This window comes from Sphingopyxis sp., assembly GCF_040216815.1.
Lineage (GTDB): Bacteria > Pseudomonadota > Alphaproteobacteria > Sphingomonadales > Sphingomonadaceae > Sphingopyxis.
Genome location: NZ_JAVJOJ010000001.1, coordinates 1 through 111768 on the forward strand (window position 1 = coordinate 1; position 111768 = coordinate 111768).

115 protein-coding genes and 1 riboswitch (1 of these 116 only partly in view) are annotated in these 111768 nt (G+C 65.5%); of the genes, 53 read left to right on the top strand and 62 right to left on the bottom strand.

Annotated features, from left to right (window positions below; genetic code table 11):
- Window positions 1-137 precede the first annotated feature (137 nt).
- Window positions 138-1073 carry an SDR family oxidoreductase gene (locus tag RIA72_RS00005; protein ID WP_350030303.1) on the bottom strand — a complete coding sequence of 312 codons (936 nt, stop codon included), beginning with the start codon at window positions 1071-1073 and terminating at the stop codon, window positions 138-140.
- A gap of 10 nt (window positions 1074-1083) precedes the next feature.
- Complete coding sequence (locus RIA72_RS00010; protein ID WP_350030304.1) at window positions 1084-1917, bottom strand: DUF3298 and DUF4163 domain-containing protein; 834 nt, start codon at window positions 1915-1917, stop codon at window positions 1084-1086.
- A gap of 55 nt (window positions 1918-1972) precedes the next feature.
- On the opposite strand from RIA72_RS00010, the gene RIA72_RS00015 reads away from it, so the two are divergent.
- The 3 genes from RIA72_RS00015 (at window position 1973) to argC (ending at window position 5326) form a co-directional block, all read left to right on the top strand.
- Window positions 1973-3376: a leucyl aminopeptidase family protein gene (locus tag RIA72_RS00015; RefSeq protein ID WP_350030305.1), complete on the top strand. Its 1404-nt coding sequence runs from the start codon at window positions 1973-1975 to the stop codon at window positions 3374-3376.
- Between the two features lie 99 nt (window positions 3377-3475).
- Window positions 3476-4396 (top strand): C40 family peptidase, encoded by a 921-nt coding sequence (locus RIA72_RS00020; protein ID WP_350030306.1) that lies wholly within the window; start codon window positions 3476-3478, stop codon window positions 4394-4396.
- 3 nt (window positions 4397-4399) lie between these two features.
- Entirely contained in the window at window positions 4400-5326 is a 927-nt protein-coding gene (argC, locus tag RIA72_RS00025) for an N-acetyl-gamma-glutamyl-phosphate reductase (RefSeq protein WP_350030307.1), read from the top strand.
- A 31-nt stretch (window positions 5327-5357) separates the two neighbouring features.
- On the opposite strand, the gene RIA72_RS00030 is transcribed toward argC, so the two are convergent.
- Complete coding sequence (locus RIA72_RS00030; RefSeq protein ID WP_350030308.1) at window positions 5358-5573, bottom strand: hypothetical protein; 216 nt, start codon at window positions 5571-5573, stop codon at window positions 5358-5360.
- A gap of 180 nt (window positions 5574-5753) precedes the next feature.
- On the opposite strand from RIA72_RS00030, the gene RIA72_RS00035 reads away from it, so the two are divergent.
- On the top strand, window positions 5754-7097 hold the full coding sequence (locus RIA72_RS00035; RefSeq protein ID WP_350030309.1) for a PQQ-dependent sugar dehydrogenase: 1344 nt from the start codon (window positions 5754-5756) through the stop codon (window positions 7095-7097).
- Between the two features lie 88 nt (window positions 7098-7185).
- On the opposite strand, the gene dnaN is transcribed toward RIA72_RS00035, so the two are convergent.
- A complete protein-coding gene (gene dnaN / locus RIA72_RS00040) occupies window positions 7186-8301 on the bottom strand; it encodes a DNA polymerase III subunit beta (RefSeq protein WP_350030310.1) in 1116 nt (371 codons plus the stop codon).
- 172 nt (window positions 8302-8473) lie between these two features.
- Between dnaN and RIA72_RS00045 the strand changes: the two genes are divergently transcribed.
- Complete coding sequence (locus RIA72_RS00045) at window positions 8474-8971, top strand: hypothetical protein (RefSeq protein WP_350030311.1); 498 nt, start codon at window positions 8474-8476, stop codon at window positions 8969-8971.
- A 315-nt stretch (window positions 8972-9286) separates the two neighbouring features.
- Here the strand turns inward: RIA72_RS00045 and RIA72_RS00050 are convergent, their stop codons facing one another.
- Window positions 9287-10168 (bottom strand): LysR family transcriptional regulator, encoded by an 882-nt coding sequence (locus tag RIA72_RS00050; protein ID WP_350030312.1) that lies wholly within the window; start codon window positions 10166-10168, stop codon window positions 9287-9289.
- Between the two features lie 151 nt (window positions 10169-10319).
- On the opposite strand from RIA72_RS00050, the gene RIA72_RS00055 reads away from it, so the two are divergent.
- From RIA72_RS00055 to RIA72_RS00070, 4 genes are all read left to right on the top strand, one after another.
- Window positions 10320-10649, top strand: a complete 330-nt coding sequence (locus RIA72_RS00055; RefSeq protein WP_350030313.1) for a UrcA family protein — start codon at window positions 10320-10322, stop codon at window positions 10647-10649.
- Between the two features lie 341 nt (window positions 10650-10990).
- Window positions 10991-12241: a 23S rRNA (adenine(2503)-C(2))-methyltransferase RlmN gene (rlmN, locus tag RIA72_RS00060; protein ID WP_350030314.1), complete on the top strand. Its 1251-nt coding sequence runs from the start codon at window positions 10991-10993 to the stop codon at window positions 12239-12241.
- 322 nt (window positions 12242-12563) lie between these two features.
- The gene (locus tag RIA72_RS00065; protein WP_350030315.1) at window positions 12564-13022 is read left to right on the top strand and encodes an outer membrane protein; all 459 of its coding nucleotides are present in this window, start codon (window positions 12564-12566) and stop codon (window positions 13020-13022) included.
- A 262-nt stretch (window positions 13023-13284) separates the two neighbouring features.
- Window positions 13285-13608: a YnfA family protein gene (locus RIA72_RS00070; protein WP_350030794.1), complete on the top strand. Its 324-nt coding sequence runs from the start codon at window positions 13285-13287 to the stop codon at window positions 13606-13608.
- Here RIA72_RS00070 and RIA72_RS00075 read toward each other — a convergent pair.
- Window positions 13605-14318 carry an arylesterase gene (locus RIA72_RS00075; RefSeq protein ID WP_350030795.1) on the bottom strand — a complete coding sequence of 238 codons (714 nt, stop codon included), beginning with the start codon at window positions 14316-14318 and terminating at the stop codon, window positions 13605-13607. The genes RIA72_RS00070 and RIA72_RS00075 overlap by 4 nt on opposite strands.
- Before the next feature lie 18 nt (window positions 14319-14336).
- Between RIA72_RS00075 and RIA72_RS00080 the strand changes: the two genes are divergently transcribed.
- Together RIA72_RS00080 and RIA72_RS00085 are read left to right on the top strand one after the other, a co-directional pair.
- Window positions 14337-15035: an ABC transporter ATP-binding protein gene (locus RIA72_RS00080; protein WP_350030316.1), complete on the top strand. Its 699-nt coding sequence runs from the start codon at window positions 14337-14339 to the stop codon at window positions 15033-15035.
- Between the two features lie 115 nt (window positions 15036-15150).
- Complete coding sequence (locus RIA72_RS00085; protein ID WP_350030317.1) at window positions 15151-17652, top strand: ABC transporter permease; 2502 nt, start codon at window positions 15151-15153, stop codon at window positions 17650-17652.
- Between the two features lie 3 nt (window positions 17653-17655).
- Here the strand turns inward: RIA72_RS00085 and RIA72_RS00090 are convergent, their stop codons facing one another.
- The 4 genes from RIA72_RS00090 to thrS all read right to left on the bottom strand — a co-directional run bounded on the left by RIA72_RS00090 (window position 17656) and on the right by thrS (window position 21312).
- On the bottom strand, window positions 17656-18021 hold the full coding sequence (locus RIA72_RS00090; protein WP_350030318.1) for a type II toxin-antitoxin system VapC family toxin: 366 nt from the start codon (window positions 18019-18021) through the stop codon (window positions 17656-17658).
- Window positions 18018-18482, bottom strand: a complete 465-nt coding sequence (locus RIA72_RS00095; RefSeq protein WP_350030319.1) for a DUF7662 domain-containing protein — start codon at window positions 18480-18482, stop codon at window positions 18018-18020. The genes RIA72_RS00090 and RIA72_RS00095 overlap by 4 nt, the downstream gene beginning before the upstream one ends.
- A 71-nt stretch (window positions 18483-18553) precedes the next feature.
- Window positions 18554-19312: a TSUP family transporter gene (locus RIA72_RS00100; RefSeq protein ID WP_350030320.1), complete on the bottom strand. Its 759-nt coding sequence runs from the start codon at window positions 19310-19312 to the stop codon at window positions 18554-18556.
- A complete protein-coding gene (gene thrS / locus RIA72_RS00105) occupies window positions 19309-21312 on the bottom strand; it encodes a threonine--tRNA ligase (protein ID WP_350030321.1) in 2004 nt (667 codons plus the stop codon). The genes RIA72_RS00100 and thrS overlap by 4 nt, the downstream gene beginning before the upstream one ends.
- Window positions 21313-21458: 146 nt before the next feature.
- Here thrS and RIA72_RS00110 point away from each other — a divergent pair, with 146 nt between their 5' ends.
- The 7 genes from RIA72_RS00110 (at window position 21459) to RIA72_RS00140 (ending at window position 25362) form a co-directional block, all read left to right on the top strand.
- Window positions 21459-21869, top strand: coding sequence for a MerC domain-containing protein (locus RIA72_RS00110; protein ID WP_350030322.1), 411 nt, complete (start codon window positions 21459-21461; stop codon window positions 21867-21869).
- Between the two features lie 101 nt (window positions 21870-21970).
- The gene (locus tag RIA72_RS00115) at window positions 21971-22225 is read left to right on the top strand and encodes a DUF6356 family protein (RefSeq protein ID WP_350030323.1); all 255 of its coding nucleotides are present in this window, start codon (window positions 21971-21973) and stop codon (window positions 22223-22225) included.
- A gap of 123 nt (window positions 22226-22348) precedes the next feature.
- Entirely contained in the window at window positions 22349-23110 is a 762-nt protein-coding gene (locus RIA72_RS00120) for an alpha/beta fold hydrolase (RefSeq protein WP_350030324.1), read from the top strand.
- Between the two features lie 14 nt (window positions 23111-23124).
- Complete coding sequence (locus RIA72_RS00125; protein ID WP_350030325.1) at window positions 23125-23562, top strand: acyl-CoA thioesterase; 438 nt, start codon at window positions 23125-23127, stop codon at window positions 23560-23562.
- A 9-nt stretch (window positions 23563-23571) separates the two neighbouring features.
- On the top strand, window positions 23572-24009 hold the full coding sequence (locus RIA72_RS00130) for a VOC family protein (protein ID WP_350030326.1): 438 nt from the start codon (window positions 23572-23574) through the stop codon (window positions 24007-24009).
- Window positions 24010-24122: 113 nt separating this feature from the next.
- A complete protein-coding gene (gene gloB / locus RIA72_RS00135) occupies window positions 24123-24851 on the top strand; it encodes a hydroxyacylglutathione hydrolase (protein WP_350030327.1) in 729 nt (242 codons plus the stop codon).
- A gap of 67 nt (window positions 24852-24918) precedes the next feature.
- Window positions 24919-25362 carry a hypothetical protein gene (locus tag RIA72_RS00140; RefSeq protein WP_350030328.1) on the top strand — a complete coding sequence of 148 codons (444 nt, stop codon included), beginning with the start codon at window positions 24919-24921 and terminating at the stop codon, window positions 25360-25362.
- 89 nt (window positions 25363-25451) lie between these two features.
- Here the strand turns inward: RIA72_RS00140 and RIA72_RS00145 are convergent, their stop codons facing one another.
- From RIA72_RS00145 to RIA72_RS00155, 3 genes are all read right to left on the bottom strand, one after another.
- Window positions 25452-27281 carry an AMP-dependent synthetase/ligase gene (locus RIA72_RS00145; protein WP_350030329.1) on the bottom strand — a complete coding sequence of 610 codons (1830 nt, stop codon included), beginning with the start codon at window positions 27279-27281 and terminating at the stop codon, window positions 25452-25454.
- A gap of 181 nt (window positions 27282-27462) precedes the next feature.
- Complete coding sequence (ggt, locus tag RIA72_RS00150) at window positions 27463-29154, bottom strand: gamma-glutamyltransferase (RefSeq protein ID WP_350030796.1); 1692 nt, start codon at window positions 29152-29154, stop codon at window positions 27463-27465.
- Between the two features lie 75 nt (window positions 29155-29229).
- Complete coding sequence (locus tag RIA72_RS00155; RefSeq protein ID WP_350030330.1) at window positions 29230-30300, bottom strand: quinone-dependent dihydroorotate dehydrogenase; 1071 nt, start codon at window positions 30298-30300, stop codon at window positions 29230-29232.
- A gap of 70 nt (window positions 30301-30370) precedes the next feature.
- Here RIA72_RS00155 and RIA72_RS00160 point away from each other — a divergent pair, with 70 nt between their 5' ends.
- From RIA72_RS00160 to RIA72_RS00210, 11 genes are all read left to right on the top strand, one after another.
- Complete coding sequence (locus tag RIA72_RS00160) at window positions 30371-32191, top strand: DUF885 domain-containing protein (protein ID WP_502957919.1); 1821 nt, start codon at window positions 30371-30373, stop codon at window positions 32189-32191.
- A gap of 100 nt (window positions 32192-32291) precedes the next feature.
- Window positions 32292-33179, top strand: a complete 888-nt coding sequence (locus RIA72_RS00165) for an AraC family transcriptional regulator (protein WP_350030331.1) — start codon at window positions 32292-32294, stop codon at window positions 33177-33179.
- A 432-nt stretch (window positions 33180-33611) separates the two neighbouring features.
- A complete protein-coding gene (locus tag RIA72_RS00170; RefSeq protein WP_350030332.1) occupies window positions 33612-34118 on the top strand; it encodes an RrF2 family transcriptional regulator in 507 nt (168 codons plus the stop codon).
- Complete coding sequence (gene sufB / locus RIA72_RS00175) at window positions 34115-35602, top strand: Fe-S cluster assembly protein SufB (RefSeq protein WP_350030333.1); 1488 nt, start codon at window positions 34115-34117, stop codon at window positions 35600-35602. Before RIA72_RS00170 ends, sufB begins: the two co-directional genes overlap by 4 nt.
- Window positions 35599-36117 carry an endonuclease domain-containing protein gene (locus tag RIA72_RS00180; RefSeq protein WP_350030334.1) on the top strand — a complete coding sequence of 173 codons (519 nt, stop codon included), beginning with the start codon at window positions 35599-35601 and terminating at the stop codon, window positions 36115-36117. The genes sufB and RIA72_RS00180 overlap by 4 nt, the downstream gene beginning before the upstream one ends.
- Entirely contained in the window at window positions 36114-36455 is a 342-nt protein-coding gene (locus RIA72_RS00185; RefSeq protein ID WP_350030335.1) for a hypothetical protein, read from the top strand. Before RIA72_RS00180 ends, RIA72_RS00185 begins: the two co-directional genes overlap by 4 nt.
- Window positions 36442-37272 (top strand): Fe-S cluster assembly ATPase SufC, encoded by an 831-nt coding sequence (sufC, locus tag RIA72_RS00190; RefSeq protein WP_350030336.1) that lies wholly within the window; start codon window positions 36442-36444, stop codon window positions 37270-37272. Before RIA72_RS00185 ends, sufC begins: the two co-directional genes overlap by 14 nt.
- Window positions 37273-37477: 205 nt before the next feature.
- The gene (locus tag RIA72_RS00195) at window positions 37478-38218 is read left to right on the top strand and encodes a SufD family Fe-S cluster assembly protein (protein WP_350030337.1); all 741 of its coding nucleotides are present in this window, start codon (window positions 37478-37480) and stop codon (window positions 38216-38218) included.
- 38 nt (window positions 38219-38256) lie between these two features.
- On the top strand, window positions 38257-39459 hold the full coding sequence (locus tag RIA72_RS00200; protein WP_350030338.1) for an aminotransferase class V-fold PLP-dependent enzyme: 1203 nt from the start codon (window positions 38257-38259) through the stop codon (window positions 39457-39459).
- Window positions 39456-39926, top strand: a complete 471-nt coding sequence (locus RIA72_RS00205; protein WP_350030339.1) for an SUF system Fe-S cluster assembly protein — start codon at window positions 39456-39458, stop codon at window positions 39924-39926. Before RIA72_RS00200 ends, RIA72_RS00205 begins: the two co-directional genes overlap by 4 nt.
- 198 nt (window positions 39927-40124) lie before the next feature.
- On the top strand, window positions 40125-40475 hold the full coding sequence (locus tag RIA72_RS00210; protein ID WP_350030340.1) for a HesB/IscA family protein: 351 nt from the start codon (window positions 40125-40127) through the stop codon (window positions 40473-40475).
- Here RIA72_RS00210 and RIA72_RS00215 read toward each other — a convergent pair.
- The gene (locus RIA72_RS00215) at window positions 40472-41188 is read right to left on the bottom strand and encodes an extensin-like domain-containing protein (protein ID WP_350030341.1); all 717 of its coding nucleotides are present in this window, start codon (window positions 41186-41188) and stop codon (window positions 40472-40474) included. The genes RIA72_RS00210 and RIA72_RS00215 overlap by 4 nt on opposite strands.
- 42 nt (window positions 41189-41230) lie before the next feature.
- A complete protein-coding gene (locus RIA72_RS00220; RefSeq protein WP_350030342.1) occupies window positions 41231-42640 on the bottom strand; it encodes a cytochrome P450 in 1410 nt (469 codons plus the stop codon).
- A gap of 174 nt (window positions 42641-42814) precedes the next feature.
- Here RIA72_RS00220 and RIA72_RS00225 point away from each other — a divergent pair, with 174 nt between their 5' ends.
- The gene (locus RIA72_RS00225; RefSeq protein ID WP_350030343.1) at window positions 42815-43633 is read left to right on the top strand and encodes a hypothetical protein; all 819 of its coding nucleotides are present in this window, start codon (window positions 42815-42817) and stop codon (window positions 43631-43633) included.
- A gap of 26 nt (window positions 43634-43659) precedes the next feature.
- Here the strand turns inward: RIA72_RS00225 and RIA72_RS00230 are convergent, their stop codons facing one another.
- The 7 genes from RIA72_RS00230 to RIA72_RS00260 all read right to left on the bottom strand — a co-directional run bounded on the left by RIA72_RS00230 (window position 43660) and on the right by RIA72_RS00260 (window position 51386).
- Window positions 43660-44895: a dicarboxylate/amino acid:cation symporter gene (locus RIA72_RS00230; RefSeq protein ID WP_350030344.1), complete on the bottom strand. Its 1236-nt coding sequence runs from the start codon at window positions 44893-44895 to the stop codon at window positions 43660-43662.
- Between the two features lie 106 nt (window positions 44896-45001).
- Complete coding sequence (locus RIA72_RS00235; RefSeq protein ID WP_350030345.1) at window positions 45002-46792, bottom strand: sodium:proton antiporter; 1791 nt, start codon at window positions 46790-46792, stop codon at window positions 45002-45004.
- A 151-nt stretch (window positions 46793-46943) separates the two neighbouring features.
- Entirely contained in the window at window positions 46944-48020 is a 1077-nt protein-coding gene (gene aroC, locus RIA72_RS00240) for a chorismate synthase (protein WP_350030346.1), read from the bottom strand.
- 3 nt (window positions 48021-48023) lie between these two features.
- Window positions 48024-48554 (bottom strand): GNAT family N-acetyltransferase, encoded by a 531-nt coding sequence (locus RIA72_RS00245; protein WP_350030347.1) that lies wholly within the window; start codon window positions 48552-48554, stop codon window positions 48024-48026.
- Entirely contained in the window at window positions 48547-49374 is an 828-nt protein-coding gene (locus RIA72_RS00250) for an SDR family oxidoreductase (protein WP_350030348.1), read from the bottom strand. The genes RIA72_RS00245 and RIA72_RS00250 overlap by 8 nt, the downstream gene beginning before the upstream one ends.
- 17 nt (window positions 49375-49391) lie before the next feature.
- The gene (locus tag RIA72_RS00255; protein WP_350030349.1) at window positions 49392-50459 is read right to left on the bottom strand and encodes a YihY/virulence factor BrkB family protein; all 1068 of its coding nucleotides are present in this window, start codon (window positions 50457-50459) and stop codon (window positions 49392-49394) included.
- A 3-nt stretch (window positions 50460-50462) separates the two neighbouring features.
- A complete protein-coding gene (locus tag RIA72_RS00260; protein WP_350030350.1) occupies window positions 50463-51386 on the bottom strand; it encodes a DnaJ C-terminal domain-containing protein in 924 nt (307 codons plus the stop codon).
- 236 nt (window positions 51387-51622) lie between these two features.
- Here RIA72_RS00260 and pdxH point away from each other — a divergent pair, with 236 nt between their 5' ends.
- The 4 genes from pdxH (at window position 51623) to RIA72_RS00280 (ending at window position 56622) form a co-directional block, all read left to right on the top strand.
- Window positions 51623-52201, top strand: a complete 579-nt coding sequence (gene pdxH / locus RIA72_RS00265; protein WP_350030351.1) for a pyridoxamine 5'-phosphate oxidase — start codon at window positions 51623-51625, stop codon at window positions 52199-52201.
- Window positions 52198-53022, top strand: a complete 825-nt coding sequence (locus RIA72_RS00270) for a PhzF family phenazine biosynthesis protein (RefSeq protein ID WP_350030352.1) — start codon at window positions 52198-52200, stop codon at window positions 53020-53022. The genes pdxH and RIA72_RS00270 overlap by 4 nt, the downstream gene beginning before the upstream one ends.
- Before the next feature lie 295 nt (window positions 53023-53317).
- Window positions 53318-55531 carry a TonB-dependent receptor gene (locus RIA72_RS00275; protein ID WP_350030353.1) on the top strand — a complete coding sequence of 738 codons (2214 nt, stop codon included), beginning with the start codon at window positions 53318-53320 and terminating at the stop codon, window positions 55529-55531.
- Window positions 55532-55536: 5 nt separating this feature from the next.
- Window positions 55537-56622, top strand: coding sequence for a PepSY-associated TM helix domain-containing protein (locus tag RIA72_RS00280; RefSeq protein WP_350030798.1), 1086 nt, complete (start codon window positions 55537-55539; stop codon window positions 56620-56622).
- A 40-nt stretch (window positions 56623-56662) separates the two neighbouring features.
- On the opposite strand, the gene RIA72_RS00285 is transcribed toward RIA72_RS00280, so the two are convergent.
- Genes RIA72_RS00285 through RIA72_RS00295 form a run of 3 tightly spaced genes read right to left on the bottom strand, consistent with a single transcriptional unit; the run spans window position 56663 to window position 58986 of the window.
- Window positions 56663-57523 (bottom strand): hypothetical protein, encoded by an 861-nt coding sequence (locus tag RIA72_RS00285; protein ID WP_350030354.1) that lies wholly within the window; start codon window positions 57521-57523, stop codon window positions 56663-56665.
- A 7-nt stretch (window positions 57524-57530) separates the two neighbouring features.
- Complete coding sequence (locus RIA72_RS00290) at window positions 57531-58505, bottom strand: diacylglycerol/lipid kinase family protein (protein ID WP_350030355.1); 975 nt, start codon at window positions 58503-58505, stop codon at window positions 57531-57533.
- A gap of 7 nt (window positions 58506-58512) precedes the next feature.
- Window positions 58513-58986, bottom strand: coding sequence for a DUF2141 domain-containing protein (locus RIA72_RS00295; RefSeq protein ID WP_350030356.1), 474 nt, complete (start codon window positions 58984-58986; stop codon window positions 58513-58515).
- A gap of 132 nt (window positions 58987-59118) precedes the next feature.
- Between RIA72_RS00295 and lptF the strand changes: the two genes are divergently transcribed.
- Together lptF and lptG are read left to right on the top strand one after the other, a co-directional pair.
- Window positions 59119-60327, top strand: coding sequence for an LPS export ABC transporter permease LptF (gene lptF / locus RIA72_RS00300; RefSeq protein ID WP_350030357.1), 1209 nt, complete (start codon window positions 59119-59121; stop codon window positions 60325-60327).
- Window positions 60327-61427: an LPS export ABC transporter permease LptG gene (gene lptG, locus RIA72_RS00305; RefSeq protein ID WP_350030358.1), complete on the top strand. Its 1101-nt coding sequence runs from the start codon at window positions 60327-60329 to the stop codon at window positions 61425-61427. The genes lptF and lptG overlap by 1 nt, the downstream gene beginning before the upstream one ends.
- 184 nt (window positions 61428-61611) lie before the next feature.
- Here the strand turns inward: lptG and RIA72_RS00310 are convergent, their stop codons facing one another.
- Entirely contained in the window at window positions 61612-62718 is a 1107-nt protein-coding gene (locus RIA72_RS00310; RefSeq protein ID WP_350030359.1) for a fatty acid desaturase family protein, read from the bottom strand.
- 117 nt (window positions 62719-62835) lie between these two features.
- Here RIA72_RS00310 and RIA72_RS00315 point away from each other — a divergent pair, with 117 nt between their 5' ends.
- Entirely contained in the window at window positions 62836-64002 is a 1167-nt protein-coding gene (locus RIA72_RS00315) for an N-acetyltransferase (protein WP_350030360.1), read from the top strand.
- A 49-nt stretch (window positions 64003-64051) separates the two neighbouring features.
- Here the strand turns inward: RIA72_RS00315 and xth are convergent, their stop codons facing one another.
- From xth to RIA72_RS00350, 7 genes are all read right to left on the bottom strand, one after another.
- Entirely contained in the window at window positions 64052-64825 is a 774-nt protein-coding gene (gene xth / locus RIA72_RS00320) for an exodeoxyribonuclease III (protein WP_350030361.1), read from the bottom strand.
- A 40-nt stretch (window positions 64826-64865) separates the two neighbouring features.
- Window positions 64866-65207 carry an iron-sulfur cluster insertion protein ErpA gene (gene erpA, locus RIA72_RS00325; protein WP_350030362.1) on the bottom strand — a complete coding sequence of 114 codons (342 nt, stop codon included), beginning with the start codon at window positions 65205-65207 and terminating at the stop codon, window positions 64866-64868.
- Window positions 65208-65304: 97 nt separating this feature from the next.
- Window positions 65305-65937: a M23 family metallopeptidase gene (locus RIA72_RS00330; protein ID WP_350030363.1), complete on the bottom strand. Its 633-nt coding sequence runs from the start codon at window positions 65935-65937 to the stop codon at window positions 65305-65307.
- Between the two features lie 185 nt (window positions 65938-66122).
- Entirely contained in the window at window positions 66123-66914 is a 792-nt protein-coding gene (locus tag RIA72_RS00335) for a ferritin-like domain-containing protein (protein ID WP_350030364.1), read from the bottom strand.
- Window positions 66914-67375 carry a peroxiredoxin gene (locus tag RIA72_RS00340; protein ID WP_350030365.1) on the bottom strand — a complete coding sequence of 154 codons (462 nt, stop codon included), beginning with the start codon at window positions 67373-67375 and terminating at the stop codon, window positions 66914-66916. Before RIA72_RS00340 ends, RIA72_RS00335 begins: the two co-directional genes overlap by 1 nt.
- A complete protein-coding gene (locus tag RIA72_RS00345) occupies window positions 67372-70089 on the bottom strand; it encodes a bifunctional [glutamine synthetase] adenylyltransferase/[glutamine synthetase]-adenylyl-L-tyrosine phosphorylase (RefSeq protein ID WP_350030366.1) in 2718 nt (905 codons plus the stop codon). The genes RIA72_RS00340 and RIA72_RS00345 overlap by 4 nt, the downstream gene beginning before the upstream one ends.
- A 52-nt stretch (window positions 70090-70141) precedes the next feature.
- Complete coding sequence (locus RIA72_RS00350) at window positions 70142-70936, bottom strand: response regulator (protein WP_350030367.1); 795 nt, start codon at window positions 70934-70936, stop codon at window positions 70142-70144.
- A gap of 209 nt (window positions 70937-71145) precedes the next feature.
- Here RIA72_RS00350 and RIA72_RS00355 point away from each other — a divergent pair, with 209 nt between their 5' ends.
- The gene (locus RIA72_RS00355; protein WP_350030368.1) at window positions 71146-71316 is read left to right on the top strand and encodes a NepR family anti-sigma factor; all 171 of its coding nucleotides are present in this window, start codon (window positions 71146-71148) and stop codon (window positions 71314-71316) included.
- On the opposite strand, the gene tgt is transcribed toward RIA72_RS00355, so the two are convergent.
- Window positions 71317-72444 carry a tRNA guanosine(34) transglycosylase Tgt gene (gene tgt, locus RIA72_RS00360; RefSeq protein WP_350030369.1) on the bottom strand — a complete coding sequence of 376 codons (1128 nt, stop codon included), beginning with the start codon at window positions 72442-72444 and terminating at the stop codon, window positions 71317-71319.
- A 130-nt stretch (window positions 72445-72574) separates the two neighbouring features.
- A complete protein-coding gene (locus tag RIA72_RS00365; RefSeq protein ID WP_350030799.1) occupies window positions 72575-73330 on the bottom strand; it encodes a 16S rRNA (uracil(1498)-N(3))-methyltransferase in 756 nt (251 codons plus the stop codon).
- Between the two features lie 201 nt (window positions 73331-73531).
- Between RIA72_RS00365 and RIA72_RS00370 the strand changes: the two genes are divergently transcribed.
- The 4 genes from RIA72_RS00370 to ubiA are packed head-to-tail and all read left to right on the top strand — an operon-like array spanning window position 73532 to window position 77616.
- Window positions 73532-75427, top strand: coding sequence for a pilus assembly protein TadG-related protein (locus tag RIA72_RS00370; RefSeq protein ID WP_350030370.1), 1896 nt, complete (start codon window positions 73532-73534; stop codon window positions 75425-75427).
- A complete protein-coding gene (locus RIA72_RS00375; RefSeq protein ID WP_350030371.1) occupies window positions 75424-76005 on the top strand; it encodes a TadE/TadG family type IV pilus assembly protein in 582 nt (193 codons plus the stop codon). The genes RIA72_RS00370 and RIA72_RS00375 overlap by 4 nt, the downstream gene beginning before the upstream one ends.
- Window positions 76002-76661, top strand: coding sequence for a TadE/TadG family type IV pilus assembly protein (locus RIA72_RS00380; RefSeq protein ID WP_350030372.1), 660 nt, complete (start codon window positions 76002-76004; stop codon window positions 76659-76661). Before RIA72_RS00375 ends, RIA72_RS00380 begins: the two co-directional genes overlap by 4 nt.
- 46 nt (window positions 76662-76707) lie before the next feature.
- Window positions 76708-77616 (top strand): 4-hydroxybenzoate octaprenyltransferase, encoded by a 909-nt coding sequence (gene ubiA / locus RIA72_RS00385; protein ID WP_350030373.1) that lies wholly within the window; start codon window positions 76708-76710, stop codon window positions 77614-77616.
- A gap of 401 nt (window positions 77617-78017) precedes the next feature.
- Here the strand turns inward: ubiA and smc are convergent, their stop codons facing one another.
- Together smc and RIA72_RS00395 are read right to left on the bottom strand one after the other, a co-directional pair.
- Window positions 78018-81461 carry a chromosome segregation protein SMC gene (smc, locus tag RIA72_RS00390; protein WP_350030374.1) on the bottom strand — a complete coding sequence of 1148 codons (3444 nt, stop codon included), beginning with the start codon at window positions 81459-81461 and terminating at the stop codon, window positions 78018-78020.
- Window positions 81462-81634: 173 nt separating this feature from the next.
- Window positions 81635-82645: a MipA/OmpV family protein gene (locus tag RIA72_RS00395; RefSeq protein ID WP_350030375.1), complete on the bottom strand. Its 1011-nt coding sequence runs from the start codon at window positions 82643-82645 to the stop codon at window positions 81635-81637.
- Between the two features lie 182 nt (window positions 82646-82827).
- Here RIA72_RS00395 and RIA72_RS00400 point away from each other — a divergent pair, with 182 nt between their 5' ends.
- From RIA72_RS00400 to RIA72_RS00410, 3 genes are read left to right on the top strand one after another with little or no spacing between them, the layout of a single operon-like run.
- Window positions 82828-83067 (top strand): hypothetical protein, encoded by a 240-nt coding sequence (locus RIA72_RS00400; RefSeq protein WP_350030377.1) that lies wholly within the window; start codon window positions 82828-82830, stop codon window positions 83065-83067.
- A gap of 46 nt (window positions 83068-83113) precedes the next feature.
- Window positions 83114-85042 carry a 1-deoxy-D-xylulose-5-phosphate synthase gene (gene dxs, locus RIA72_RS00405; protein WP_350030378.1) on the top strand — a complete coding sequence of 643 codons (1929 nt, stop codon included), beginning with the start codon at window positions 83114-83116 and terminating at the stop codon, window positions 85040-85042.
- Window positions 85042-85905 carry a restriction endonuclease gene (locus RIA72_RS00410; RefSeq protein WP_350030379.1) on the top strand — a complete coding sequence of 288 codons (864 nt, stop codon included), beginning with the start codon at window positions 85042-85044 and terminating at the stop codon, window positions 85903-85905. Before dxs ends, RIA72_RS00410 begins: the two co-directional genes overlap by 1 nt.
- 17 nt (window positions 85906-85922) lie before the next feature.
- On the opposite strand, the gene RIA72_RS00415 is transcribed toward RIA72_RS00410, so the two are convergent.
- A complete protein-coding gene (locus RIA72_RS00415; protein ID WP_350030380.1) occupies window positions 85923-86357 on the bottom strand; it encodes a PaaI family thioesterase in 435 nt (144 codons plus the stop codon).
- A gap of 79 nt (window positions 86358-86436) precedes the next feature.
- On the opposite strand from RIA72_RS00415, the gene RIA72_RS00420 reads away from it, so the two are divergent.
- Window positions 86437-86787, top strand: coding sequence for a winged helix-turn-helix transcriptional regulator (locus tag RIA72_RS00420; RefSeq protein ID WP_350030381.1), 351 nt, complete (start codon window positions 86437-86439; stop codon window positions 86785-86787).
- Window positions 86788-86978: 191 nt separating this feature from the next.
- Here RIA72_RS00420 and RIA72_RS00425 read toward each other — a convergent pair whose 3' ends face one another.
- From RIA72_RS00425 to purE, 8 genes are all read right to left on the bottom strand, one after another.
- Entirely contained in the window at window positions 86979-87398 is a 420-nt protein-coding gene (locus RIA72_RS00425; RefSeq protein WP_350030382.1) for a DUF3035 domain-containing protein, read from the bottom strand.
- Window positions 87399-87422: 24 nt separating this feature from the next.
- Window positions 87423-87944, bottom strand: a complete 522-nt coding sequence (gene lspA, locus RIA72_RS00430) for a signal peptidase II (protein ID WP_350030383.1) — start codon at window positions 87942-87944, stop codon at window positions 87423-87425.
- A complete protein-coding gene (ileS, locus tag RIA72_RS00435; protein ID WP_350030384.1) occupies window positions 87941-90874 on the bottom strand; it encodes an isoleucine--tRNA ligase in 2934 nt (977 codons plus the stop codon). The genes lspA and ileS overlap by 4 nt, the downstream gene beginning before the upstream one ends.
- A 140-nt stretch (window positions 90875-91014) precedes the next feature.
- Window positions 91015-91944 carry a bifunctional riboflavin kinase/FAD synthetase gene (locus RIA72_RS00440; protein ID WP_350030385.1) on the bottom strand — a complete coding sequence of 310 codons (930 nt, stop codon included), beginning with the start codon at window positions 91942-91944 and terminating at the stop codon, window positions 91015-91017.
- Window positions 91941-93134: a dipeptidase gene (locus tag RIA72_RS00445; protein ID WP_350030386.1), complete on the bottom strand. Its 1194-nt coding sequence runs from the start codon at window positions 93132-93134 to the stop codon at window positions 91941-91943. The genes RIA72_RS00440 and RIA72_RS00445 overlap by 4 nt, the downstream gene beginning before the upstream one ends.
- A 4-nt stretch (window positions 93135-93138) precedes the next feature.
- Window positions 93139-93630: a dihydrofolate reductase gene (locus tag RIA72_RS00450; RefSeq protein ID WP_350030387.1), complete on the bottom strand. Its 492-nt coding sequence runs from the start codon at window positions 93628-93630 to the stop codon at window positions 93139-93141.
- Window positions 93627-94712: a 5-(carboxyamino)imidazole ribonucleotide synthase gene (locus RIA72_RS00455; protein ID WP_350030388.1), complete on the bottom strand. Its 1086-nt coding sequence runs from the start codon at window positions 94710-94712 to the stop codon at window positions 93627-93629. Before RIA72_RS00455 ends, RIA72_RS00450 begins: the two co-directional genes overlap by 4 nt.
- 9 nt (window positions 94713-94721) lie before the next feature.
- Window positions 94722-95231, bottom strand: coding sequence for a 5-(carboxyamino)imidazole ribonucleotide mutase (gene purE, locus RIA72_RS00460; protein ID WP_350030389.1), 510 nt, complete (start codon window positions 95229-95231; stop codon window positions 94722-94724).
- 206 nt (window positions 95232-95437) lie between these two features.
- On the opposite strand from purE, the gene RIA72_RS00465 reads away from it, so the two are divergent.
- From RIA72_RS00465 to RIA72_RS00480, 4 genes are all read left to right on the top strand, one after another.
- Window positions 95438-96082: a GGDEF domain-containing protein gene (locus RIA72_RS00465; protein ID WP_350030390.1), complete on the top strand. Its 645-nt coding sequence runs from the start codon at window positions 95438-95440 to the stop codon at window positions 96080-96082.
- A gap of 54 nt (window positions 96083-96136) precedes the next feature.
- Window positions 96137-96466 carry a hypothetical protein gene (locus RIA72_RS00470; protein ID WP_350030391.1) on the top strand — a complete coding sequence of 110 codons (330 nt, stop codon included), beginning with the start codon at window positions 96137-96139 and terminating at the stop codon, window positions 96464-96466.
- Window positions 96467-96525: 59 nt separating this feature from the next.
- Window positions 96526-97083, top strand: a complete 558-nt coding sequence (locus RIA72_RS00475) for a hypothetical protein (protein WP_350030392.1) — start codon at window positions 96526-96528, stop codon at window positions 97081-97083.
- A gap of 114 nt (window positions 97084-97197) precedes the next feature.
- Window positions 97198-97653, top strand: a complete 456-nt coding sequence (locus RIA72_RS00480) for a Dps family protein (RefSeq protein ID WP_350030393.1) — start codon at window positions 97198-97200, stop codon at window positions 97651-97653.
- 111 nt (window positions 97654-97764) lie between these two features.
- On the opposite strand, the gene RIA72_RS00485 is transcribed toward RIA72_RS00480, so the two are convergent.
- The 3 genes from RIA72_RS00485 to RIA72_RS00495 form a co-directional block, all read right to left on the bottom strand.
- The gene (locus tag RIA72_RS00485; RefSeq protein WP_350030394.1) at window positions 97765-98175 is read right to left on the bottom strand and encodes a GFA family protein; all 411 of its coding nucleotides are present in this window, start codon (window positions 98173-98175) and stop codon (window positions 97765-97767) included.
- Between the two features lie 73 nt (window positions 98176-98248).
- Window positions 98249-98944 carry a helix-turn-helix transcriptional regulator gene (locus tag RIA72_RS00490; RefSeq protein WP_350030395.1) on the bottom strand — a complete coding sequence of 232 codons (696 nt, stop codon included), beginning with the start codon at window positions 98942-98944 and terminating at the stop codon, window positions 98249-98251.
- A gap of 15 nt (window positions 98945-98959) precedes the next feature.
- Complete coding sequence (locus RIA72_RS00495; protein WP_350030396.1) at window positions 98960-99400, bottom strand: DUF6265 family protein; 441 nt, start codon at window positions 99398-99400, stop codon at window positions 98960-98962.
- A 79-nt stretch (window positions 99401-99479) separates the two neighbouring features.
- Window positions 99480-99590, top strand: a riboswitch (TPP riboswitch).
- A 43-nt stretch (window positions 99591-99633) separates the two neighbouring features.
- Here RIA72_RS00495 and thiC point away from each other — a divergent pair.
- Window positions 99634-101523, top strand: a complete 1890-nt coding sequence (gene thiC, locus RIA72_RS00500) for a phosphomethylpyrimidine synthase ThiC (protein ID WP_350030397.1) — start codon at window positions 99634-99636, stop codon at window positions 101521-101523.
- A gap of 319 nt (window positions 101524-101842) precedes the next feature.
- Here the strand turns inward: thiC and RIA72_RS00505 are convergent, their stop codons facing one another.
- The gene (locus tag RIA72_RS00505; RefSeq protein ID WP_350030398.1) at window positions 101843-102430 is read right to left on the bottom strand and encodes an ImmA/IrrE family metallo-endopeptidase; all 588 of its coding nucleotides are present in this window, start codon (window positions 102428-102430) and stop codon (window positions 101843-101845) included.
- Window positions 102423-102797 carry a helix-turn-helix domain-containing protein gene (locus tag RIA72_RS00510; protein ID WP_350030399.1) on the bottom strand — a complete coding sequence of 125 codons (375 nt, stop codon included), beginning with the start codon at window positions 102795-102797 and terminating at the stop codon, window positions 102423-102425. The genes RIA72_RS00505 and RIA72_RS00510 overlap by 8 nt, the downstream gene beginning before the upstream one ends.
- Window positions 102798-103024: 227 nt before the next feature.
- Here RIA72_RS00510 and RIA72_RS00515 point away from each other — a divergent pair, with 227 nt between their 5' ends.
- Window positions 103025-103546 carry a 2'-5' RNA ligase family protein gene (locus RIA72_RS00515; RefSeq protein WP_350030400.1) on the top strand — a complete coding sequence of 174 codons (522 nt, stop codon included), beginning with the start codon at window positions 103025-103027 and terminating at the stop codon, window positions 103544-103546.
- A 286-nt stretch (window positions 103547-103832) separates the two neighbouring features.
- On the opposite strand, the gene RIA72_RS00520 is transcribed toward RIA72_RS00515, so the two are convergent.
- From RIA72_RS00520 to RIA72_RS00565, 10 genes are all read right to left on the bottom strand, one after another.
- Window positions 103833-104690 (bottom strand): TauD/TfdA dioxygenase family protein, encoded by an 858-nt coding sequence (locus RIA72_RS00520; protein WP_350030401.1) that lies wholly within the window; start codon window positions 104688-104690, stop codon window positions 103833-103835.
- Between the two features lie 83 nt (window positions 104691-104773).
- Entirely contained in the window at window positions 104774-105652 is an 879-nt protein-coding gene (locus tag RIA72_RS00525; protein WP_350030402.1) for an arylamine N-acetyltransferase family protein, read from the bottom strand.
- A gap of 111 nt (window positions 105653-105763) precedes the next feature.
- Window positions 105764-106192 (bottom strand): OsmC family protein, encoded by a 429-nt coding sequence (locus tag RIA72_RS00530; RefSeq protein WP_350030403.1) that lies wholly within the window; start codon window positions 106190-106192, stop codon window positions 105764-105766.
- 57 nt (window positions 106193-106249) lie between these two features.
- The gene (locus tag RIA72_RS00535) at window positions 106250-106453 is read right to left on the bottom strand and encodes a DUF2061 domain-containing protein (protein ID WP_350030404.1); all 204 of its coding nucleotides are present in this window, start codon (window positions 106451-106453) and stop codon (window positions 106250-106252) included.
- 70 nt (window positions 106454-106523) lie between these two features.
- Window positions 106524-106871, bottom strand: a complete 348-nt coding sequence (locus tag RIA72_RS00540; protein WP_350030405.1) for an Mpo1-like protein — start codon at window positions 106869-106871, stop codon at window positions 106524-106526.
- A gap of 148 nt (window positions 106872-107019) precedes the next feature.
- A complete protein-coding gene (locus RIA72_RS00545) occupies window positions 107020-107205 on the bottom strand; it encodes a hypothetical protein (RefSeq protein WP_350030406.1) in 186 nt (61 codons plus the stop codon).
- A gap of 166 nt (window positions 107206-107371) precedes the next feature.
- On the bottom strand, window positions 107372-107830 hold the full coding sequence (locus RIA72_RS00550) for a YaiI/YqxD family protein (RefSeq protein ID WP_350030407.1): 459 nt from the start codon (window positions 107828-107830) through the stop codon (window positions 107372-107374).
- A complete protein-coding gene (locus RIA72_RS00555) occupies window positions 107827-108585 on the bottom strand; it encodes a sulfite exporter TauE/SafE family protein (protein ID WP_350030408.1) in 759 nt (252 codons plus the stop codon). Before RIA72_RS00555 ends, RIA72_RS00550 begins: the two co-directional genes overlap by 4 nt.
- Window positions 108582-109286, bottom strand: a complete 705-nt coding sequence (gene ung / locus RIA72_RS00560) for a uracil-DNA glycosylase (RefSeq protein ID WP_350030409.1) — start codon at window positions 109284-109286, stop codon at window positions 108582-108584. The genes RIA72_RS00555 and ung overlap by 4 nt, the downstream gene beginning before the upstream one ends.
- A 91-nt stretch (window positions 109287-109377) precedes the next feature.
- A complete protein-coding gene (locus RIA72_RS00565; protein WP_350030410.1) occupies window positions 109378-110703 on the bottom strand; it encodes a hemolysin family protein in 1326 nt (441 codons plus the stop codon).
- Between the two features lie 220 nt (window positions 110704-110923).
- On the opposite strand from RIA72_RS00565, the gene RIA72_RS00570 reads away from it, so the two are divergent.
- Window positions 110924-111613 (top strand): YiaD family glycine zipper/OmpA-like lipoprotein, encoded by a 690-nt coding sequence (locus RIA72_RS00570; protein WP_350030411.1) that lies wholly within the window; start codon window positions 110924-110926, stop codon window positions 111611-111613.
- Window positions 111614-111745: 132 nt separating this feature from the next.
- Here RIA72_RS00570 and RIA72_RS00575 read toward each other — a convergent pair whose 3' ends face one another.
- Window positions 111746-111768, bottom strand: partial view of a MarC family protein gene (locus RIA72_RS00575; RefSeq protein WP_350030412.1) — the final stretch only. The gene runs 604 nt beyond the window's last position; 23 of the gene's 627 nt are visible here — the last part of the coding sequence; the start codon falls outside the window, past its right edge — the gene reads right to left on this strand; it ends in the stop codon at window positions 111746-111748.

Genomic DNA, 111768 nt, shown 5'->3' on the forward strand with positions numbered 1-111768 from the left:
CGAGAGGGGGGATTTGATCGATTTTGTCCATTGCTTCGTTGGAAAGTCTTGAAATATCGACATATCCCTTCGCCTTTCCGCCTCGCACTGAACAAAATCGCTTCAAACCTCGAGCGTGGAATTAATGGGTCCTGACCCTAGCCATTAACGATCGTGCCGCCGTTGGGATGCAACACCTGGCCGGACATATAGCTGCTGTCGTCGCACGCCAGGAACAGAAAGCAGGGTGCCACCTCATTGGGCTCGCCCGGCCGTTTCATCGGCGTCCCTTCGCCAAAGCTAGCCACCTTGTCCGCCGGGGCGCCTCCACGCGGGTTGAGCGGGGTCCAGATCGGGCCCGGCGCGACTCCATTCACGCGAATGCCCCTGTCGACCAGATTTTCGCTGAGCGACCGGGTGAAGGCCGTGATCGCACCCTTGGTGGCGCTATAGTCGAGCAGACCGGCGGAACCCTGATACATGGTAACGCTGGTGCAATTGACGATCGCGGCGCCTTTGCCGAGATGCGGCAACGCCGCCTGCACCAGATAGAACATGCCAAAGATGTTGGTGGCGAAGGTGCGCTCCAGCTGCGCGGCGCTGATGTCGCGAATGTCGGCGGCCGGATGCTGCTCGCCGGCGTTGTTGACGAGAATGTCGAGGCGGCCGAACGCCGCGATGGTTTCGGCGACGATCTTTTCGCCCGCCTTGGCCTTCCCCACATCGGCCCTGATCGCGATCGCGCGCCGCCCTTCGTCCTCGACGATCGCGACCGTCGCTTGGGCATCACGTTTATTGTCGAGATAGACGATCGCGATATCCGCCCCCTCGCGCGCGAACAGCGCGCAGACTGCGCGGCCAATGCCACTGTCGCCGCCCGTCACGATCGCGACCTTGCCCTCCAGCCTGCCCGACCCCGGATAGCGTGGCTGCCACTTGGGCGCACGATCGAGGTCGGCTTCGCGATCGGAGGGCGGCTTCTTGATGGTTTTGCCCGATCCCACTTCACGGCGCAGCTTGGTCGCGGCGCTGCGTTTCCCCTTCTTTTCCTTGTCGCTTTCGCCGACCTTGCCGGCCTTGGGTCGTTTCGCCATGTCGCTTTCCTCAGTTTGCGGGCAGGATGTCGCGCGCAAACTCGTCCTTGACGACGCGCGCAACCGCGCCGGACATCGGCACGTTGATCTTGTAGCTGCCCTCCGCATAGGGGCCGATTTCATAGGGCGCGATGGCGATGGTCAGACGGTCGAGATAGCGCCCGTCCGACGAACCGATCCAGATCGTCTGCGCCGATGCGGGCGGGCATGTGGCAAAGGGACCGTCCGCCGCTTGCTCGGCCGCGACCCCTTTCGCCGCCTTTGCGCGTTTGATCCCCGCACAGAAGGCATCGCGGATCGCGGCATCGAAGGCCGCGCTGCTTTCGAACAGGTCCAGCGGCTTCATCCGTTTGCGCCGGTTGCGATCCCAAAGCAGCGTATCGAAACTCTGCATCCCGTGTGCGCCGCCAGAATAGGTGTCGATCTCCGCCGACAGGCTGAGGAAACGGGACGTTTCGGCGACACGCTGCCACGTCTGGCGATGGCTGTGCGGGCGATAGGGATAGCCATTTTCCTCGGCCGCAGCCTTGTCGCGCTCCGCCGCGGCGACGAGCGACGAACGCACGGTCGCGCGGTCGCTGTCCAGCGCGCGGGCCAATTCAGCGATGTGGGCGGCTTCGGCCGGATAGGCGTAGACGAACTCGATCAATTCGTCGCTCTCGCGCACATTCGAGGCCACCGCATTTTTGGCCGCCTCGTCGGCTGCACCCGCCGGCGGCGCGCCGGGAACGGCGGCAGCCGCGGCCCTTTCCGCCTGCGTCGGCTTGTCTTCGGAACAGCCCGCCAGCAGGAACGCACCGGCAAGGATCGGAGCGGCATGTTGCCAATATCGATTCTTCGTCATCCAGCCATAACGCCGGGAATCGACAAAGTTTCCCGACCGGCCTAGCACCGCTGCCATGACCGACTATTCCGACCTGATCCAACCCGACAAGGGACAGGACGCCCGCGCCATTCACCTTGTCGACAAAAAGAGCCATGACGAATGGCTGAAGGGCCGCAGCGCGCGCGAACGCGCGCATCTGGCGGCCGTCGGCTTCAAGCCCGACCCCTATGTCCACGCCATTCTGCCCGGCGACGATCCCGACAAATGGTCGGTCGTCACCACGGTCGCCGATGCCGAAAAATTGTCGGCGTGGTGCCTTGCCAAGCTGGGGCAGATCCTGCCCGAAGGCCGCTACCGCGTCGACGGCCGCCAGCCGGGCAAAGCGATGTTCGGCTGGATGAGCGCGCAATATCGCTTCGACACCTATAAATCCAACGCGCCCGCAAAGGGACCGCGCGTCCTGCTGACGAGCGACGTCGCCGCGATCGCGCCGATGGTGGCCGAGGCGCGCGCGGTCGCGCTCGTCCGCGATCTCGTCAACACCCCCGCCGCCGACATGGGACCGGCGGCGATCGAAAAGGCCGCCGATCGTATCGCCAAGGCGCATGGCGCCACGTTGACCGTGACGAAGGGCGAGGCGCTCGAACAGGGTTATCCGATGATCCACGCGGTTGGACGCGCCGCGGCCAAGCATCACGCACCGCGGCTGATCGAGATCGAATGGGGCAAGGACGATCATCCGCGCGTCGCGCTCGTCGGCAAGGGGATCAGCTTCGACAGCGGCGGGCTCGACATCAAACCTGCGGCGGGAATGCGGCTGATGAAGAAGGATATGGGCGGCGGTGCGCATGTCCTTGCGCTCGCTGAACTGGTGATGGCCAGCGGACTGCCCGTGCGGCTTCACTGCCTTGTCGCCGCCGCCGAAAACGCCATTTCGGCGGATGCCTTTCGCCCCGGCGACGTGCTCAAAAGCCGCAAGGGCCTGACCGTGGAGATCGGCAACACCGATGCCGAAGGGCGGCTTGTGCTGGGCGACGCGCTGGCGAGGGCGGGCGAAGCGAAGCCCGAGCTTATTGTCGATTTCGCGACGCTGACCGGGGCCGCGCGGGTGGCGCTCGGCCCCGACCTGCCGCCGCTGTTCGCCAACGACGATGCGCTGGCCGAAGCGATGCTGGCGGGCGGGATCGAACGCGACGACCCTTTATGGCGGATGCCGCTGTGGGATGGTTATGCCGACCTCCTTGAAACCGACATCGCCGACCTCGGCAATGCGGGCAGTTCGCCCTTCGCCGGGGCCATCACCGCGGCCTTGTTCCTCAAGCGCTTTGTTCCCGACGAAACGGCCTGGGCGCATATCGACACCTTCGCCTGGCGGCCGTCCGCGAAGCCAGGGCGCCCCAAAGGCGGCGCCGCGCTGGGGCTGCGCGCCGCATGGGCGATGTTGCAGGCGCGCTACGACCGCCGCAGCAAGGCTTGATAAAGCGTCGGCGGCTGGTCTAATGGCCCGCGATCGTCCGCACCCTGCGGACCCAGGGTTTCAACGGGACGGGCTGTGACAGCAGAGAGCGGTGACAATATGACGGCAAGCCGCGTGCGCATGGGACGCCCCGGCACTGTTGGCGCGGGCCGCGACCGTTTCGGCCTGACCGGAACGTCGCAGGGTTTCGACCCGCGCGTCGTGGCGATCCGCCCCGACCTGGCCGATATTGCCGTCGCCGGCACCTATTTCGCCCCGCATTATGCCGCGCCGATGATGCGGAGCGGCGTGCTCCCTGCGGCGGCGCTGCGCGCGGCGCCGTCGCTCGACGCCGAACAGACGAGCGAACTGCTGTTCGGCGAAGGCTTTGCGTTGCTCGACCTGACCGGCGGCTGGGCGTGGGGCTATTGCCTCGCCGATCATTATGTCGGCTATCTCGCGGCCGAGGCGCTCGGCGCCCCGATCGCCCCGACGCACCGGGTCGCAATGGTCGAAGCGATGCTTCATAGCACCGCCGATGCTGCGGCCGGGGGGCCGGGCGTATTGCCGCGTGGCGCGCTCGTGATGGGCGAGCCCGAGGGCGAATGGCTTGCAACCTCGCACGGCTATCTGCCGCTCGCCGCGCTCACCGAAGTCGGCAAAGCCGCGAATGACCCGGCGGGGATTGCGGAAGATATGATCGGAACGCCCTATGTGTGGGGCGGCCGCACGGCCAAGGGAATCGACTGCTCGGGGCTCGTGCAACTCGCCTGGTCCTCGGCGGGCGTTCAATTGCCGCGCGACACCGACCTTCAGCTTGCGGCGCTGGGCCCCGACAGGGATGTCGACCCTGCCCGTCTTGCGCGCGGCGACCTCGTCTTCTTTCCGGGGCACGTCGGCATCATGGCCGACGCAGCGACGATCATACACGCGAGCCAGCACTGGATGGAGGTCCGTACCGAACCGCTTGCCGACCTGATCGAACGGTCGCGCGCCGAAGGACATGCGGTGCCCGTCAGCGGTGCCAAGCGACTGGGATAGGCGATGACGAAAAGCGTATTCATCGACGGCGCCGCAGGAACGACGGGGCTTGAAATCGCCGAACGGCTCGGCGGGCGGAGCGAATTTGCACTGATCCGGCTCGACGATGCGCGGCGCAAGGATGCCGCGGCACGGCGCGAGGCGCTGAACGACGCCGATTTCGTCATTCTCTGCCTTCCCGACGAAGCCGCGCGCGAAGCCGTGGCGATGATCGAGGGGGAGCGCACGCGTGTGATCGACGCTTCGACCGCGCACCGCGTCGCGCCGGGCTGGACCTATGGTTTTCCCGAAGTCGTGGGGCATGAGGCGGTGGCGTCCGCGCCGCGCGTGTCGAACCCCGGTTGCTATTCGACCGGCTTCATCGCGCTCGTCGCGCCGCTGGTGCAGGCCGGCTTGCTTCCCGCCGACTGGCCCTATGCCTGTCACGCCGTCAGCGGCTATTCGGGCGGAGGCAAGGCGCTGATCGAGCGTTTTGAAGAGGATCGGGACATTGCCTGGCGCGGCTATGCGCTCGCGCTGGGTCACAAGCATGTGCCCGAGATGCAGGCGCGTTGCGGCCTGTCGGTCGCGCCGCTCTTTTCGCCCGCAGTGATCCCGGCACACCGCGGAATGGTGGTCGAAGTGCCGCTGCCGCTTGGCGCCATGCCTCCCGCCGCGACGCCCGACGCGTTGCGGTCCGCGCTAGCCGACTTTTACGACGCAAGCCCGGTCGTCGTCATGGGCGACGCGCCGACGGAGGGCGAAATGCTGCTCCGCGCGTCGGACGCGGGCGACGACCGCATCCAGCTGTTCGTTTTTGCCAATGCCGACGCCAGCCAGGCGCGGCTCGTCGCGCGGCTCGACAATCTGGGCAAGGGCGCCAGCGGCGCGTGCGTCCAGAACCTCAACATCATGGCAGGATTGCCCGAAACCGCAGGATTGCGTCTGTAACGCTTTCTGTCGGGCTTGGTGAAATCTGGTCTCAGTGAACCGTGTCGAGCACGTCCTCGACCGACAGATAGGTAATCAGCCGCTCGATCTGCCGCCAGCGCGCGAAATGGACATGGTTGCCAAGCACGCGATATTGCTCGGCGCGGGCGGCCGCCGCAAAGCCTGCTTCCTCGCCGTGCAAGCTGATCAGTGCGTGGGCGTCGTCGACCGCCGCGCGGTCGGAGAGAAAGGGGGCTGGCAGGTGCATCGACTTCCTGGTCCGTAACGTGGAGGTTCGTCCTACACACCGTGCATCACCGCGCCCTTTTCAACCGTGATGAACAATGGGGTAAGGTTAATACGGGACGCCATCGGCTTAACCAAAACACCCGCCCGGCAGCTCGTTTCGCCCCTTTGCCGCCACGCCCTGCCCGTGTAGACAGGGCCTATGCGCAAGATCCTGAAATATGTCGGCCTCGCCCTTCTCCTGCTGCTGATCGTCGGCGGCGTAACCCTTTATGTCATGTCGCGGCCCGACGTGGCGCGCTTCTCGACCGCCGAGCTCAGCGGGCGGGTGCCGGTGATGGCCTCGCAGCGCACCGAAACCTTCCCGACGATCAACGTGCCCGAAGCGACGAGTTGGCCCGCCGGACAGGCGCCGCGCGCCGCCGACGGCCTGAGCGTCCAGCGCTTTGCCGAGGGGCTCGACCATCCGCGCACGATCCTGGTGCTGCCCAATGGCGATGTGTTGGCGGCCGAATCGCAGAGCCCGCCGCGCAAGGACGGCGGCGTCGAGGGCGCGGTGATGAAAAATCTGATGGGCAAGGCGGGCGCCGGACGCAAACCATCGGCGAACCGTATCACCCTCCTCCGCGACGCCGACGGCGACGGCAAGGCCGAGGTGAAGACCGCCTATATCACCGGCCTCAATTCGCCCTACGGCATGGTGCTCGTCGGTAATACGCTCTATGTCGCCAACACCGACGCGCTGCTTGCCTTTCCCTATGTCGCGGGCGAGACGAAGATGAGCGGCAAACCCACCAAGATTGTCGACCTGCCCGCCAAAGGCACCAACCGCCATTGGACCAAGAGCCTGGCCGCGGCGCCGAACGGGTGGCTCTATATCGGCGTCGGCGCCGATTCGAACATCGGCGAGGCGGGCATGAACCGCGAGTTCCGCCGCGCCAGCGTGCTCGAAGTGCGGCCCGAGAGCCAATATATCCGCACCTTCGCAGCCGGTATCCGCAACCCCGTCGGCTTGGCCTTTTATCCGGGCAGCGACCGGCTGTGGACCGTCGTGAACGAACGCGACATGCTGGGCAGCGATCTGGTCCCCGATTATCTGACCGACGTGGACGAGGGCGATTTTTACGGCTGGCCCTGGTATTATTGGGGCGGCTTCATCGATCCCCGGGTGGAGCCCGAGGCCGAGGACCGGCGCCAATATGTCAAGCGGCCCGAATATGGGCTGGGTGCCCACACGGCACCGCTGGGCTTCACATTTACCACCGGGCTCGACCTTGGCGAGCGCTGGTCGAACGGCGCGCTGATCGCCCGGCACGGATCGTGGAACCGCGAGCCGGTTGCCGGCTATGATGTCGTGTTCGTCAAGTTCGCCGCCAACGGCAAGCCGCTCGACGCGCTGCCGATCACGCTGCTCGACCGCTTCCTTGCCGCCGACGGCAAGACCACCCGCGGCCGCCCGGCCGACGTCAAGGTGGCGAAGGACGGCAGCGCGCTGATCGCCGACGATACCGGCGGGGTGATCTGGCGGGTGGCGAAAGCGGGGTAAACAACCGTCGCCTCCGCGAAGGCGGGGGCCGCCGTCGGCCTTGCGCTACCTCTCCAGCGGCACCCGCCTTCGCGGGAGCGACGCGAGATCAAACCCGCATCGGCATCAGCACATAGAGCGCCGGGCTCTTTTCGCTTTCGCGGATCAGCGTCGGGGCGTTGGCGTCGGCGAGGTGGAGTTCGACGCTGTCACCATCAACTTGCCCCAGAATGTCGCTGAGGTAGCGGGCGTTGAAGCCGATCTCCATCGCGTCGCTGTCGTAACCCGCGGCGAGTTCTTCGGCCGCGGTGCCGTTTTCGGGGCTGGTGACGCTGAGCGTGATGCGGTCCTTGTCGAGCCCGACCTTCACCGCGCGCGTCTTTTCGCTGGCGATCGTCGACACGCGGTCGACGCCCTGGAACAGACTCTTCGGGTCGACCTTCAAAAGCTTGTCGTTCGCAGTCGGAATGACGCGGCTGTAATCGGGGAAGGTGCCGTCGATCAGTTTCGAGGTGAGCACGGCGTTGCCGAGCTGGAATCGGATCTTGCTAGCCGAAAGGCTGATTTCGACATTGCCCTCGGCCTCGTCGAGCAGCTTGCGGATTTCGCCGACGCATTTGCGGGGGACGATGACGTCCGGCATCCCCGCGGCGCCGTCGGGACGCGTCACCGTGTAGCGGGCGAGCCGGTGCCCGTCGGTCGCCGCGGCCTTCAGCACCGGACCCGTCGCATCCTCTGCCACGTGGAAGAAGATGCCGTTGAGGTAATAGCGCGTTTCCTCGGTCGAGATGGCAAAACGCGTCTTGTCGATGATCTGGACCAGCTCCGCGACCGGCAGTTCGAAATTGGTGGGCAGATCACCTTCGGCAATCACTGGAAAATCGTCGCGTGGCAGGGTCGGCAGGTTGAAGTTGGAGCGGCCGGCCTTGACCTGCATCTTGCCCTCGGCAGCCGCCAGGCTGACCTCCGCCCCCTCGGGAAGCTTGCGCGCGATTTCGAACAAAGTGTGCGCCGACACCGTCGTCGTGCCGGGCGTTTCGACCTTTGCGGCGATCGTTTCGACGACCTGAAGGTCGAGGTCGGTCGCCATCAGTTTGAGCTGGCCCGTGCCATCGGCTTCGATCAGGACGTTCGACAGGATCGGGATCGTATTGCGCCGTTCGACCACCGATTGGACATGGCCGAGGCTTTTCAACAAGACTGCGCGTTCGATCGTCGCTTTCATTCTAATCCGCCATCCTGAATGCTTCGCGGGAGAAGTCCCTTGCGGGGACAGAGCATCGGCGGCGATTCGCACCCCGATTCCGGCCCCTGAAATTGTCCACCTTCCTTAACGAACGCACCGCGACGTGCAAGCCATGCTTGCAAAGCGGGCATAATCGGGCGAACGAGACGCGATGCAGCGCTGGCCCCTTTCCCTGCTGATGATGGCGACAATACCCGCCGCAGCTTTTGCCGCAGCGCCCGCCGCGCTGGGCATTTTCGACGGCTGGGGCGCCTTTCGCGATCCGGCGCGGCCGCGCTGCTACGCCATTGCCGCGCCGTCGGCGACGATCGGCACACCCCAGGTCAAAGCCTACGCCAGCGTGGGTTATTGGCCCAAATCGCGCATTCGCGGGCAATTTTATGTCCGGCTGTCGAAGGCGCGCACCGCGGGACGCGACCTGCGCCTGACGATCGGCAGCCGCCGTTTCATCCTGACCGGACAGGGCGTTCACGGCTGGGCAAGCGATGCGCGGATGGATGCCGCGATCGTCGCCGCGATGCGATCGGCCCCGAGTATGAGCGTCGAAAGCAGCGCCGCGGCAGGCGGCGCGATCGCCGACACCTATCGCCTGCGCGGCGCCGCGACGGCGATCGACGCGGCGGCGCTGGGATGCGCCCGGCTGCGCTGAGGCGCGGTGATAAAAGGGCAGTTTTCCGCCGAACTTTACTCGCGATTCCCGTTTCGGCGGCGATTTGGAGGTGGCCCGACGCCAACCAATGGCCACGGCAGCGACGGAACCCGGACCGAGTCCGGGAGGACGACGAGAAGAAAAAGCACCTTTGTGGAAAGCCCCGGAAAACTGCGCAACTTCACTCTGGAATCGCGCGCGCGTGGAATCACCGGCCCGGCTCCGACATAGCGCTGCGACGATGTTGGGCCCTTGTGTCATAACGACCGAGCCTATGACAGCGAATCCGAGTAGGACCGGCCTTTTTCTGCCACGCTACTCCCGCGCCAGCCGCGTCAATTCCCTCGCGAGAAAATCGAGCACCAGCCGCACCCGCGGGACGTGGCGAAGCCGTTCGTGGGTGAGCAGCCAGAGGCCCGTCGTGTCGTCGCTCTTGGGCGGCAGACAGCGGATGAGGTCGGGTTCGCGATCGGCGATATAGGCGGGCAGGACGCTCAGCCCCATGCCCGCGCGCACGCCCGAAAGCAGTCCCGTCGCGGTGTCATATTGCATGACCACCGCCTCCTCGAGCCCATATTGGCGCAGCCATGCGCGATAGGGTTCCCAAACCCCGCCGCCGCCGCCGATGAAGGGATGCGCGGCCAGCTGTTCGCGATTGTGCGGAACGCCGTTCCGGTCGGCATAGTCGCGGCTGCAGTAAACGGTCCACGGATTGTCGGCGATGCGCCGCCCGACAAGGCCCGCGCCCGACGGCTGTTTGCTGCTGCGGATCGCGATGTCGGCGGCGCCGGCGGCCAGGTCGCGCGGCTCGTCCGCGGTGTCGAGCTGAATATGGATGCCGGGATGTTCGGCGCGCAAATCGCGGAGGATCGGCGGCAGGATCGTCACCGCGATGATTTCCATAACGGTGACGCTGACCGTGCCGCCTGCATCGCGCGAGCGCGCACCCGCAGCCTCACCGAAGCGATCGGCCGCGTCGCGCACCGCCATCGCGCTCGCCAGCATCGCCTCCCCCACGGGCGTCAGCGCATAGCCCGCCTGCCGCCGTTCAAAGAGCGTGACACCCGTTGCGGCTTCGAGCGCGGCAATGCGGCGCGCCACGGTTGTCTGGCTGACGCGCATCGCCTGCGCGGCGGCGAGCGTGCTGCCGCTCTCCGCAACGGCCAGAAAGGCCTTGAGGTCGTTCCAATCGTACATGGCGTCTTGTGCGCCATAATCGCCGTTGCCTCATTCTGCAATTTTGCAGAATGATCGCGCAACATCGTTGCTCCCGGCGGTGCGGGCGCAGGCCTATTTTGGCCTGACCGGCTTTCTCCCCTCCTCTCCAGCCGGTCGAAGGAGACAGAAGATGACAAAGCATCTGATCCTCGCCGCGCTTGCCGCCGTAGCGGTCGGCCAGCCTGTCTGGGCGCAAGGCGCGCCCGCGAGCCCAAGCGTCGCCGTGGCGCACAGCGACCTTGATCTTCGGACTGAGGCCGGCATCAAGACGCTCGACCGCCGCATCTGGCGCGCCGTCGTCGAGGTATGCGGCGCAGCGCCCGGCTATGACCTGGCCGGCAAGAATGACGTACGCGAGTGCCGCCGCGAAACGCGCGCGTTGGCATCGGTTCAGGCCGACGTCGTGGTCGCGAACGCCACACGCGCCGAACCGATCCGGGTCAGTTCGATCCGCAAATAACCGGCGGACCGAAGTTGCACGGTCCGTCAGCGCCGGGGCCGCGATCAGGGCACGATCGCGGCCCCGGTCTTGGTTTGGGATGTGAACGGGGTTGCGGCGATTTCGGGGTGGTGAGCGAATATGGCCAACCCTCGTCATTCCCGCGAAAGCGGGAATGACGAGGGTGGGATCAGCCTACGCACGCTCTGGGTCCCCGCTTTCGCGGGATGACGAAGTAGGGGGAAGGACGACAAATTGTTTCGGCCGAGAACCCTCTTTTCCTTTCTCCACCTTCCTCCCCCAGCCGGAGCCATCGCGCCCGATTGCGCTTTCACCGCTTCGCCCCTATATCGCGGCGCATCATGCAGATTCCCGGCCATATCGACCCCGTGACGACGGGCACCGTCCCGCTGCGCGGGGGCAATCGTATCGACCTGGTCGGGCTCAGCCGCGATGCGATCGGCGGCGTGCTGGTCGAGGCCGGAATGGACGCCAAGGCCGCGAAGCTGCGCGCGAAGCAGATCTGGCACTGGATCTATCACCGCGGCGTCACCGATTTCGAAGCGATGACCGACATTGCCAAGGCGATGCGCCCGTGGCTGACCGACCGCTTCGTCATCGGCCGCCCGACGGTGCGGGAGGCGCAGGTGTCGAGCGACGGGACGCGCAAATGGCTGCTCGCCGCCGCCGACGGGCAGGAATATGAAATGGTCTTCATCCCCGACGCCGATCGGGGGACCCTGTGCGTGTCGAGCCAGGTCGGCTGCACCCTGAACTGCCGTTTCTGCCACACCGGCACGATGCGCCTCGTGCGCAACCTGGGCGCGGGCGAGATCGTCGGGCAGGTGCTGCTCGCGCGCGACGCGCTCGGCGAATGGCCCAAAGGGACGATGGCCGGTTTTGGCGCCGACCCGGAAGACGATGACGCCGACGACGATGCCGCCGGCCATTATACCGCCGACGGCCGGATGCTCACCAACATCGTGATGATGGGCATGGGCGAGCCGCTCTATAATTTCGACGAGGTCAAGGGCGCGCTCAAGATCGTGATGGACGGCGACGGGCTGGCGCTTTCAAAGCGGCGCATCACGCTGTCGACGAGCGGTGTCGTGCCGATGATGGCGCGCGCGGGCGAGGAGATCGGCGTCAATCTCGCGGTGTCGCTCCACGCCGTGACCAAGGAAATCCGCGACGAGATCGTGCCCTTGAACCGCAAATATGGGATCGAGGAACTGCTCCAGGCGTGCGCCGATTATCCGGGCGCGAACAATGCGCGGCGCATCACCTTTGAATATGTGATGCTGAAGGACAAGAATGACCGCGACGAGGATGCGCGCGAGCTGGTGCGGCTGATCAAGCACTATAATCTGCCCGCGAAGGTCAATCTGATCCCCTTCAACCCCTGGCCGGGCGCACCCTATGAATGTTCGACGCCCGAGCGTGTGCGTGCGTTCAGCAACCTCATCTTCAAGGCGGGCATTTCGGCGCCGATCCGTACCCCGCGCGGGCGCGACATCATGGCCGCGTGCGGGCAATTGAAGAGCGCCGCGACCAAGCCGACGCGCGCCGAACTCGACCGGATCGCCGAGGAAAAGCAGGCCGCGCTGGGATAGCCCCATATCCCGCCGTCATTCCGGCCATGGCCGGAATCTCGACGGTGGCTCGTGCCGCAACGGCGTGATCGTGCCGGGAGTCACGGGCCTTCCGACACCCTTCGCCGGGATGACGAGACCCCAAATACGCCCAGCTTTTCCGCCGGTTTTCCGGCGCAGCTTTCGCATAGCTATTCTATACTGTGTGGTAAAAATAACACAGGTAAGAAAATTGTCACATACTGATCGATCCGTTCATTGAACCGACAGGTGGCGACGCCATTTAGGGGCCGGGCCGCGACCCAAGAGGGTGCGGTCCTGATTTGAACGAAGGAAGAAAAAAATGAAAAAATTCGCAGTTGCAGCCGCTCTCCTCTCGGCCGTTGTCGCCACCCCCGCCCTTGCCGCCGAAGGCGGCGAAGGCCGCGTCGAAGTGCGCGGCGGTCTGATCACCGGCAACGGGATCGACGAAGGCACGCTCGGCGTTGCCGCCGGCTATGATTTCGACCTCGGTTCGGCCGCTTTCGTCGGCGGTGAAATCGCGGGTGACAAGGTGCTGATCGACGGCGCCAACGTCCAGTTCTCGGCCGGCGCGCGCGCCGGCGCCAAGGTCGGTGCCAACGGCAAGCTCTACGCCACCGGCGGCTACACCTTCGGCGACATCGATGATCCCTATGTCGGTGCGGGCTACCAGCACAAGCTTGGCCAGAACATCTATGGCAAGGTCGAATATCGCCACCAGTTCATCAACAACTTCGGCGACTTCGACAGCTTTGTCGCGGGCGTCGGCTTCGCGTTCTGATCCGTCGGACCAGCGATGACAAAGGAGGGGCGGCCCGCGGGTGGCCCCTTTTTTGTTGGGCGACTTTGAACTTGAACCGACTGTCGCTCCATCCCCCTTCGTCATCCCCGCGAAAGCGGGGACCCAGCGCATGCGTAGGCTGATCCCACACCGGGTTCCCGCTTACGCGGGAATGACGAGGGTGGGCGATGGCGCGCCCCACGTGACAATCCTCAGCACCGCGCCCCTTCCCTTTCACCCCGCACCGCGCCACAGTTGCCGGATGACCGCCTTTGCCTATATCGGTGCCGCGCTTGCCGAAATCGCGGGCTGCTTCGCCTTTTGGGCGTGGTTGCGGCTGGGCAAGTCGATCTGGTGGATCGCGCCGGGCATGGCGGCGCTCGCGCTGTTCGCTTACCTTCTCACGCTGGTCGATGCCGAGCATGCGGGACGGACTTACGCGGCTTATGGCGGGGTCTATATCGTGTCAGCGCTCTTGTGGTTGTGGGCGGTCGAGGGCGCAAAGCCCGACCGCTGGGACCTGATCGGCGCCGCGGTGTGTCTTGGCGGTGCGGCTGTCATCCTGTTCGGGCCGCGCGGCAGCTAGCCCGCGTCGGGCAGCGCCTGTTCGACCAGCGGCGCGAGTGCTTCGGCGACGACCTTCACGCCCTGGGCGTTGGGGTGGATATTGTCGCCGAGCATCAGCGCCTTGTCGGTGATCACATTGTCGAGGATGAAGGGATAGAAGCTGACGTCATATTTCGCGGCGAGCGCGGGATAGATGGGGTTGAACTTGTTCGCATAATCGCTGCCGAGGTTGGGCGCGGCCATCATGCCGGTGAGCAGCACCGGAATGTCGCGCTTTTTCAGTTCGGCGAGCACCGCGTCCAAATTGGCGCGTGTCTGGTCGGGGCCGATCCCGCGCAGCATGTCGTTGCCGCCAAGCCCGAGCACGACGAGCGCGGGTTTGGCCTTGGCGTTGTCCAGCACATAGGTCAGCCGCTGGCGTCCCGCCGCGGTCGTGTCGCCCGACACGCCAGCATTCTGGACGCGCGCGGCGATGCCGTCGGCGGCGAGCGCGGCCTGAAGCTGCGGCGCAAGTCCCTCCTTCGGGCCGAGCTGATAGCCCGCGTAAAGGCTGTCGCCGAACGCGATCACAAGCGGTGCGTCGGCAGGGATGGCGGCAGTCCTGGGCGCCGCGGCCGTGTCGTTCGTCGACGCCGGTGGCGCCTCCGCCGACCCGCACGCGGCAAGCGGTTGGCAAAGCGCGATGACGCAACCATATAAAAAGACAGAACGCCACTCGGCCGTTTTCATGTCCAAAGGGTCCTCTTCTTGCCCGACGCTATACGACAATCGCCCGATCTGGCGATCGCCGCCCATAATGTGACGCTGACGCTGGGAAGCGACAAGGCCCCCGTCGAAATTTTGCGCGGCGTCGATCTGGCGGTCGAACCCGGTACCTCGGTCGCGCTGCTCGGCCCCTCGGGATCGGGCAAAAGCTCGCTGATGGCGGTGCTCGCGGGGCTCGAACGCGCGAACGGCGGCAGCATCCATGTCGCAGGGCTCGATTTCGCGGCGATGGACGAGGATGCACTGGCGCGCGCGCGGCGCGGCCGCATCGGCATCGTGCTCCAGGCCTTTCACCTGCTGCCGACGATGACCGCGCTCGAAAATGTCGCGGTGCCGCTCGAACTCGCGGGAATCACCGACCCCTTCGGCCGCGCCGCCGTCGAATTGGAAGCCGTCGGGCTCGGCCACCGGCTGACCCATTATCCGGCGCAGCTTTCGGGCGGTGAGCAGCAGCGCGTCGCGATCGCGCGCGCGATGGCGAGCGAACCCGCGATCATCTTTGCCGACGAGCCGACGGGCAATCTCGACACCGCGACGGGACATGCGATCATCGAGCTGATCTTTGCCCGCCGCGCGGCGCTGGGCGCGACTTTGCTCATCATCACGCACGATCCCGAACTCGCCGAGCATTGCGACCGCGTCGTCGTGATGCACGACGGGCGGATCGAGGAACGTTCGTGAGCGCTGCCCAATTCCGTTCGCATCGAGCGAAGTCGAGATGCCCCTCGACCTTGCTCTACACCGATGGGTGTCTCGACTTCGCTCGACACGAACGGCCTGAAGGGGACCACAGCTGATGCTCCCCCTCGCCTCGCTCTGGCGGATCGCGCGGCGCGACCTTGCGGCGCGTATCCGCGGCCTGCGCCTGCTTGCCGTCTGCCTGTTCCTGGGCGTCGCGACGCTCGCCGCGATCGGCAGCCTGACGCGCGGCATCACCTCCGAGCTCGAAGTGCGCGGGCAGACGATCCTCGGCGGCGACGTCGAATTCAGCCTGCCGCAGCGGCAGGCGACGGCAGAGGAGATGGCAGGTTTCCGCCGCGCCGGCATCCTCTCGGCCACCGTGCGGATGCGCGCGATGGCGAACGACCCCGACGGCGATGCGCTGCTGTCGGAACTGAAAGCCGTCGATGGCGCCTATCCGCTCTACGGCACGATGCGGCTGGAGAGCGGGCCGCGAAAGGGGCCGCCGCCGCCGGGCGCGATCTGGATCGGCAAGGACATGGCCTCGCGGCTCGACCTCCAGGTCGGCGACCGCGTGACGTTCGGCGACAAAAGCTTTCGCATCGACGGCCTTATCGCCGAAGAGCCCGACCGGCTGGGCGAAGGCTTCACCCTGGGGCCGGTCGCGATCATCGGCCTTTCCGACCTGCCCGCGACGCAGCTCCTCCAGCCAGGCAGCCTTTACGAAAGCAAATATCGCCTGCGCCTGCCCGCGGGCGCCGATCCCGCAACTGTGGGCGAGGCGCTGAACAAGGCGTTTCCCGATGCCGGGTGGGACATCACCGATCGCAGCAACGGCGCCCCCGGCACGCGGCGCTTCATCGAACGCATGGGACAGTTCCTGTCGCTCGTCGGGCTCGCCGCGCTGGTGATCGCGGGGATCGGCGTCGGCAACGGCGTCGCAAGCTATCTCGCGGGCAAGCGCCCCGGCCTCGCAACATTGAAGGTGCTCGGCGCCGACAGCGGCACTGTCGCGCGCATCTATGGTTTGCAGATCCTGGCGGTCGCGGCGGTTTCGATCCTCGCCGGCCTGATCGTCGGGGCGCTGGCGCCCGCCATCATCGGCTGGGTCGCAGGCGATGTGCTGCCGGTCAAACCGGGCATTTCGATCTATCCGCTGCCGCTGGCGGTCAGCGCGGCCTATGGCCTGCTGATCGCCATCGCCTTTGCGCTGCCGCCGCTGGCGGCGACGCGCCATGTTCCCGCCGCCGGGCTCTACCGCGCGACGGTGAGCGGCGCGGCGCGCATCGACCGACCAACCGTCATCGCCGTTGCGGCCGCGCTCGCCGCGATCGTCGCACTCGCCGTCGGGACCGCACGCGAACCCATGTTCGCGCTGGGCTTCATCGGCGCGGCGATCGGGCTGCTCCTGATCCTTGTCGCGCTCGGCTGGCTCGTGCGCCGCACCGCGAGCCGCCTGCCGCGCCCCCGCCGCCCACTGTTCCGCCTGGCGCTCGCGAACCTGCACCGTCCCGGCGCCGCGACCGGCGCACTCGTCGTCGCGCTCGGCCTTGGACTTACGCTGTTCGTCGCGCTCGCCGCGATCCAGACAAGCATCACGTCCGAAATCCGTTCGACGGTGCCGCAGCGCGCGCCGAGCTTTTTCGTGCTCGACGTCCCGCGTAGCGACGCCGCGCGCTTTCGGGCGATGGTGACGGACGCCGACGCCCAGGCCGAAATCAACATGATCCCCGCGCTGCGCGGCAGCGTCACCGAATTTCGAGGGGTACGCGTCGACGAACTGGCCGAGCTGCCCGAGGGCGCATGGGTACTGCGCGGCGATCGCGGGCTGACCTATAGCCCCGTTCTGCCGAACGGCAGCGAACTGGTCGGCGGCGCGTGGTGGGCGGCCGATTATAGGGGGCCGCCGCTGGTCAGCGTCGAGCAGGAGGTCGCGAGCTCGCTGGGCCTGAAACTCGGCGACACGCTGTCGGTCAATGTGCTGGGGGTCGAGGTACAGGCGAAGGTCGCCTCCTTCCGCACCGTCAATTGGGACAATTTCGGGCTGAACTATGTGCTCGTCTTTTCGCCCGGCACGTTCGACGCGGCGCCGCATAATATGGTTGCGACGGTGGCGGTCGGGGGCGCGGCCGAAACCGCGCTGTCGCGCAGCATCCCGCGCGCTTTCCCCTCGGCGTCGCTGATCGCGGTGCGCGATGTCGTGTCGCAGGTGACGACGCTGCTCACCCAGATGAGCCAGGCCATCGCCGCCGCGGCGAGTATCGCGATCCTCGCCGGCATCGCGGTGCTGATCGGCGCGATCGCGGCGAGCCGCGAACGGCGCGTTTACGACAGCGTCATCCTGAAACTGCTCGGCGCGACGCGCGGTCAGATTCTGGGCGCGCAGGGCATGGAATATGCGGTGCTGGCGGCGATCCTTGCGGTGCTGGCGCTGGGGCTCGGCCTGGCCGGCGCCTGGTATGTCGTGACGCAATTGTTCGAGTTCGGCTTCGCCCCCGACCCGCTGATCGTCGCCCTGACCCTACTGGGCGGTGCGGGATTGTCCTTCCTGATCGGAATCGCAGGAAGCTGGCCCCTGCTGTCGGCGAAACCGGCGCGGGCACTCCGCAGCCTGTAGCGCTCAGGGACGGTGCGAAAGACCCAGCCGATCGGCTTGCTCGGCCAATCTTTTGTCGTTGGTCCAGAGACCTGCCCCGTCGACCCGCGCGGCGGCCGCCAGCAAATGCGCATCGACCATGCCAAGGCCGGTGCCGAATAGCCGATGTTCGGCCACGAAACCGAGCAGCGCCGATTGCTCTACCGGCGGGACGGCGGGGAGAAGGCCGAGCATCCCGATAAAGCGCTCACGCTGGGCGAGCGAGCCGAGCGCGAGTTCCGCCGTGACAAACGGATGCTGAACAATGCGCCCTTCGGCAAGCGCCACGGCCAGCGCGGCGTTGGCGCTGCGCAAATGATCGATCCAGATCGAACTGTCGACCAGGATCATCCGAAAGGCCGTCCGCGAGGCGGGGGCGCGGCGTCTGGGTCGGTTCCGCCCATCAACGCGAGCGCGCGCGCGGCTTCGCGTTGAATCAACGCCGTGACCGCGGCACGCTCCAGTTCCGCGCGATTTTCGATGCCGGTCAGTCGTGCGGCCTCTGCCCATAATTCTTGTACTGGCTCCGTCCGGCTGCCCGACCGCGGTTCGCCGCTGCGCACTTTTCGTACGCGCTCAAAACGAATGCGTTCGCGCGCCTGATCGACATCGCGCGTTTCCCAGCCCGCCTCCACCCAGACCGCGGCCTGGCTGTGATTCCCTCCGCTATGATTGGACCACCACGCCCGGTGATCGCGTGCGCTGTTGGGCAATCGAAAACCGAGAATATGCTCGATTTCTTCAAAGCTTGCATTCCACCTATCTTCCGACAGTGCGCGCAGGTGATCCCCCAAGGGTTCATATTTTCCCATGTCTCGACTCCTTGGAATCAAGATATGTACTATATTCATTTCATGTCAAATCATGATTGACACTAAAGTTCCTAAACGAGCCGGACCACCGCCGACACCGCGGCGATGCCGAGTACGACCGCGACCATCGCTTGCCAGATATGCGGCGCGACGCGGCCGAAATGGCGGGCGCCGACGCGGTTGCCCAGCCACATCGCCGGAAAGAGCAGCAGCGCAATCAGGAACAGCCTGAACGTCGCAATGCCCACCCACAGCGCGGCGAGCGTGCCCGCGATCGCGGTGCCGAAAAAGATGAGCAGCATCGACGCGCGCGCAACCTTCGGATCGAGCGCACGGCGGAGGTAGAAGGGAACGACGGGCGGGCCCGGCATGGCCGCAAATCCAGTGAGAATGCCCGAGGCGAGCCCCGTTCCGGCCACCACGGCGCGCGTCGGCCGGTGGCCGTCGGGATGCTTGGGGAGCAGCACCGCGACAAAGGCGCCGACCGCCGCGAGCGTGATGAGCAGCCGCGCAATATCTGCGGGTGTCGCGTCGAGCGCGGCCATGCCGAGCGGCGTCGTCGCCATCGCGACCAATGCGATCGGGATCGCACTCGCCCGGTCGGCGTCGGCGACGATGATGCCGATGCCGACCGGCCCGATCAGAAGCTGGAGCAGGATGCCGAGCACGACCGCCTCCGCCGGGCTGATGATGAGCCCCAGCAGCGGCACAAGGATGATCGCCATGCCAAAGCCGGTGAGCCCGCGCACATAAGCGGCGGCAAAGGTCATCGCCGCAGCGCCCGCGAGCGTCAGCGGCGCGATTCCGGTGAGTTGGGACAGGCTTGTCACCCGGCGCGCAGGTCCGGCGGGGTCGCTTCGCCCTTGAGCATCGTGATCGCCTCGGCGAGCGGCATGATGCGTTGGCCGTCCTGCCCGAGCGTGCGGATCGCGACCGTGCCTTCCTCCGCCTCGCGCTTGCCGACGACGAGCAGATAGGGAACTTTGGCGAGGCTGTGCTCGCGGACCTTGTAGTTGATCTTTTCGTTGCGGAGGTCGCTGTCGGCGCGGATGCCCGCCGCGGTGAGCGCCGCAACCGCATCCTTCGCATAAGTGTCGGCGTCCGACACGATCGTCGCGACCACGGCCTGCACCGGCGCGAGCCAGGTCGGGAAGCGTCCGGCGAAATGCTCGATCAAAATGCCGATGAAGCGTTCATAGCTGCCAAAGATCGCGCGGTGGAGCATCACCGGACGATGGCGCTCGCCATCCTCGCCGATGTACGACGCGTCGAGCCGGTCGGGCAGCACGCGGTCGGACTGGATCGTGCCGACCTGCCACGTCCGCCCGATCGCGTCGGTCAGATGCCATTCGAGCTTGGGCGCATAGAAGGCGCCCTCGCCCGGCAGTTCCTCCCAGCCATATTCGTCGGTCGCAAGACCCGCCTCGACGACGGCATTGCGCAGTTCGTCCTCCGATTTGTCCCACATCTCCTCGCTGCCGAAGCGTTTTTCGGGGCGCAGCGCGAGCTTGATCGCATAGGTGAAGCCGAAATCCTTGTAGATGCGATCCGCAAGCGCGCAGAAATTGCGAACCTCCTCGACGATCTGGTCCTCGCGGCAGAAGATGTGCGCATCGTCCTGCGTGAACTGGCGTACGCGCATCAGCCCGTGCAGCGCGCCATGCGGTTCGTTGCGGTGGCAACAGCCATTTTCATAGAGCCGGAGCGGCAGGTCGCGATAGCTTTTCATGCCCTGGCGGAAGATCAGCACGTGCGCCGGGCAGTTCATCGGTTTGAGCGCCATCCAGTCGGCGGCGTCCGAAACGATCGGGCCTTCGTCCTCTGTATTCGGAACCTCGTCGGGGATGACGAACATATTTTCGCGATATTTGCCCCAATGGCCCGACTGTTCCCACTGGCGCGCGTCCATCACCTGCGGCGTCTTGACCTCGCGATAGCCCGCGGCGTCGATCGCGCGGCGCATATAGGCCTCGAGCTCGCGCCAGACGAGAAAACCGTTGGGATGCCAGAAGACCGAGCCATGCGCCTCCTGTTGCAGATGGAACAGGTCCATCTCCTGCCCCAGCCGGCGATGGTCGCGCTTCGCGGCTTCCTCGAGCCGGACAAGATGCTCGGCGAGCTGTTTCTTGTTGAGCCAGCCGGTGCCATAGATACGCGAAAGCTGCGCATTTTTCTGGTCGCCGCGCCAATAGGCGCCCGACACGCGCGTCAGTTTGAATGCCGCGGGATCGAGCTTGCCGGTCGAGGCAAGGTGCGGGCCGCGGCACATGTCCATCCAGCCGTCACCGCTGCGATAGACGGTGAGTTCTTCGTCCTGCGGCAGTTCGGCGGCCCATTCAGCCTTGAACGTCTCGCCATCGGCCTGCCATTTGGCAATCAGCTTGTCGCGCTCCCACACTTCGCGCGTCAGCGGAAGGTCGGCGGCGATGATGCGGCGCATCTCTTCCTCGATCAGCGGCAGCTCGTCGTCGCGGAACGGGCCATGTTCGGCAGTCGGCGCGAAATCGTAGTAGAAACCGTCGTTCGTCGACGGGCCAAAGGTGATCTGCGTTCCCGGAAACAGGTTCTGCACCGCCTCCGCCAGCACATGCGCATAGTCATGGCGCACGAGTTCGAGCGCGTCGGCCTCGTCGCGGCTCGTCACCAGCGACAGGTTTGTGTCTTCCTCCAGCGGGCGCATGATGTCGCGCAGCTCGCCGTCGATCTTGGCCGCCAGCGCCGCCTTGGCGAGGCCGGGGCCGATCGCTGCCGCGATCTCGGCCGGGGTGGTCCCGCGCGCAACTTCACGGGCAGAGCCATCGGGAAGGGTGACGCGGATCATCTGGGACATCGAAAAATCGGCCTTTCTGCGGAGTAAAACTGCGCCCCTTTGCCAGCAAGCGATATGGGCGGCAAGGGCGCGATTCACAACAAGGCTTGCAATGATACATCGTATCATTATCTGGCATCGCAACCCCCTGCCACGAAAGACCACCCATGTGCCTCCCCTCGCCGCGCACCCGGACTGCGGATATTGCCGGCATCACCCTGTCGTCCGCCTGCCTCGTCCATTGCCTCGCCCTGCCGCTCGCGCTGCTGGCAGCGCCCGCGCTTGGCACCTGGCTCCGCTTGCCGGAGTGGATGCACGCCGCGATCCTGCTGCTTGCCCTGCCCGCCGCGCTGATCGCCATGACCGACGGCTGGCGCCGTCATCGCCGGTGGGCCCCGTCGCTGCTCGCAGGGGCGGGGATCGGCCTGCTCACGCTGGGCCTCGCCGCGCACGAGGGGTGGGTGCCCACGCCCGATCGCGAAAGCGCCGACCGGTGGCTCACCTCGGCGGGCGCGCTGACCTTGGCCGCGGCGCATCTCGCGAACTGGCGCTGGCGTCACCGCGCGGGCAGGCATTGATGACAAACGGCCCGAACACCATTTGGCCGATTAACCGCCGCTCTGCCTTGCGACCGCGCCCCGCTCCGGCTACGGCGGCGCCAACCGGAAAGGAGCCCCCGATGTTCAAGCGCCTGTTCGTCGATCACCCGAAGAGCGTCGATGAAAGCTATATCGAGCATTTTGGCGTCGCGTCGAAGTTCGGCGTTACGATGATCTATGGCGGGCTTTGCGCGCTGGTTCACGCCGTCGTGCCGGGCTGGTGCATCACCACGGGCAGCGACACGATCCAGCGGCTCAACAAGATCATGGTCGAACAGCGCCGCGCCAAGGGGCAGGCGGTCGCGCAGATGAGCACGGTCGACTGGGTCATCTGATCCCCGGTGCTCCGTGGCCGTTCGCCCAAACCCAGTTCGCGTCGAGCGAAGTCGAGATGCCCCTCGATTTGGCGCTGCGCCGATAGGTGTCTCGACTGCGCTCGAGACGATCGGGATTAGGAAATGACTGACCCCGCCGCCCCCGATTTTCTTGACCGTCCGGGCCGCCCGCGGATCGCGTTCCGCTATACGCGGGGCGCAGGTCCGACGATCCTATTCCTGCCGGGATACATGTCCGACATGGCGGGCGGCAAGGCGACCGCGCTGTTCGACTGGGCGGCAGCGGAAGGGCAAGGCTGTCTGCTGCTCGACTATGCGGGGTGCGGGTTGTCGGACGGGCTGTTCGCCGACCAGACATTGCTCGACTGGCGCGGCGATGTACTCGATCTGATCGATGCCAAGGCCGACGGTCCGGTTATCGTCGTGGGATCGTCGATGGGCGGTTGGCTGATGCTGCTCGTCGCACTCGCGCTGACCCAGCGCGACGGTCCTGCGCGCGTTGCGGGGCTGGTGGGTATCGCCGCCGCGCCCGACTTTACCGACTGGGGCTTCACGCCGGAAGAAAAGGCGATCATCCTCGCCGAAGGCGCGCTGGTCGAGGAAACGCCGTACAGCGACCAGCCCTATGTCACGACGCGCGGCTTTTTCCAGTCGGGCGAGGCGAACCGGTTGCTTGGGGGCGAAATCCCGCTCACCTGCCCGGTGCGCCTGCTGCACGGCGAGGAGGATGGCGACGTTCCGCCCGAAATCAGCATGCGGCTGTCCGCCGCGCTTGCGAGCGCGGATGTGCAGGTCACGCTGGTCAAGGGCGGCGACCACCGCCTGTCGCGCGAGCGCGATATCGCGCTGCTCATCGACACCGTCGCGCGGCTTGCGGCGGGTTAATCCAGGGGACATTCATGGCTCGCAGCGACTTCAAATTCCACGTCAAAAAGCGCGTCCGCTATGCGGAGATCGACGCGCAGGCGGTGGTGTTCAACAGCCGTTACCTTGAGTATTTCGACCTTGGCATCACCGAATATTGGCGCGCCGCCGGCGTCTATGATCGCTGGCCGCTGCGCGACAGCCCGGAGTTTCACGTCGCACGCGCCGAGGTCGATTACAAGGCGCCGATCCTGCTCGACGAGGAGATCGACATTTGCGTCCGCGCATCGCGCGTCGGCCGGTCGTCGATGACCTTTCTGTTCGAGATCCATGGCGCGGACAAGGACGAGCTGCGCGCGGCGGGGATGCTGATCAACGTCCATGTCGAGGAAGCGCAAGGCGCGACCGCGCCGGTGCCCGATGCATTCGTATCCTTGTTCGAAGCGTTTGAAGGCCGGCCGCTTCGTGCCTAATATGGCCGCATGACCAAATATCTTCACACGATGATCCGCGTGTCGGATCCGCAAGCCACCATCGACTTTTTCAAGCTGATCGGGCTGGAGGAAGTCCGCCGCTTTGACAATGAAGCGGGCCGCTTCACGCTGATCTTCCTGGCTCCGCCCGGACAGGCGGGCGTCGCCGAGGTCGAGCTGACCTATAATTGGCCGCCCGAGGATGGCAGCGCGCCCGAACAATATAGCGGCGGCCGCAATTTCGGGCACCTCGCCTACCGCGTCGACGACATTTATGCGACGTGCCAGCGGCTGATGGACGCGGGCGTCACGATTAACCGGCCGCCGCGCGACGGGCATATGGCCTTTGTGCGCTCGCCCGACGGCATTTCGGTCGAACTGCTCCAGGACGGGCATCTCGAACCCGCCGAGCCCTGGGCATCGATGCCCAATACGGGAAGCTGGTAGCGGACCGCCGCGCAGGGAGCGAGACTTCCCGCGCGAGCTGTGGCAGAATGGCTCGCCAAGGTCCGCGGGCATCCGCTCCGTCTTGTGGATGCGAAAGCTGGAAAGGAGAAAAGGTGGCTGCGCTTGAAATCGTCCGGATTCCGGTCCTGAGCGACAATTATGTCTGGCTGGTTCACGACCCCGCCAGCAAGGCAACGATGGTCGTCGATCCCGCGGTCGCCGATCCGGTGCTGGACGCCGCGAAGGCGCGCGGCTGGACGATCACCGACATCTGGAACACCCACTGGCACCCCGACCACACGGGCGGCAATGCCGCGATCAAGGACGCAACGGGGTGCAGGATCACCGGTCCCGCGGCGGAATATGAACGCATCCCGACGCTCGACGTCCGGGTGACAGGCGGGGACGTGGTGCGATTCGGCAGCAAGCAGGCAGACGTCTGGGACGTGCCCGCACACACCGCGGGGCATATCGCCTATCATTTCGCCGATGACGCCGCGATCTTCGTCGGCGACACGATGTTCGCCATGGGCTGCGGCCGCCTGTTCGAAGGGACGGCCGAGCAGATGTTCGCCAATATGCAGAAGTTCCGGTCGCTCGACGACGCAACACGCGTCTATTGCGCGCACGAATATACCTTGTCGAACGCGCGCTTCGCGATCGGCGTCGACCCCGATAATCATGCGCTGGCGGCGCGCCTCGCCGCGGTCGAGGCCGCGCGCGCGGCGGGCGAGGCCACCGTGCCGACAAGTATCGGCGAGGAACGCGCGACCAACCCCTTTTTCCGCGCGGCCGACGCCGACGAACTCGCGCGTATCCGTGCGCTCAAGGATGCGGCATGACGAGCGGGCAGCTTCAGCACCGGTTCATCGGCCACGGATATTATGAACGCTTATCAGGAGCCGTGTCATGGCAAAGCTGAACGCGATCGTTGTCGCGCTGCTCGCTGCGGCGCCGCTGCTGGCGAGCTGCGCGCCGGCGGGATCGGGCGAACCCGGCGCCGCGGCGCTGACCCCCAAACAGGCCGAACGGCTCGACAAACAGCTTGCGGGCAAAGTCCCCGGCGCGCCGATGAGCTGCCTGCCCAACTATCGCAGCAACAGCACGATCCGCATTTCGGACAGCATCCTGCTGTACCGTGCCAGCGGTAATCTGGTTTATCGCAACGACCTGAAAGGCAGCTGCCCCGGCCTGGCGCGCGACAGCGACATCATGGTCGTGCGCCAGTTCGGTACATCGACCTGCGAAGGGGATTTTTTCCATCTGGTCGACCGGTCGAGCGGTATCCGCGGTCCAACCTGCGTTTTTGGCGAATTCGTCCCCTATCGCAAACCGGCGGGGGACGAAGGCTGATCCCATGGGACCAGCCGCAGGCGGGGACCGGTTTGCGCCGAGCACTTCGGGTCGCACCCCGCCTGCAACTGTAAAGACAAACCGACCGATCAGGCCTTGTACATCGCCGCGATCCTGTCGGCATAGGTTTCGCGCAGCACGTGGCGGCGGATCTTCATCGACGGCGTCATCTGTTCATTCTCGATCGTGAAGGCTTCGTCGGCGAGGTCGAACTTGCGGACCTTTTCGACGACAGAGAGCTGATCGTTGACGCGGTCGACCGCGGTGCGGAGCGCGGCGCGGAATTTCTCATGTTCGCGCAGCAATTTCAGTTCCTTGGGCAGCCCTTCCTTCTCCGCCCATTCGGCCGCCCATTCGGGGTCGGGGACCAGAATGCCGACCAGATGCGGGCGCTTGTCGCCATAGACCATCGCCTGCAGGATTTCGGGCTGGAGCGTCAGCATCCCTTCGACGCGCTGCGGCGACACATTGTCGCCCTTGTCGTTGACGATCAGATCCTTCTTGCGATCGGTGATGACGATGCGCCCCGCCTCGTCGATATGGCCGATGTCGCCCGTGTGGAGCCACGGCGCACCGTCAGGGTCGGCGGGATCGGCGATCAGCACGCGCTCGGTCTCGGCGGGGTTGCGCCAATAGCCTTTCATCACCAGTTCGCCGCGCACGCAAATTTCGCCATCGTCGGCGATGCGCACTTCGGTGTTCATCAGCGGCGGGCCGACGGTATCCATCTTCAGCCCCGTCTTCGGCCGGTTGCAACTGATCACCGGGCCTGACTCGGTCTGGCCATAGCCCTGAAGCAGCGTCAGGCCGATCGAGTGGAAGAACACGCCGATTTCGGGATTGAGCGGCGCGCCGCCCGACACCAGCGCCTTCAGCCGCCCGCCGAACCGCTTCTGGATTTTCGGGCGGAACAGGCGATTGAGCAGCAGGTCGACCGGACGGTCGAGCACCCCCATGCGGCGTTCATAGTCCTTTTCACCGACGCGCAGCGCCTGGTTCAGCATCCAGTTCGCGAGCCTGCCCTGCTTTTCGACCGACTTGATCATCCGCGCACGGATCACCTCGAACAGCCGCGGGACGACGACCATGATCGTCGGGCGCGTCTCCTCGATGTTCGAGACGAGCTTTTCCAGCCCTTCGCTGTAATAGATTTGCGCGCCGACCATGATCGGCAGGAACTGGCCGCCGGAATGTTCATAGGCGTGGCTGAGTGGCAGGAAGGAGAGAAAAACCTCTTCGTCGCCGATGCCGAAATCATTGACCAGCACCTCGGCAGCGCCCGCCGCATTGTGCAGGATCGCGCCGTGATGCTGCATCACCCCGCGCGGCGCGCCGCCGGTGCCGCTGGTGTAGATGAGGCAGGCGGTATCCTCGCGCTTGGTGCCGAGCCCGCGGGCCTTGGTCTCCTCGATCCACGCCGCGCCGCCTTCGACGAGCGGCGCCCAGTCGTGCACCGACACCTCGCCCTGCTGGCCGACGCGCAGGCTTTCCATCGCGATGACGATATTGGCGTCGGAGCGCATCACCGCGGGCATCAACACGCGCGCAAGCTTTGCGGTCGACACGATCACCGCGCGCGCGCCGCTGTTGTCGAGGATATGCTGATGGTCGCGTTCGGTGTTGGTGGTGTAGGTCGGCACGGTGATGCAGCCCGCGGCCATGATGCCAAGGTCGGCGATACACCATTCGGGGCGGTTCTCGCTGACGAGCAGCACCCGGTCGCCCTCTTTCAGCCCCAGTTTACGCAGATTGTGCGCGAGCGCCGCCACCTGTTCGGCGACGTCGCGCCAGCTCAGCGACTGCCACGCGCGGTCGGCCTTGCGCCACAAAAAGGGTTCGTCGCCGCCGCGCGCCGCGCGGTCGAAGAACATCGCGACCAGGCTGGAAAAATGGTCGAGATGGGGGGTTTCAAGCTTCATGCCTCTCGCTCTCCTCGGGAGGATAATCTTGTTGTTTGGTGCATTCTTAGGAGCAATCGCCGCGCGATAGAAGTCCATAAGCAGCCCTGTCATCCCGGCGAAGGCCGGGATCTCATCGCTGCTTCACGGCGCGATGGCGAGATCCCGGGCTGCGCCGGGATGACGAATGCCAATAGGAGGATTACCCCTGCGGCGGCGCGTCGTCGACCGCCGACGTTCCGGGGCCGCGCGGATCGGCTGCGCCGCGCCACCCCTTGGCCGTACCCTCGATCGCATTGAGTTTCGATCCGAGGTCGGTGGGGGTGAATTCATATCCGAAGGGCTGCATTTTTCCGGCAATCGCCTGCCCCGCCGCATTGTCTTCGATCAACACACCCTGGCGGCCGAAAAAGAGGTTGGGCAGCGCAATCGCTTCCCGGGCATCCAAGCCCCAGTCGAGCACGCCGATCAGCGTCTTGGTGACGTGCATGATGATGCGCTTGCCGCCCGCCGAACCCACGGCGAGCACGACCTTTCCGTCGGGGCCGTACACGATCGTCGGCGACATCGAGGACAGCGGCCGCTTACCCGGTTGTACCCGGTTGGCGGTCGGCACGCCGTTCTGCGTCGGCGCGAGGTCGAAATCGGTGAGTTCATTATTGAGGAAAAAGCCGTTCGCGATCAGCTGGCTGCCAAAGATGCTTTCGACGGTCGAGGTCATCGAGACGAGATTGCCCGCGGCGTCGGCGGCGACAAAATGCGTCGTCCCCTGTTCGTCGACCGGCGGCGCGGCGGCGCGCGGCTTGGCACCGGGCGGCGTGCCGGGCTCATAACGACCCGCCGCGCCATAGGGCGAAATCAGCTGGCGGCGCTCGGCGAGATAGGCCTTGTCGAGCAGGCCCTGAACGGGCACCTCGACAAAATCGCCGTCGCCCAGAAAGGCGGCGCGGTCGGCATAGGCGAGCTGCATCGCCTCGGCGAGCAGGTGCCAGCTCATCGGATTGTCCTTGCCCATCGCCTTCATGTCCCAGCCTTCGAGCATCCCCAAAATGCCAAAGACGGTGGTGGCCCCCGACGAGGGCGGGCCCATGCCGCACACCTTGTAGATGCGGTAGCTGGTACAGACCGCCCCGCGTTCCTTGGCGCGATAGGATGCCAGGTCGGCGAGCGTCAGCGTCGCCGGATTGCGCGGCGCCTTTGCCACCGCATCGCGGATCGCGCGCGCGTTGGCGCCGCTGTAGAAGGCGTCGGGGCCGCGCGCCGCAATATCGCGCAGCAGGGCCGCATAGGCGGGATTTTTGAGGCGCGTGCCCACCGGCGCAGGCTTGCCATCGATATAATAAATGGCGCGCGCGTCGGGAAAATCCTTCCAGACCGACTCGAACCGCACGAGCCAGTTGTGGAGCGCCGGGGTCACTTCAAACCCGTTTTCGGCGAGCGCGATCGCCGGCTGGAACAGCGCCTGCCATTCGAGCTTGCCCCATTTCTGATGCGCCATCTCCATCAGGCGGATATTGCCGGGCACACCGACCGACAGGCCGCCGGGCACGACATCCATGAAACCGCGCGGCTTGCCGTCGGGCGCAAGGAAACGGTCGGGTTTTGCCGCAGCAGGCGCGGTTTCGCGGCCGTCGATGGTCGAAATGCTGCCATCGTTCGCATCGTGGTGGAGCATGAAACCGCCGCCGCCGATCCCGCTCGACTGCGGCTCGACAAGCGTGAGCACCGCGACCATGGCAATGGCGGCGTCGGCGGCGCTGCCGCCCCGATGCAGGATCGTACGTCCGGCCTCGGTCGCGCGCGGATCGGCGGAGGAAGTAACGCCCTGCGCGGCGGCGAGCGTGGGACAAGCAAGCGAGACGAAAGCGACAAGCGCGAGAAGACGGTTCAACATGGGCGCGACCTTGGCGCCGAGGTCGGCGAAGCGCAAGTCCGAGCAATCCTCCCTGTCGCCAGCGATGGGGAGGATTTACCTCTCCATCCCCACCGCGTCGGCCACGCGCGCAAATCCGTCACGCGCAGCCAGCTTTTCCAGCCCGCGCGCGACGCGGCCCGCCAGCCCCGGCCCTTCATAGACCATCGCCGAATAGATCTGCACCAGGCTGGCGCCCGCGCGAATGCGCTCCCACGCCTGGTCGGCGGACGCGATCCCGCCCGCGGCGATCAGCGGCAGCTTGCCACCGCTTGCCGCGCGGAAATCGCGGACGCGCTGAAGCGCAAGCTGCGCGAGCGGCGCGCCCGACAGCCCGCCCGCCTCGGCGGCGTGGCGCGATGCCAGCGCCGGGCGGGACACAGTGGTGTTCGACACGATCACCGCCGCCAGCCGCTTGTCCAGCGCCACCGTCACAATATCGTCGATGTCGGCGGGTTCGAGGTCGGGCGCAACTTTCAGGAACACAGGTTTGGCGGCGCCCGCGGGCTGCGCCGCCGCCACGCCGTCGAGTAGCGCCTCGAGCGCGCCCCGGTCCTGCAACGCGCGCAGCCCCGGCGTGTTCGGCGAACTGATATTGACCGTCAGATAGTCGGCGAGCGGCGCCATCGCCGCCGTGCCCTTCGCATAATCGGCGATGCGGTCGGCGCTGTCCTTGTTCGCGCCGATATTGATGCCGAGCGGCACCGGCAGGCCGTGGCGGCGCAGGCACGCGATACGCTCAGCCGCCTTTTCCTGCCCGCCATTGTTGAACCCCATACGGTTGACGATCGCCCGGTCCTCGACCAGCCGGAACAGCCGCGGGCGCGGATTGCCGTCCTGCGGCAATGGCGTCAGCGTCCCCACCTCGACAAAGCCGAAACCGAAATGCGGCATCGCGTGCGCGACGCGCGCATCCTTGTCGAACCCCGGCGCGAGCCCGACGGGATTGGGAAAGCGCAGCCCCGCGAGTTCGGTCGCCAGCATCGGGCTGGTCAGCGCCTGCCGCGCACGCGGCAGCGGCTGGAGCGCGGCGAGCGTCAGATTGTGCGCCGCCTCTCCATCGGTTGCGTGGACGAGCGGGCGTGCGAGCGCATAGGCGGTATCGGTGAACGAGGCGAAGAGCGACATGGCCCGCCATTGCGCGTCCGGCGGCGCTATGGCAAGCCCCCACGCATAACGGAAAAACCGGGAGAAATTCGTGTCGCATTCCCCTATCCTCGCTCGCCTGTCCACCGCCCTGATCCTGCTGGCCGCAGCGGGCTGCGCGCCCATGGCAGGCCAGGACGCCCCCGCCCCGGCAACGGCGGCCCCCGCCGCGAACGCCGTACCTGCGGGCGCCGACCTGTCGCAGTTTTTCGAGAATTACGACGCCGCGCTCCTGTCGCTCGCGCCGCAGAGCAAGGCGTATCGGGGGATCCGCGACGCCGATTATGGCCGCTGGGACGATCCCAGCGACGAGGCCGCCGTCGCGCGGCACAAATTGCAACAGGCGAGCGCAGCCGCGATGCGCGCGAGCTTTGACCCCGCCACCCTGTCCGACGACGAGGCTTTGTCGTTCGAGCTGTTCAATGCCGCGGCGGCGCGCGCCGAACGGCTGTTCCCCTTTCGCAATCACGATTATATTTTCGACCAGATGAACGGCGCGCAGACCCAGCTGCCCGCTTTCCTGATCAACATCCATCGCGTCGCCAATGTGGCCGAGGCCGAAGCCTATGTGTCGCGCATTCGCGCCCTCGGCCCCCACCTCGATACGCTGTCGGCGCAGTCGGCGGAACGCGCCGCAAGCGGCATCCTGCCGCCGAAATGGGTCTATGCCTATCTGATCTCCGACATCGGCAATCTGACAGCCGCCGACAATGCGGTGATCGAGGACATCACGGCAAAGGTCGGCAAGCTCGATGCCAGCGCGGCGGAAAAGGCGCGGCTGATCGCCGCGGCAAAGGCCGCATGGACCGAAAGCGCCGCGCCGGCCTACGCCCGCCTGCTCGCCGAAATGAAGCGCCAGCAGGCAAGCGCGCCGACCGCCGACGGCGTCTGGCGCCTGCCCGATGGCAAAGCCTATTATGAAGCGCTGCTCGCCAATTATACGACGACCGACATGTCTGCGGCCGAAATCCACGACCTTGGCCGCGCCGAAGTCGCGCGCATTCACGGCGAGATGCGGGCGATCATGGCGAAGGTCGGGTTCAAGGGCAGCTTGCAGGAATTTTTCGTCCACCTGCGCACCAGCCCGCAATATTTCCACACCTCGCGTGCGGCCTATCTGGCCGAGGTCGATAGTCATGTGAAAGCGATGGAGGCGCGGCTACCCGCCTTTTTCAACACGCTGCCCAAAGCCGCGTTGCAGGTGAAGGCGGTCGAGGCGTTTCGCGAAAAGTCGGCGGGCAAGGCCTTTTACCAATCACCCTCGCCCGACGGGTCGCGGCCGGGCACCTATTATGTCAATCTTTACGACCTTCGCGACATGTCGAAGACCGAGCTCGAGGCGCTTGCCTATCACGAAGGCGTGCCCGGCCATCACCTCCAGCGCGCGGTGCAGACCGAACTCACGGGCCTGCCGCCATTCCGGCGCTTTGGCGGCGTCACCGCCTATACCGAAGGCTGGGGCCTCTATTCGGAGGAACTCGCCAAGGATATGGGATTCTACACCGACCCCTACAGCGATTTCGGGCGGCTCGGCATGGAGCTGTGGCGCGCGTGCCGCCTCGTCGTCGATACCGGCATCCACGACAAGCGCTGGAGCCGCGAACAGGCGATCCAATATCTGAAGGACAATACCCCGAATCCCGACGGCGACATCGAAAAGGCCATCGAACGCTATATCGTCTATCCGGGACAGGCGACCGCCTATCTGATCGGCAAGCTCAAGATCATGGAATTGCGCGACCGCGCGCAGGCAGCGCTTGGCCAAGGCTTCGATTTCCGCCGCTTTCACGATGTCGTGCTCGAATCGGGACCGGTCCCGCTCGACATCCTCGAACGGCGCGTCGATGCGTGGATCGCGGCCGAGAAAGGTTAAGCCAATTGACGATTGGCGCTTGACGGACAGCCCGCAAAGGCAAATGATCCGATTCATATAAAAGGCGGCCGGGGAAAGGCCGCCGGGGTCTGGGTCTGTCATGTCGCAATCTTCATCCTCGCCGGCCGGCGTGGACGGCAGCGCGCCGTTCGAACTTCATTATTTTCCGCCCGACCCCGATCTGGCGGAGATGGTGTCGAGCTTTTACGTCGCGCGGATCAACATGCCGCGGTTCGACGAATATGAACGCGCCGACCGCCCGCAATTCCGTTTCATGACCGCCCCCGACGGCGAATATGTCTTTGCAGACGGCAATCATTCGCCCGCGTGCCGCGCAAATGTCGTCGGGCCGACGAGCGGGCGCGTACGCGCGATCAGCAATCGACCGACGGGGTTGTTCGGTTTCGGTATGTTGCCCGCGGGCTGGGCGGCGTTGATGGGCGACGACGCCGACAAGCTGACCGACCGCGCGATCGACGCGGCCGACCTGTTCGGCCCGTGGATTGAGGACGTCGCCACTGCGCTCGAACAGGCCGCGACGGTCGAGGAAAAGCTGGTCATCGGCAATAATTTCGCGCGCGAAGTGCTGACCCGCGGCGAAACCGCGCCGATGTGGTTCATCCGCACCGTCGACGAATGGCTGACGGCTACCTCCTCGCCGCAGGTGCCCGAGCTGGTCGAGGCGACGGGCATGTCGATCCGTTCGGTCGAGCGGATGACGAAACATTATTACGGCCTGTCGCCGCGAATGCTCGCGCGCAAATATCGCGCGGTGCGCGCCGCATCGGCGCTCGCGCGCGGCGAAGGGCTGGACGCGGCGCAGCTCGGCGATGCCTTTTACGACCAGTCGCACCTGATCCGCGAGGTCAAGCGATTTGCGGGGGCGACACCGGGACAACTCGGCAACCCCACATTGTACACGCAGGCGACGACAACGGGACGCAAGCAGCTCGCCGGCAAGGTGAGCCCGATCGTCTCCGAGACATAAAATCCCCGTTAACCAACAAAAATTGCGCGCCCTGTCGATTTGGCGTTTCCATACAATCGCGAATCGACCGCCGCGCATAATCGAAGCCCGCGACCCAGAAGAGCTCATCCTCTTTGACGAGGACTTGAGACCTTCATCTTGGCACTCATTTGGTTTCGGCCGGATGGGTGCCTTTTTTTTGGCGCGTATCGGGCGTCGCATTGGGGTGGGAAGCGGAGATCCTCAGTTCCGTCATCCCGGCGCAGGCCGGGATGACGATAGAGTTGAGGGCAGCTTTCGGTCGAAACCCGCCCTTGGCTATCCGTCACCCGACCCTGCGCCATCTTTACCCCGCCCAACCACGGCTTGCTTGCACCTTACGAACCCCTCGCCTATATAAGTGGAGTAATTTACTCCAGTTAAGAATCGTTCGCAACTGCGACGGAAAAGACGATGCGCCTGTCCAACCTTGCCGATTATGCCGTGGTGCTGATGAGCGCCGCCGCCCGCCAGTGCGGATCGGTGCCCATTCACGCCGCGATGCTGGCCGAACAGACGGGGATTCCGGGGCCGACCGCGCAAAAGCTGGTGAGCGGCCTTGCCCGCGCCGGGCTGCTCGTCGCGTCGCGCGGCAGCGGCGGCGGGGTTCGGCTGGCGCGACCCGCCGCGGCGATCAATGTCGCCGAGATTATCGAGGCGGTCGAAGGACCGATCGCGCTGACCAGCTGTGTCGAGGAAGGGCGCCACGATTGCGCGCTCGAAGGAAGCTGCAAGGTGCAGCCGCACTGGGGTGTCGTGAACGGCGCGGTGCGCGGCGCGCTGGCCGGGATTAGCCTCGCGAGCCTCGTTAAGCCCCTCCCGCTTGCGGGAGGGGTTTGGGGAGGGCCTGAAACGGCCACCCCAACTGACATTCCCTCCCCCAACCTCTCCCGCAAGCGGGAGGGGAGGATAGAAGCATGACCGACAACACCGAAACCCGAATCAAGGACCAGGCTGCGCACGACGCCGCCGCGCGCGTCGCCGATTATGAGCATGGCTGGTCCGCCGACATCGAAACCGACTTTGCGCCCAAGGGGCTGACCGAGGACACGGTCCGCTTCATTTCGGCGAAGAAGAACGAGCCCGAATGGATGCTCGACTGGCGGCTGAAGGCGTTTCGCCACTGGCAGACGATGGAAACGCCCGACTGGGCGAAGCTGAACGTCCCGCCGATCGATTACCAGGACGCATACTATTATGCGGCGCCCAAGGCGAAGCCCAAGCTGTCGTCGCTGGACGAAGTCGATCCCGAAATCCTGAAGGTCTATGAAAAGCTGGGCATCCCCATCGAGGAGCAAAAGGTGCTCGCGGGGGTAGAGGGCGCGCGCAAGGTCGCGGTCGACGCGGTGTTCGACAGCGTTTCGGTCGCGACGACCTTTCGCGAGGAACTGAAGCGCGCGGGCGTGATCTTCCTGTCGATCAGCGAGGCGATCCGCGAATATCCCGAGCTGGTGAAAAAGTGGCTTGGGCGTGTCGTGCCGATGCACGACAATTATTTCGCTTGCCTGAATTGCGCGGTCTTCTCCGACGGCACCTTCGTCTATGTGCCCGAGGGCGTGCGCTGCCCGATGGAGCTCAGCACCTATTTCCGCATCAATGCCGAAAATACGGGGCAGTTCGAGCGGACGTTGATCGTTGCCGACAAGGGCGCGTACGTCTCCTACCTTGAGGGCTGCACCGCGCCGATGCGCGACGAGAACCAGCTCCACGCCGCGGTGGTCGAACTCGTCGCATTGGACGATGCCGAGATCAAGTATAGCACGGTCCAGAACTGGTATCCGGGCGATGCGACAGGCAAGGGCGGCATCTATAATTTCGTGACCAAACGCGCGCTGTGTCAGGGCAAGCGCAGCAAAGTGTCGTGGACGCAGGTGGAAACCGGCAGCGCGATCACGTGGAAATATCCGAGCTGCGTTTTGAACGGCGACGACAGCGTCGGCGAATTTTACTCGGTCGCGGTGACGAACAATTACCAGCAGGCCGACACCGGCACCAAGATGATCCACAATGGCAAGCGCACGCGATCGACCATCGTGTCGAAGGGGATCAGCGCGGGCAAATCGAACAACACCTATCGCGGCCTCGTCCGTGTCGCGCTCAACGCCGAAGGCGTGCGCAATTTCACCCAGTGCGACAGCCTGCTCCTCGGCAACCAGTGCGGCGCGCACACCGTCCCCTACATCGAAGTCCGCAACCCCAGCGCGACCGTCGAACATGAAGCGACGACGAGCAAGATCAGCGACGACCAGCTGTTCTACGCGATGCAGCGCGGGCTGGATGCGGAGGAAGCGGTGGCCCTGATCGTCAACGGCTTTGCCAAGGAAGTGCTGCAGCAACTGCCGATGGAGTTTGCCGTCGAGGCGCAGAAGTTGCTGGGAATTTCGCTGGAAGGATCAGTCGGGTGACCTGGACTCTCCGCGATCAGGCAAAGCAACTGAACACCCCTCCCCTTCAGGGGAGGGGCCGGGGGTGGGGTCTATCGGCCTCCACCGTCGAGGAATTGCAGAGCCGCGCTCGCCAGATGAGGAACAACCCCACCGAACCGGAAAAGCGTCTGTGGAGGCATTTGTCGAACGGGCAGCTTGAAGGCGCGAAGTTTCGACGCCAGCAAGTCATCGGGTGGCATATCGCTGACTTCGTTTGCGCCTCGGCAAAGCTGATCGTTGAGGTCGACGGCGATACGCATGACGCACAGGCAGATCGCGCCCGCGATGAAATCCTCGCGCAGCAAGGCTACCGCACCATCCGCGTCACCAACGGCGAGGTGATGGCAAATATGGATGGCGTGCTTCAGTTTATTGCCGAAGCCTTGCATCAGGCCGACAGACCCCACCCCAACCCCTCCCCTGAAGGGGAGGGGCTTGCAGCGGTCGAGGCGCAGAAGCTGCTGGGGATCAGCCTTGAGGAGAGCGTGGGGTGAGTTTGGCGACCTATTTGACGATCATCCCGATCATGGCAGCGTCTGCGTCAGCGATTGAAGATGAACCCGTTTTCGTGACGTCTATCGAAGTGGCCGTAGACAATCTTGTGTCCCGCGACCTGACGATTGCCCGCAAATATGCTTATTGCCTGAGCAGCCCTCGATTTCCAACAGTCGAGGAGACTTCGGCCAAAATCCGGAAGTGCAACCTGCGTCTCCCAAAAACGCAAAGCATCGAACTGACGAAGACTCTTCGTCGCTTGCATCATATCGTCCAAGAAAATGCGGGCAGCGAAGCCAGCCTGATAGTCGTAGAGAAATCCAATGCTCAAAATTGAAAACCTCCACGCCACCGTCGCCGACAAGCCGATCCTGAAGGGCCTGTCGCTCAGCATCAATGCGGGCGAAATCCATGCGATCATGGGGCCGAATGGCGCGGGCAAGTCGACGCTGTCCTATGTCCTCGGCGGGCGGCCGGGGTATGAAGTCACCGAGGGGTCGGCGATGTTTTCGCCCAACATGATCCCCGGCGAAAGCCGGGGTCCAAATGCGGCCGTCGAAATGGGCCCCGGCTTGCGCCGGGGTACTGGAACCACCGAGACGCTCGACCTTCTCGCCCTCGACCCGCACGAGCGCGCTGCGGCGGGGCTGTTCCTCGGCTTCCAGTACCCGGTCGAGATCCCCGGCGTGTCGAACGTCCAGTTCCTCCGCGAGAGCCTGAACGCCCAGCGCAAGGCGCGCGGGCAGGAGCCGCTGTCGGGCGGCGATTTCCTGAAGCTAGCGCGGGAGAAGGCGGGACTGCTCAAGCTCGACATGGACATGCTCAAGCGCCCGGTGAACGTCGGCTTTTCGGGCGGCGAGAAGAAGCGGAACGAGATGGTGCAGATGGGCATCCTCGATCCCAAGCTCGCGATCCTCGACGAGACCGACAGCGGCCTCGACATCGACGCGCTGCGTATCGTCGGCGACGGGATCAATACGATCATGCGCCGCCCCGACAAGGCGGTGCTGCTGATCACCCATTATCAGCGCCTGCTCGACTATGTGCAGCCCGATTTCGTCCACGTCCTCGCCGCCGGCCGCATCGTCAAGTCGGGCGGCCCGGAGCTGGCGCGCGAACTGGAAGAACATGGCTATGCCGAGGTGATGGCGTGATGCGCGTGCGCGCCCTACTCCCTTCTCCCTTGAGGGAAGAAGGATATGAAGCCTTGCCCGCGAAGCGGGTTAGGCGGAGTTGGATGAGGGTGAGCGAACTTTTGGCCCACGCGATCGCATGGCGATCGCATACCCCTCACCCAGCTTCGACTAGCGAGCAAGCTCGCAAGTCTGCACAACCCTCTCCCTCCAGGGGAGAGGGTAAATGACAACCACCCTCCCCACCCGCCGCGATGAAGCGTGGCGCTATAGCGACATCGACGCGGTGACCGCGGTGTGGCCGCTGCCGGCGCCCGAGAGCATCGTCGTGCCCGCAGGCGGCGATTTCAAGCGCGCGATCGTGCAGGATGCCGGCGCCTCCGGGGCAGCCATCCATCAGATCGAGATGAGCATCGGCAAGGGCGCGACCGCGGCGCTGCACGTTCTCAATATCGGCGGCGCCTATGGCCGGATCGAACTCAACGTCACGCTCCACGAAGGCGCCGACTTTACCCTCGGCGCGGCGCAGATCGGTGGCGGCGTGCAGAATCTGGAAATCATCACCACCGTCACCCACGCCGAACCCGGCGCGACGTCGCGGCAGCTGGTGCGATCTGTGCTCGGCGGAACGGCAACCGGCACCTATCTCGGCAAGGTCGCCGTGGCGCGCGACGCGCAAGCGACCGACAGCGAGCAGGATGTGAAGGCAATGCTGCTTGACCGCAGCGCGACCGCCAACGCCAAGCCCGAACTCGAAATCTTCGCCGACGATGTGAAATGCGCGCACGGCTGCGCGATCGGCGAGCTCGACGCAATGAGCCTTTATTATCTTCAGTCGCGCGGGTTGCCGCCCGCAGAGGCCAAGAAGATCCTGCTGCAAGCCTTTGTCGCGGGCGTGTTCGACGGTGCCGAGGATGAGGCGCGGTTGCAGGAACTGGCGCTGGCGAAGCTGGGGGAATTGGTGTGAGCAACCTCCCCTCCCCGTTCGCATCGAGCGAAGACGACATGCCCAACGGTAGTGCCCGCCTTGTGGGTGTCTCGACTTCGCTCGACACGAACGGGATTAGAGATCAGTTCCCCGGCCTGACCCCCGGCTGGCATTATCTCGACACCGCCGCGACGGCCCAAAAGCCGCAGGCGGTGATCGACGCCACCGTGAACGCGATCGGCCGCGACTATGCGACCGTCCACCGCGGCGTCTATGCACGTTCGGCCGACATGACGCTCGCCTATGAAGCGGCGCGGCGGCGGATCGCGGCGTTCATCGGCGCGAAGGAGGAGCAGATCGCCTTCGTGCGCGGCGCGACCGAGGCGATCAATCTTGTCGCTTACTCGCACCCGAAGAAGGGCCGCGTGCTGCTGTCGATGCTCGAACATCACAGTAATATCGTGCCGTGGCAGCTCGCGGGCTGGCAGGTCGATGTGTGCCCGCTGACCGCCGACGGCTGCATCGACCTGGACGCCGCCGAAAAGCTGCTCACGCCCGATCACAGGATGGTCGCCTTTGCCCATGTCTCGAACGTCCTCGGCAGCCCGCTCGACGTCGTGCGCGCGGCCGAAATCGCGCACCGCGTCGGCGCCGAGCTGCTGATCGATGGTTGTCAGGCCGTGCCGCGCCTGCCCGTGGATGTGACGGCACTCGGCTGCGACTATTATGTCTTTTCGGGGCACAAGCTCTACGGCCCCACCGGGATCGGCGTGCTGTGGAGCGACAAGCTCGATGCGCTGCCGCCGTGGCAGGGCGGCGGATCGATGATCGACCGCGTGACGTTCGAAAAGACAACCTACGCCCCCGCCCCCACTCGCTTCGAGGCCGGAACGCCTGCGATTGTCGAGGCGCTGGGACTTGCGGCGGCGGTCGATTATGTCGCGGCGCTGGGTATCGACGCGATCCACGCGCACGAATGCGCGCTGGTCGGCAGCTTGCGCGAAGCGCTGGCGCGCAAGAACAGTATCACCCTCTATGGCCCGGAAAACAGTGCCGGAATCGTCAGTTTTTCGATGGCGGGGGTTCATCCGCACGACATCGGCACTATCTTGGACGAAAGCGGGGTCGCGATCCGCGCCGGACACCATTGCGCGCAGCCGCTGATGGAGCATCTGGGGGTGCCCGCGACCGCGCGCGCGAGCTTTGGCGTTTACAGCAATGACGACGATGTGGCGGCGCTGATCGACGGCCTCGCCCGCGTCGAGAGGATTTTCGGATGAGCGAGAATGGCAGTATCAAGGTTGAGGAAGTGACGAGCGTGGCGCCGCCGCCGAAGGCGCGCGTCGAGGACGCTGAGACCGCGCCCGAGAAGCTGGAGCGCAAGCGCGACTATCTGGAAGGCTTCCTCGCCGCCAAGCCCGCCGCACCGGCCCCCGGCGCGGTCGGCGGCGACCTGTATGAGGCGGTGATCGCGGCGCTGAAGGATATTTTCGATCCCGAGATTCCGGTGAACATCTATGACCTTGGCCTCATTTACAATGTCGAGATCGACGAAGGCCATGTGCTCGTCACGATGACGCTGACAACGCCGCACTGCCCGGTCGCCGAATCGATGCCGGGCGAGGTCGAGCTACGCGTCGGCGCGGTGCCGGGTGTCGGCGATGCCGAGGTCAACCTTGTCTGGGATCCGCCCTGGTCGCCCGCGAATATGAGCGACGAAGCGCGGCTGGAACTGGGGATGCTATAGTGGATTCCTTCTCCCCGTGCGGGAGAAGAATATGAAGCCTTGTCACGAAGTGACCAGGCGCAGTTGGATGAGGGGCTGCGAGCCATTGGCTCGCGCGGTCTTCAAGACCGCAGCCCCCTCACCCAGCTTCGACTAGGGCAGCAAGCTGCCAAGTCTTCACAACCCTCTCCCGCAAGGGGAGAGGGGAAGGAGTGTGAGATGACGACGTTGAAAACCCGCCCCGCCGCCGTCACGCTGACGCCGAACGCCGAGGAACGGATCGCCAAGCTGATGGCGAGCGCACCCGAAGGCGCGATCGGCGTCAAGCTGTCGACCCCGCGCCGCGGCTGTTCGGGGCTCGCCTACTCGGTCGATTATGTCACCGAAGAGGCGAAGTTCGACGAAAAGATCGAGACGCCGGGCGGCGTCTTCTACATCGACGGCGCGTCGGTGCTCTACCTGATCGGCAGCACGATGGACTGGGTCGAGGATGATTTCGCCGCCGGCTTCGTGTTCGAAAATCCGAACGCCAAGGGCGCGTGCGGTTGCGGCGAGAGCTTTACCGTTTAACGGCACACCGTCCAGCCGGCCGTGCGCGCGGCCATGTCGAAATGGAAATGATCGGCGTGCGCGGCGTTATGGTCCGGCGACAGCACCGTCGAGAAGAGCCCGCACGACCCGTCGCGCACCGCGTGCAGGAACTCGCTGCGCCGGTCGCCGGGCTGCCAATCGTTGATGAGCGTGATGCGTGTCCCGTCGGCGAGCACGAACGCCGAAATGTCGATCGCATTGGCGGTCGAATGCTCGCTCTGCGCGGCGCTGCCCGCGATCGTACGGCAATTATAGCTGCCGAGATTTTCAAGCTCGACGACGTCTTGTCCGAAATGGCGTTCGGCCGCGGGCTGCACGACGTCGCGCGTCCACAGCGCCATTGCCGCGGTCACGGCGCAGCCGGGCGCGGCGTTCGCGGGGCGCATCGTCGGGACGAGACGGTTGCCGGTCAGGATCATCCGCTGGCTGGCGCGGCAAGCTCCCTCGCCCACCGCCGGCCGCCGCAGATAGCCCGCGTCCACGCGGTCGAAGGCGGCAAAGCAGGCGGCATCGTCACTCGCAAGGGCAACGAGTTTGCCGTGCGTCGCCCAACCTTGCGGATGCGCCAGTTCGAAGCGCGCGTCGGGGAAATGTTCGGGATGGTCGCGCATCCATTGCACCCCGCGTATCGCAGCAAAGGCAAGCAGCAGCGCGATGGCGAACCATAGGAGATAGGGGCGGAGACTCGTCACGCGCCCCAGATGGGCGAGCAACGCTCGCGCGGCAAGTCCGCCTTATGCCAATGGCTCGAACCGCACGGTCAGCCCGTCCTTTGGCCGCGGAATCGGCAGCATCTGCCACTCGGGAGCATAGCCGGGATCGACGATGATGCGATGCGTGGTCACGACATGATGGAAAAAAATCTTCGCCTGCATGTAAGCGAAATGCAGCCCCAGGCACATATGTGCGCCGCCGCCGAAGGGAACCCAGGCATATTTGTGGCGCCCGCGCGCAACCTCGGGCGAAAAACGCATCGGATCGAATTTGTCGGGTTCGGGCCAATGCTCCTCCATCATATGAGTATAGGCCGGACTGACGCCGACCGACGTGCCCGCCGGAATGCGATAGCCGCCGAACTCGAAATCCTTGAGCGCGCGGCGCGGGAAACTCGGCACCGGAGGGACCAGCCGCAGCGCTTCCTTGAAGGCCCATTCGGTCAGCTCGAGCTCGCCCAGGCTGTTGTGCCCGACGCCCTCGCCTGCCGGAGCGACCGCCAGCATCTCCTCGCGCAGCTTGTCCTGCCATTCGGGGTGACGCGCCAATTGCCAGACCAGCGTGGTGATCGAGCTGGTGATCGTGTCGTGCGCCGCCATCATCAGAAAGTTCATATGGTCGACGATCGCATCGACCGACATATATTCGCCATTGTCGTCCCTGGTCCGGCAGATCTGGCTGAACATATCCTCGCCCGCGCCTTCGCGGCGTTCGGGAACCATCCGGCTGAAATAATCGACCAGAAAGGCGCGGCCGCGTGCGCCGCGTCCCATCGCGGTGAACGGCAGCGGGCGGCGGACGATCCCGATCGACGCCTGCACCATGTCGACGAACGCCTTGTTCACCTTATCGGCTTCCGGTCCCCACGGAATGCCGAGGAAGCTGGTGGCGGCGAGGTCGAGCGTCAGTTCCTTGATCGCGGGATAGAATTTGAACGTCCTGCCGCTCCAGCTCGCGATGCGGCCCTTGATCCCTTCGTTGAGCGCGTCGGCATAGTGGCGCATCGGTTCGGGTTTGAACGCGACCGACAACAGCTTGCGGTCGGCGCGATGCTTTTCGAAATCCATCAGCATGAGCCCGCGCGGGAAGAGCAGGTTCAGCACCGGTCCCCAACCCTGTTCGGACGAGAAAATCTTGTCGCGGTCGAACATGACCAGTTCGTTCGCGTCGGGCCCGTGGAGCGCGACGCTGCGCCCGCCGAAGCTGTTGTTGCGATAGACGGGGCCATATCGGTCGACCATGCGGCGCGCAAAGGCCGGATAGTCGCGCAATTGGTCGAGCGTATTGCCCAGCACCGGCAACCCGTCCTCGCCCGGAATATGGTCGATCGCGCTGTCGGGATTGCGCGGCAACCAATGCCGCGTGTCGGGGCCGAAGCGCGCGGCGGACCAGCGGCTGTTCGCGGGGCGGATTTGCGTCGGCGCATTCATCAGGGCATTTCCTCGTCCATCCTGTCGTGACGGGGATGGGTAACGCACTACTGACAGCCGTGCAAGTAAGGCTTTGCGCCCGGCCGGACACCATTCACCGCAAATTCAACTCGACTCGGGCAGTCTTGCAAATCAGGAAAGGTCGCACCCCGGCGACCGCCGAAGGACCGCCGCATGCCCACAGCTTTCAAACGCCCCCTCTCCATCGCTCTCGGTGCGATCGCGACGACGACGCTCGGCGGCTGCTATTATGGCGACGTCTATGGCGCGAGCTATGCCGCGCGCGGCGATTGCGCGGCGCGCTATGGTTCGGCCTATTACGACTATGACGGCTATGCCTATGACGATGGCTACGGCTATGATTGCTATGACGCGGCCGATTATGGCAGCGGGTTCGTCCAGATCGGGTTCGGCGGTGGCTGGTACGACGATTATTATTACCCCGGTCACGGCCTGTGGATGTTCGACCGCTATCGCAACCGCTATCCGCTGCGCGACCATTATCTGAACTATTGGGGCGGTCGGCGCGCGTGGTGGAAACATCATGGCAGGCGCGGCGACGGCAAGCCGGGCCGCCCCGGCTGGCACCGCGACCGCGACGACGACCGCCCGCGCGGCGACGGCCGGCCGGGCTGGAACCGCGGCGACCGCGATGGCGACCGCGACGGTCCGCGCGGCACACGGCCACGCCGCCCTGTCGACGGGGCGACCGGGACACCGCGTGCGATCCGCAACCTGCCCGCGACCGAGCCGGGCGAGATGTATTCGCGGCCGCGAAGAGATGGCGTGAACCGGCGCGATCCTGCCGCGACGCGCCGCGACCGCCCGGCACCGGCGGCGCGCCCCGCGACCGTGACGCGGCCCCAGCCGCGAGCAGCGCCGTCGGCCGCCATGCCCAGCCCACGCGCAGCGCCGCCCGCGCCGGTCGCGCGTCCGGCCCCCGCGCAGCGGCCAAGCCGCGCCGATCGTCCCAACCGGGTACGCGAGGACTAGAGACGGACCGAGCGACCAGGTCGCAGCTAGACGTCGTCCGCCGACGCGAGTTCCTCGACATCGAGTTCGCCGGTCATCGATGCCACCGTCACCGCAACCGCGGCATCGCCCGTGACATTGGTGGTGGTGCGCATCATATCCATGATCCGGTCGACCCCGGCGACAAAAGCGATCGTTTCGAGCGGAACCCCGACGCTGCCGAAAACGAGCGCCATCATAATGAGGCCGGCGCCCGGAATGCCTGCGGCACCGATCGCGCCCAGCGTCGCCGTGACCGAGATCATGACATAGTCGGCAAGGCTCAAGTCGACGCCGAAAATCTGCGCGCCGAACAGCGTCGCCAGCCCCAGATACATCGCCGTGCCGTTCATGTTGATCGTCGCACCGAGCGAGATGACAAAGCTCGCCACGCTGGGCGACACGCCCAGGTTACGCTGTGCACAGCGCAGCGTAACGGGCAGCGTCGCGTTCGACGATGCGGTCGAATAGCTGACCGCCATCGCGTCGATCATCCCGCGGAAAAAGCCGACGACGGGCACTTTCGCGAGGAGACGGATCATCAGCGGATACATGCCGAAGATGATGAGCAGGCAACCGAGATAGTTGAGCCCGACCAGCTGCGCGAGCGATTGCAGCGCGTCGAGGCCGAGCACGCCCGCGACCCATGCCATCAGCGCGAAAACGCCAAAGGGTGTCAGCTCCATGACGAGCATCGTCACCTTTTGCATGATGACCGCGCCGCTGTCGAAAATCCTGGCGACCGGCGCGCCCTCTTCCTTCGCCATCAGGATGCCGATGCCGATAAGCAGCGCAAAAACGATCAGCGGCAGCACCTGGACATCGGCCATCACCTGCACAGGGCTTTCGGGGACGATCGACAGGATCATGTCGGTCCAGCCGGTCGATGCCGGCTCGGGCACCACGCCGCGTTCGATCGCACTCGTGTCGACGCCCAGGCCGGGCTGAATAAATGTGCCAAGCGCAAGACCGAGCCACACGGCGATCTGGCCGGTGATCACAAAGAGCAGCATCGCGCGCCCGCCGACCTTGCCGAGCTTGCGCAGGTCGCCGATCGCCGCGACCCCCGAAACGAGCGAAAAGAAGATCAGCGGGACGACGAGCATCTTCACCGATTTGATGAAGAAATCGCCGATCCATTTGATGCTGGCGGCTTCGGGCCCCCACAGAAACCCCGTCAGGACACCCAATATCAGCGCGGCGATGACGCGCTGCCACAAAGGAATCCGAAACCACCACCCCATATTATATCCTTTCCCTCCCCGCGACGGCTCCCCGCCGCCGCGCAATCGGCGCGCACCCTTCACCAAATCGGCGCCAGCGTCCAGAGCCCACGGCGCCGACCGGGCGTTAGATGAGCATGGAAATTGCCACGATCGTCGCCGCGCCGACGCACAGCGTCATCGGAATACCCGCGCGGAAAAAGTCGACAAAGCGGTAGTTCCCCGCAGCATAGACGAGCGTGTTCGTCTGATAGCCGATCGGCGTCGCAAAGCTGGCCGATGCCGCGAACATCACGGCGATGACCAGCGGATAGGGATCGACCCCCAGATCGCGCGCCACGGCGATGGCCAGCGGCGTCACCAGGATGGCGACCGCATTGTTCGTCACCACCTCGGTCAGCAGCACCGAAATGGCATAGGTGGCAAGCACCAGCCCCCATGGCGGCACATCGGCCAGAATGGGGGTGAGCTTGCCGACGACCAGCGCGACGCTGCCCGAATTTTCGAGCGCGAGCCCCACCGCGAGCATGGCGAAGATCAGCACGAGCACATTGCCGTCGATCGAATCCCACGCCTCGTCCGCGTCGATGCAGCGCGTGACGAGGATCAGCCCGACTCCGATGATCGCGGCAACGCCGATGTCCATGACGTTGAGCGACGCAAGCAGGATGACGCCGAGCAGCGCGCCGATCGCGATCGGTGCCTTGCTGCGGCGGAATTCGCGCTCGGTGGTCGAGCCGACGCCATACAGGTGCGGATTGCCGTACATCTGTTCGATCTGGTCGGACGGCCCCGTGACCAGCACACGATCGATCGCCTGAATGCGCGCATTGGGAAGGTCGGGGCCGGGGGTCTTGCGAAAGCGCGCGATGCCGAGGATGCGGACGCGCAGCGACGAGAGAAAGGGAATCTCGATCAGGCGGCGGCCGATCGCCGGATGGCTGGGCGCGATCATCGCCTCGACGATTTCCTCTTCATCCTGTTCGACATCGTCGTGCCCCGCAGTCAGCCCGATCGCGACATTCTTGTTCGCGCGCAGCGAAAGCAGCTCGGCAAGTTCGAGGCGAAGCACCAGCCGGTCGTCGGCCTGCAATTTTTCGTCGGCGAGCGCCGTGCGGCGGAGCGCGACGCCGCGTTTCAGCCCGACAAGCTTCACGTTCGCGCGTTTGGCGAAGGGCACGTCGCCGACGCGCCGCCCGACCAGATTGCCGCCCTTCAATATCCGCACTTCAGAAAGGAAGGAGCGATGGTCCTGGCTGAGCGCGATCTGGCTTGTCGTATCGTCGGGCAGAAAGCGGCGCGCGATCGAAAGCAGCGCAAAGGCGCCGACGACGCCGGCGATCAGCCCGACGGGCGTGATAGTGAAGATGCCGAAACGATCGAGCCCATTCTCCTCCGCCACCGCGGCAACGAGCAGGTTGGTCGAGGTACCGATCAGCGTCGTCGTGCCGCCGAGGATCGCCACATAGGACAGCGGGATGAGCAGCCGCTTCGCACTGATGTTGAGCGCCGCGGCAAGGCGGAGCATGATCGGGATCATCACCACGACAACAGGCGTGTTGTTGAGAAAGGCCGACGCGACATAGACGCCCAGGAACATTTCGGCGAGCGCCAGCTTGGGATGCCGCTGCGCGCGCGCGATGATCCGGCTGGCGATCGCGTCCAGGGTGCCGGTGCGCAGCAGCGCCCCCGACAGGATGAACATCGCGCCGATCGTCACCGGCGCCGGGTTGGCAAAGACCGAAAACAGGTCGCGCCCCGACAGGATGCCGAGGAACAGGAAGGTACAGGTGCCAAGGATCGCCACGACGGTTGCGGGAAAGCGCTCCATCACGAAACCGACGAACATCAGCGCGAGGACAACGAGGCCGATGATCGCCTGATATTCAGTGACAAAGGCGCGGGCGACGTCGATCATTTTACCACCGGAGCCTGCTCATCTTCATCTCGATCGTCAATCCGGCGAAGGTCGGAATCTCGCCGCCACTGCAAAACGCCACGGTGAGATTCCGGCCTTCGCCGGATTGACGACATGGTGTGAGCTTGTGTTTCAAACCAGCCCAACCAAGCTAGCCACACTGCGCCCGGTGGAGCAGCTTGTGGTCGGCGAGCACCAGCGCCATCATCGCCTCGACCACCGGCGCGCCGCGGATGCCGACACAGGGATCGTGGCGCCCCTTGGTGACGATGTCGGTCGCCTCGCCCGCCTTGTTGACGGTCGGCACCGGGGTCAGGATCGAACTGGTCGGCTTGAACGCGACGCGCACGACGACCGGCTGGCCGGTCGAAATGCCGCCCGCGATGCCGCCGGCATTGTTCGACAGGAAATCGGGGCGATTGCTGCCGTCGCTCGCGGGGCGCATCGCATCGGCATTTTCTTCGCCGCGGAGGCGCGCGGCGTTGAACCCCGCGCCGATCTCGACCCCCTTCACCGCATTGATGCCCATCATCGCGGCGGCGAGGTCGGCGTCGAGCTTGGCATAAATGGGCGCGCCCCAGCCGGCGGGAACCCCGCTCGCCGCGCATTCGATCACCGCGCCGAGCGAACTGCCCGCCTTGCGCGCCGAATCCATCAGCCCTTCCCAGCGCTGCGCCGCGGCCGGATCGGGACAGAAAAAGGGATTGCGATCAATCTCTTCGAGATCGAAATTTTCGGGATTGATCGCATCGCCGCCGATTTCGGCGACCCAGGCGTGAATCTGAACCTCCGGTATCACCAGCCGCGCGACGCCGCCCGCGGCGACGCGCGCAGCGGTCTCGCGCGCGCTCGACCGCCCCCCTCCGCGGTAGTCGCGGATGCCATATTTGGCGTCATAGGCATAATCGGCGTGGCCGGGGCGATAGGCCTGCGCGATCTCGCCATAATCCTTCGATCGCTGGTCGACATTGTCGATCATCAGGCTGATCGGCGTGCCCGTTGTCTTGCCCTCGAACACGCCCGACAGGATGCGCACCTGGTCGGGTTCCTGCCGCTGCGTCGTATGGCGCGACTGGCCGGGGCGGCGCTTGTCGAGAAAGGGCTGGATGTCCGCCTCGGACAGCGACAGCCGCGGCGGACAGCCATCGACGACCGCGCCGAGCGCGGGCCCATGGCTTTCGCCCCACGTCGTAAAGCGCAGGACACGTCCGAAGCTGTTGAAACTCATTGCTTACCCCAACCGGTCGAATGCGGGCGCATAATCCGCCCGACCGCCTTGCGGCCATTCCGCTGCGCTGTCCAGCATCATCGCCATGAAATGCGGGCCCGAAAAGGGCGAAACGAAACGCGCCGCAAGATCGGGCGAATAGCCAAAGCGCGGATAATAATCCGCGTGCCCCAGCACAAAGCTCATCGCGATGCCCCCTTCGCGCAGCGCATCTAGCCCTGCGCGGATCAGCGCGGCGCCGATCCCCCGTCCCTGATGATCGGGTACGACCGACACCGGCGCCAGGCCCGCCGCCGACATCGCGCGGCCATCGGCCTCGACAGCCATCCGGCTGAACAGCACATGCCCCGCGATCACGCCGTCCCCATCGGCGACGAGCGACACCAGCGCATCGCCATCGGCTTCGAGCATCCGCACCAGTTCGCCTTCGCCCTGATGCCCGGCCGGGGTTGCGGAAAACGCGGCGCGAATGACCGCATCGATGGCGTCGGCATCCTCTGCGCGGGCCGCGCGGATGACAAGGCCGTCAGGCAAGCGCTATGTCCGGCGCGTCTTCCTGCTTCATGCCGATCGTGTGATAACCCGCGTCGACATGGTGCGTTTCGCCCGTCACCCCGCTCGCAAGATCGCTCAGGAGGTAAAGCGCCGACCCGCCGACATCGTCGATCGTCACATTGCGGCGCAGCGGGGCGTTATATTCGTTCCATTTCAGGATCAGGCGGAAATCGCCGATGCCCGACGCGGCGAGCGTCTTGATCGGCCCCGCTGAAATCGCGTTCACACGCACCCCCTGCGGCCCATAGTCGTTGGCGAGATATTTGACGCTGGTTTCAAGCGCCGATTTGGCGACGCCCATGACATTATAGTGCGGGATCACCTTTTCGGCGCCATAATAGCTCAAGGTAAGCAGCGAACCGCCGCCCGTCCCCGTTTCGGGATCGAAGGGCGTCATCATCGCCGCCGCGCGCTTGGCGACCGCGGTAAAGCTGTAGACGCTGATGTTCATCGTCATCAGGAAATCGTCGAGCGTCACATCGGCATAGGCCCCGCGCAGCGCCTCCTTGTTCGTATAGCCGATCGCATGGACGACGAAATCGATCGTCGGCCAGCGCGCGCCGAGCGTCGCAAAGGCGGCGTCGAGATTGTCCATGTCGGCGACGTCGCAGTCGATCAGGAAATCGCAGCCGAGCTGGTCGGCGAGCGGCTTGACACGCTTTGCCATCACCTCGCCCTGATAGGAGATCGCAAGCTCCGCCCCATGCGCGTGCAACGCCCTGGCAATGCCCCAGGCGAGCGACTTGTCGTTCGCAAGCCCCATGATCAGCCCGCGTTTGCCCTTCATCAGACCCGTCATTTCCGTTTTCTCCGGCCTTATTTATCTTCGACTGTCACGTCGTCCACGCGCCCAATAGCGTCATGGCCCAAATCCTCAACCTCGACGAGCGCGGCGTTGAGTTCGGCGCCCATCACCATACCCAATCCGACGAGGTAGAAAAAGAACAGCGCAACCATCACGCCCGCCAGGCTGCCATAGGTCGCATCATAGCTGAGCAGGCTGGCGAGCAGGGGTGGCAGCGCGAGCGTGACGCCGATCCACCACAAGGTCGTGAACAGCGCGCCGGGCCATTTCGGGCACCGCTTGAGCCGCCGGTATTTCGAGGGCGTCAGGCTGTAGAACAGCAGATAGATGGCGACGAACAGACCAAACCCCGACACGGCGCGCGAGATGAGGACGATGCCCCAATCCTGATATTGTTCGGGAAGGAAGCGGGCGACGAACTGTTCGACCCCGACGATCAGAACCTGCATCGAAAAGGACAGGAGCATCAGCACGACGGCCCCCGTGATGATGCCGATCGAGAGCAGGCGATAATGGAAGAATCCCTTGCTGAAATGCGTCCCATAGGCGCGCCGCAAAATGTCGCGCACCGTTTCGATCAGGCTGCCGACGGTCCAGAGCGCAACCAGCGCGCCCAGCCACAGGAATATCCCCGTGCGCGCCGCCATCACCTCGCGGATCGGACCCGACAGCGCCTTGGCGACCGTCGGCGGCATCGTCGAAAACACCGCCTCGACCGCGCGTTCGCCGCCAACGCTGCCGCCGAAAAGCGACAGCGCCGCGGCGAGCAGGATGAAGAAGGGAAAAAGGGCGATCAGCGCCAGATAGGCAAGGTTGCCCGCGTGGATGAAGCCGTCGGTATAGGTGCCGACGACAACGCGGCGAACCACCCGATAGGCGCGCGTGCCGGGGCCCAGCTGTTCGCGCCCCCGTTCGATCACCCCCTGCGCCCGCGCGCGCAGATGGACCCGCTTTGCCTGTTCCGCGCGTGCCTCGGGCGATTCGGGCGAATGGCCCTCGGCCAGATATTCCTTGCCGACCTCGTCGGCGACCTCGCGCTCCAGCGCCGCAGCGCGCCCGTTTTTATTGGCCTCAGCCACGCATCACACGCCGAGGTCCGCCCGCACGTCGCGCGGATCGCTCCATTCGCCGAGCAGCTTGACCAGCGCGGCATCGTCGGCGGGCAGGTCGACCATCAGCCGCACCAGCTGATCGCCGCGCCCGCCGCCCTTCTGGCCGAAACCCTTGCCCTTGAGGCGCATCAGCTTGCCCGACGAGGAACCGGCAGGGATCGACAGCATCACCGGGCCGTCGACCGTCGGCACCTTGACCTTCGCGCCCTTGACCGCTTCGGCCAGCGTCACCGGCAGGTCGAGCCGGATGTTCGCGCCATCGCGCACGAAAAAGGGATGGTCCTTGACCGTGATCGTCACGATCGCGTCGCCATTGCCGCCCGGCCCCGGCTGTCCCTTGCCCGCAAGGCGCATCTGGGTCCCCGTCTCCACCCCCGCCGGCAATTTGAGGTCGATCGTTCCGCCGTCGGCCAGCGTGATCCGCTGCGGCGCCTGCGTGGCCGCGTCGATGAAAGACACGGGCAGGCGATAGGGAATATTGGCGCCCTTGGGCGGTGGCGCGCTGCGCCCGCCAAAGCCGCCGAACGGCCCACCGCCCCCGCGGCCGCCGAAAAGCCCTTCGAAAATATCGCCGAAATCGGCGCCATCGTTACCGAATCCGGAAAAGCCGCCCTGTCCGCGCGGATCGCCGCGGAAACCGCCGCCGCCGCCATAGCCGAAAGGCATCGCCGGATTGCCGTCGCCGTCGATCTCGCCGCGGTCGAACTGGGCACGCTTTGCCTTGTCCGAAAGCAGGTCATACGCCTTGGTGACGTCGGAAAAACGCTCCGCCGCCTTGGGGTTGTCCTTGTTCCGGTCGGGATGCAATTCCTTTGCCAGTTTGCGATAGGCGGATTTGATCTCCGCTTCGCTCGCGCTCTTTGCAACACCCAGGGTGGAATAGGGATCGGCCATTTTTCTCCTGTAACCCGATAAGTGACTGGGCGTGAAGCCCGATTGCGCCGCCATGTGGGAATGAGCCGCGAAAGGGTCAAGTTCCATCTCTCGCCCCGTCATCCCGGCGACGGCCGGGATCTCGCCAATGCTTTACAGCGCGAGGTTGAGATCCCGGCCGTCGCCGGGATGACGATCAGTTGAGGGGCGTGCCTTTTGCTCGACCATTTCGCCGCACCACATTATGACCGCTTTCGATGACCGACGATCCCTTTGCGCTGTTCGACGGCTGGTTCGCCGAAGCGCGCGCCAGCGAACCCAATGATGCCAACGCGATGGCGCTTGCCACCGCGACGCCGGACGGGCGCCCGTCGCTGCGCATGGTGCTGCTGAAAGGTCATGGGCCGGACGGCTTCGTCTTTTACACCAATCTCGACAGCCGCAAGGGGGGCGAGCTTGCCGCGAACGCGCATGTCGCGCTCTTGTTCCACTGGAAATCGCTCCGCCGCCAGATCCGGATCGAGGGCGCCGTGACGCCGGTGGATGACGCCACGGCCGACGCCTATTTTGCAACGCGCAGCCGCGACAGCCAGCTGGGCGCATGGGCGAGCGATCAGTCGCGCCCGCTCGAAAACCGTGCGATTTTCGAGGCGCGTTTCGCCCAAATGCAGGCGCGGTTCGCGGGACAGGATGTGCCCCGCCCGCCGCGCTGGTCGGGGTGGTGCGTGACCCCCGAACGCATCGAGTTTTGGCAGGACCGCGCCCACCGGCTGCACGAACGCACGCTGTTCGAACGCATCGGCGAAGGCTGGACGAAAGGATATCTATACCCATGAGCGCTGCGCGCCGCCTGCCCATCAGCCGTGTCGATGCCTTCGCCGACCGGCCCTTTACCGGCAATCCGGCGGCGGTCATGCCGCTCGACGAATGGCTCGACGATGCGACGCTGCAAGCCATTGCGGCGGAGAATAACCTTGCCGAAACCGCCTTTCTGGTGCCCGACGAAAGCGGCGAGGCCGATTATGAGCTGCGCTGGTTCACCCCCGGCGTCGAGGTCGCGCTGTGCGGCCATGCGACGCTCGCGAGCGGGCATGTGTTGCTGTCGGCCGCGCAATGGCGGAACGACATGCGCTTTCGTACGCGCAAGGCGGGCATTTTGCGCGTCGCGCGCAATGGCGAGGACGAAGCAGGCTACCGGATGGCCCTGCCCGCCTATCGCCCTGCACCAAAGCCGATGCCCGACATCGTTCGCGCGCTCGGCGGGCAAGCGGTCGAAACGCTATGGCACGAGAATGGCTATGCACTGATCGCTTACGCCGACGCGGCGAGCGTGCGTGCACTCGCACCCGACTTTCGCGCGCTGAGCCAGGGCGGCGATATTCTGTATATCGCGACCGCACCGGGTGCGGGCGATCCGTCGGGCGCCGACATCGTCAGCCGCGCCTTTGCACCGGGGGCCGGGATCGACGAAGACCCGGTGACGGGGTCGGCGCACAGCGTTCTGGCCCCCTATTGGACCGCACGCCTCGGCCGCGACCATTTCGCCGCCTATCAGGCGAGCGCGCGGGGGGGCCATGTCGGCTGCCGCCTTGATGGCGACATGGTCGAACTCACCGGCACCTGTGTCACGACGCTGGTGGGCGATTTCCTGCTGTAAAGCGCCGCCCGTAGGCGAAGAGCGTCTTTGGGCGAGCAGCCGCACCAACTCCTTCCTGTCGCGAAGCGATGGGGAAGCGGCAGCCCGCAGCGCTGACGGAGGGGATCAGGCACCCGGCGCTCGCGCACGTTCGCGGCCTCTCCACCGCCTACGGCGGTCCCCTCCCCACGGTTTCGCCGCAGGGAGGAGCAAGGGCAGCTTCCAGCCGAACCCCGCCACGCCGCCCGCCTCCCCCGCGAAAAGCCTTGCTTTTGCGAATGTGTCGCACTAGCGGCCCTCCGAGCAGGAGTTGACAATGAATCGCAAATGGCTTGCCGCGGCGCTGCTTTCGAGCGCGCTTCCCGTCCCGGCGCTCGCGCAGGATGCCCCGCCGGCGGACGATGTGCTGGCGGGCGACGCCGAGGGTACGATTGTCGTGACCGCCGCGCGCACCATCCTGCCGCCCAACGCGCTGCCGCTGACGATCGACGTCATCGACAAGGATATGCTCGATCAGCAGATCGCGATTTCGGGGTCGGTGACGGATGCGGTGGCGACCTTGACCCCCAGCTTTTCGCCGACGCGGCAGAAATTGTCGGGCGCGGGCGAGACGCTGCGCGGACGCTCGCCGCTCTATGCGATCAATGGCATCCCGCAATCGACCCCGCTGCGCGACGGCAGCCGCGATGGCTTTACCATCGACGGCTTTTTCGTCGACCGCGTCGAGCTCATCTATGGTTCGAACGCCTTGCAAGGGATCGGCGGCACCGGCGGCATCGTCAATCAGGTGACGGTCGGCGCACCGACCGAAGACGGGGTCTCGGGGCGCGTACTGCTGCAAGGCACCGCCGACAACGACTTTTCGGACGCGGGCATGGGCGGCAAGGCCGCAGGTCTTGTCCAGTACAAGGCCGGGCGCTTCGACGCCTCGGTGGGCGCGGCCTATGAGCTGCGCGGCCTGTTCAGCGACGGCGAGGGCCGCCCGGTCGGCATCAACCTGACGCAGGGCGAGACGATGGATTCGAAGGCGCTCTCGCTCTTCGCCCGCCTCGGCTATGAAGTCACCGACACGATGCGGCTCGACCTGATCACAAGCCGCTTCGAGCTTGAGGGCGACGGCGATTATGCCCCGGTCGCGGGCAACAAGGCGGCGGGCCTGCCGACCAGCGCCGAACCCGGCACGCCGCCGGGCGTCCCCGCCACCAACCGCACCGAAAGCGTCGCGCTGTCGCTGACCGACAGCGACCTTGGCGGCGGCAATTTCATCAGCCAGATCTTCTGGAACCGCAGCCGCGACACCTTTGGCGGCGAACCCAATCCGATCGCGAGTTTTCAGGACCCCGCGATCGCCCCTGTCGGCACATTGCTCGACCAGTCGCAGAACCGCAGCCGCAAGTTCGGCGGCAAGATCAGTTACGAGCGCGCGGTGCCCGGACTCGAGGCGTTGACGCTGGTTGCCGGCTTCGACGCGCTGTGGGACGAAACCGAACAGCGGCTGATCGCCACCGGCCGCGCGTGGGTGCCGCCGACGAAGTTCCGCAGCTTCGCGCCCTTTGGCCAGGCCAATCTGAAATTGCTGGGCGGCGTCGTGCGCCTCGCGGGCGGCGCACGCTATGAAAATGTGAAGATCACTATCGACGATTACCGTACCCTGGCGGCGACAACCTTTGTCGCCTGCCCCGCCCCGCCGACAGTGCCGACGCGGCCGTGCGGTCTCGCCTCCTATGGCGGCGTCGCAGTTGCGGGCGGCAGCCCCTCGTTCGACGATGTGCTGCTGAACGGCGGCGCGATTTTTGAACCGATCAAGGGCATTCGCCTCTATGCGAGCTATGCCGAAGGCTATACCGCGCCCGACGTCGGCCGCATCACGCGCGCGGTCAACACCGCCGGGGTCGACATCGACAATTTCCTGAACATTCGGCCGATCGTGTCGAACAACCGCGAGTTGGGGGTCGAGGTCAAGCGCGGCCCGCTCGATGCCAGCGCGACCTATTTCTGGTCGTCGAGCAAGGAGGGCCAGTTGCTCATCGCGCGGCCCGACGGCATTTTCGACGTCGTGCGCCAGCGCGTCGAGATCGAGGGTCTGGAAATCAACCTGGCGATAAAAATGCCGATCGACGGCCTCACGCTGTCGGCGGGCTATGCGCATCTCAGCGGCCGTTTCGACAATGACGGCGACGGCGTGGTCGAAACCGACCTCGACGGCGCGAACATCTCGCCCGACCGCCTGAATATCGCCGCTGCCTATAGCAAGGGGCCGCTGTCGGCGCGCGTGCAGACGCAATTCTATCTTTCGCGCCGCTTCGACGGCCCCGCGCGCGATCCGCGCAACAATTTCGAAGGCTATACGCTGACCGATGCGGTGGTCCGTTATCAGACCGGCATCGGCGGGATCAGCCTGGCGGTGCAGAATCTGTTCGACAAACAATATATCAGCTACGCGAGCGACACCCAGCGCCCGACCGACAATTTCTTCAACTTCGCCGGGCGCGGGCGGACCTTTACGCTGGGGTGGGATTATCGATTCTGAAGATGATGAAGCTACTCGACACGCTGCATCGCTGGGCAGGGGGCCTCATCGGCCTTCTGCTCGCGCTGCTCGGCGCGTCGGGCACGATCCTGCTCTACAAACATCTTTGGATCGGCATTGCGGGCGCGGGCGATGCGCAGCGCGGCGACCTTGCGACCGTTGCGGCCGCGACCGAAAAGCTGATGGCGATGCCCGGCGCGCAGGGCATCATCTATGCCGATGCGCGCCTGGGACTGCATCAGCTGCGGTTCGCGGATGGCGCGGGCGCCTATGCCAACCAGTCGGGCGAGATCGCCGCGCGCTGGGCGAGCCAGTGGGAGCGCCCCGAACTCTGGATTTTCGATTTCCACCACCATCTCTTTGCTGGCGACATCGGCGAATGGGTGATCGGGATTGCGGGGCTGTGCGGGCTGTTTTTCGTCATCAGCGGCGCGATCCTGTGGTGGCGCACGCGGAGAAGCTTCCAGCTGCGCCTGTGGCCCAAGCGGATGAGCCGACCCGCGATCGTCATGCATCACCGCGACATCGGGATTATCGCCGCGCCGCTGCTGCTCATCTCGATCGTCACCGGGACGATGATGATCTTTCGTCCCTTTGCGATGGTGATGATTGCCCCCTTCGGTTCGCCCGCCGAAGCCGCCAAGGCGATGGAGCCCCCGAAATATAAAGGCGGACCGCTCGCGCAGAAGCCGCCCTATAGCGCGATGCTGACCGAAGCGCGGCGACGCTTTCCGGGTGCCGAATTTCGTATCCTCAGCCTGCCGCGTACGCCGGGCGACCCGATCAGCCTCCGGATGCGCCAACAGCCCGAATGGCTCCCCAACGGGCGTTCGACGCTGTGGTTCGACGCCGCGACCGGCGAGTTGCTCGGCGCGAACGACGCGCTCGCGATGCCCTCCGGCGCCCAGGCGTTCAACAAGGCCTATCCGATCCATGCGTCGAAGGTCGGAGGCTGGACGTGGCGCATCCTGCTCACCCTCTCGGGCCTGGCGATGACGATGCTCGGCAGCCTTGCCGTGTGGACCTTCTGGTTCAGGCGCCCCAAGCCCGCGAAGCGCGCCGTGAAAAGGGCCGCGCTGGCGGCGCGATAGCGGCGCGAAAGGCCGGTTCTGACGATCGCGGCGGATCGGCCTAGCGGATCGCGCCGCTTTTCATCAGCCGCGGTACCAGAGTCAGCGCGGCGACGAGTGGCCAGCGGCGCTGCCACGGCTTGATCTCGATCCGGGTCCCCGCGTGGCGATTGATCTTCCACGCCAGATAGTCGATTCCGCCGGCATAGGTGAGACTGGCCTTGGCAAGCCGGACAATGCTGAGCAGCTTGCCTTCGACGCGCCGCCGCGCCCAGCCTCCGCTCCGCGCCCTTGCGGGGATCGCAGCGATCGCGGGCGCGCTGAACCGGTCGTATCGCGCGGCATCGGCATCGACCACCGATTGCGCGCGGCCGCTGCGCTCGGCGCGCAATTCGACCGAATAGGTCAGCCGGAAGGCGCGGCGCCACCAATCGAGCGGTGCCTCGCCCGCTTGCCGCCCCGCCGCGCCCAGCAATGTGGGGGCCGCGCGCGCAACCGCGGCAACCGCACGCCCGCGCGCGGTGTCGTCGACCGCCCAGACCAGCCGCGAGGGCTGCGCGAAACGCGCCCACACCGACACGTTGCGTGTCTCCGGCCCGTTCAGCCGGTGGAAGTCGGCTTCGCTCAGCACCGCATATTTGGCGATCAGCCCGCCGTGCTGAAAGGGAAAGACATTGGGCGGGATCAGCCGGTTTGCGGCCGCCAGCCAGCGTTTCGGATAAGCGTCGCCATAATCCGACACGATCAGGTAGAAATCGAGCATCAGCCCATCGAGTTCACGCTCGCGAAGGCAGCTGCCATAGAAAAGCACCGCACGCGCGCTGCCCGGATATTCCGCCGCGATCGCCGCCGCCATGGCCGCAACGCGCGGCTCGACCGGAACCGCCAGCTCTTCGCGGACGAGATCGATGAGAGCCGTCATCGAAAGCTCAGGCGGCGAGGCGCAGGAAAGGAACCGGCTGCGTCGAGGTCAGGATGATCGGCGCGCCGTTCTTCGCCTCGAAAATCTCGCCGTCGAGGATGACGTTCGACCGTTCGCCCTCGATCCGGATTTCGTCGCCCTGCTGAAAATGCACGCCTTCAAGCTGCTTTTGCCCCAGCGTGCCGCGCCAGGTCGCACCGAGCATCCTCAGCAGCGCGCCGACGCTGCTGTCGGTCGCGAGCAGCTTCATATGACCGCCCCCGCCCTGTCGGTCGCTGGTGCGAATGCTGAGCAGCAGTTTTTCGAGCGTCGTCACGATGAGGAGCGAGAATTTACCCTTGAACTCGCCCTGGCGAACCAGCGACACCGTCATCGGTTCGGGCTTGGGCGGCAGCCGCCCGCCGCCGAGACCAAAGACCATCGCGAACAACCCTAGGATTGCCGCAAGGAAATGCGAAATGCCGTTCGGCAGGCCGAGCGGATAGATGCGGTTGCGGCAATAGAGCATGACGTCGGCAAGATAGGCGCCGCCAAGGAACATGCCGAGCACGGGCCGCGCGCCGCCGCCGCTGTCGAGCGCGATGAGCTGACGCTCGATCACATGGTCGCCAAGTTCGCCCGCCTGGACAAGATCGAGCACGCGCTGGAGCGCCTTGATCGGGTCGCCCTCGGCGCCGAGGTCGAGTGCGATCAAATTGGTCTTGCCGTTCGGCAACACCGCCACCGGAGGCGGCGATCCGCCGAAATGCCCGCCCGAATAAAGCTCGGTCAGCGCGGCCTGGACGGTGCCGTCGCCGCCGTTGATCGCGACGACGCGTGGGGACACCATCGCGATGGTGCGGATGGCCTCGCCAATCTGTTCGACATCCTCCACCTCATAATGAAAGATGTCGGGATGTGCCGCGCAAAATTCGCGAACCCGCGGCAGGTGCGAGCGGTTGCCCGTCGAGCGAGGATTCGAGAGGAGCGCGACACTGGCCATCGGCGGATCACATATATTTCATCGAGATAGAGATAGTCCGCGGCGCATCGCCCACCGTAAAGGCCGTCTTCTTGTAGCTCGGCTTGCCGAGGTTGAAGATATTGATGCTGGGATTGTTCGACATGCCGCCGCCATCCTTGCTGATGTCGGTTTTGCCGTTGCCATTGACGTCGTGGCGCACGGCAATGCCATACACGCCGGCTTCGGGCAGCGGCACGCAAACCGTCATCGACCCGGCGCGCGCCGGCACCTCGATACGGGTCAGCCAGCGTCCCTTGGCCAGCCAGTCGGCCGACGTTCCGCGATAGCTTTGCACACGAATCTTGCCGCCCGATTCGCGGATCCCGTTGATCTGAACGAGCGTCGACGGCCCGCTGCGGCAATTGGACAGATCGTTCGGTATGACCCGGCCCATGGCCTGCGCCGTGGACCCTGCGGTCAACAGCGCAACGGCAAGCAGGCCCGATACAAATTTCGACATGACCTCAAAACCTCCAGAGGCTATAGCCACGTCCGCGCACGCACGGCGCACGCCGACATGGGTCCCTGTCGCCCTTGAATCGGCATATCGGAAACATTTGCGGCCAAAACATGGTGATGGGGCGACGAAAGATTGAATAAGCTGCCTGCCATCGACCGCTATATCGCGCGGCTCATCTTTTTCCCCATGCTCGGCACGCTCGTGCTGTCGGCGATGCTGCTCGTGCTCGAAAAGATGCTGCGGCTGTTCGACTTCGTCGCGACCGAAGGCGGACCGGTCAGCGTCGTGTGGCGGATGCTCGCCAACCTCATCCCCGAATATCTCTCGCTGGGCATTCCGATCGGGCTGATGCTGGGGATTCTGCTGGCTTTCCGGCGACTTGCGACATCGAGCGAGCTCGACGTGCTGAAGGGCGTCGGCATGAGCTTCGGGCGGCTGATGCGGATGCCCTATGTCTACGCCGTGGCGCTCGCCGCGCTCAACCTGGCGATCGTCGGCTTCATTCAGCCCTACGCCCGCTACGCCTATGAAGGCCTGCAGTTCGAGCTGCGATCGGGCGCGCTCGGCGCGTCGATCAAGGTCGGCGAGTTCACCAAGCTCGGCGACCGCATGACGCTGCGCATCGAGGAAAGCTATAACGACGGCCGGTCGCTGCGCGGCATTTTCGTGCGGGGCGAACAGCGCGACGGCCAGCGCGTGTCGGCGACGGCATCGCGCGGGCAGTTCCTCGCGACCGACGACCCCGACACGATCATCCTGCGGCTGTCGCAGGGAGTTTTGATCCACGAATCGCCCAAATTTGCGGTTCCGCGGGTGCTGACCTTCGACAATCATGACCTGCCGATCCCGCTGCCCAAGATCGAGGCGTTCCGGCTGCGCGGCGGCGCCGACCGCGAAAAGACGATCCCCGAACTGTTCGTCGCGGGCAAGGACAGCCGCCAGACCGAGCAGACGCGGCTCGAATCGCGCGCCAATTTCCACTTCCGCATCGTCGAGGTCATGTCGATGTTCCTGATCCCGCTCATCGCGGTCGCGCTGGCAGTGCCGCCGAAACGGTCGACCTCGTCGCTCGGCGTTTTCCTGTCGATCGTGCTGCTCGTCACCCAGCACAAGATCAACCAATATGCCGAGGACCTGGGCGCGCGCGGCGCGGTCGACCCGCTGATCGCGCTCTGGGTCCCCTTCCTCCTGTTCGCCGCGCTCGCGATCTGGATGTATTATACGATTGCGCACGTGCCCGGCGGCCAGCCGATCGGCGCGCTCGAACGCGTCGCGGCGAAGGGCGCGCAGCGGCTCCGCGCGCTGATCGGCCTGTTCCAGCGCAAGGAGCGGGCCGGCTGATGCACCAGCTCCATTTCTTTCCGTCGCGCACCATGGCGCTTTACGTCGGGCGAATGTTCCTGTTTCGCACCTTTGCGATCCTCTTTGCCCTGGTACTGATCCTCCAGACGCTCGACCTGCTTGGCGAAAGCGGCAAGATCCTGGCGGTGGCGGGCAACAGCGACGGCGACGTGTGGCGCTATGTCGGAATGCGAATGCCCCAGATCATCGAAACCTTCCTGCCCTTTTCGGTGCTCCTCGGCACGATCCTGACGATGGTGACGCTGAACCAGAACAGCGAGGTCGTGGCGATGAAAGCCGCGGGCATGTCGGCGCATCAGGTGCTGGCGCCGCTGTTCCTCGCCGCATTGCTCGTCGCGGGCATCAGCTTTGTTTTCAACGAACGCATCGTCACGCGATCGACCGCAGCGCTCAGCGCATGGCAAAAGGTCGAATATAAGCGGGTGCCCGCCGACAGCGGGGTGCGCAGCAACATCTGGGTGCGCGACGGCGACGATCTGATCAACGCCCGAACGGTCGAAACCGCGGGGCCCGCCGTGGTGCTGCGCGGCGTCACCATCTATGAACGCACCGGCGGGGTCCTTTCGTCGATGCTGTCGGCCGACAGCGCCCGCGCGCTGCCCCGCGGTGGGTGGAAGATGGAGAATGCGCGGCGTTTTGTCCGCCGGTCGGGGGCGCTCGAACCGCTGGGAACGATCATCGCGGCAAGAGCGGTGCGCCCCGACCAGTTCACGCTGGCGCAGGTCGACGGCGACGAGCTGCCGTTTTTGAAACTCAAATCGGCGATCGACGACCTCGAGGCCGCGGGGCGCCCCGTCGACGCGCTGAAGGGCGTGCTCTGGCACAAGATTTCGGGGCCGCTATCGGCGATTTTGATGCCGCTTCTGGGCGCCGTCGCAGCGTTCGGCCTTGCACGATCGGGCAAGCTGTTCGTGCGCGCGATCATCGGCATGGGGCTGGGCTTCGCCTATTTCGTCGCCGACAATTTCGCGCTCGCGATGGGCGACCTCGGCGCCTATTCCCCCTTCCTTGCGGCGTGGGGGCCGTTCATCCTGTTCGCGCTGATCGGCGAGATGATTTTGATCCGGACCGAGGAATAGGGCTGCCAGCGTCAGTTATCGGCCGGAAGTTGCCGTTTCGGTTCTTATAACTTCGTCATTCCCGCGAAAGCGGGAACCCAGTGTGGGGTCAGCCTACGCACGCTCTGGGTCCCCGCTTTCGCGGGGATGACGAATATGCGTGTGGCAGCTCCCCACCCCAAAGCAGACATCGTCGGCGCAAATGTCAGGCGGCTTTGCCCCGCGCCGACCCGGCAACCAGATTGCGCACCAGCTTCGGCAAGCTGTCGTAATTCGCGCCATGATATTGCGAATCGGCGGGCAGCGCGTCCTTCAACCGCCGGTGCGCCTCGGCGAGCGAATGATAGGGCAGGCCGGGCAGCAGATGGTGCAGCGCGTGATAGCGCAGACCCACCGGCGCCCATAGTTCGGGCAGCAAGCCCGGCGGGGGCACGTTGACGCTATCGAGGAACTGGCCCGTCACGGTCAGCACCTCGCCATCATTTTCCCACAGATGCGCGACGAGCGTGCGGATCTGGTTGAGCACCAGCGTCGCCGCCGCAATCGCGCCGAAGATGGCGAGCGCGCGCAGCGGCACCCAGCCGAAGACGCCTGCCGCGATCAGAAGCGTCGACCACGCCCAGGCGCCGCCCTCCTGCCACGCCCACATGCGGCGAAACTCGCCCTCGGGCGGCTTGCGGTGGAACAGCGGGTTGATGATCATCCCCGAATAGCGTTCGACCACGATCCGGCGCAGCGGCGGGATCAGGAACGACAGCGGGGTGAGGACCGCGTAGCGGAACAGGAGCGCGAGCGGCGCGAACGCCGCGGCGACGACAAACAGCGGCACCGTCCACGGTTTCATCAGCGCGAGCGGCAGATATTCGGGATCCTCGACCGTGCCATATTTGGTGCGGTTGTGGTGCAGGCTGTGGATTCCCTCGTACATGAAGGAGGGGATCAGCATCGGCACGCCGACGAGGATGTTCCAGCCGAGGCGAAAGCCCGGCAGCGCATTTTTGCGGATATGCGTAAGTTCGTGGATGAAGCTGCCCGCGCGATAGAGCGCGGCGACCGCGACCGCGGCGGCGAGCAGCATCCATGCGGTCGAAGGCGCAAAAATCGCCGCCGCAATCCCGGCATAGCCGATGAAGGCCGAGGCGAGCATATCGGTCCAGTAGATGCGCGCGCTCGGCTGAACGAGATCGCGCGTCAGTTCGGACGCCGCGCGGATCATCGCCATATCGTCCGCGATGGCCGATTTGGGAACTTTGGTTGCCGACGGTGCGAAGGGGGTCGCGACCCGATCAGCGGGGGGATTGATCGTCGTCATATCGGGTCCAAAACCATAGCTTCGTGGCAGCAAGATGGCCGAATGCGGGTCGCCAGCGCCGCATCTATGCCCTAATGCGTCGCGCAATATATAGGGTTGGCATTTCAGGAAACCAGTATGAGCGCGCACAACGAAGGCCCGGTCACGATCCATCCGGTCAAGAACAAGGACGAACTGCGCGAATTTGTCGAACTCGCCTTTCGGCTCAACCGCGGCGATCCGGCATGGGTGCCGCCGCTGAAAAGCGAGGTCTATGGTCTTCTCACGCCCGGCAAAAATCCATGGTTCGAACATGGCAAGGCGCAATTGTTTCTCGCGCGGCGCCGCGGTCGCACGGTTGGGCGCATTTCGGCGCATATCGACGCGCTGGCGCTCGCGCAGCCGCCCGAACAGGGCATGGGGCCCGGCACGGGCAATTGGGGGCTGATCGAGGCCGAGGATGAAGACAGCGCCGCCGCGCTGATCGCCGCGGCCGAGGGCTGGCTGCACGAACAGGGCATGACCCGCGCGCTCGGTCCCTTGTCGATTTCGATTTGGGACGAACCCGGCCTGCTGATCGAAGGGTTCGAAACGCCGCCGACGATCATGCTCGGCCACAATAGCCCGCTCTATCGCGCGTGGATCGAGGCGGCGGGCTATCGTCCCGTGAAGCAGCTCAGGAATTTTGCGGTCGACATCGTCGACGGCTTTCCCCCGCTGGTGAACCGTATCGTCGCCGCGGGCGAGAAGAACGACCGCATCCGCATCCGCCGCGTCGACAAACGGAAATTCGACGCCGAAGCGCGGCTGATCATGGGCATTCTCAACGATGCCTGGTCGGACAATTGGGGTTTCGTGCCGCTGACCGACAGCGAGATCGCCTATATCGGCAAAAAGCTGAAGGACATCGTTTTCGAGGATCTGATCCGCGTCGCCGAGCTCGACGGCGAAGCCGTCGCCTTTATGATCGTCCTCCCCGACATCAACCAGCTGCTGATCGACATGGAGGGATCGCTGCTGCCCTTCAACTGGGCGCGGCTGCTCTGGTGGCTCCGCAAACCCAGGAGCCGCCGACTGCGCGTCCCGCTGATGGGCGTCGTCAAGAAATTGCAGAACAGCCGCATGGCAAGCACACTCGCTTTCATGATGATCGAGTTCATCCGGCGCGACGGCGTCGCCAGCTATGGCGCCGAACAGGGCGACATCGGCTGGGTGCTCGACGACAATCAGGGGATGAACGCGGTCGCCGCCGCGATCAACGCGCGGGTCAACCGCGTCTATCAGATTTACGACAAGGCGCTCTGATTACCGGCGCCTGCTTCGGCCACCGCCGCCGGGATCGTGCGGCGACGGATCACGAAAGCACCGCCCAGGTCGGCGCGTGATCGCTGGCCTTTTCGCGGCCGCGATGATCCTTGTCGACCCCCGCATCGGCGAGCCGATCGGCGAGCGCGGGGCTGAGCAGCAGATGATCGATGCGAAAGCCATGGTCGCGCTGCCAGGCCCCGGCCTGATAATCCCAGAAGGTCCACACGCCCCCGGCGGGATGGCGGCTGCGGATCGCGTCGGTCCAGCCATCGCCGAGCAGCCGGAACCAGGCGTCGCGCGATTCGGGCTGCATCAACGCGTCGGTCGCCATCGGCCCATGCGGATCCCAGACATCATCGTCGTGCGGGATGACGTTATAGTCGCCTGCGAGGATCGTCGGGATTTCGGCAGCCAGCAACGCCTTCGCGCGTTCGCGCAGCCGCGCCATCCAGCGCAGCTTGTAATCGAATTTGGGGCCGGGCTGCGGATTGCCGTTGGGAAGGTAGATCGACGCGACGCGGACGCCGTGGACGTCGGCCTCCAGATAGCGCGACTGCTCGTCTTCGGTCTCGCCCGCAAGGCCGCGCTGAACCTCGACCGGGTCGACGCCCCTGGCGAGGATCGCGACGCCGTTGAAGCCCTTTTGCCCGTGATAGAGAAAGCCGTAACCCGCCGCCTCTATCTCCTTGACCGGCATCGTTTCGTCGCTCGATTTCAGTTCCTGCAAACAGGCGACGTCGGGCTGCGTTTCCTTAAGCCATTCGACAAGGCGCGGCATACGGGCCTTGATCCCGTTGATGTTGAAGGTCGCGATTTTCATGTCCGCACCTATGGCAGCAAGCGCGGCGGGGTGAAAGGCGTCAGATCGCGAAGCTGGACCCGCAGCCGCAACCCGCGGCCGCATTGGGATTTTCGACCTTGAACGACGACCCGCCAAGCGAATCGACGAAATCGACCGTGCAGCCACGCACCAGGTCGATGCTGACCGGATCGACGACCAGCTTGACCCCGTCGGTTTCGGTCACGATGTCGTCGGCATCGATGCTTTCGGCGAGGCCGAAGCGATAGGTGAAGCCCGAACAGCCCCCGCCATCGACCGCGAGACGCAGCGCCGCCTGTGCTTCGCCCTTACGCTCGGCGATCCAGCGGACGCGCGCCGCAGCGGCGGGCGACAGGGTGATGTCGGAAATCTGCGTGGCCATGACAGCAAGATAGGGACGCACGGCCAAAAGAAAAGGGCGCCCCGGCATCTACCGTGAAGCGCCCCTCCTCTCCGACCCAGGAAAGCCCGGTTAATGCTTATTCGGGACCGCCCATCGCGGCATTTTTGCCCGTGATCGCCGCGATCGCCATCTGGTCCGACCGCACGAACGGCATCGGATTGACCGGCGCGCCTTCGATGCGGACTTCATAATGAAGATGATTGCCGGTCGAACGGCCGGTCGAGCCGACATAGCCGATGATCTCGCCCTTCTTCACCTGTTGGCCCGAGCGCACGACATAGGAGGACATGTGGCCGTAGCGCGTCTGGATCGCATTGCCATGTTCGATTTCAACATAATTGCCATAGCCGCCAAGGCGCTGGGCGCGGCCGACAATGCCGTCGGCGGTCGCGTAAATCGGCGTCCCGTGCGGCGCCGGAATGTCGATACCATTGTGGCGCGCGACCTTGCCGGTGATCGGGTGGACGCGCATACCATAGGACGACGAAAGCGACATCTGATCGATCGGGCGGCGCGAAGGCACCGCCACCCCGATCGAGGCGGCAAGGCCGGTGTCGAGGCGCTTCCACGCCTGGAAGATCGCGCGCGCTTCGCTGTCTTCGCCGACCGACGGAACGCCCACGTCGAAATTGTCATCATCGGGTTCGTCGGGAACGACGATGCCCGCGTCGGCGCTGGTTTCGGCGGCGTGGACGGCCGGTGCGGCCAATCCGAAACAGGCTGCTGCGCAAATTATTGCGACGTGGTGCAACTTTTGCGCCAGTAGAATGTTAGTCAAAACAACGACCCCGCGTTTGCCATGTCGCCAAAGCCCGGAAAATGGACCTTGGTGCCGGTTTTCTTGCTCTGGATGATTGCTCATCCCCCGCGAGAGCCTGTGTGCTGGCGCAAAGCTTACGAAGCAATAACGGCGTAGAATTCTTGCGTTAAACCGGCGCGAGCACGCGCTGAGTCGTTGAACGGCGGTTTCAAACCGCCCCGAAACCGCGATTTTACGAGGGCCTGCCACGTTTCGGCGGCGTTGAATCCCATTTCGTCGCACCTTTGCCCGAACCAGACTGTGCCCGCGCGCACATGACGGATTTCGTCGCTGTAAATACGCGACAAAATCTTTCCCGATGCCTCGTCGCCCGCCGCGCGGAAGCGATCGACCGTCGCCGGGGTGACGTCGAGCCCGCGCGCTTCGAGCACCATCGGAACGATCGCAAGCCGCGCAAGCACGTCATCGCTGGTTGCCTCCGCCGCTTCCCACAATCCCGCATGCGCCGGCAAATCGCCGTAAAAGCTGCCGAGTTGCCGCAGCCGCCGGTCGAGCAACGCGAAATGCATCGCCTCGTCGGCGGCGACGCCGATCCAGTCGTCGACGAACGCGCGCGGAAAGTCGCCGCCAAAACGTCCCACCAGGTCGACCGCCAGGTCGATCGCGACAAATTCGATATGTGCGAGCGCGTGGAGCATCGCAATGCGCCCGCGTTCGGACCCGCCCTTGCGGCGGCGCGGCATCTGGCCGGGCGCGAGCAATTCGGGCCGATCGGGCCATGCTGGCCTGCCCGGCATCGCCACGTCGCAGCGGTGCGCAAGCTCACCCCGCCGCCACGCGCGCGCCAGACGCCGCGCTGCGCGGCGCTTGTCATGCGGGTCCGCGGTCAGCAACACCGCGCGCGCGGCTTCGCCAAGTGTCGCCATCAAAGCGCCTTCGCCGCCTCCAGCACCGCGTCGGCGTGGCCCTTCACGCGCACCTTGCGCCACTCCTTCGCCAGCTTGCCATCGCGGCCGAAGAGGAAGGTCGAGCGTTCGATGCCCATATAGGTCCGGCCGTAATTCTGCTTTTCGACCCAGGTGCCGAACGCTTCGCACACCGCGCCGTCCTCGTCGGAGGCGAGGCGCACGGTGAGGCCGTATTTGTCGCGAAACTTGCACAGCTTTGACGGGGCATCGCGCGACACGGCGAGCACCTGGGCGTCCAGATGCGCAAAATCGGGAGCGAGCCGCGTGAAGTCCTGCGCCTCGGTCGTGCAGCCCGGCGTATCCGCCTTGGGATAAAAATAGACGACGAGCGGCGCGCCCTTCATCGCGGCCAGATCGATCACGGCGCCATCGGCGTCGAGAAGCTTCACATCGGGGATGGGGTCGCCGGTCGCGATCATGTCTGTTTCTCCTGTTCAGCGGGGGAGGTCGGCCGAATCGAAGCCCACCAGCTTGCGATCTCCTGCCGCGCCGCATCGTGCGCGGCAAGCAGTTGCGGCCAGCCGGGCTCGCCGCACTGGCTTGCAACAAGTTGACGCGCGGCGGCCGTCGCAGGTTCCCCGTCGGGAGCGGTGAGGCGCAGCATCACGAGCATCCGCGCAAGCAGGCCGTGCGCGTCGCAAATCGCCGGCGACACCAGCCGCTCGACCTTCATGCACGCCAGTGCCGAGCCGATGTTGGGATCGTGGCAGCGCCCCGTCGCAAGCTGCGTCACCTGCATCGCAAATTCAAGGTCGACGAGCCCGCCCGGCCCGCCCTTGATGTCGAGCGGGCCCTGCGGCGGCTTGTGCGCGGCGATCTTGTCGCGCATCGCGGCGGCGTCCGCTGCCACCGCGTCGCGGTCGCGCGGCGCCGCGAGCAGGTCGTCGATGATGTGTTGCAGCGCCGCGCGCGCGCCGTCGGCCCCATAGACGGGCCGCGCGCGGAGCAGCGCCATATGCTCCCACGTCCAGGCCTCTTCGCGCTGGTAGCGAGCAAAGCTGTCGAGCGTGACAACGAGCGGCCCCTGCGCCCCCTGCGGGCGGAGGCGCGTGTCGACGTCGTAAAGCTTGCCCGCCGCGGTCGGGACCGACATCGCCGCGGTCACGCGCTGCGCCAAGCGGTTATAATAGGTCGTCGCGCCGAGCGGCCGCGGCCCGTCCGATTCGGCAAGATGGTCGCCCGTGAACAAATAGATGAGGTCGAGGTCGGAGGCGTGCGTCAGCGCACGGCCGCCGAGTCGGCCGAGCGCAAGCACGACCAACTCGCTGCCCGGCACGCGCCCATGCGCCTCGACAAATTCGGCTACAGTCGCGTCGGCGAGCACCTGCAACGCCGCCTCCGCCAGTTCCGAATAGCCGCAGGCGATGGCGAGCGGGTCGTTCGCCCCTGCGATCAGTTGCACCCCGTAAGCAAAGCGCCGCTCGCCGACGCGGTCGCGCACGCGGTCGAGCAGGCGTTCATAGTCGAGCCCCGCCAGCCCGGGCGCCCATTCGGCAAGCAGCCCGGCCTTGTTCGCCGGCGCCTCGAACGCGCGCTTGTCGATCAGCCCCTCGATCAGTTCGACGCGCGCGCCGAGCGCATCGGCGAGCGTCGGCGCGAGCGACAAAATGCGCGTCGCAACTTTTGCCAGTTCGGGCTGCGCGGCAAGAAGGTGAAAGAAATTGATCGCGCTGGGCAAGCCCGCGACCAGCTTGTCGAAACGGAGCAAGGTCGCTTGCGGATCGGGTGCGGCGCCGATCGCGCGAACGAGTTCGGGCAGCACGGTCTCGAGCGCATCGAGCGCCGCCGCGCTGCGCAGCGCGCGCAGCTTGCCCCCGCGCCACTCGGCGATCGTGCGCAGCGCGGCGCCGGGCGGATCGAACCCCGCTGCAGCCAATCGGCCTGCAAGCGCCTCCTCGTCACGCGGCAGGCCGCTGGTCGCCGCCCGCTCCGCGACCAACCGGTCGTAACAGGCGGCAACCTCGGCGGCCACGGGTTCGAGCGCGGCGAGCAATGCCGTGCCGTCGGCCATTCCGTCGAGCCGCGCGACCTTGTCGAGCGCCGCGGCAGATGTCGGCAGGCAGTGGGTTTGCTGATCCTCGACCATTTGCAGCCGGTGTTCGATACGGCGCAGCGTCGCATAATGGTCCGACAGTCGCTGCGCGACATCGGCTTCGATCCGCCCCGCCGCCGCCAGCGCCGCAAGGGCGTCGACCGTCGCGGGCGGGCGCAGCGACGGATCGCGCCCGCCATAAATAAGTTGATGCACCTGCGCGAAAAATTCGATCTCGCGAATACCGCCGCGGCCCCGTTTCAGATCATAGCCGGGACCAAAGGCCTGCCCCTGCGCAAAATGGTCGCGAATCCGGTCGCTCATCGCGCCGATTTCCTTGAGCTGGCGGAAATCGAGGCTGCGGCGCCAGATGAAGGGCTGGATCGCCGACAGGAAACGCTCGCCCAGTCCGCGGTCGCCCGCCGAGGCGCGGCTGCGGATGAAGGCCGCCTGTTCCCACGCCAGCGCTTCGGATTCATAATAGGATATGGCCGCGCTTTCGGACAGCACGATCGGCGTTACTTCCGGGTGCGGGCGAAGGCGCAGGTCGACGCGCAGCACATGGCCGTCGGCGGTGCGCGCCGACAAAATTTCGACCATCCGCCGCGCGATCCGTACCGCCGCTTCGTCGGGGTCGTCGCGCGCGCGGCGCGGCAGCGTCTCGGGATCGAAGATCAGGATCGGGTCGATGTCCGACGAATAGTTGAGTTCGTGGCTGCCGAGCTTGCCAAGCGCGATCAACGACAGGCCGCGCGGCTCTTCGTCGGGCACGCGCTCGGCAAAGGCGGCGGCGAGCGCAGCGTCGCACGCGCGGTCGGCAAAATCGGTGAGCAACCGCGTCGTCGCGGCGACATCATGCTCGCCCGACAGGTCGCCAAGCGCGAGCAGCAAGGCCATCCGCCCGCGCCATTGGCGAAGCTTGCGCATGACATCGTCGCCGATCGCAGGCGGCGTCACCTCCGCAAGCGCGGCATCGGCGCCGTCCGACAGGAAGAGCGCGACATCGCCCGGATTAATCTCCGCGAGCCGCGCAAGGAATGGGGCGTTGGCGTAGAGCCGGTCGAGCGCGCCTTGGCGCGCGGATGCATCGGATGCGGTCATCGCGCGTGGCTATCGCGCGCTCCTCCTGCGGTATCAACCCCTCTCCGCGCAATCAGGCCGGAACCGTGCTTTCGTCGAAGAACAGAACCTGCGAGATCGCCGCGCGCAAGGTCGCGGGCTGATAGGGTTTGGTCAGCAGAAACGCAGGCTCCGGCCGATCGCCGGTAAGCAGCCGTTCGGGAAAGGCCGTAATGAAGATGACAGGCAACTTCACCTCCGACAGGATTTCCTGCACCGCCTCGATCCCCGAGCTGTTGTCCGCGAGCTGGATGTCGGCAAGCACGAGGCCGGGCTTGTGCTTTTGCGCCGCTTCGACCGCCTCGGTATGCGTCGTCGCGACAGCGACCACCTCGTGCCCCAGGTCGCGAACGATCATCTCGATATCCATCGCGATGATTGGCTCATCCTCGATGATCAGGATGCGCGCGCGCGTCTGGCGATCGATCTCGTCGGTTGCGTCGTGGATCAGCGCGCGCACGGCCTCGGCATCGCGGCCGATGATGCGGCCCGCATCCTCGATGCTGAAGCCTTCCACCGCAGTAAGCAACAGCGCCTGCCGCGCGAGCGAAGGAATGCGGCGCAGCCGGGCATCGGCAATCGCCATGTCGCTTTGCGTCGCCTCGCCATCGGGGGCCGCCTTTTCGGCCATCAGCCCGAATTTGTCGTGTACCATGCGATAAAGCTGGATGCGCAGGTCCGCGTCCGCATCGACGGCATCGGGGTGCGCCACGAGCGTTTCGAGCATCTGTGCGACAAGCGCGTCGCCATGCTGCTGGCTTCCCGAAATGGACCGGCCATAGCGTCGCAGATAGGGAAGATGCGGCGCAACCGACTGACCCAATGACATAGATAACCTCCTGAAAGCCGTGTCGACGCCGAACGGACTGTGCGAAACCGGGACAAGTTCCGTGCCGCCCCGCCCCCTATCCGGCTTATTTCGACCTATGGGAACGATTTAGCCTAAAAATGGTTTCATGGGAAAGAAACAAGCGCGCCATTGCTCTTTGTGGTTCGCGCGGCTAGCAAAAGGCCCCATGTCCAGCGGATGCACTTATAATGACGCCTAAAACCGGATCGCCCCGCGGCGATGTATCGGGGAAAGGCGCCGACAAAAAGCCTTCCGCCAAGGCGCCGGACGTCAATGGCGCGCTTCGCCGCGCGTATGAATCAACAGTTGATGAAGCCATTCCGCAGTCGCTGCTCGACCTTCTCGGCAAGCTCGACTGATCAGAGGCGGCGGTAGCGCGTCGCAAAATCCGCCTGGAAGGCCGCAAAACGCCCGTCCGCGATCGCATCGCGCATCGCCTGCATCAGATCCTGATAGAAATGGATATTATGCTGCGTCATCAGCATGGCACCGAGCATTTCGCCGGCGCGGACGAGGTGATGCAGATAGGCGCGCGACCAGGTCGTACAGACCGGACAGCCGCAGGCAGGATCGAGCGGCTCCTGATCGTCGGCGAATTTCGCATTGCGAATGTTGAGCGGTCCGTCCCAGGTAAAGGCCTGCCCGTTGCGGCCCGACCGCGTCGGCAGCACGCAATCGAACATATCGACACCGCGTGCGACCGCGCCGACCAGATCGTCGGGTTTGCCGACCCCCATCAGATAGCGCGGTTTGTCGGCAGGAAGCTGTCCGGGCGCGAAGTCGAGCACGCCGAACATCGCCTCCTGCCCCTCGCCCACTGCAAGGCCGCCAATCGCATAACCATCGAACCCGATGTCGACGAGCGCCGCCGCCGAACGCGCGCGGAGCTTTTCATCGAGCGAACCCTGCTGGATTCCGAACAGCGCCGAACGCGCCGCATGTTCCTCGCCTGCGTCAAATCCCGCACGGCTGCGCGCCGCCCAGCGCATCGACCGCTCCATGCTCGCTGCGGCGCGCTTCGCGTCGACCCCGGCGGGCGGGCATTCGTCGAAGGCCATCACAATGTCGCTGCCGAGCAGCCGCTGAATTTCCATCGAGCGTTCGGGCGTCAGCATGTGGCGCGATCCGTCGAGGTGACTTTTGAAGGCCACCCCCTCCTCGCTCTGCTTGGTGAGCGCCGACAGGCTCATCACCTGATAACCGCCGCTGTCGGTCAGGATCGGCCGGTCCCAGCCCATGAAATTGTGCAGCCCGCCGAGCCGCGCCATGCGTTCGGCCGTCGGGCGCAGCATCAGATGATAGGTGTTGCCCAGAATGACGTCGGCGCCCGCCGCGCGAACCTCGGCCGGGCGCATCGCCTTCACCGTCGCGGCGGTCCCGACGGGCATGAAAGCAGGCGTGCGGATTTCGCCACGCTGCATGAGGATCGTTCCCGTGCGCGCGGCGCCGTCGGTTGCGGCGATGGAAAAGGCGAATCTGTCGGCCATGGCGCGCGCCTATGGCGGGAAAGCCATGGAAAGTCGAGATTGTCCAACCTTGCACCGAACGTCATCCCGGCGAAGGCCGGGATGACGGATAAGCTACGGGACGGAAGCCGCCGCGATTCCGCCCGCACCGCTACCCTTCCTGCTCGCCCCTCCAATCGCCGTGCTGCGCCATCCACAGGCTGACCGCGGCGATTGCGGCGGTTTCGGCGCGCAGGATGCGGGGGCCAAGCGCGATGCGGTGAACGGCAGCGTGCGCGACGAGCAGGGCGCGTTCGCGGTCGGTGAAGCCGCCTTCGGGGCCGGTGAGGATCGCCGCGGGGGCGGGGGCCGAAATATGCGCGAGCGGGGCACCGCCTGCCTCGTCGGCAAAAAGCAGCGCGCGATCGGCGGGCCAGCTCTGGAGCAGCTGCGGCAGCTTGACGGGCTCGCCGAGCGAGGGGAGCGCAGTGCGTCCGCATTGTTCGCACGCTTCGATAATCTGCGCGGCGAGCCGTTCCTGCTTCACACGCTCGACAATCGTGCGTTCGGTGATCACCGGCTGGAGGCGGCGGACGCCGAGCTCGGTCGCCTTTTCGATGATCCAGTCGAGCCGCGCCTTCTTGACCGGCGCAAAGCAGAGCCAGAGGTCGGGCACCTGTTCGATGTCGCGGAGCTGTCGTTCGACGCGGAGGGTCAGCGAGCGTTTGGCGGCATCGGCGACGACCGCGAGCCATTCGCCGCTGCGATTGTCAAAGAGGCACACCGGATCGCCGGCCTTCAGCCGCATCACGCCGAGCAGATAATGCGCGGCGGCGCCGTCGATCACGGGCGCGCTGTCAGGCCCGAGCGGCTGATCGACAAAGAGGCGGGGCGTGCTGGCGGGGGGCCAGGCGGGAGTCGCGGGCATGGCGGCGCGATACCAGAGCGCGGCGGTTTGTGCATCTTTTGCCGCGAAGCGGCGCACCCTGTCCCGATACGGGTCAGAAACGCCGCCTCGACCCCGCCCGCGCCGCCGCGATTAGCGTTTTGGTAAGCAGTCTCGCCCTAGGTGCGAGATTACCAGCGGCGCATCGGTTGGGGAGTGCCGCAGGCCGAAGAGGGATTGACCATGCGAGGGACCTGGATCGGCCGGCTGCGTACCGGCACCAAATCGCTCATTAGCGATCGGCGCGGCAACGCCTTCATGCTGACCGCGGCGGCGATCATCCCGGTGATCGGCTTCGTCGGCTCGGCGGTCGATATCGGCCGGGCCTATATGGCGCAGCTGCGTCTGCAGCAGGCGTGCGACGCCGGCGTGCTCGCCGGGCGGCGCGCGATGGCGGGCGGCCAATATGACGACGCGGCGAAGGACGAAGCGAACAAGATGTTCAATTTCAACTTCCCCGAAGCCAAATATGGCGCGTCGGCCATCGTCTTTTCCTCGCAGGCGCTCAACGCCTCCGACGTCGCCGGGCAAGCGTCGGCGGTGCTGCCGACCGAACTGATGTTCATGTTCGGCAAGGACCAGTTTCGCCTGTCGGCCAACTGTACGGCAAAGCTCGAAATCTCGAACGTCGACGTCATGCTCGTGCTCGACGTGACGGGGTCGATGTCACGCAAGGCCGACTCAAGCGACACGGACACCAAGATCGTGGCGCTGCAAAAAGCAGCGATCGACTTTTTTGATACGCTGACGGCCGCGGACATCGGCGACGGGCGGCTACGCTTCGGCGTTGTGCCCTACAGCTCCTCAGTCAATGTCGGTGGCATCCTTGCGGCAGAAAATTTGAACTGGCTAGCGGACGAGGTTCGGCTGCCGTCGCGTACGCCCAAGACCAAGATCGTCTATACTCAGACCGATTTCGACGAGAGCAACATCCAGGACACCCACAATCCGGATGTTTTCGACAAGGATCTTGGCAAATGCAAGGGCGGCCTGCCTGCCGACACCACACCCCAGCCGGGACAGCCCAATGCCAACCGGACCGAACAATATGTCGACGCCGACGGCAATCGCATTTCGACCTATGATGTCGAGCGCACCTACAGCTATTATAAATACAATACGTTCCAGAATAACAAAGGCCAGTGCCGCGAAGGCCGCTGGATCGCCAGCTTCGTTCGCACGAGCACACAGGTCATTACCGAATCGCCGACCAAGGTGTTCGATGGCGAATATCGATACGAGGACCGCAGTTTCGATACCCGCTCGCTGAAGACCGGATCGACGATGGAGTCGGACACGGGCGATCAGGGTGCGTTGGTCACGACCAGTTGGGGCGGCTGCATCATCGAGCGTGGCACGACGCCCTTTACGTCTACGCAGACCGCACCCGACGACGCCTTCGACATGGACATCGACCTGGTGCCGACCGCCGATGTCGACACGCAATGGAAGCTATTTCTGCCCGATGTCACCTATAATCGCAATCAGGTGAATCCATATTGGTCGACCAGCAATATCCGGGACTTCGCCGAACAGGGCGGCGATTATGCGGCGTGCCCGGTAGCGGCGATGAATTTGACGACGATGACCACAGCGTCGCGCGACAGCTTTGCGAGCTATATCAACTCGCTCCAGCCGCGCGGCTATACCTATCACGATGCCGGCATGGCGTGGGGCGCGCGGCTGCTGTCGCCGACCGGACTGTTCGCCGATGTGAACGCGACCGCCGCCAACGGCCGCCCGATCAGCCGTCACATTGTCTTCATGACCGACGGCGAGATGGTTACGCCGCGTGCGAACCTGTCACACCAAGGGCAGGAGCGCTCGTTGCCGCGGGTTGGCTCGACGAGCGACAGCGACGGCGCCGCGCGTCACAACAACCGTTTCGTGCAATTGTGCCGATCGGCGCGTCAGCGCGGCATGACGATCTGGGTCGTGTCGTTCGGCGTCGGCAGCAACGCGAACCTCAACAGTTGCGCATCGTCGGGCGAGGCGTTCGAGGCCGACAATGCCGCCGAACTCAACGAACAGTTCCAGGCGATCGCGCGGCAGATTTCCAAGCTGAGGCTGTCACAATGACCCGCCGGGCTTCCTTGATGCGCCGCTGGGCGCGGCGCCTGCGGCAGAGCGAAGGCGGCACGGCCTTTGTCGAGTTCGCGCTGACCGCACCGGTATTCCTGCTCGTCCTGCTCGGCATCTTTGATTATTGCTGGCAGATGTACGCGCAGCAGGTGTTGCAGGGCGCGGTGGCGAAGGCAGGACGCGACTCCGCGCTCGAAACCCATTCTGCCGACCAGAGCGCGCTCGACGCCAGGGTGGCAGCGCAGGTGAAACAGGTGTTCGCCAGCGCCACCGTGACCTTCAACCGCCGCGTTTTCGACGATTATAGCGACATCCGCCCACTGCGCTGGGTCGATTCGAATGGCAACGGCATCCAGGATCCCTCGCCCGAAGATTGCTGGGAAGACGGCGGCCGGCAGGGCAATGGCGGCGCTGACGACGTCGTTCAATATACGGTCACGATGCGGTTCGACCGCGTGCTGCCCGTGTGGCGGATGCTGGGGCAGCCGCAATCGACGACGCTGAGTTCGACGACCTTGCTACGCAACCAGCCCTTCGCGGCGGGCGGCGAGGTGGAAGCGGAGGTATGCGGATGACCCGCCCGACCGATTTTCGCCGCCGGATACGGCGGGCCGTGCGGGATTTCGCGCGGGGCACGCGCGGGGCTGTCATGCTCGAAATGGCGTTCGCCATCCCTTTCCTGATCCTCGTCGGGTTCGGCGGGCTGGAAATCGCCAACCTGACGCTCGCGCATACGCGCGTCAGCCAGCTCGGGCTCAATACCGCGGACAATGCGGCGCGTATCGCCGCTGGCAGCAATTTGACCCAGCCGCAGATTCGCGAGGTCGACATCAACGAGGTATTCGCGGGCGCCGCGAAGCAGATCGCGGGGCTGAATTTCGAGAATAGCGGCCGCATCATCCTCTCCAGCCTCCAACGCAATGACGACGGCGGACAAACGATCAAATGGCAGCGCTGTTTCGGCAATCTGGAGGTCGCGTCGGCCTATGGCGAAGAGGGAACCGGCGCGACGGGCACCGATTTCCCCGGCATGGGGCCGGTGGGCCGTGAGGTGAAAGCGGTTGCGGGTACCGCAATCATGTTCGTCGAAATCACCTATGAATATGAACCGTTGCTGTTCGGTGCCTGGCTCGGGCCGCGGACGATCCGGTCGACCGCCGCCTATAATGTCCGCGAGGCGCGCGATTTGTCGGGGGTGAAGCCGCCGGGCACGCCCTCCCTCTGCGACTGATCGGCCATTTATTCGCGCGCGCGCACCTGCTATCGCGCGCGTCGCGATGACTGCCACCCATCCTCCCGACAGCCAGCTTCGCGGCTTCGTCGCGCTGCTGCCCGCGGCGGCGCGACCATATGCACTGCTTGCGCGGTTCGACCGCCCGATCGGCTGGTGGCTGCTGTACTGGCCGTGCGCCTTCGGCGTCGCGCTCGGCGGCGGCGCGGTCAGCCACTGGCCGCTGCTGCTGTGGCTGCTGCTCGGCGCGATCGCGATGCGTGGCGCCGGGTGCGTCTATAACGACATCGTCGATCGCGACCTCGACGCGCAGGTCGCGCGCACCGCGTCGCGGCCGGTGGCAAGCGGGGCGGTGTCGGTGCGAAACGCCTTTTTATGGGCCGTCCTGCTTTCGCTCGTCGGGCTGATCGTGCTGCTCCAGTTGCCGCGGCCGGCGCAGATCGTCGCGCTCGCCAGCCTCGTCCTCGTCGCCGCCTATCCCTTTATGAAGCGGATCACCTGGTGGCCGCAGGCGTGGCTGGGACTGGTGTTCAGCTGGGGTGCGCTCGTCGCATGGGTTGCGGTGGGCGGTATGCAGGGGGCCGCGCTGCCCCTTCTCTATGCCGGATGCATCGCGTGGGTGATCGGGTACGACACCATCTATGCGTTGCAGGACATCGAGGATGATATGCTCGTCGGCGTCAAATCGAGCGCGCGCGCGATGGGAGGCCGGGTGAAAACCGGGGTCGCGATCTGCTACGCCGCCGCGCTCGGCCTATGGGCGGCCGCGCTGTGGGCGGTGCGACCCGATCCGCTGGCGCTTCTCGCGCTGCTGCCCGCGGCGCTGCACCTCACCGGGCAGGTCGTAACGCTCGACATCGCCAATGGCGCGGATGCGCTCGCCAAGTTCCGCAGCAACCGTTTTGCCGGGCTGCTGATATTCGCGGCGATGCTGGTGGTGGGAACGGCGCCCTAGGGTCAGGACCCATTAATTCCGCGCTCGAGGTTTGAAGCGATTTTGCTCAGGGCGAGGAGGAAAGGCGAAGTAATATGTCGATATTTCAAGACTTTTCGACGCTGCCATGGGCAAAATCGATCAAATCCCCCCTCTCGCTTACCTGGGGGGACGCCGAAATGGCTTCGATCTCGAACCTTCGCGGCCTTGCGGGTAGCATCGCTACCCGCTGCATCCACAAAGGCCCGATATCTTCGCCATTTCGACGCCTCGATCGTGGAATTAATGGGTCCTGACCCTAAAGCCATTCCATATTTTCTGTCATTCCGGCGAAGGCCGGGATCTCACCCGAGCAGAACGGCGCACCGTCGAGATCCCGGCCTTCGCCGGGATGACGATTTCAGTGTAAAGCAGTCCCCAGACTACTCCGCCGCGAGCAGTTCCTCTGCGCCGCCAAGGTCGACCGAGACGAGGCGGCTGACGCCGCGCTCGATCATCGTCACGCCGAACAGGCGGTGCATTCGGGCCATCGTCACCGCATTGTGGGTGACGATCAGGTAGCGCGTGTTCGTCTCGCGCGCCATGCGGTCGAGCAGGTCGCAGAAGCGTTCGATATTCGCATCGTCGAGCGGTGCGTCGACCTCGTCGAGCACGCAGATCGGCGCGGGATTGGTGAGGAAGAGGCCAAAGATCAGCGCGACGGCGGTAAGCGCCTGCTCGCCGCCCGAAAGCAGGGTGAGCGTGCCGAGACGCTTGCCCGGCGGCTGCGCCATGATTTCAAGCCCTGCCTCCAGCGGATCGTCCGAATCGACGAGTTCCAGATGCGCCTGCCCGCCGTTGAACAGCGTCGTGAAAAGGCGCTGAAAATGGCTGTTCACCGCCTCGAACGCCGCGAGCAGCCGTGCGCGCCCTTCGCGATTGAGGCTACCGATCGACCCGCGTAGCCGATTCACCGCCTGCGTCAGTTCCTCGATCTCGGCGGCGTTCTTCGCGCGCTCGCTGTCGAGTTCGACCAGTTCGTCGGCGGCGACGAGGTTGACCGGCCCCAGCCGCTCGCGGTCGGCAATCAGCCGGTCGTGCTGCGCCGATTCGGCATTGGCGTCGCCGACGCTGGCGCTTTCAAACCCGGCCTTTTGCGGAAGCAGCGGCGGCGGGCATTCGAAGCGCTCGCCCGACAGGCGGCCCATCTCGATGCGGCGGAGCTCGGCATTTTCGGAGCGGGCGACCGCGCCCGCGCGCGTTTCACGCGCGGCGGCCACGCGCTCGCGGATGGCATTGAGGGCGGTCTCGGCTTCCCGCAGCGCGGCTTCGGCCGCGCGCTCCTGCGCTTCGGCGGCGGCGACCTTTTCACGCAGCGCCGCCTGTTCGGCCTCGGCGGCAAGGCGCTGCTCGGCAAGTTTTGCGGGCGCGTCGGCGAGCTTCGCGGCTTCGGCGGCGAGCGCCTCGGCGCGCTTGTCCATCTCGGTCACGCGGCGCGCGGCCTCGCCCGCACGCGCCTTCCAGCTCTTGATCTCGGCGCTCACGACCGCCTGCCGTTCGCTCAAGGCGGCGAGCGTGCGTTCGTGCGCCGCAACCGCGTCGCGCGCCGTGCCCGCGTCGGTGCGCGCGCGCTCGGCGGCGGCCTCCTCGGCGTCGAGCGCGGCGCGGGCCAGCCGCTCGTCGGGGAGCGCGGCAAGCGCGGCCTCCTCCGCGGCGAGCGTCGCGGCGGCGTCCCTTCCGGCCTCGGCGAGTTCGGCGAGACGGCGATCGAACAACGCGGCGGCATCGCGGTGCCGGTCGAGCGCAGCCTGTGCCTGGTCGGCGGCGCGCAGCGCGGTGCGGCGCGCCTCGTCCGCGTGCGCAAGACCCTTGCGCGCCGCCGCGGCGGCTTCGGCGAGCTCGGCAGCTCTGGCGGCGGCGGCGTCGCGGCGGTCGCGCAGTTCCTGCACGCCGAGTTCGACCTGTGGTCGCTGCGCCGCGAGCGCGTCGAGCCGGTTCTGGCGTTGCAGCCGCTCGGTCGCGGTAGCACCGTCGCCGCGCGTGACAAAACCGTCCCAGCGCCGCATCAGGCCGCCGGTCGTGACAAGACGCTGGCCCACCGCAAGCGGCTGGCCGGTGTCGGCTTCGGCGACTGCGACCTGCGCGAGCCGGCGCGCGAGCGCGGCGGGGGCCTTGACATGGTCGGCGAGCCGCTTCGTCCCCGCGGGCAGCGCGGGATCGCCCTTTGCCGGTTCGGCGCCGCCCCAGCTGCGCGCGGCGTCACGGTCGGTCCCGGCGTCGAGATCGTCGCCGAGCGCAGCGGCCAGCGCGGCTTCATAGCCCTCCGCGACGCGGATCTGGTCGAGAATGCGGTTCGTGTCGCTGCGCGCCGCGGCGAGCGCGCGTTCGAGCGTCGCCGCTTCGCCTTCGAGCGCGGCCAGGGCGGCCCGCGCTTCGGCGAGTCCCGCCTCGGCCGCGGCAAGGTCGGCGGCGGTCGCTTCGCGGTCGGCCTCGGCCTCTTGCAGCGTCTTTTCGGCCGCGGCAATTGCGGCTTCAGCGGCCTCGGCGGCGTTCACGCTGGCCGCATGGGTCGCGGCGAGCGCGGCGCGATCGCCGAGCGCGGCCACCTCGGCATCGACGCGCGCCTTGTCCTCTGTAATGCGGCGCACGGCGGCCTCCGCGCTGTCGCGCGCCGACAAGGCAATGCGCCGGTCGGCCGCCTCGCTCGCAGCCTTGGCGCGCGTCTGCGCGAGCGCGACCTCGGCATCGCGCAGCCGCGCCTGCGCCGCGAGGCTGGCGTCGGTGAGCGCCGCCTTGGCCGCATCGTGTCCGGCGATCTCCTGCGCCAGCGACTTCGTCTCGGCGTCGAGCGCGGTCAGCGCGCCATGTGCCTCGCGCGCGAGTTCGCCTTCGTGCGCGCGGTCGGCCTCGATCCGCCGCTGTTGCGCCGCCAGATCGTCGAGCCGCTGGCGCGCCGCACGCTCCTCCCCCTGCAGGCGCACCTGTGTCGCGGTCGCTTCGGCCAGCGCATCGCGCTGTGCCTGCGCGTCGGCGCGCGCCGTCGCTACGCGGGTCGCAACCTCGATTTGCGCTTGCGAAACGGTTTCGAGTTCGTCCTGTGCCGCCTTCACCGCCGCCTCGGCGGCATCGGCGTCGCGGCGCGCCTGATCGGCGGCTTCGGCGGCGTCACGCCAGCGCGCGTAGATCAGCCGCCCCTCGGCGACGCGAATCTCGTCCGACAGCGTCTTGTATTTTTCCGCCGCGCGCGCCTGCCGACGCAGCGCATTGGCGCGCACCTCCATATCGGCGACGATTTCGGAGAGGCGCGTCAGATTGGTCTCGGTCGCGCGCAGTTTCTGCTCGGCGTCCTTGCGGCGAACGTGGAGGCCCGCGATGCCCGCCGCTTCCTCCAGCATCGCGCGGCGGTCGGTCGGCTTGGCGGCGATGACGTTCGCAATCTTGCCCTGGCTGACGAGCGCGGGACTGTGCGCGCCGGTCGCGGCATCGGCAAAGATCAGCGCGACGTCCTTTGCGCGCACATCGCGGCCGTTGGCGCGATAGGCGCTGCCTGCGCCGCGTTCGATGCGGCGGATAATCTCGAGTTCGTGGCCGTCGCGCTCATCGGCAAGCCCTGCAACCAGCGCGCCTTCGGTATCGCAATGGAGCGCAACCTCGGCAAAGTCGCGCGCGGGGCGCGACGAGGTGCCCGCGAAGATCACATCCTCCATCCCGCCGCCGCGCATCGATTTGGGCGACGATTCGCCCATCACCCAGCGGATCGCTTCCAAAAGGTTCGACTTGCCGCAGCCATTGGGGCCGACAACGCCGGTCAGCCCTGGTTCGATGCGCAATTCGGTGGGTTCGACGAAAGATTTGAAACCGGTGAGGCGCAGCCGCTTTATCTGCACGGGATGGTCCCGCGCAAATCGTCGAATCGGAGCTGGTGCAACCTTGTCGTCACATATCCCCCATGAAGCCGTCATGCCGCGCGGCGTGGGGGTGTGCAAGGCTTCTCATCGGATCATCGCAGCCTTCGCCGCGATGACGATGCGATCGGGGCCGACGTGTCGCCGAACCGGCGTCAGAACTGGTACGCCAGCCCGCCGCCGAACAGCCACTGATCGGCGTCGCCGACGTCGGCGACGATCGGCGAGCGCGCGAAGCGTTTGCCAAGGCGGCCATATTGCGCCCCGCCGAGCAGGACGAAGCCCTTGCGCAGATCGCCCGACAGCGCATAGGCGCCGGCGATCCCCAGCGTATATTTGCCCGCGCCCGCCTTTCTGCCTGCACCGTCATAAACAGGCAGCCCGCTCGCCACGCTGCCCGCAGGGTCGATGTCGTAATAATAGCGGCCGAACCCCTTGCCGTAGAAATTGACCGAAGCCGACACGCCGACATAGACGCGCTTCGACAGCGGCGTGCCATAATCGATCGTCGGCGAGGCGGCCCAGCTGCCGTGGCGACCCGAAACATCCTTGAGCGCGACGACGCGCAGCGCGATCTGGTCATAGGCGCTGGTGATGACGCCGGTGTGCGACACACCCGCGAACACTCCGGTTTCGATCGCCAGCTTGCGCTTGCCAAGCGCCGCGACCTGCGGGTCGTCGATCTTGCCGGTGCGGTCGCTGCGCAGGCTGATGATCGGGCCGAACTTGAAATCGGTCTTTTGTCCCCGCCGCTGGCGGATCAGGTCGACCTGGAAATTGGTCCCGCGCGTCGAGAAGGAATAGCCGCTGAGGCGGCCGCGCAAATAAAAGGCGGGCAGGATGCGCTGTTCGTCGGCGCCATTATATTCGGGCGTGCTGAGCACCCCCGCGGCGACCGCGAAATAGTCGCGCGACCATTTGCGTTCGGGATCGTCATCGTCGGGCCGCGCGGCGGGCAACAGGATATTTTCGTCGATCTCGTTGTTCTGAAGGTAGCGCGGTGCATCGTCGTCGCCGCTGCCCATCGGGGCGAGCATCGTGGCAGAACGTCCCGCATCGGGCGGCGCTATCTCTTCGGCGGCTGCAGAGGCGGCGAACGCCGCCGCCACCGTCAGCGGCAGCAGGCGCGCAAGGGCGAAGGGGTGCGTCGGACGGGGCGTACACATATGTCGATCAATCCTATGGTCTTGCCCCTCTTTCCAACGGTGTAAGTAAAGCGCGCCGCTTTGCAACGACTTCGTCTTGCGGCGATACGATTTTGCTTTCATGCGTCTTTCATGCACCTGCCATCCATCATCGCGGCCCTACGCTTCGCTGCCGCCCTTGGTTCCCCGCGCGAGCCGCGCGCATGAGCCGCATTCCGCGCCTTGCGGGCTATGCGCTGATGGCGGCCGCGGCGCTGCTCGTGATCGCGATGCGGCGCGGAGCGATCGCGAGTATCGGGCCTTTTCCCGTCGCCGCCGTCGCGTTGCTCGTCGGGATGATCGGCGTGATGCTGGTGTTCACCGACCTGATGGTGCGCGGGCTTTATGCCCAGCTCGATGCGGCAAAACGGCGCGAGCGGGAGGCCGGTCGAGAGGACGAGTGAACCCTTTTCGTTCGACACTCCCTCGGCATGCCAGTATGACGGCGCGATGACCGACCGTCCGCATACGCCGCTGCTCGACACGGTGGATGTCCCCGCCGACCTCCGCAAGCTCAAGCCCGAAGACCTCCGCCAGTTCGCCGACGAACTGCGCGCCGAGATGATTTCGGCGGTCGGCACGACGGGCGGGCACCTGGGTTCGGGACTCGGCGTCGTCGAGCTGACGACCGCGCTCCATTATGTGTTCGATACGCCGCGCGACAAGATCGTCTGGGACGTCGGCCACCAATGCTATCCGCACAAGATCATCACCGGGCGCCGCGACCGCATCCGCACGCTCAGGCAGGGCGGCGGGCTTTCGGGCTTCACCAAACGCAGCGAGAGCGAATATGACCCGTTCGGCGCCGCGCACAGTTCGACTTCGATCAGCGCCGCGCTCGGCTTTGCCATCGCGAACAAGCTGAAGAACGAGCCCGGCCGCGCGATCGCGGTGATCGGCGACGGGTCGATGTCGGCGGGCATGGCCTATGAGGCAATGAACAATGCCAAGCAGGCAGGCAACCGGCTGATCGTGATCCTCAACGACAACGACATGTCGATTGCGCCGCCGGTGGGAGGGCTGTCGGCCTATCTCGCCAAGCTCGTATCGTCGCGGCCCTTCCTTGAGCTGCGCGAAATCGCCCGGCGTTTCGCGCGCAAGCTGCCGGAACCGCTGCACAAGGCGGCGAAGAAAACCGACGAATATGCGCGCGGCATCGCGATGGGCGGCACGCTATTTGAAGAACTCGGCTTTTATTATGTCGGGCCGATCGACGGGCATAATCTCGATCATCTGATCCCCGTGCTCGAAAATGTCCGCGACAGCGAACATGGCCCGGTGCTGATCCATGCGGTGACAAAAAAGGGCAAGGGCTACGCCCCCGCCGAGGCTGCGGCCGACAAATATCACGGCGTCCAGAAATTCGACGTGATCACCGGCGAACAGGCCAAGGCGCCGCCGGGCCCGCCCGCCTATCAGAATGTCTTTGGCGAAACGCTGGCGAAGCTCGCCGAAACCGACAAACGCATCGTCGCGATCACCGCCGCCATGCCGTCGGGCACCGGGGTCGATAAATTTGCCAAAGCGCACCCCGACCGCAGCTTCGACGTCGGCATCGCCGAACAACATGCCGTGACCTTTGCCGCCGGGCTTGCGGCGCAGGGGATGCGGCCGTTCGCCGCCATCTATTCGACCTTCCTCCAACGCGCCTATGATCAGGTCGTGCACGACGTCGCGATCCAGAATCTGCCGGTGCGCTTTGCGATCGACCGCGCGGGACTGGTCGGTGCCGACGGTTCAACCCATGCGGGTTCGTTCGACATCACCTATCTGGCCACGCTGCCCAATATGGTGGTGATGGCCGCGGCCGACGAGGCCGAGCTGGTTCATATGACCTATACCGCCGCCGAATATGACGACGGCCCGATCGCCTTTCGCTATCCGCGCGGGGGCGGCACGGGCGTGGCGCTGCCCGAGGTTCCCGAGAAGCTCGCGATCGGCAAGGGCCGCGTCGTGCGGCAGGGCAAGACCGTCGCGATCTTCTCGCTCGGCACACGCCTTGCCGAAGCGCTGAAAGCCGCCGATACGCTGGAGGCGCGCGGGCTTTCGACGAGCGTGATCGACCTGCGCTTCGCGAAACCGCTCGACGAGGCACTGATCCGCAAGACGCTCGCCAGCCACGATGTGTGCGTGACGATCGAGGAAGGCAGTATCGGCGGACTCGGCGCGCATGTCCTGACGCTCGCAAGCGACGAGGGGCTGATCGACGCGGGGCTGAAACTCCGCACGATGCGCCTGCCCGACGTCTTTCAGGACCACGACAAGCCCGAACTGCAATATGACGCCGCGGGCCTCAACGCGCCGCAGATCGTCGACACTGTGCTGAAAGCGCTGCGCCACAACAGCGCGGGCGTCGAGGAAGCGGGCGCGCGGGCCTGATGAAATCCGGTATGATGCAGCCCTTCACCGGGAGAGTTCCAACATACGACGAACTCAATTGGCCGGCGTTGGTCGCTTTGCGAGAGCTGGGTGGCTCTGGCTCGATATCGGAACATCTCGCAAAGTTGATCGAACTATACGAGGTACCAGACCATGTTGCGGCGATTCCGCATGGCGACTCTGGGCGGACGGAACTCGAATATCGGCTTGCATGGGCTCGCACCGCTTTGCGTCGGTGCGAGTACGTCGAAAACAGCGCAAGAGGTGTCTGGAGTTTGACCGAAGCGGGCGAGGAAGCCACATTAGAAGATCTGGCGAAGCGGATCGGCGATCTCCGAGCTCAGGACCACAAGAGGCACATCGCCAAGAAGGTCGATGCTGATCCGACATCCGATGATGAACCTGAGGATTGGAAGGACCGATTGCTTGCGGTTTTGAAGGTCATGCAGCCTTCGGCATTTGAGCGCCTTTCTCAGCGGCTTCTGCGAGAATCCGGTTTCGTCAAAGTCGAAGTGACGGGTCGGTCGGGCGATGGCGGTATTGATGGCACAGGGATATTACAACTTAGCCTGATGTCATTTCACGTCCTTTTTCAATGCAAACGGTATCAGGGGTCGGTCGGCGCGGGCGCCGTGCGCGACTTTCGCGGCGCTATGATGGGGCGAACAGACAAGGGGCTGATCATTACAACGGGCACCTTTTCCCCTGACGCGAGGCGAGAAGCGACCCGGGACGGGGCACCCCCGATCGACCTCATCGACGGGGTAGCACTTTGCGAAAAACTGAAAGAGCTTCAGTTGGGCGTATCGACCAGGCTGGTTGAAGAGGTCGAAGTGCATCCCGCTTGGTTCGAACAAATTTAGTCGTCGCAGACCTTAGGCTATCCTACCGGAACGATCGTCGCCTGCGCGATGGCGCAGCGGCGCGGTTCTTCGCCGCCCCCTTCGGCCCAGACGTCGGCGCGGACAATCGCCTGCCTTTTGCCTGCCTTGACCACGCTGCCGCGCGCGCGCAAATGGCTGCCCTTCGCAGGCGCAAGGAAGTTGATCGTATAGCTGCCGGTGACGACGTCGCCGATCACGCTCGACGCCGCCCAGGCGCAGGCATTGTCCGCCATCAGCCCGACGATCGCGCCATGCGCAAAGCCGTGATGCTGGGTCATGTCGGGGCGCAGCGCCAGCAGCAACTCGGCCTCGCCGTCGAAGCAGCGGATCGGCTCGACGCCAAGAAAGGCGGTAAAACCCGACGCGTCGACCGCGACGCTTTTCATATAGGCGACGGCTTCATCATTATTGGCAAATCGGTGTCCGCGCATGAGGCGAGCCTTCATAAGTCTGCAATTCAGACTTATAGCCGCTTGCGCCGAGGCAGCGTCAAGTCTTAAATCCAGACTTATGAAGAACTATACCCCCTCGCGGTCGCCCTGCGCCGTCGGCCGCGCGTCGCGGCTGCTCGGCGACCGCTGGGTGCTGCTGATCCTGCGCGAAGCGTTTCTGGGGATCGAGCGGTTCGACGATTTTCTGGGTCGGCTCGACATATCGCGCGCCGCGCTGACCTCGCGGCTCGGCTGGATGATCGCAGCGGGGGTGATCGAGCGCGTGCCGCCGGACGGCAAGCGCGCGGTCTACCGCCTGACTGACGCCGGAGAGGCGCTGCGCCCGGCCTATGACGCGATCAAGGCGTGGGGCGATGAATGGCTGCCGCGCGGGGCGGAAGCGATACCGGGCAGCGACATGATGAACTGAGGCGCGATTTCGGCCGAAGTCAACCGTCGCCCCCCGCGAAGCTGTCTGTTTACGCAGCAAGGCAGGAATAGGCGGCTAGCGGCCCCCGCCTTCGCGGGGGCGACGGTTGAACGAACCGCCTGCTCCCCACCCCATGCCGCGATCGGCGTCGGGGACGGTCAACCCTGTCGCGATGGAAAAGTGCGAAGCGCTCAGGCGCCCGGGATCGACGCCGACGCGTCGCGGCCGTCGCCCTGGGGGGCGGCCAGGATGTCACGGACGACGAGGCCCTTGTCGACGACCTGCGTGTCGGGACTGCCGACCTGGCTGCGGATGCCGGGGTCGGCGCGCGCGCCGTCGGCACTGCCGATGATCTGCGTCTCGCCGGGGCTGCGCGCCGACGGTCCGCCGAAAAGCGCGCGCAGCGTCTGTTCGGCGGTCGATTCGCCGCCGGGGCGCGCGGTGCCCGGCGCGGGCGGGGTCAGCGCGAAATCGGGCGGCACGACGAGCGGCGCCTGACGCGACACCACCATTTCGTCGGGGCGGTCGCGGCTGAACAGGCTGTTCGACCCGCAGGCCGACAGGGTGGTGGCGACAATCGAGGCTGCCAGGATGGCGGTGGTCCGGTTCACGTCAATAACTCCCAATGCGCCCCGTTACTCTTTGGCGACCCGCTCGGCCGCCGACGGGGCCTTTTCGCCCAAGAGCAGCGCGCGTGCAACCAGCAAAAGCACGCCGAGCGTGATGCACGCATCGGCGACGTTAAAGATCATGAAGGGGCGAAATTCGCCGATGTGCAGATCGGCGAAATCGACGACATAACCAAAGCGCACGCGGTCGACGATATTGCCGAGCGCGCCGCCGAGGATCATCGCGAGCGCGATCACGTCGCCCTTCGCCTGTTCGCGCGTCATCCAGAACGCCACTGCGCCGGCGACGATCCCCGTCACCGCCACCAGCGTCCAGCGTGTCGTGTCGGTGCAGCTTGCGAACATCGACAGCGAAATGCCGCAATTTTCGGCCCAGCGCAGGTCGAAGAAGGAGGTGAGTTCTATCAGTCCCTTGCGTTCGAGCGATAGCGGAACGGCGATCACCCATTTGGTGATCTGGTCGAGGATGAAAGCGATGGCGGCGAAAATCAGGCCAAAGCGCAGATAGGGGGAACGGGCGCTGCTCATCCTGCCCCCAATACCGTCTCGCAGCGATTGCACAAGGCGCCGTCGGCGGTCACTTCGGGCAGGTGGCGCCAACAGCGGCCGCATTTGTGGTCCTTCGTTGGCGCTATGGTGATCCCATCGTGGCCCAGTTTAAGTTGCACCCTGGCCGAGATGAAGATCTCGGCGAGTTCATCATTACTGCCGTCCTCGGGTGCAACGAAGCCGCTGCCCATGAGAACTTCGGCCTCAAGGCTGGAGCGAATGGCCTTCTCGCGTCTCAGCGGCTCGATCGCTTCGGTGACCCTCGTGCGAGCGCTGCGGATACGATCCCACTTCCGTTCGATATTGTTACGGCCAGCAATGTCTCTATGGCCGCCGTCCGCTTCCGGGAGTGCTGGAAGCTCCGGCCACTCCAGCAGATGCACGCTGCCCGCTTGCGGATAGCGCGTCCCCCACACCTCTTCGCTGGTGAACACCAGCACCGGCGCCGCGTAACGCACGAGCGCGTGGAACAATATGTCGAGCACGCTGCGATACGCGCGGCGCGTGTCGGTGCCGAGCGGGGCGGCGGGGCCGATATCGCAATAGAGAACATCCTTGCGGATATCGAAATAAAAGGCCGACAGATCCTCGTTGCAGAAATCGGCGAGCAGGCGCGTGTAGCTGTTATAGTCGAAATCGTCGACCGCACGCGCGAGCTTCGCGTCAAGGTCGGCGAGCAACGACAGCATATAGCGTTCGAGTTCGGGCATCGCCGCGACGTCGGTGACGCGCTCCTCTTCGCTGAACCCGTCGAGCGCGCCGAGCAGGTAGCGGAAGGTGTTCCTGAGCTTGCGATACTGGTCGGCGACCCCGGCGAGGATTTCCTTGCCGATGCGGTGATCCTCGGTGAAGTCGACCGACAGCGCCCACAGGCGCAGGATGTCGGCGCCATAGTCGCGCATCAGGTCGATGGGGCTGATCGTATTGCCCAGCGACTTCGACATTTTCATGCCCTTGGCGTCCATGGTGAAGCCGTGCGTCAGCACCGCCTTGTACGGCGCGCGGCCGCGCGTGCCGCAGCTTTCGAGCAGCGACGACTGGAACCAGCCGCGATGTTGGTCGCTGCCTTCGAGGTAGAGGTCGGCGCTGTGCGTGCCGCCGTCGCGGCGGACAAGCGCGGGCCATTTGCCGCTTTCGAGCACGAAGGCGTGGGTGCAGCCCGAATCGAACCAGACGTCGAGAATGTCGGTGATGCGTTCGTAATCGGCGGCGTCATACGCGTCGCCCAGATATTCCTGCGCGCGCGCGTCGCTCCACGCGTCGACGCCGCCCGCCTTCACCGCGGCGACGATGCGCGCGTTGACCTCGGCGTCGACGAGATATTGGCCGGTCTGGCGGTGGACGAAGAGCGTGATCGGCACCCCCCACGCGCGCTGGCGCGACAGCACCCAGTCGGGGCGCCCCTCGACCATCGATCCGATGCGGTTGCGGCCCTTGGCGGGGACGAAGCGCGTGTCGGCGATGGCGCGCATCGCGGTTTCGCGCAGCGTTTCGCCCTCGCCTTGGCGCGCGCGGATCTGGGCTTCGTCGGCGCAGCGCGGCGTGTCGCGGTCGACGATCTTGTCCATCGGCACGAACCATTGCGGGGTGCAGCGAAAGATGATCTTCGCTTTCGAGCGCCAGCTGTGCGGATAGCTGTGCTTGTAATCGGCCGAGGCGGCGAGCAGCGCGCCGGCTTCGCGCAGGTCCGAACAGATCGGACCGTCGTGCGCGTTGAACCTGGGGTTGATCACCGACATGCGGCGCTCGTCGTCGCCGCCGAGCCAGCCCCAATCGTCGCGATAGCGCCCGTCGGCCATCACCGCGAACTGCGGTTCGAGCCCGTGCGCCTTGCACAGCTCGAAATCATCCTCGCCATGATCGGGCGCCATATGGACAAGCCCGGTGCCGCTGTCGGTGGTAACGAAATCACCCGCGAGGAAAGGACGCGGGCGCGCGTAGAAGCCGCCGAGATGGTGCATGGGATGGCGCGCGATGGTGCCGGCGAGTTGCGCGCCACTGTAGGTGCCTGCCAGACGGCCATCACCCGACGTCGGTTCATAGCCCCAACGCTTCATCGAGGCAGCTTGGCAACCAAAGGCGACGAGATACTTCTTCCCGTTTAGCTCGACCAAATCATAGCTGAGTTCCGGCCCATAAGCCAAAGCCTGGTTGACCGGGATCGTCCACGGGGTCGTCGTCCAGATCACCGCATAGGCGCCGACCAGCTCCTTGATCGGGCTTTCCACAATCTCGAACGCCACGTCGATCTGGGTCGAAACGATGTCCTCATATTCGACCTCGGCCTCGGCGAGCGCGGTTTTTTCGACCGGCGACCACATCACCGGCTTGGCACCGCGATAGAGCTGGCCGCTCTCCGCAAATTTCAGCAGCTCGCGGACGATCGTTGCCTCGGCCGCATAATCCATCGTCAGATACGGATGATCCCAGTCGCCGCCGATGCCGAGCCGCTTCAGCTGCTCGCGCTGGACGTCGACCCAATGCTGCGCATAGGCGCGGCATTCGGCGCGAAACTCCTCGACCGGAACCTCGTCCTTGTTCAGCTTTTTCTTGCGATACTGCTCCTCGACCTTCCACTCGATCGGCAGGCCGTGACAGTCCCAGCCGGGGACGTAAGGCGCGTCCCGCCCTTTAAGCGTCTGGGTGCGAACGACCATGTCTTTGAGGATATGGTTGAGCGCATGGCCGATATGCATGTCACCATTGGCATAGGGCGGACCGTCGTGGAGGATGAACTGTTCGCGGCCCTGGCGGCTGTCGCGAATCTGCCCCTCCAGATTGCCCTCGACCCATTTGGCCAGAATCGCCGGCTCCTTCTGCGGCAGGCCGGCTTTCATCGGAAAGTCGGTCTTGGGCAGGAAGACGGTGTCGCGGTAATCGCGCTGCTCGGTTGCGGGCGTGTCGGTCATGGTGCGCGGCGCTTAGCGCAGAATTGCGCGCGAGCAAACCTCCCGATCACCCCCAATCCCGTTCGCATCGAGCGAAGTCGAGATGCCTATCGGTCGGGTACGGCTGCAGGGTGTCTCGACTTCGCTCGACACGAACGGATTTATAGGTGGCTCAACATTGCCTTCGCCGTGTCGCAATCAGCCGCAATCTGCGCCATCAGCGCATCCATGCCGTCATATTTTGCCTCGGGCCGGATAAAGGCGTGGAAAGCAACGTCGATTTCCTGCCCGTAAAGATCGCCCTCGAAATCGAAGAAATGCGGTTCGAGCAATTCCTTCGGCGGATCGAAGCTCGGCCGGATGCCAAGGTTCGCCGCGCCCTTCAGCACGCGGCCGTCGGGAAGCCGCCCGGTGACGGCATAGATACCGTAACGCGGGCGCAGATAATTGCCCATGTCGATATTGGCGGTCGGAAAGCCCAGCAGGCGGCCGTTCTTGTCGCCGTGCTGGACAACCCCGCGCACTGTGAACGGCCGCGTGAGCAGGCGCGCCGCAGCGGCGCAGTCGCCCGCCTGGAGCGCTTCGCGAATGCGGCTCGACGAGATCACCTCCGCGGCATCGTCGACCGGCGCGACCATTTCGGTGAAGAAGCCAAGGCGGCGGGCATGATCGGCGAGCGTCACGACATTGCCCCCGCGCCCCTTGCCAAAGACGAAGTCGGCGCCGGTCACGACCCCTTTCGCGCCGAAGCGGTCGAGCAAAAGCCCGGTGATGAACGCCTCCGCCGTCGTCGCGGCGAGCGCGGCGTCGAACGGCAGGACAAGCATCGCATCGGCGCCCGCGGCGGCGAACAATTCCTGCCGTTGGTCGAGCGTGGTGAGGCGGAACGGCGGAACGTCGGGTTTGAAAAAGCGCACCGGATGCGGGTCGAAGGTCGCAACGATCGCGGGGCGGCCTTCATCCTTCGCATGGCGCACCGCGCGCCCGACGACCGCCTGATGCCCGGCGTGAAAGCCGTCGAAATTGCCGAGCGCAATCACCCCGCCACGCAAGCGCGCCTCGATACGCTGGTGGCCGTCGAGGCGGATCATGGCGCCGAAATCGACAAGGGCGGCGTCAGGGGCACCACCCCCGCTTTCAGCACGCGGATCGCATTGCCGCCCATCGCGGCGCGGATTTCGTCGTCGCTGAACCCCGCATCGATCAGCGCCTGCGTCATCTGCACCAGCTTCGACGTGTCGAAACGCACGGTCGTGGCGCCGTCATAATCGCTGCCGAGCGCGACATGGTCGATGCCGACAAGGTCGCGGACATGCTTCATCGCTTTCGCGATGCTGGCGGGCGAGGTGTCGCAGACGGCGGCGTCCCAATATCCGATGCCGATGAGACCCCCGGTCGCGGCGACCCCGCGGATCTGTTCGTCGCTGAGGTTGCGGTTGACCTTGCACGTCGCCTGCACCCCGCCGTGGCTGGAAACGACGGGACGGCGCGCCATTTTCAGAATATCGGCGACGCACGCCGCCGAGCAATGCGCGATGTCGACAATCATGCCCTTCGCCTCCATCGTTTCGACCACCTGCCGCCCGAGCGGGGTCAGCCCGCCCTTTTTGAGCCCGTGCATCGACCCCGCCAGTTCATTGTCGAAAAAATGGGTGAGCCCCGCCATGCGGAAGCCTGCGGCGTAGAGCCTGTCCAGATTGGTGATGTCGCCTTCCAGATTGTGCAGCCCCTCGACGCTGAGCATCGCGCCGGTGGCACGCGGCGCGGCGCGCCGCGTCGCGAGCAGCGCGTCGAGGTCGGCGGCGGTCGCCACCGCCTTCAGCGCGCCGTTCGACGCGGCGGCCGCGCGGTGCAGCTTTTCGGCGTGCCAGAGCGAGCGTTCGAGCAGCGAGTTCCACGTCCGCACCGGCTGGAGCTGCGCGATCACGAGCCCGGTGATATTGTCGGTGTCACCGCTGTTGGCGTCGTAATTCTGCCCCTTGGGCGACTTGGTCGTGCTCGCCAGCACTTGCAAAGCAACATGGCCGGCTTCGAGCCGCGGCAGGTCCATATGGCCGCGGTCGGCGCGGTCGAGGAAATCGCGACTCCAGAGCAGGCTGTCGCTGTGCAGATCCACAATCGTCAGCGTCTTGTGCAGCGCCTGCGCTCGCTCCGAAACCGCGGGCAGCGGCTTGCCGTCGATGCGGTTGAGGTCGCGCTCGATCATCCCCGGCGCGAGCGTGAAGAACGCCGCTGCGCCGAGCGCGACGACGATCAACAGCGCGATCAGCCAGCGGCGCATCGCATCATCTCCTGACCAGCGTGACAAAGCTGTACGCCGGGCGCCCCGCCTCGTCCGCCGCATGGTCCTCGCGCGCCAGCTCGCGCCAATCGGCCGCCGCCGGATAGTCGATCACCGCATCGCCCCTGGGCTCGATCGCCACTTCGGTGAGCTCGATCCGGTCGGCCATCGGCAGGAACAGGCGATAGATTTCGGCGCCGCCGATCACCATCACATGCGGCGCATTGGCAAGCTTCAGCGCGTCATCGACCGTCGCCACCGGCTCGGCGCCCTCATCCTGCCAGTCGGCGTCGCGGGTGAGGACGATATGCCGCCGCCCTTCGAGCACCGCGGGCAGGCTGTCGAACGTCTTGCGCCCCATGATCATCGGGCGGCCCATGGTGAGCTGCTTGAACCGGCGGAGGTCGGCGGGCAGGTGCCAGGGCATCTTGCCGCCCGCGCCGATCACGCCATTGGCCGCGCGGGCAAGGATCAGCGTAATCTCCGGTCGGTTCATGCGGGGGCGTCTCCGGGGGCAAAGCCTGCCCATGTGGCATGGCCAAGCTTGCGGCCGTCGCGCACCTCGGTCTTGCCATAATGATGGACGTGGCAGTTTTCGTCGGCGAGCAGCGCGGGGACGTCGCCGATCCCGGCGCCGATCAAATTGCGCATCGTGACAGGCAGTGCGCGGGTCGCGGTGCTGCCGAACGGCAATCCGGCAACGGCGCGGATATGGTTTTCGAACTGGCTCGCGGCCGCGCCCTCGATCGTCCAGTGGCCGCTGTTGTGGACGCGCGGCGCCATTTCATTGAAGACCGGGCCATCGTCGGTCGCGAAAAACTCGCCCGTGAGCACGCCGATATAATCGAGCTCGGCGGCGATCGTCGCCATCAGCGCGCGTGCCGCGTCCTGCTGGTCGAGGACGATTTGCGGCGGTGGCAGGCTCGAGGTCGCAAGAATGCCGCCCTCATGGACGTTGACGGGCGAATCCCAGAAACGGATTTCGCCGTCGATGCCGCGCACGAGTATCACCGAAAATTCGTGGGCAAAGGTCACAAAGCCTTCGAGCACCGCGGCGTGGCGGCCGATCGCCTCCCACGCTGCGTCGGCGTCGGCCGCCGTTGCCAGCCGCGCCTGGCCCTTGCCGTCATAACCCATGCGCACGGTCTTCAGGATCGCGGGGGCACCGACCCGTTCGAGCGCGGCATCGAGCGCGGCGCGGTCGGGTACCGCGGCAAAGGGCGCCGGGCGGCCGCCGAGGTCCGCGACAAAATTTTTCTCCGCCAGCCGGTCCTGCGCAATTTCCAGCACCGCGCCGCCGGGGCGCACGGCGACATGCCCCGACAGGAAACGCACGGTGTCGACGGGAACATTTTCAAACTCATAGGTGACGACATCGCACGCCGCGGCAAAGGCGGCGAGGCGCGGTTCGTCGTCCCACGCCGCGCGGCTGTGGTGCGCGGTGACTTCGGCCGCGACGCTTTCGGCGTCGGGAGCATAGACATGGACCTTGTAGCCGAGCTGCGCCGCGGCAAGGCCGAGCATCCGGCCGAGCTGGCCGCCGCCCAAAATGCCGATCGTCGAACCGGGAGCCAGCAAGGTGGGGCCCTAGCCTTCGCGCACGGGGGCCGGGGCGACGCTGGCGGTCTGCGCCTCGCGCCACGCTTCGAGCTTGCCGACGAGCGCGGCATCGTCGTTCGCCAGCAGCGCCGCGGCGAACAGCCCCGCGTTGGTCGCGCCCGCCTTGCCGATTGCAAAGGTCGCGACGGGGACGCCGCCCGGCATCTGGACGATCGAATAGAGGCTGTCGACGCCCGACAGGGCCGCCGACTGGACGGGCACGCCAAGCACCGGAACGCGCGTCATCGACGCGACCATGCCGGGCAGATGCGCCGCGCCGCCCGCGCCCGCGATAATGGCTTTCAGCCCGCGCGCCGCCGCCTCCTTGGCATAGGCGACGAGGCGGTCGGGGGTGCGGTGCGCGGAGACGATCTGCACCTCGTGCGCGATACCGAACTCTTCGAGGATCTGGACGGCGTGCGCCATCGTCGGCCAGTCGGACTGGCTGCCCATGATGACGCCCACGCTTACCTCGCCCTGCGGCGCGCTGTCGCCCATCGCGATCCCTCCTCGTGCGAGCGGCCGGTCCATCGGTGAATCGCCGCCGCCCTCCCCCTAGCGGCAAGGTTGCGCGCGGGCAACGCCGCCAATTTAGCAAAGCCTGCCGCCGCGTTTACCGATTGGTATCAAGTCGCGGCTAGGATTGGGGCATCATGTTCGTCGGCATCCCGCCGGCGGACATCAGGGCGCGCCGGGGACAAGGCATGGACAGCGTAGGGGGGGCACGGATCGCGGCAGACCAGTTTGCCGCCGTTTCCGTTGACTCCATCGAAGACCAGCTGCGGGAAATACGCCGCGAACGCGACGCGCTGCGCCGCGAAAACCGCGTATTGAAGATCGCGGTCGCGGAGCTTGAGCGCGTCTCCGAACGCGACACGCTGACCCCGCTGTTCAACCGCCGCTACTTCCTGACCGCCATCCATCACCGCATCGCGCGGTTCGAGCGTCACGCCGAGCGCGCGGCGGTCGTGTTCGTCGACGTCAATCAGCTCAAATATATCAACGACAATTTCGGCCACGCCGCGGGCGACTTTGCGCTCATGGAAATTGCCAAGCGGCTTGCGGGTTCGATCCGCGCCACCGACGTCGCCGCGCGCATCGGCGGCGACGAATTCGGGCTGATCCTCGACCAGTCGAGCGAGGAAGGCGCGCGCGCGCAGGTCGCACGGCTTGACGGTGTTCTCGCCGCGGCACCGGCGCATTATGACGGGCACGAAATCCCGCTTTCGGCCTGTTTCGGCGTCGCGATGCTCCAGACGGGAATGACCGAATCGGACATTCTGGCCGCCGCCGACCGCGACATGTACAAATGCAAACAGACGATGGGCGCGCCCGCGGGGCATCGCTAACCCGGCGTTAACCATAAGCGCGCATCCTCCCCGATGGACCATAGGGGAACGACGATGCAGACCCAGACCGACCCATATCTCGATATCCAGAACCGGATCACGCGGCAGATCGGCGCACTCGCCGAAGCGCTGCCGCACTGTGCGCTCGCGCAGATCGTGCAGGGGGTCGACGACATCCGCTGCCTTGCGCGCGACAATGGTTTTGCCGCAGTCGAAACGCTGGCCAGCCAGCTCGAATCGGCGGTCGCGGGCGGCGGCTACCGCGCTGCGATCCTCACCTATCTCGATGCGATGAGTGACGCAGCGCAGGCGCCGCGCGGTCCCCTGCCCGCCCCGATGCACGAAGCATGGCTGGCGTCGGTCGCGACGCGGCTGGGGTCGTGATCCTGGGCCATTGACGCCCGGCGGCCGACGCCGCACATCGCACAGTCATGGATGCAATCATGTTCGCACTGGTGGCGGTGTTGCTCGCCAATGCCGACGGGCGGAGCGGAATCGCCCTGTCGCGCCTCGTCGGCGCGCGCAGTGATCGGCGGATCATCGTCGGCATCGCCTTCGGCGCCTTCCTTGCCAATGCCAGCGTCGCGGCGATCGCCGGCGCCGCCGCGAACCGCTTGATCGGGCAAGGCGTCGCGGCGCTGCTCGTCGCGCTCGCGATGCTGTCGGCCGCCGCTGCGCTGCTCTGGCGTGTCCCGCCCGGCACCGATGCAGCGACCGGCGCTCATGACGCGCCGCCTGCGCTCGCCGCACGATTGCTTGCGGCGCAATTCGGCGATCGCAGCCATTTCTTGATCGGCGCGCTCGCGGCGACAAGCGGTGCCGGGCAATGGGCGGCGGTCGGCGGCTTTGTCGGCTGGATTCTGGCTATGCTGCCCTTCCTCGCCTTTGGCCCCGCCCTCGCCGAGCGGCGCGCGGCGCGCAACCTGCGCTGGCTGGCGGCGGCGATTCTCGCCCTATGGGGTATCCGCACCGCGCTCGGCGCGTTTGGATTGATCGGCTGATCCGCCTACTCTTCCAGGTTTCATCGTTTTTATCGATAAAACTGTCCCAAAGCTTCAATGGGAAAATCGGCCGCACCATGGCTATATGGATCGGACAACAGAAAGGATTTTCCCATGTCCGACAAAAACACGCCCGCCGTCGTCGACGCGCTCAACGCGCTGCTCGCCGACAGCTTCGCCCTCTATCTCAAGACCAAAAATTACCATTGGCACGTCCAAGGGCCGCGCTTTCGCGAACTCCATCTGCTGTTCGACGAGCAGGCGGCGCAGATTTTCGCGACCACCGACCTGATCGCCGAGCGCGTGCGCAAGAATGGCGCCGCGACGCTGCGGTCGATCGGCGAAATCGGTCGTCGCACGTCGATCGCCGACGATGACGCGAGCGGCGTCGATGCCGACACGATGATCGGCAATCTCGCCGCCGACAACAAGCGGCTGCTCGACCAGCTCAAGGACGTCAAAACCGCCGCCGAGGCCGAGGGCGACATCGCAACGAGCGGACTGGTCGACGGCTGGGCCGACGAGACGCAGCAGCGCATCTGGTTCCTCGAAGCGACGCTGGGGTATTGACGCTCCGTGCGGGCGACGGTCGCAGTTGTTCCACTACCGTCATCCCGGCGAAAGCCGGGATGACGGTTAAGTCGGCGTCGGCTCCCCACCCCAATACCAACGTCGCGCTCGTCACATATGCGCCGTCACTTCGGGCGGGTTCCACCAGTTGTTTCCCGCACCGTCCATGTAAGTGACGGGCAGCGCCGCCATCTCGGCGTGGGTCAGGTCGTCGAGGCACGCGATTGCGACCGAAACATAAGCCCCGCCGATCTCCTCGACATAGCCACGACCAAAGGGAGCCACCCCACATGTCTTGCAAAACAGATGGTGTGCGCTGTTCGACCCGAACTGATAGTCCGCCAACGCCGCCGGATCGCTGAGCAGGCGAAAGGCGTCGGGCTTGATCTGCGCGGTCCAGCCGCGCTTCTTGGTACAGATCGAGCAGTTGCATTTGCCGGTCCCGGCGTCGAGGTCGAGGTCGGCTTCGAACTTCACCGCGCCGCAGTGGCACGAACCATGATAGGTGTTGAGCATCGTCATTCTCCGGTCTGGCGGCGCCGGCACCGGCGCCCTTCACCCCGAATGGATAGCCCGGCTCCCCTGACTGATGATGTCAGCAGCCCGCGTCATATTGGTTGTGCCGCCACCAGTCGGCCATCAGCACCGCGCGCCGCCGCCCGAACCCTTCGTCGCCGATTCGCGCCGCGGCGATACGGTCGATACGGAAACTGCGGAAATCCTGCCGCAGCAGACACCAGGCCGCGACAATCTGCCGATCCTCGAAATAGGCGAGCGCCGCAGGCCAGATCGCGCGCGTCGTCGTCCTGCCGCTCTCGTCGGCATAGTCGATGTGCAGCGTCCTTTCCGCGCGCATGGCCTCGCGCACCGTTGCCAGCAGGGGCGCGTTGGTTTCGCGCCAGCGGCTGTTCACCGGCCACAGCCCCGCCTCGTCGATCCGCTGTTTCAATTCATCGGGGCTCGCCGCCGCGATCTTGGCGAGCGCCTGCGCCGCGGCGCGCGACAGCGTCCCTTCCTGCCGCCCCTCGACCCAGCGCGCGCCCAGGACCAGCGCTTCCAGCTCCTCGGCGGTGAACATCAGCGGCGGCAGGAAGAACCCTGGCCGCAGCACATAGCCGACCCCCGCCTCGCCCTCGACCGGCGCGCCAAGCGCGATCAGCGCCTGCATGTCGCGATAAAGCGTGCGCACCGACACGCCCTGTTCCTCCGCCAGCGCCTCGGCCGTCACCGGCCGACGGTGGCGGCGCAGCGTGTCGATGATCGCGAAAAGCCGCCCGGTCTTGTCCGCCATGATAGCCTTGATCCGTCAGCGGCGCCGATAGGTCCAGCGGCGCGGTTTCGACCCGTCGATTGCCGAGATCGTCGCGGTCAGCGTGTCGCCGTCGCGCACATATGCGATACGCTGCGGATAATCATGCGCGCCATTCTCGAAGGTTGCGCTCGCCCCCTCGTGCCGCACCAGCGCGAACGCCACCGGCGCCCCGCCCTCCGGGATCGCGATATAGGAAATCGCGCCCTCCGCGTCCGCCGCGATACGGATGAACTCATATTCGCGCAGCACATCGCCGCGCCCCGACCGGCTATGCCCCAGCATCACCCCGCCGCGCGGCGCCGTCCAGCTTTCCTCGGTCCAGCGTCCGTCACCTTCCTGCACCCACTCGCCCGCGAGCCAGCCGAGATCGTCGACGCGCGCCGCCGGGTCCGCCGCCACCAGCACGAGCGATAAAAGCGCCGCGATCATTCGCATGACTCTCTCCCTTCCTCCGCGCCTTATCACGCCGCCATCGCCATCGCCATGGACAGCGCATCGCCCGCCGCCTATAAGCCGGTCATCCCCGGGGAGCCTGTGTGCAGAAACAGGTTGAGAGCGGAACAACCCGCGACCCGTTGAACCTGATCCGGGTAATACCGGCGGAGGGAGGGTCGGTATTCCACACGCGGAATCCCCATTCTCGCTCCGGATAACTGGAGCGAGAGCACATGGCCGACGTCGATTCCCGCATTGAAGCTAAACTCGGCGCGATCGGCGTCACCACCGGCCCCATTCGCGGCAGCCGCAAGGTCCATGTCGCCTCGCCCACCGGCAGCGGCATCCGCGTCGCGATGCGCGAAATCGACCTCGCGCCCGGTAGCGGCGAGCCGTCGGTTCGCGTCTATGACACGAGCGGGCCTTATACCGACCCCAACGCGACCATCGACATCGCGCAGGGCCTCCCCGAACTCCGCGCCCCCTGGATCCGCGCGCGCGGCGATGTCGAGGAAGTGACGCAGCGCGAGGTGCGCCCGGAGGATAACGGCCAGCTCGGTCCCGACCGTTCGGGCGGCGTCCCCGCCTTCCCCAATGTCCGCAAGACGGTGCTGCGCGCAAAGCCGGGGCAGAATGTCAGCCAGATGCACTATGCCCGCCGCGGCATCATCACGCCCGAGATGGAATATGTCGCGACCCGCGAAAATCTCGGCCGCGAACGCCTCGCCGAATATGTCCGCGACGGGCAGGACTGGGGCGCCTCCATCCCCGATTATGTCACCCCCGAATTTGTCCGCGACGAAGTGGCGCGCGGCCGCGCGATCATCCCCAACAATATCAACCACCCCGAAAGCGAGCCGATGGCGATCGGCCGCAATTTCCTCGTCAAGATCAACGCCAATATCGGCAACAGCGCGGTCGCATCCGACGTCGCGAGCGAAGTCGACAAGATGGTCTGGTCGATCCGCTGGGGCGCCGACACCGTCATGGACCTCAGCACCGGGCGCAACATCCACGACACGCGCGAATGGATCCTGCGCAACTCGCCCGTCCCCATCGGCACCGTCCCCATCTATCAGGCGCTCGAAAAGGTCGGCGGCATCGCCGAAGAGCTGACGTGGGAAATCTTCCGCGACACGTTGATCGAACAGGCCGAGCAGGGCGTCGACTATTTCACCATCCACGCCGGCGTCCGCCTGCCCTACGTGCCGCTCGCCGCCAAGCGCGTCACCGGCATCGTCAGCCGCGGCGGCAGCATCATGGCGAAATGGTGCCTCGCGCATCACAAGGAAAGCTTCCTCTACGAACGCTTCGACGAGATTACCGAGATCATGAAGGCCTATGACATCGCCTATTCCTTGGGCGACGGCCTCCGCCCCGGCAGCATCGCCGACGCGAACGACGAAGCGCAGTTCGCCGAGCTTTACACGCTGGGCGAGCTCACCAAGCGCGCGTGGGACCAAGATGTGCAGGTGATGATCGAGGGGCCGGGGCACGTGCCCATGCACAAGATCAAGGAGAATATGGACAAGCAATTGGAAGCGTGCGGCGAGGCGCCCTTCTACACGCTCGGGCCGCTCACCACCGACATCGCGCCGGGCTACGACCATATCACCAGCGGCATCGGGGCCGCGATGATCGGCTGGTATGGCACCGCGATGCTTTGCTACGTCACGCCCAAGGAGCATCTCGGCCTCCCCGACCGCGACGATGTGAAGGTCGGCGTCGTCACCTACAAGCTCGCCGCCCACGCCGCCGACCTCGCCAAGGGCCACCCCGCCGCCAAGGTCCGCGACGACGCGCTCTCAAAAGCGCGCTTCGAATTCCGCTGGCGCGACCAGTTCAACCTGTCACTCGACCCCGACACGGCGGAGCAATACCACGACCAGACCCTCCCCGCCGAAGGCGCCAAGACCGCGCATTTCTGCAGCATGTGCGGCCCGAAATTCTGCTCGATGAAGATCAGCCAGGAAGTCCGCGAGTTCGCCAAGCTGCAAAATCAGGACAGCGCCACCTTCATCGCCGCCGAAGAGGCCGAAAAGGGCATGGCGAAAATGAGCGAGGTTTATGAGGAAACCGGGCGCGAGCTGTATATGGGCGCTGATGGCAGGGAGCATGATTGAGTCATGACAGGCCGCGTTCCAGAAGGAACGCGGCCTGCCTGCTATGCGTTTATAAGACGCAAATTGTTACTCGGACACCCAAATGCGGAACGCCTGCAAACCATATTGGCTCGCATAAACTCGGCGTCCGTTGCGGGTAATCCACTTCACATAGATCGCCCGCTTGCCGGGCGGCGGTGTAGTGGGATTCACAACGAATCTCCTACTGGCAGCCCGACGTTGTTGCTTCCTTTACCGATTGCGCGTATTCGCGCTGTGCTAACGGTCCGGTTCGGGATAGCTCACCCTTTTCAGGGGCTGCGTTCTGATCAGGGCTTTTCTAAGGGGCGTGACGAATGTTGCGCCCCTTTTTTCTTGGGGATGGCAATAGCTTGTCGTCCCTGATTCTAATGCGAAGCAAGCGGGCTCGCCTCATGGCAGCACATCGACTTACTCCGAATCCTTTCATCGCTTGTTTAACCGTTTTCATCGACCGAAACGCTCGTTCTGGCATCAAGAGGGCGGCCGCAAACTCGTCAGCCTGCCATTCCGGGTCAAATTCCACGTTTCGCGACTTTGTCCGGTAATAATAAACAGGCCGCTGTGTGTGCATCAGCAGGTGGCCCAACTCGTGAGCAGCCGTCATGCGCGACCTAGGGTCCCCCCTCTTCAGCTTCGCGTACGTACTCGCGGAGAAGGTGATAACCGGCTGGTGCCAATCCGTTTTGGCTTCGGCACCAGCCAGTTTGTGGTCGTCGACAACCCGGAAATAAGCGCCGTCGATCATGTCCTCCAAAGCGAACTCAATCACGGGCTGCATCGCGATGCGCTCTCCCGCTTCCATCCCCAATTCTCGCCGAACTGCATTCGCCAAGTCCGCAATCTGCTTTCGGCTGCGTCGTTGGACGCTCCCAAATTTGTCATCCATTTGCGGCGTCCTTCAGCATGCGGCGAATTTTCTCGCGCGTTTCAGGCTTCAACCTATTGAAACTCATCGCAAAATTGGATGCCAATTCACGATCCCGTTTCGACAAGTCCGGCGTAAGGTCAATCGTTACGCTGTCTGCACTCGCTGGAACTGAGTGTGCTGCCGCGCGCTGCAGTGCAGCCGCGTCGGTTTGATTAAACTCGAAAAACTCGACAACTTTGGCAACAAACGTGCCTTTGATCGGCTTCGTGCCCGTTTCGAGCTGGCTCAGATACGGGGAACTGATTCCCAGACCAGCGGCCATGTCCGCCAAGGTCATCCCCCGTTCTTTGCGCTCTTTCCGGAGCATTTTCCCAAAGGGTGTCATGCTAGCCTCCTATGGTCTACGATCCACAAAGCGGCGACCAATTCGCTTTGCTAATCAGTAAATAGTTTGCCGATTGGCAAATGTCAACGACTGACGCCTTATTGGGTCGAAAAGACGCTGCCCGCGCAGCTCAAACGGGCATAGCCATGCCCGTTTGCTCGGTTCCGATCCGTCAAATCGACTGCCGACCATTCAGCCCCACTCGACCCCATGCTACACTCCCACCCATGCGCGCCCGGAACCCCCTCTACGTCATGGCCAAGCCGCCGCCCGAGGTGCAGGCGGCGATCGCCGCGCTGCCGCGCAACGATCCCGGGCGCGGTCCCGACCTGCTCCATGTCACGCTCATCTCGCTCTACGATCTGCATTATGCGCCGCCCGAGTGGCTGCCCGCGACCATCGCCGCGCTGGACGGCTTCGCCGCGGCGCCCTTTCCGCTGCGCTTCGACCGGATCGAGAACCGCAAGGCGGTGACTTTGCGCACGCGCGAGCCGCTGGCCGAGGCGCGGGGGTTCCAGAAGGCGCTGGTCGACCATCTGCTGCGCGAAAAGGCGCCGATCATGGACGGCACCACCCCCGAACCGCATATCACGATCAACTATCGCGGCGACCGGCTGGGCTCGCAGAAAATCCCGCCGATCGGCTGGACGGTCGATGAAATCATCCTCACCGAAAGCATCGTGGGTCGGACCACCCATGTCGAACATGGCCGCTGGCCGCTGCGTGCCGGCGTGTCCGCCGGAGGCTGAAAGGCCGCCGATCCTTCGCGCCTTCGTGCCTTCGCGTGCCCACCCCATATATAAACGACAATATATCGGCCTGCGCCCCCATCTCGCCAGCGCGGCCTGACGCCGCAACCGCCCCCCCCCGCCCTGCGAAAAAGGCTTTCCTACATTCGTCCGCCATGCTTCAAACCGGCCGATGCGCAGCAACCCTCCCTTCGCGCCCATCCGCCCGCAACGGCCCGGCAGGGGATCGCCATTGGGCTGACCTTTGCTGAACTTTGGACGCGGGCGCCGCGCGGCGGCGCGGCGGTCAGCGCTCGTCCTTGTAAAAGGGCCGGTCGCCCGCGATCGTCACGCGCTCCATGCGGCGCACCGCGGGGAAATAGTCCGACGCCGCATAATGTTGCGCGGCGCGATTGTCCCAAAAGGCGATCGACCCCGCGCGCCAGCGAAAGCGGCACTGGATTTCGGGAACCGCCGCCGCGGCATAGAGATGCCGGAGCAGCGCTTCGCTCTCTTTCGCCGACAGCCCTTCGATGTGGCTGGTGAAGGCGGTGTTGACGTACAGCGCCTGCTCGCCCGTTTCGGGGTGGGTGCGCACGACGGGGTGCCGCTGCGGCGGATATTTGGCGTGCAGTTCCTCGGCCTCCTTGCCCAGCCGTTTGGCAAAGACGCGCGCGATGTCGTGGACCGCAACGAGCGATCGGCACCATTCCTGCATCGCGGGCGACAGGCTGCGGAACGCCGCGCCCATGTCGGCGAACAACGTGTCGCCGCCGACCGGGGGCACCTCGACCGCGCGCAGGATCGACCCCAGCGACGGTTCGGCGCGCCAGGTGACGTCCGAATGCCAGAAATTCTCCTTCCCCTTCGATTCGGGGCCGTGCGCGATATGCAGGACTTCGGGGTTCGGCTGGTCTTTTGGCGTCGCGGGGTGGATTTCGAGCGTCCCGAAGCGCCGGGCAAAGGCGATATGCTGCTCTGCGCCGATGAACTGATCGCGGAAAAAGACGACCTTGTGCGCCAGCAGCGCGGATCGGATTTCGGCGATAACCGCGTCGTCCTGATCTTCGCGGAGGTCGATTCCCGATATTTCCGCGCCGATCGACGGCGTAATGGGCTCAACCTTCAGCCGTTCGAAAACGCGCTGCGGCACGGCAAGGGTCATGGCATCCGCTCCTCATGCTTTTCTTTGAGCGCATGAGACGGCGGCGGGAGGCGCGAGTCAAGCCGCGACGATGGACAATCGGCCTATCCGTCGATCTCGGCGGTTGCGGCGCGCTCGATCGCCGGGCGCCAGTGGCGCGCGACGGGCAGCAGGAAAATCTGCGACAGCGAGCGCTCGATCTCGTCGGCGGTCAGGTAACGCCGGTCGATGCGTCCGTCGGCCAGCCGCGTCGTTAACCGGTTGTCGCGCAGGCCATAGCGCGCCTCTGCCGTCGTGCGCGCGGCGATCAGCTGATGGCGGAAATGCGAGTCGGGATGGGTCGAGGTGTACCAATTGCCGACCTCATAATCTATCGCCGGTGGGGGCGCATCCTCGATGCGGTAGAGCGTGCGCCACTCGCCCGCGACCAGGGCTGCGACCTGCCATTCGGCGCCATGGCGGACGACGCGATAGCTTTCGTGGCGCGTGGGCTGCGGCGATTCATCGTCCATTGCCAGCGGCTGGGGCGGCACCGTGGCGCCAAAGCCGACGTCGGCCAGCCACGCCCGGCCGTCGATCCGCACGCGCAGCACCATGTGCGAGCGCGGCGTCGGCGGGGCATCGTCGCCCAGCATCCAGCGCACCCGGCCGATCAGCCCCTCGGCCTCGAACCCGATCCCATGCAGCGCGCGCAGGAACAGGCAGTTCTGTTCAAAACAATAGCCGCCGCGCCGCCGACCGATCAGCTTGGCGTCGATGGCGTCGACCCCAATGTCGACCCCCGCGCCGGTCAGCGCGTCCATCGCCTCGAACGGGATCGCCGCGATATGCGCCGCCTGCAGCGCCGCGAGGACGTCGAGCGTCGGCGTCAGCGCACCGCGATAGCCGATCCGCGCAAGATAGCGCGGCAGGAAAGCGCGGGCGGTCGCGTCAGCATCGACGGGATCGCCATCGGGCGGGGTGGCGGCGGCCTGGTGCAGCATGATCGGAACTCCATTGGCGAATCAATGGACCCCTTATGAAAGCTGAAGCGCAGTTGAGGTCAAATCGAAAAGAGAACCGAGCCGGCCGTCCGCGCCGCGCCGATACGCGACCTAGACCTCCAGCCGATGTTCGAGCGTGATTTCGCAGTCGAGCAGCTTCGACACCGGGCAATTCTTCTCGGCCTCCTCGGCTAGCCTCGCAAACTCGTCGGCGCCGATCCCCGGCACTTTTGCGGTCAGCGTCAGCGCCGATCTGGTGATCGCAAAGCCGCCGTCCTGTTGTTCCAGCGTGACCGCCGCGCTCGTCTCCAGCGTGTCGCCCGAATAGCCCGCACGCGCGAGACCGAACGACAGCGCCATGGTGAAGCACGCCGCATGCGCCGCGGCAATCAGTTCCTCCGGGTTCGTCCCCGGCTGGCCCTCGAACCGCGTCCCGAAACCATAGGGCTGGGCGTCGAGTACCCCCGATTTGGTCGTGATCCTTCCCTTGCCATCCTTGCCAAAGCCCTCGTAACGGGCGGATGCGCGGTTCACGGTCATGGCAATGTCTCCTTGGTTGATCGACGGGATGGCCGGGCGATGAGGGGCCTGGCCTCTTCAGGCAGCGGTCAGCTTACGCCCTGTCCTGGCGCGCTGCCACGCCTTTTCATGGAAGAAGAAGGCGACGGCATTGATGCAGGGTTCGACGATCGCGATGCCACCAGCGAGCGCGACCGATCCGGTCAGCGCATAAGCGACTCCGAACCCGATCGTCAGGTGCAGCGCCAGATAGGTGAGCGTCTTCAACAGGTCGACAGGCATCGCGTGTCTCCAGAGAACAATGCCATCAAGATAAGAATGATTCGCAATAATCGCCAGCGGAGGCTTTCGCTCACTCTGATCGATTTTGGCGCGCGACCCCTGCGCGGTCGAGTTCGGGGCCAAGCCGCCCGATGAGCCACAATCCCCACATCCGAAAGTCGGCAGCAAGGCTCCACAGCGGATAGGTGAAGGTCGCCGGCCGGTTCTTCTCGATCCAGAAATGCGCGATCCAGGCAAAGAAATAGCCCGCGACGGGCAACGCGGCCAGCCATAGCCAACGCCCGCTCAGCGCCGCGACGATCGCGATCAGCAAGACCAGGCTCGTCCCGACATAATGCAGCGCGCGCGTCGACGCCTTGCTATGCTCGCGCAGGTAAAAGCGCCAGAAATCGGCGAAGCTGGTATAGCGCCGGGTCATGGGCAAAGGATGCGCGGTCGGCCGAACGCGGTCAAGACGCATCGTCTGCACCCCGCCCGACTCGTCAGCCCTCCCGCCAGGGTCGCAGGGGCGGGAGGGCTGTGGTCCGGCCCGGCCGAGTGGGCCGGCCGGGAGGGGAGATGCGGGTTCAGCGCGCCGCGGCTTCGCGGACCTTCTGCACGGCGGGCAGGAGCAGGCCGATCAGGATCTGCACCGGGTTCGACGTCACCGTCATGCTGCCCTGCGCGGGCTGCGCCGACTGCGCCATCGCGGGGGTCGCCGAAGCGAGGATGGCGAACGCGAGGGCGGGGGCAAAAAACAGTTTCTTGGTCATCGTCATTTCCCTTTCGGATCGGTCAAGGTCGGTTCAAATCGTCGAATGTCGTTCGGGTCGTTCCCGATGACCTGACGTATGCCGCGTGGCGCCACGCCCGGCGGTGATCGCCGTCACTCGGCCAAATAAATTTCACAAAGACTTGAAATGAAAGGAAAGAAAAATTCTATCCGCGCTTGATCCGGACGAGCGCCGCGTCGAGCGCCTGTAAGAATCGCGATCGGTCGGCCTTTGAAAAGGGCGGCGGCCCGCCGGTCCGTCCGTCCATCCCGGCGCGCAGATCGGCCATGATCGCGCGCGTCGCGATCGCACCGCCGATCGACGCCATGGTAAAGGGCTTGCCGTTGGGGCCAAGCACGCTCGCCCCGGCTTTCAATGCGCGGTCGGCGAGCAAGATGTCGGCGGTGATAACGATACTCTTTGCATCGGCCGCCTCGGCGATCCAGTCGTCGGCGGCGTCGAACCCGTCCGTCACAACCACCCGCTCGACCAGCGGATGATCGGGCACGCGCAGCCGGCTGTTGCTCACGACCTTCACCTCAACCCCGTACCGCCACGCCACGCGGTAGATTTCCTCCTTTACCGGGCAGGCGTCGGCGTCAACGAGGATACGAACGCCGCTCATCCGGCCAGGCCGTCCCAGAGGAGCTTCGCGCCAAGCAACACCATCAGCAGATAGATGAGCAGATAGAAGCGCTCCGGCTGTATCCGTTTCATCCAGCGTACCGTCAGCAGGGTCGAAACGACCGCCAGCGGCATCAGCAGCAATGCGGCCACGACAACGTCGTGCGGAAAGGCGCCAAGCGCGAGATAGGCGGGCACCTTCATCCAGTTGACCAGCGCAAAGAGGATCGCGCTCGTCCCGATGAACGTCAGGTGCGGCAGCTTGCGCGGCGTCACCCACATCTGGAAGGGCGGGCCGCCCGCGTGCGCGATCTGGCTGGTCAAGCCCATGATCGCGCCAAAGATCGTGCCGACCCAGCCCGGCGAGCGCGATGGCGCGACGATCCGCCCGCCGCGCTCGACCCACAGCCGATAAAGTCCGAACGCCAGCGTGATCGCGCCGAGCGCCGCCATCAGCTGCGCCTCGTTCACGCGCTCGGCATAGGCATAGCCCGCCGCGACGCCGACCGCCGCGCCGGGCAGCATCCAGCCGATGATCCAGCCGTTCCACGTCTTGCGAAACGCCCAGACGCTGATCACATCCTGTACGATCAGGATCGGCAGCAGCAGCGCCGCCGCGGTCGCAGGCGGCAGCACCAATGCAGCAAGCGGCGTCGCGAGCGCGCCGACGCCCGCAAGGCCGCCCTTCGCCATGCCGAGCAGAACGACCGCGGCGATCAGCACCGCCAGCGTCAACGGGTCGGCGAGCAGGCTCATGCGTCGGGCTGGTCCGGCAGGCGCCAGTCGATCGTCCCGCGCCCGCGCGCGGCAAGGAAGTCATTGGTCTGGCTGAACGGGCGCGATCCGAAAAAGCCGTTATGCGCCGACAGCGGCGAAGGGTGCGGCGCGCGCAGAACCAGATGCGGGCTGCCCGCGCCCAGCCCGGCAACATTCGCCGCCTTTTTTTGCGCGTGGCTGCCCCACAGGATGAAGACCTTGGGTGCCGGATCGGCGGCGACCACCGCGACCACTGCGTCGGTGAACCTTTCCCACCCCTTGCCCTGATGCGATGCCGCGAGGCCGCTTTCGACCGTCAGACAATTGTTGAGCAGCAGCACCCCCTGCCGCGCCCAATGCGCCAGATGGCCGTGCGGGGCCGGTGCAATGCCGAGGTCGCTGCGCATTTCCTTATAGATGTTGACCAGGCCCGGCGGCGTCCGCACGCCCGGCTGGACCGAAAAGCAGAGGCCGTGCGCCTGTCCCGGCCCGTGATAAGGATCCTGTCCCAAGATCACCACGCGCACCGCGTCCGGCGGCGTCGCATCGAGCGCCGCAAACCAGTCGCGCGGCCGCGGAAAGATCGCCTTTCCTTTCGCACGCTCTTCGACGAGAAATTGCCGGAGCGCCGCCATATAGGGCTGCTCGAACTCGCCGCCGATCGCCGCGAGCCAGTCGGGATGCAGTTTGACCTCCGCCATGCCCCGCGCTTCACCAGAGCGATGCGCGCTTGTCCAGCCTTGTTCCGCGGATGTCGGCCCTCGCCCTTCTTCGCCGAACGTGGCGCGACGATCACGAGGGATCGGAGCCGCCCTTTGGCTTGCCCACTTCGGTAACGAGCAGCTTGTCGATCTTGCGCCCGTCCATGTCGACAATCTCGAACTTCCAGCCCTTGTCGGTGAAGCTTTCGCCTTCCTCGGGCAGATGCTTCAGGATCGCGAGCGCGTGCCCCGCCGCAGTGGCATAATCGCGGTCGTCGTCGAGCTCGATCCCCAGCCGCTCGGCCATCTGGTCGGCGGGCATCGAGCCCGCGATCAGCAAGCTGCCGTCGCTGCGCTCGACGACAAAGGGTTCGCTGCCAATGTCCTGGTCCGATGCAAATTCCCCGGCGATAGCCGACAAAAGATCCGCCGGCGTCACCAATCCATCGAAATGGCCATATTCGTCGTGGACGAGCAGCATCGGAACTTCGGCCGCGCGCAACGATTCGAGCGCGTCCATCGCGTCGAGCTGATCGTGGATGACCCTGGCGGGACGCATCAGCTGTTCAAGATCGAGCGTCTGCCCGGCGAACAGCGCCGCGGCGATGTCGCGCGCCTGCACGACCCCCGCAATCTCGTCGACCGACCCGCGCGCGACCGGCAGGCGGCTGTGCGGCGTTTCGAGCAGCTTGTCGCGCAGCGCGCGCGCGTCGAGCGAAATATCGATCCAGTCGACGTCCTTGCGCGGCGTCATCACCTCGCGCACCGGGCGGTCGGCGAGGCGCACGACGCCCGAAATGATCGCGCGTTCGCTTTCCTCGATTACGCCCGATTTCGACGCTTCGGCGACGATCAGATGCAGCTCCTCGGCCGTCACCCGCTCTTCTGATTCGCGCTTGAGGCCGAGCAGGCGGAACACCAGACCCGAACTATTGTCGAGCACCCAGACGAGCGGCGCGGCGACGCGCGACAGCCAGTACATCGGCCCCGCGACGAGGATCGCGATCGGCTCCGGCGCACGGAGCGCGAATTGTTTGGGAACCAGCTCGCCCGCTATCAGCGAAACATAGGTGGTGAGCGCAATCACCGCGGCAAAACCCGCAGCCTCGGCCGTTTCGGGGTCGAGCCCCAGCCAGGCGGCGAGGCGGTCGGCGACCGGCTGGCCCAGGCTGGCGCCCGAATAGGCGCCGGTCAGCACGCCGATCAACGTAATGCCGACCTGGACCGTCGACAGGAACCTGCCGGGGTCGGACGCGAGCTGCCGCGCGATCTTGGCGCCGCGGCTACCGCGCTTCTCGGCCGCCTGCAATCGTGGCTGCCGGGCCGAAACGATCGCCAGTTCGGACATGGCGAACACGCCGTTGAAGAGGATGAGAATCGCGATGATCGCGACATCGGACCAGGGAAAAGGGGTCATCGGGCGGCGGCGCGGCGCGTCGGCGCCCGGCCCCTGTCGGCTTCGGTCATGCCCCCCTATAGGCGAAAGGCACGACATTGCACAATGGCGCACCGCTGAACGGTCGGCTCAGCCGCCATTCAGTCAAATTCTGGAACCAGATCGCCAGCCATATGTTATCGGCAGGTACCGGCGGCGTGCAGCAGACCAGCGGCATCCGCCCAAATAAGGGAGCGACATGATGAAAAGCAGGACAACCAAGCTCGCACTTCTGACCGGCCTCGGCGCGATTGCCCTGACCGGCTGCGTCACCGACCCGGAGACGGGTGAACGCAAGATTTCGAAGGCCGCGATCGGCGGCATCGGCGGCGCGGTCGGCGGCTATCTGCTCGGCGACCTGATCGGCGGCCGCAGCGACCGCACCGAAAAAATCGTCGGTGCGGGTATCGGCGCGGTCGCCGGCGCGGGCGTCGGCTATTATATGGACCAGCAGGAAAAGAAGCTGCGCGAACGCACGGCCGGCACGGGCATCGACGTCGAACGGCAGGGCGATCAACTTGTCCTCAACATGCCAGGCGACGTCACCTTCGATCACAACAGCGCGATGGTGAAATCGCAGTTCCGCAGCGCGCTCGACAATGTCGCCTCGACGCTCGCCGAATATCCAAGCACCTATATCGACGTTTATGGCCACACCGATTCGACCGGCAGCGACAGCTATAATCAGGGCCTGTCCGAACGCCGGGCGTCATCGGTCGCCGATTATCTGGCGGGGCGCGGTATCCAGCGCGCACGCATGGCGACGCTCGGTTACGGCGAATCGCAGCTGAAATGCGCGCCCGAACGGAGCGAGGCCGATTATCAGTGCAACCGCCGCGTCGAAATCCGCATTGCCCCGGTAACGCAGAATGACGTGAACGCGGCTGGGTAACACTCCTTTCCGGCTGACGCCGGAAGCGGCATCGGCCCGCTCCCCCTCCCGGCCTCCCCAGGTTACGATCGTCGGGGAGGCCGGGAGGGGGAGCGGGCCGGTGCAGCCGCTTTCCGCAAAGCGGAAAGCCGATCAAGCGAGATTGAAACTCGCCT

Bases quoted from the DNA above. Each gene is read 5' to 3' on its own strand.
- RIA72_RS00280 (WP_350030798.1), top strand. From the start codon at position 55,537: ATGAAGCTACTCGACACGCTGCATCGCTGGGCAGGGGGCCTCATCGGC.
- RIA72_RS00525 (WP_350030402.1), bottom strand. From the start codon at position 105,652: ATGCTGCACCAGGCCGCCGCCACCCCGCCCGATGGCGATCCCGTCGAT.
- RIA72_RS00570 (WP_350030411.1), top strand. From the start codon at position 110,924: ATGAAAAGCAGGACAACCAAGCTCGCACTTCTGACCGGCCTCGGCGCG.
- RIA72_RS00155 (WP_350030330.1), bottom strand. From the start codon at position 30,300: ATGTCGCTCTTCGCCTCGTTCACCGATACCGCCTATGCGCTCGCACGC.
- aroC (WP_350030346.1), bottom strand. From the start codon at position 48,020: ATGAGTTTCAACAGCTTCGGACGTGTCCTGCGCTTTACGACGTGGGGC.
- ileS (WP_350030384.1), bottom strand. From the start codon at position 90,874: ATGACCGACACGCCCGCAACCGAGCAGCGCGATTACCGCGACACCGTC.
- RIA72_RS00270 (WP_350030352.1), top strand. From the start codon at position 52,198: ATGAGCGCTGCGCGCCGCCTGCCCATCAGCCGTGTCGATGCCTTCGCC.
- RIA72_RS00005 (WP_350030303.1), bottom strand. From the start codon at position 1,073: ATGGCGAAACGACCCAAGGCCGGCAAGGTCGGCGAAAGCGACAAGGAA.
- RIA72_RS00010 (WP_350030304.1), bottom strand. From the start codon at position 1,917: ATGACGAAGAATCGATATTGGCAACATGCCGCTCCGATCCTTGCCGGT.
- RIA72_RS00235 (WP_350030345.1), bottom strand. From the start codon at position 46,792: ATGATCGACGTCGCCCGCGCCTTTGTCACTGAATATCAGGCGATCATC.
- lspA (WP_350030383.1), bottom strand. From the start codon at position 87,944: ATGAGCAGCGCCCGTTCCCCCTATCTGCGCTTTGGCCTGATTTTCGCC.
- RIA72_RS00015 (WP_350030305.1), top strand. From the start codon at position 1,973: ATGACCGACTATTCCGACCTGATCCAACCCGACAAGGGACAGGACGCC.
- RIA72_RS00310 (WP_350030359.1), bottom strand. From the start codon at position 62,718: ATGACGACGATCAATCCCCCCGCTGATCGGGTCGCGACCCCCTTCGCA.
- RIA72_RS00070 (WP_350030794.1), top strand. From the start codon at position 13,285: ATGACCGCCTTTGCCTATATCGGTGCCGCGCTTGCCGAAATCGCGGGC.
- RIA72_RS00340 (WP_350030365.1), bottom strand. From the start codon at position 67,375: ATGATCGCGACCGGCGACCCCATCCCCGATGTGAAGCTTCTCGACGCC.
- RIA72_RS00490 (WP_350030395.1), bottom strand. From the start codon at position 98,944: ATGGCGGACAAGACCGGGCGGCTTTTCGCGATCATCGACACGCTGCGC.
- RIA72_RS00370 (WP_350030370.1), top strand. From the start codon at position 73,532: ATGCGAGGGACCTGGATCGGCCGGCTGCGTACCGGCACCAAATCGCTC.
- RIA72_RS00055 (WP_350030313.1), top strand. From the start codon at position 10,320: ATGACAAAGCATCTGATCCTCGCCGCGCTTGCCGCCGTAGCGGTCGGC.
- RIA72_RS00465 (WP_350030390.1), top strand. From the start codon at position 95,438: ATGGACAGCGTAGGGGGGGCACGGATCGCGGCAGACCAGTTTGCCGCC.
- pdxH (WP_350030351.1), top strand. From the start codon at position 51,623: ATGACCGACGATCCCTTTGCGCTGTTCGACGGCTGGTTCGCCGAAGCG.
- RIA72_RS00555 (WP_350030408.1), bottom strand. From the start codon at position 108,585: ATGAGCCTGCTCGCCGACCCGTTGACGCTGGCGGTGCTGATCGCCGCG.
- RIA72_RS00275 (WP_350030353.1), top strand. From the start codon at position 53,318: ATGAATCGCAAATGGCTTGCCGCGGCGCTGCTTTCGAGCGCGCTTCCC.
- RIA72_RS00505 (WP_350030398.1), bottom strand. From the start codon at position 102,430: ATGGATGACAAATTTGGGAGCGTCCAACGACGCAGCCGAAAGCAGATT.
- RIA72_RS00050 (WP_350030312.1), bottom strand. From the start codon at position 10,168: ATGTACGATTGGAACGACCTCAAGGCCTTTCTGGCCGTTGCGGAGAGC.
- erpA (WP_350030362.1), bottom strand. From the start codon at position 65,207: ATGGCCACGCAGATTTCCGACATCACCCTGTCGCCCGCCGCTGCGGCG.
- RIA72_RS00535 (WP_350030404.1), bottom strand. From the start codon at position 106,453: ATGCCTGTCGACCTGTTGAAGACGCTCACCTATCTGGCGCTGCACCTG.
- RIA72_RS00230 (WP_350030344.1), bottom strand. From the start codon at position 44,895: ATGGGGTGGTGGTTTCGGATTCCTTTGTGGCAGCGCGTCATCGCCGCG.
- RIA72_RS00165 (WP_350030331.1), top strand. From the start codon at position 32,292: ATGTCGCAATCTTCATCCTCGCCGGCCGGCGTGGACGGCAGCGCGCCG.
- RIA72_RS00130 (WP_350030326.1), top strand. From the start codon at position 23,572: ATGACCAAATATCTTCACACGATGATCCGCGTGTCGGATCCGCAAGCC.
- purE (WP_350030389.1), bottom strand. From the start codon at position 95,231: ATGGGCGACAGCGCGCCGCAGGGCGAGGTAAGCGTGGGCGTCATCATG.
- RIA72_RS00530 (WP_350030403.1), bottom strand. From the start codon at position 106,192: ATGACCGTGAACCGCGCATCCGCCCGTTACGAGGGCTTTGGCAAGGAT.
- RIA72_RS00495 (WP_350030396.1), bottom strand. From the start codon at position 99,400: ATGCGAATGATCGCGGCGCTTTTATCGCTCGTGCTGGTGGCGGCGGAC.
- RIA72_RS00285 (WP_350030354.1), bottom strand. From the start codon at position 57,523: ATGACGGCTCTCATCGATCTCGTCCGCGAAGAGCTGGCGGTTCCGGTC.
- RIA72_RS00450 (WP_350030387.1), bottom strand. From the start codon at position 93,630: ATGAACCGACCGGAGATTACGCTGATCCTTGCCCGCGCGGCCAATGGC.
- RIA72_RS00410 (WP_350030379.1), top strand. From the start codon at position 85,042: ATGAAATCCGGTATGATGCAGCCCTTCACCGGGAGAGTTCCAACATAC.
- RIA72_RS00195 (WP_350030337.1), top strand. From the start codon at position 37,478: ATGACAACCACCCTCCCCACCCGCCGCGATGAAGCGTGGCGCTATAGC.
- RIA72_RS00075 (WP_350030795.1), bottom strand. From the start codon at position 14,318: ATGAAAACGGCCGAGTGGCGTTCTGTCTTTTTATATGGTTGCGTCATC.
- RIA72_RS00470 (WP_350030391.1), top strand. From the start codon at position 96,137: ATGCAGACCCAGACCGACCCATATCTCGATATCCAGAACCGGATCACG.
- RIA72_RS00090 (WP_350030318.1), bottom strand. From the start codon at position 18,021: ATGATCCTGGTCGACAGTTCGATCTGGATCGATCATTTGCGCAGCGCC.
- RIA72_RS00295 (WP_350030356.1), bottom strand. From the start codon at position 58,986: ATGTCGAAATTTGTATCGGGCCTGCTTGCCGTTGCGCTGTTGACCGCA.
- dnaN (WP_350030310.1), bottom strand. From the start codon at position 8,301: ATGAAAGCGACGATCGAACGCGCAGTCTTGTTGAAAAGCCTCGGCCAT.
- ung (WP_350030409.1), bottom strand. From the start codon at position 109,286: ATGGCGGAGGTCAAACTGCATCCCGACTGGCTCGCGGCGATCGGCGGC.
- rlmN (WP_350030314.1), top strand. From the start codon at position 10,991: ATGCAGATTCCCGGCCATATCGACCCCGTGACGACGGGCACCGTCCCG.
- RIA72_RS00480 (WP_350030393.1), top strand. From the start codon at position 97,198: ATGTCCGACAAAAACACGCCCGCCGTCGTCGACGCGCTCAACGCGCTG.
- RIA72_RS00065 (WP_350030315.1), top strand. From the start codon at position 12,564: ATGAAAAAATTCGCAGTTGCAGCCGCTCTCCTCTCGGCCGTTGTCGCC.
- RIA72_RS00200 (WP_350030338.1), top strand. From the start codon at position 38,257: ATGCCCAACGGTAGTGCCCGCCTTGTGGGTGTCTCGACTTCGCTCGAC.
- RIA72_RS00485 (WP_350030394.1), bottom strand. From the start codon at position 98,175: ATGACGATGCTCAACACCTATCATGGTTCGTGCCACTGCGGCGCGGTG.
- RIA72_RS00110 (WP_350030322.1), top strand. From the start codon at position 21,459: ATGTGCCTCCCCTCGCCGCGCACCCGGACTGCGGATATTGCCGGCATC.
- RIA72_RS00440 (WP_350030385.1), bottom strand. From the start codon at position 91,944: ATGATCCGCCTCGACGGCCACCAGCGTATCGAGGCGCGCTTGCGTGGC.
- sufC (WP_350030336.1), top strand. From the start codon at position 36,442: ATGCTCAAAATTGAAAACCTCCACGCCACCGTCGCCGACAAGCCGATC.
- RIA72_RS00220 (WP_350030342.1), bottom strand. From the start codon at position 42,640: ATGAATGCGCCGACGCAAATCCGCCCCGCGAACAGCCGCTGGTCCGCC.
- RIA72_RS00035 (WP_350030309.1), top strand. From the start codon at position 5,754: ATGCGCAAGATCCTGAAATATGTCGGCCTCGCCCTTCTCCTGCTGCTG.
- RIA72_RS00400 (WP_350030377.1), top strand. From the start codon at position 82,828: ATGAGCCGCATTCCGCGCCTTGCGGGCTATGCGCTGATGGCGGCCGCG.
- RIA72_RS00260 (WP_350030350.1), bottom strand. From the start codon at position 51,386: ATGGCCGATCCCTATTCCACCCTGGGTGTTGCAAAGAGCGCGAGCGAA.
- RIA72_RS00085 (WP_350030317.1), top strand. From the start codon at position 15,151: ATGCTCCCCCTCGCCTCGCTCTGGCGGATCGCGCGGCGCGACCTTGCG.
- RIA72_RS00550 (WP_350030407.1), bottom strand. From the start codon at position 107,830: ATGAGCGGCGTTCGTATCCTCGTTGACGCCGACGCCTGCCCGGTAAAG.
- RIA72_RS00365 (WP_350030799.1), bottom strand. From the start codon at position 73,330: ATGCCCGCGACTCCCGCCTGGCCCCCCGCCAGCACGCCCCGCCTCTTT.
- RIA72_RS00380 (WP_350030372.1), top strand. From the start codon at position 76,002: ATGACCCGCCCGACCGATTTTCGCCGCCGGATACGGCGGGCCGTGCGG.
- RIA72_RS00045 (WP_350030311.1), top strand. From the start codon at position 8,474: ATGCAGCGCTGGCCCCTTTCCCTGCTGATGATGGCGACAATACCCGCC.
- RIA72_RS00205 (WP_350030339.1), top strand. From the start codon at position 39,456: ATGAGCGAGAATGGCAGTATCAAGGTTGAGGAAGTGACGAGCGTGGCG.
- RIA72_RS00290 (WP_350030355.1), bottom strand. From the start codon at position 58,505: ATGGCCAGTGTCGCGCTCCTCTCGAATCCTCGCTCGACGGGCAACCGC.
- RIA72_RS00225 (WP_350030343.1), top strand. From the start codon at position 42,815: ATGCCCACAGCTTTCAAACGCCCCCTCTCCATCGCTCTCGGTGCGATC.
- RIA72_RS00445 (WP_350030386.1), bottom strand. From the start codon at position 93,134: ATGCGCCGCTGGCTGATCGCGCTGTTGATCGTCGTCGCGCTCGGCGCA.
- RIA72_RS00095 (WP_350030319.1), bottom strand. From the start codon at position 18,482: ATGGGAAAATATGAACCCTTGGGGGATCACCTGCGCGCACTGTCGGAA.
- RIA72_RS00355 (WP_350030368.1), top strand. From the start codon at position 71,146: ATGACGCCTAAAACCGGATCGCCCCGCGGCGATGTATCGGGGAAAGGC.
- RIA72_RS00125 (WP_350030325.1), top strand. From the start codon at position 23,125: ATGGCTCGCAGCGACTTCAAATTCCACGTCAAAAAGCGCGTCCGCTAT.
- RIA72_RS00520 (WP_350030401.1), bottom strand. From the start codon at position 104,690: ATGACCCTTGCCGTGCCGCAGCGCGTTTTCGAACGGCTGAAGGTTGAG.
- RIA72_RS00545 (WP_350030406.1), bottom strand. From the start codon at position 107,205: ATGACCAAGAAACTGTTTTTTGCCCCCGCCCTCGCGTTCGCCATCCTC.
- RIA72_RS00350 (WP_350030367.1), bottom strand. From the start codon at position 70,936: ATGTCATTGGGTCAGTCGGTTGCGCCGCATCTTCCCTATCTGCGACGC.
- RIA72_RS00510 (WP_350030399.1), bottom strand. From the start codon at position 102,797: ATGACACCCTTTGGGAAAATGCTCCGGAAAGAGCGCAAAGAACGGGGG.
- RIA72_RS00415 (WP_350030380.1), bottom strand. From the start codon at position 86,357: ATGCGCGGACACCGATTTGCCAATAATGATGAAGCCGTCGCCTATATG.
- RIA72_RS00420 (WP_350030381.1), top strand. From the start codon at position 86,437: ATGAAGAACTATACCCCCTCGCGGTCGCCCTGCGCCGTCGGCCGCGCG.
- RIA72_RS00335 (WP_350030364.1), bottom strand. From the start codon at position 66,914: ATGGCGACACTTGGCGAAGCCGCGCGCGCGGTGTTGCTGACCGCGGAC.
- RIA72_RS00120 (WP_350030324.1), top strand. From the start codon at position 22,349: ATGACTGACCCCGCCGCCCCCGATTTTCTTGACCGTCCGGGCCGCCCG.
- ggt (WP_350030796.1), bottom strand. From the start codon at position 29,154: ATGTTGAACCGTCTTCTCGCGCTTGTCGCTTTCGTCTCGCTTGCTTGT.
- xth (WP_350030361.1), bottom strand. From the start codon at position 64,825: ATGAAAATCGCGACCTTCAACATCAACGGGATCAAGGCCCGTATGCCG.
- RIA72_RS00345 (WP_350030366.1), bottom strand. From the start codon at position 70,089: ATGACCGCATCCGATGCATCCGCGCGCCAAGGCGCGCTCGACCGGCTC.
- RIA72_RS00250 (WP_350030348.1), bottom strand. From the start codon at position 49,374: ATGACGGGTCTGATGAAGGGCAAACGCGGGCTGATCATGGGGCTTGCG.
- RIA72_RS00020 (WP_350030306.1), top strand. From the start codon at position 3,476: ATGACGGCAAGCCGCGTGCGCATGGGACGCCCCGGCACTGTTGGCGCG.
- thrS (WP_350030321.1), bottom strand. From the start codon at position 21,312: ATGTCCCAGATGATCCGCGTCACCCTTCCCGATGGCTCTGCCCGTGAA.
- tgt (WP_350030369.1), bottom strand. From the start codon at position 72,444: ATGGCCGACAGATTCGCCTTTTCCATCGCCGCAACCGACGGCGCCGCG.
- RIA72_RS00475 (WP_350030392.1), top strand. From the start codon at position 96,526: ATGTTCGCACTGGTGGCGGTGTTGCTCGCCAATGCCGACGGGCGGAGC.
- RIA72_RS00210 (WP_350030340.1), top strand. From the start codon at position 40,125: ATGACGACGTTGAAAACCCGCCCCGCCGCCGTCACGCTGACGCCGAAC.
- RIA72_RS00145 (WP_350030329.1), bottom strand. From the start codon at position 27,281: ATGAAGCTTGAAACCCCCCATCTCGACCATTTTTCCAGCCTGGTCGCG.
- argC (WP_350030307.1), top strand. From the start codon at position 4,400: ATGACGAAAAGCGTATTCATCGACGGCGCCGCAGGAACGACGGGGCTT.
- RIA72_RS00115 (WP_350030323.1), top strand. From the start codon at position 21,971: ATGTTCAAGCGCCTGTTCGTCGATCACCCGAAGAGCGTCGATGAAAGC.
- ubiA (WP_350030373.1), top strand. From the start codon at position 76,708: ATGACTGCCACCCATCCTCCCGACAGCCAGCTTCGCGGCTTCGTCGCG.
- dxs (WP_350030378.1), top strand. From the start codon at position 83,114: ATGACCGACCGTCCGCATACGCCGCTGCTCGACACGGTGGATGTCCCC.
- RIA72_RS00030 (WP_350030308.1), bottom strand. From the start codon at position 5,573: ATGCACCTGCCAGCCCCCTTTCTCTCCGACCGCGCGGCGGTCGACGAC.
- RIA72_RS00170 (WP_350030332.1), top strand. From the start codon at position 33,612: ATGCGCCTGTCCAACCTTGCCGATTATGCCGTGGTGCTGATGAGCGCC.
- RIA72_RS00565 (WP_350030410.1), bottom strand. From the start codon at position 110,703: ATGACCCCTTTTCCCTGGTCCGATGTCGCGATCATCGCGATTCTCATC.
- RIA72_RS00315 (WP_350030360.1), top strand. From the start codon at position 62,836: ATGAGCGCGCACAACGAAGGCCCGGTCACGATCCATCCGGTCAAGAAC.
- lptG (WP_350030358.1), top strand. From the start codon at position 60,327: ATGCACCAGCTCCATTTCTTTCCGTCGCGCACCATGGCGCTTTACGTC.
- RIA72_RS00140 (WP_350030328.1), top strand. From the start codon at position 24,919: ATGGCAAAGCTGAACGCGATCGTTGTCGCGCTGCTCGCTGCGGCGCCG.
- RIA72_RS00515 (WP_350030400.1), top strand. From the start codon at position 103,025: ATGCGCGCCCGGAACCCCCTCTACGTCATGGCCAAGCCGCCGCCCGAG.
- RIA72_RS00395 (WP_350030375.1), bottom strand. From the start codon at position 82,645: ATGTGTACGCCCCGTCCGACGCACCCCTTCGCCCTTGCGCGCCTGCTG.
- sufB (WP_350030333.1), top strand. From the start codon at position 34,115: ATGACCGACAACACCGAAACCCGAATCAAGGACCAGGCTGCGCACGAC.
- RIA72_RS00375 (WP_350030371.1), top strand. From the start codon at position 75,424: ATGACCCGCCGGGCTTCCTTGATGCGCCGCTGGGCGCGGCGCCTGCGG.
- RIA72_RS00540 (WP_350030405.1), bottom strand. From the start codon at position 106,871: ATGACCCGGCGCTATACCAGCTTCGCCGATTTCTGGCGCTTTTACCTG.
- thiC (WP_350030397.1), top strand. From the start codon at position 99,634: ATGGCCGACGTCGATTCCCGCATTGAAGCTAAACTCGGCGCGATCGGC.